Source organism: Promicromonospora sp. AC04 (genome assembly GCF_003058225.1).
In the GTDB taxonomy this organism is placed as follows: domain Bacteria; phylum Actinomycetota; class Actinomycetes; order Actinomycetales; family Cellulomonadaceae; genus Promicromonospora.
This window is the reverse complement of sequence record NZ_QBUG01000001.1, coordinates 691,146-804,305: the sequence shown is the minus strand read 5'-3', so window position 1 is coordinate 804,305 and position 113,160 is coordinate 691,146. Positions and strand designations below refer to the sequence as shown.

Here is a 113,160-nt window from a genome sequence, read left to right as displayed (position 1 = left end):
CTGCGCGCCTTCGACGAGCGCGCGATCGCCCGGGCAGAGCAGTGGCTCGCCGAAGGGGTCGACGCCGACCGCGACGGCCTCTACTCCGAGCGCAGCGCCAACTACGCGGCCTTCGTGAGCAACCCGTCGCTGCAGGCGCTGGCAGAGGGCCTGCACCGGCCCGACCTCCTTGCGGCCGTGCACGACAACCTGCACAGCCAGCTCGCCCTGACCGACGCCGACGGCGTCGTCGAGACGGTCTTCTCGCGCCGTCAGGACCAGGGCAGGCAGATCCCGCTGGAGTGCTTCCACACCCAGCTGCGGCGCTTCGCCCTGCGCGGCTGCGCCACCTGCCTGGCCGGCGCCGTGCGGTCGGAGCCGCAGGCCGAGGCGATCGCGGCGATCGCGCTGCTCGAGGTGCTGGCCGAACCGCAGCTCGGCGCCCCGCTCCCGGCCCCGCCTGCGCCGTCTGCACCGCAGAACTCGGAACAGGTCCGGCACTTCGCCGACGTCGGGCTGCTGGTGGCCGAGCACGGGCCGGAGCGCTTGGTCGTCTACGGCGGCTCCGACGTACCGCACGTCGGCCGTGTCGGATCGGGCCTGGCGGGCGACCCGACGTTCCTGCGGTTCCGGTCCGGCGCCGCCGTGGTGCGCTCGCTGCGGCTGTCCCGCGTGTTCTTCGGCCTCGGCCCGTTCCGCGCCGAGTCCCTGCAGGTCGCCGACGACGGCGTCGCTCGCCTGCACGAGCGCGTCACGGCCAGCTACTACCAGCCGATGGCGGAGGGACAGCGCAGCGCGGACGGGCGCTACCGGCTCGTCGACGACGGGCGCTTCACCGCCTCGATGGCGTTCGACGAACGGACCCGCGACGACGTCGAGCTGGTGACCGACGTCGTCGTGCATACGGGCTCGGCCGGGGTCGAGCTGCAGGTGACGACAAGTGGTGCGCGGACCCGGTGGTCGCTGGAGCTCGCGCTGGGCGACGGTGCGCTGACCGGCGTCGAGCAGGTCGCCACCGACGTGTACCGCATGGCCGGCCACGCCGCCGAGCTGCGCAGCGGCGACGACGCCGTTGTCATCGAGACCTCGGTCGATCCCGAGCCCGACGTCGTCGGCACCTACGCGCCCGGTGAGGCCTTTTCCTTCCTCGGCGGCACCGACGCGCTCTCCGGCCCTCGCCTCTATCTCACGGGCGCTACCCCCGGCGTGTGGACGCTCACCCTCCGGCCCGCCTGACGTCCGGATCCCGGCCCCGGCCGTGGGAACGTCAGAAACCCGCCAGGGACCGGACGGTCTCGATCGTGTCGGCCTCGGCGGCGCTCTTGTCGTCGCGGTAGCGCAGCACGCGCGCGAAGCGGAGGGCGAGCCCGCCCGGGTAGCGGGTCGAGCGCTGCAGCCCGTCGAAGGCGATCTCCACGACCTGCTCAGGGCGGACGGTCACGACCCAGCCGTTGTCGTCGGTCTTGAGCTCGGTGAAGCGTGCGGTCTGCCACTCCAGCATCTCGTCCGTCATGCCCTTGAACGTCTTGCCGAGCATCACGAACCCACCGTCCGGGTCGCGCGCGCCGAGGTGGATGTTGGACAGCCAGCCCTGGCGGCGGCCCGAGCCCCGCTCGACCGCGAGCACTACGAGGTCCAGGGTCTGGCGGGGCTTGACCTTGACCCAGCCGGCGCCGCGCCGTCCGGCCGCGTAGGGCGCCTCCAGCGACTTGACCACCACGCCCTCCTGGCCCTCGCGCAGCGCGCCCGCGAAGAACTCGGCGGCGGCCTCCGGGTCGGAGGTCACCAGGCGGCGCACCGTGTGCGGCGCGGCGACCTCGTCGAGCACCGCCAGGCGCTCGCGCAGCGGGGCGTCGAGCAGGTCGCGCCCGTCCGCGTGCAGCACGTCGAAGAAGAAGGGCGTGAGCTGGAGCTGGGACGCCAGCTCCGCCTCCGACGTCGCCCCGCCGGCCTCCCGGGTCGCCGATCGCGCGGCCGTCTCCTGGAAGGGCCGAGGTACGCCGTCCGGTCCGACGCCGAGCGCCTCGCCGTCGAGCACCAGATCGTCCGACGAGAGGGCGCGTACCACCTCGACGATCTCCGGGACGCGGTCGGTGATGTCGTCCAGCGAGCGCGTGACGACGCGCACCTCGTCGCCACGCCGGTGTACCTGGATGCGGATGCCGTCGAGCTTGACGTCGACGCAGAGCTCCGCGGGTGCATCGTCAGAGCCGAGCTTCTCGAACGCGGCGGCGATGTCCGGCGCCGACGCAGCGAGCATCGGCCTCACTGGCCGGCCCACCTCGAGCGTGAACGTCTCCAGCGCGGCCAGCGGCTCGTCCGCGAGGAGGGCGGCGCTCGCGACGGGCCCGGTGGCGCCCCGCAGCATGACGGCGCGCCGGACGGCGGCGGCCGGGACCCCCGCGGCCTCCGCGACGGCGTCGACCACAACTGAGTCGAGAGCGCCCTGCCGCAGCTCGCCCGCGACCAGGCCGCGGAGGAACGCCTGCTCGCGCTCGGTCGCGGCACCGAACAGCGCAGCGGCCGCGGTGGAGCGGGCCTGAGCGGAACCGGGACCTTCGAGAGCCGCCATCGAGGCGAACGCCGCGTCGACGTCGCGCACCGTGAGCGTGGCCGTTGTCGCAGGTGGTGGGAGGTCGCGCAGCGCCGCGTAGCCGAGACCGGTGCGGCGCTGGCGCAGCTCGCCGGCGAGGTAGGCGACGACGATCTCGATGTTGGGGGCGGCCTGGTCGGCTTCGGCCGCCTCGCCGGCGGCCGTGCGGTGGAGCAGCTCGGCGATGGCCGCGCGCTTGGCAAGGCGCGAGCGCGTGGCGGCGACGGCGTCGGACGTGGCGGCAACCTCGGCGAGGAGCATGCTCCATCTTGACGCGTCTTCTGCCTGAGCGCGGTCTGCCCGAGCGTGGCGGTCAATCCAGGAGGTTGCGGCTGCGTGCCCAGGAGAAGAGCTCAGCGCCATCGCATGGATAGCGCGCGCCGCGGGCGCGCAGAGCGTCGACGATCTCGCCGGCTCGCTGTTCGTTCACCTTCCCATCGCGATAGGCCTTGATGAGGAGCCAGAGCGAGCCATGCACTTCGACCTTCTTGATGCGACGGGCGATCTTCGTCGCTGTGGCGTCATCCGTGATCGCGATCGCGCCGCGAACCTGCGCACTCGCGAACACGGTTGCCTCTCCCAGATCGTGGTCCCCGGCACCAAGAGCCTGGACGTACTCCGCAAGCGCCACGAGCTCGTTCATGCCCTGCTCGGGAAGCAGGTCGACCCAGGCGATGTCCGCCACATTGTTCGGACCGGCACAGAACTCGTCTCGGACCGCCTCGGTGGCGCCGACTCGGAGGGTCAGGTCTTTCAGGACGGGCATGAGATGTGCGGAGGCGAATGCGCTCAGGCACGTGTTGTCGAAGACGAGTAGTGGTTCGGGCTCGGCGTCCGTCATGCGTAGAAGTCCGCGCGGAAGTCGTTCCGTCCAGGGTCACGCGGGGGAGGTAGCTCGCCGCCTGCCCCGCGAAGGATCTCGGAGGCCCGGGAGGGCCCGATCAGTCCGTCGCGGTACGCATCGAGCGCGGCCCGGGACACTGCGGCGGACAGATCGCCGTCACACAGGTCCTCCTCCGGCTGCCGGCCGTACGACTGCAGCTCGGCCAAGGTCGGGTTGGGCTGCAGAGCGCGAGCCTGCTGATCGTCGACGAGGCCCGCTTCGCCGAGGCGCGCCAGGATGCCGCTCCAGCTCATCCGATAGGTGGAGGACAGCCAGATGGCTTCCTCACGGATCCGCTGGAGGTCTGCGGTCGCACCTTCAAGCTGCCCTGCCCAACGGCTCCGCACAGCATCAAGGGGCAGGAGGAACTCAGCCGCGAAGGCATTGACCAGACGCTCACGGTCGGAGGTGCTGCCGGAGATCGCTTCGGCGGCATAGGTGTCGTCGAAGAGGTAGTGCCCCAACTCGTGCGCTGCTGTGAACCGGCGTCGGCCAGGTGACTGGTCGGCGTTGATGACGGTGATTGCGAAGCCCTCTTGCGGGAGCATGACGCCGTCCACCGCTTCACCAGCGACGACAGTGGTGACGTAGAGGCCGAAGTCGTCGAGGACGTCGGCCATCGGGCCGAGGGCATCGCTGCCGAAGCCTGCTGTTTTTCGAGCGGTGCGGGCTGCGGCCGAGGCGTCCTCGACGTCCTCGATCTCGTCGAAGGTACCGACAAGTCTTGCGTGCGGGGCGGCAGGCAGGACACCGAGTGCTCGAAGCTGCTCGACGTCGGCGGCCAGGTCTTCCGCGGCCAGCTCGGCGGCCAGAGTTGACGGTCGGTCGCCGACCACGGACTGCCGACGCGCCACGACGGGCGCCGGCGAATCGGACAGGAACCATGGGAGAGGCCTGCCCAGGAACTTGGCAAGCGCGGCGAGCTCGAGCGCGGAGATCTTGCGGGTCCCCGATGTGATCTTCGAGATCGCGGTCCGGTCCACTCCCACCGCAGCCGCAAGCTCGGCCTGGGTCTTGGACGCGGCCTCTCGCGCAAGCTCGATTCGCTCGCCAAGCACCTGGGGACTGATCGCCATGTGTGCGATTCTGGCACATCGTGCCCTAGGGCGTTATGCGATACGCGAAGTCAGCGCTCCTTGGGTGCCCACCAGGTCAGATGGCCGGCCGCCTCCGTCGTCGGCTCGATGGTCTCCCAGGCCTCGGCGATGAGCCCGTCGTCGAACCGCATGATGTCGACCACCGCGATCTCCGGCCCGGAGGGGAGCCGGCGCCGCGAGTGCATCACTACGTGGTCGCCGTCGGCCAGCACGTGCTGGACCTCGACCTCCATCCCGGCGATCTTCTCCAGCGACGCACGCATCGAGGCGAGCCATTCCGCCTTGGTCGACGAGGTCGAGTCGGGCCGGTGATGGACGAAGCCGTCGCTCAGCACCCGCTCGACGGCGGCGACGTCGCCCGTCTCCACCAGGCTCGCGAAGGCCGCCGCGACGATGCTCTTGTTGTCCGTGGTTGTGCTCTCAGTGGTCATCGCCCCAGTGTTTTCCGGGCCCGCGACGCTTGTCGATGAACTGGGAGTTCATGGCGCTCCGCCCCACGATGAGCAACACTCGGCGTCCATGGGGACGGTCGGCGAGATGTTGCGGCACTGGCGGCACCGCCGTCGGCTCAGCCAGCTCGATCTTGCGATCGCCGCCGACGTCTCTGCCCGGCACGTCAGCCTGGTCGAGACCGGCAAGTCCAGGCCGAGTGCCGAGATGGTCCTCCGGCTCGCGGAGCAGCTCGACGTGCCGTTGCGTGACCGCAACCGGCTGCTGCTCGCCGCCGGCTTCGCGCCCCGCTACACCGAGCGGCCGCTCGACGGCGGTGCGCTGTCGGCGGCCCGGGATGCGGTCGGGCGGGTGCTCCGCGCGCACGAGCCGTACCCGGCCCTGGTCTTCGACCGCCGGTGGAACATCCTGATGACCAATCGCGCCGTCGACCGGTTCTTCGCCGACGTCGCACCCGACCTGCTGCGCCCGCCCGTCAACCTGGTGCGGCTGGGGCTGGACCCGCGCGGGCTCGCCGGCCTGGTCGTCAACCTGGCGGACGTGCGGGCGATGTTCCGCTCCCGGATCAGGCGCCAGCTCGCCACCTTTCCCGACGCCGAGCTGACCGCGCTCTACGAGGAGCTGCTGGCGCCCGGCTCCGACACCGACGCAGGCCACTCGATCGAGCCCGAGTCGGACGTGGTGATCCCGATGGTCATCCGGATCGACGGCCGAGAGCTGCGGCTCTTCTCGACGATCACGACGTTCGGCACCCCGATGGACATCACGCTGGACGAGATAGCGATCGAGTCGTACTACCCGGCGGACGCGGAGAGCGCGGCCTACTTCAAGAGCCTCGGCTGACACGGGGCACCGGCCGCCACCCCGACCTGGCGGTGAGCGTCAGCCCAGGTGCCAGGCGTCCACCGCTGCGCTGACGGCCTTGCGGGCGCGCGCCTTGATCCCCGGGACGAGCTCGAACGGCGCCTCGTCGCCCTTCGGCGCGCGGCGCCAGGTCCCGACCAGCCGCCCGTCCAGGAGGACCGCCGGGCGGAAGATCCCGTTGGTGAACGGGACCACGGTCCGCATGGCTTCGGCGTCCGCGATCAGGTTGCGGTCCTGGTAGCCGAGCACGATCTCGTCGAACCCGGGCACGAGCACTACCCCGGTGGGCTCCGCGAGCCCGGGAGCATCAGGTGCCGTGTCGTCGTCCGCTCCGAGCTGCCCCGGCTCGGACCGGGCGACGAGCATCGCCTTCCCGTCAACCGACACCTCGACGACGGCGTCCGGTTCCTCCGCGCGCAGCGCGGCCACTGCGGCGCGCACGGGACTCTTGGGGAGGCCGAGCCACCAGGCGAGGTCATCGACGGTGGCCGGCCCGCGGCTGGCGAAGTAGGACCGCGCGATGCGGCGCAGGGCCGCATCGGGCTCCTCGGGCGAGGCGGCGGCGTGCCGGGCGCTCGGTGTCGCGACCATCACCTGCTGCGCCCCCGCGAACGGGCCCCAGTGCAGCACTCCCCGGAGCGCCAGTGCCACGATCAGGTGATATCCGCGCTGCCCCTCGATGGGCACCCCGGCCTGCTGCCACAGGTCGATCATCGCGGCGCGCGTCACCCCGTCGGCGCCGGACGCCGCAAGCGCCTCCCGGGTAACCGACTCCGCACGGGCCATGACCGCGTCGTCGAGACCCTCGGCGTCGTGAACCCGCCGGCTCATGTGGATCACGCGCTCGCCCGTCAGCGAGACGAGCGCGCCGAGGTCGCCCGGCGTGGTCGCGAAGAGGGTGCCGCGCTGGGTCCACCCGCGCACGAGCTCGCCGGCGTCAAATCCGGCGCGCACGTCGTCCACCGTGGTGCCCGGGCGCGAACGGATGGCGATCGCCCGCAGCACGGCCGGCAGGTCCTGACCCTGCAGGGCGACCATCCGGCGGACGACGTCGACGGGCGACGGCCCCGAGGGCTCCGGACCGCCGTCGGGCCGCGCGAGCCACTGCGTCCGCAGGCGGAGCCCGCGGGCCGCGTCGGGGGAGAGGTCGATCGTTCCGGAGGGCATGCGGGAAGGCTACGTCGCACCTGTGACACTCGCCGGGATCGGGCACGAGGCCCGGTCCGTAACAAGGGTTTTACACCGCTGGACCTTGACCCACGGGAGTCCTGTCGCCACTGTAAGGCTGTCAGACAGCCAAACAAGAGGGGGATCCCGATGCCCGCCATCCGACGCACACCCGCCGTCACTGCCCTTGCGCTCGCCGGCGCGCTGAGCCTGGGCGCCTGCTCGGCGATGGTGCCGACGGACCAGGACGCCGCCGCCGGCGGCGCTGCGGCCACGGAGGAGTCCGCCCACGCCGTCGACGAGGAGCTGGCGGCGTCCGTCCCGGCCGACGTCCGGGACGCGGGAGTGATCCGCATGGCGATCAACCCGTCCTACCCGCCGTTCGAGGTCACGCAGGCCGACGGCACGCTCGTGGGGCTCGACCCGGACCTGGCCCACGCCATCGGCGGCGTGCTCGACCTCGACATCGAGTTCGTGCCGACGTCGTTCGACGCGATCATCCCCGCCCTCCAGGCAGACGACGTCGACATGGCGATGGCCTCCATCGGCGACACCCTCGAACGCGAGGCGGTGGTCGACTTCGCCACCTACTACTGGAACGGCACGCTCGTGCTCGTCCAGGACGGCAACCCGACCGAGGTCACCCCGGAGCTGGCCTGCGGGGCGCGGATCGGCGTCGTACGCGGGAGCCTGCAGCAGAACACGTTCCTGCCCGCGCACACCGAGCGGTGCGAGGAGGCCGGCGAGGAGCCGCCGACGTCCAGCGCGTACCAGGACGTCGCGCAGGCGATCCTCGCGCTGCAGAGCAACCGGATCGACGGCGTCATGGCCGACGCCCCGCCGGTGCTCGACGCGGAGTCGAAGAACGACGGCTTCGAGGCGGCCGGGCCGCTGCTGCGCAACCCGAACCCGGGCGGTGTCGCCTTCCCGAAGGACAGCGAGCTCGCCGAGCCGGTCAGCGGGGCGATCGACGTGCTCATCGAGGACGGCACGTACGCCGACGTCCTCGACCGCTGGGGCCTGGGCGACATCGCCATCGAGCAGTCCGAGATCAACGGGGCGATCGAATGACGGCCGCCATCCTCGCGGCGTCGAGCGACGACGTCGAGACGCTCCAGGTGGTACGGCTGCGGCACCCCTGGCGCTGGGTCAGCTACGCGGTGGTCGCGGTGCTCGTGGCGATGCTGGTCAGCTCGCTGCTGACCAACCAGAACTACGGGTGGCCCGTCGTGGCCGAGTACTTCTTCTCGTCGCGGATCCTGCGCGGGCTGCTGGCGACGCTCTGGCTCACGGCCCTGGCCATGCTGGTGGGGGTGGTGCTCGGCGTCGTCCTCGCGGTGATGCGGCTTTCCCGGAACCCGATGCTGCGCTCGGTCTCCACCGCCTACATCTGGTTCTTCCGGGGCACGCCCGTGTTTGTCCAGCTGCTCTTCTGGGGGTACATCTCGGCCCTGTACCCGCGGCTGTCGCTCGGCGTCCCGTTCGGTCCGGAGCTCGTCGCGTTCGACACCAACCTGCTCATCACCCCCGTGGCCGCGGCGATCCTCGGCCTGGGCCTGAACGAGGGCGCCTACATGGGCGAGATCGTCCGGGCCGGCGTCGAGGCCGTCGACAAGGGCCAGGTCGAGGCCTCGCAGGCGCTGGGGATGAGGCGCACGCGGATCCTGCGGCGGATCGTCCTGCCGCAGGCCATGCGCGTGATCGTCCCGCCGATGGCCAACAACACGATCTCCATGCTGAAGTCCACGTCGCTGGTGAGCGTGCTCGCGTTCCCCGAGCTGCTGTACTCGGCGCAGCTCATCTACTCGGAGAACTTCCTGACGGTCCCGCTGCTGATCACCGCCTCGATCTGGTACCTCCTGGTCACCTCTGTCCTCACCGTCGGGCAGCACTACGTCGAGCGGTACTTCGGACGGGGGACGGCCGCATGACCACCATCGACGCGAGCGCGGCCGAGTCCGGGTACATGGTGCGCGCCAAGAACGTCCACAAGTCCTTCGGCAGCCTCGAGGTGCTCAAGGGCATCACGCTCGACGTGCGCTCGGGCGAGGTGATGACCCTGCTCGGCCCGTCCGGCTCGGGCAAGTCGACGTTCCTGCGGCTGATCAACCACCTCGAGACCCTCAGCGCGGGCCAGCTCTCCGTGGACGGGGAGCTCGTCGGCTACCGCCGGGCGAACAACAAGCTCTACGAGCTTCGTGAGCACGAGATCGCCGCGATGCGGGCCCGGATCGGGATGGTCTTCCAGCGCTTCAACCTGTTCCCGCACATGACGGTGCTGCAGAACATCATGGAGGCGCCGATCGGCGTCCTGCGGCAGCCGCGCGACCAGGTCCGGAAGCGCGCCGAGGCGCTGCTCGACCGGGTGGGCCTGGCCGACAAGCGCGACGCCTACCCCTCGACGCTCTCCGGCGGCCAGCAGCAGCGCGTCGCCATCGCCCGCGCCCTGGCGATGGAGCCGCGGCTCATGCTCTTCGACGAGCCCACCTCGGCACTCGACCCCGAGCTGGTCGGCGAGGTCCTGGAGGTCATGAAGGACCTCGCGCGCTCCGGCATGACGATGGTCGTCGTCACCCACGAGATCGGCTTCGCCCGCGAGGTCGCCGACTCCGTGGTCTTCATGGACGACGGCGTGGTGGTCGAGGCCGGAACCCCGCAGGAGGTGCTGGTGAACCCCCAGCACCCGCGCACCCAGAACTTCATCAGCAAGGTCCTGTGAACGGAGCAGTACGCATGCAGACAGTGGTCATCGGAGCCGGCGTCGTCGGCGCCAGCATCGCCGCGCGGCTCGCCGAGCGCGGGGCGGAAGTCGCCCTGGTCGACCAGGGCGCACCCGGCGGCGGCACGTCCAGCACGTCCTACGCCTGGGTGAACGCCAACGGCAAGGAGCCGCGGCCCTATTTCGACCTCAACCTCGCCGGGCTCGAGGCGCACCACCGGCTGTCCGCCGATGCCGCCGACGGCGGCGGGTGGCTCGGCACGGGCGGGCACGTCGAGATCGCCGTCGACGACGCGCACCGCGACCACCTCGCCGCCCGGCTCGCCCGGCTGGCCGAACGCGACTACGCGGCGGAGGCGATCACGCACGAGCGCGCGGCCGAGCTCCTGCCGGACGTGCGCGTGCCGGACGACGCCCAGCTCATCGTGCACTTCGCCCGCGAGGCCTACGCCTACCCGGCGCTCTACCTCGCCCACGTGCTCGGCCAGGCCCGCGCGGCGGGGGTACGGGTGCTGACCGGCGTCACCGTGACCGGCCTTCGCCAGTCGGTCGCCGGGGGCGGCGAGGCGCTGCTCGTCGACGGGACAGTCCTGCCCGGGGACACGATCGTGTCCGCCGTCGGGCGCCGGACCGGTGAGCTCGCGGCCCTGGCCGGGGTCGACGTGTCGATGCAGACGTTCACCACGCCCGGCGACCCCACCGTCGGCTACCTCGCCGAGACCGGGCCGGTGCCCGTCCGGCTCGGCCGGCTCGTGACCAGCCCGTGGCTCAACGTCCGTCCGGCCGGCGGCGGGCGCCTGCTCCTGCAGGCGCTCGACCTCGACGTCACCGCCGACCCCCGGGACGTACCCGGGGTGGGCTCGGCGCTCGCGGCCGAGTTCCTGCGCCGGCTGCGCGACGTCGTACCCGGCGCCGAGGGTGCCCGGATCGAGCGGCTGGTGGTCGGTCAGCGGGCGCTGCCCGGCGACGGGCGGACGATCGTTGGGCGCGTGGCGCAGGCGCCTTGGCTGTATGTCGTCGCGACGCACAGCGGCGTCACTCTGGCGCCCTACCTGGGTGAAGGCGTGGCCGCGGAGGTCTGCGGCGAGGACGTGCCGGCGTTCGCCGAGTTCCGGCCGGAGCGGTTCGTCGCCGACGCCGCGTACGAGCCGGTCGGCGCGCCGCGGACGCCGGGCGAGCAGTAGCCGTATGCGATCCTTTGAGGGTGGGGGACACCATGAAGCTGCGCCGGGAGACCGTGGCAGAACAGAGCCTGGAGATCCTGCGCAGCCAGATGCTGGACGGCACGCTCCGTCCGGGTGACCTGGTCACCGAGGAGGCCATGGCGCGGGACATCGGCATCTCCCGACCCACCATGCGCGAGGTGCTCAGCATCCTCGTCGGCGACGGCCTGCTGACCCGCAGTCCCAAGACCCGCATCCTGCACGTGACGCGGATCAGCGCGCAGTCGATCCGCGAGATCTACATCGCGCGGCGGCTGCTCGAGGTCGGGGGCGTCGAGGCGGCAGCCCACGCGGACGACGCCGCCCTCGCCCCGCTGGTGAGCGCCACCGAGCAGCTCGCCGCCGCCGTCGCCGCCGACGACCGGCCAGGGGTGGCGCGCGCCGACATCGCCGCCCACGTAGCGACCGTGGCGATCACCGGCTCCTCGGACCTCACGGACTTCTACAGCCGCCTGCTCACCAAGCTGCAGCTCGCCATAGCGCAGGTCGTCCGGTCGTCGCACTACGACACCGTGGAGCTGCGGGACCACCACCAGGTGTTCCTCGCTCTTGTGCTCGACCGGAAGGTGGACGAGGCGCGCGCACACCTGCTCGGCCGCCTGGACCGGGCCGAGGAACAGCAGCTTGACACCCTCGAGGACGCCGAGCGCGCCGCCGGCTAGCTCGGACAGCGGACGGCATCGGCCAGGTCACGGAATCCAGCGGCATTGAGCACACCGCTTTGCTGACCGTTCCTGCTCGGCGTGATCCTGAGCGTGACCGACGCTCTGTGCGCGGTTGGCCGGATGTAGTAGCACTCGTCCGTCTCGGGGCAGTAGATGCATACGACATCGATCGCGCTCTTGTCCGTCGGCTTGGCGTGGGTGCCCTGGCGGTCGTTCCAGACGGACCGGAAATGGACGGTGATCGCGCCTGAACGTGCGGCGCGGTACTTCACCTGCAGCCGATGGAACACCCCGTCCGCGTAAGCGACAAGGTCGAACGGTGCGTGCTCGGTCGCAGGGAACAACGCGATGAAACCCTGACCGACGATGTCGGCGTGCGCCTTGGCGACGCCGAGGTCACCCTTGTCCTTGGTGTGGTGCTGCGCCATCCCATCAGACTAATGGAAGGGTGTTCCATTGATCTGTCCGTCGGGTTCCCCAATTGGCATGGTCAAGACGGACTCGACCTACGCTAAACTCGGCACGCTTGCCTCCGTAGCTCAGTTGGATAGAGCGGGTCACTTCTAATGACTAGGTCGCGGGTTCGAATCCTGCCGGGGGCACCGAACACTGCCGTGAAGTGTTGTTGGCTCGCCCTTTTCGGCAGTGCAGGTTCCAGTGCTGCTGGGCACTAACCGCGTGGCGCGGCTTGGCAGAACGATCTTGACCTATCAGGATGAAGCCGTGACTCCAGGAACACGCTCCGCAGTGCTCGGCCGTCGGGGTGGTGTGGACCCGAACGTTGCGGAGCAGCTCGGCTTCACAGTGCACGACGTAGTGCGAGATCTGCGCCGCGACGTCGCTGCCGCGACCTTGCCCCTCCCCATCGATGGCATGGAGGACGCCGAAGCCTCCCGGATGCGTCTCCTGACGCAGCTCGACGAGCACCTCCTGCCCCGCCTCGCCGAGCTGTCCAGCCCCGCGATCGTCGTGCTCGCGGGGTCCACGGGCGCCGGTAAGTCCACGCTGTTCAACAGCCTCCTGGCCGAGGAGGTGTCCGAGGCAGGAGTGCTGCGGCCCACCACCCGCGAGCCCGTGGTGGGCGTGCACCCGCGGGACGTGGACACCCTCACGCCCGGCCCCGTCACCGAGCTGGCCCGCCTGGTCAAGCACGAGGGTGTGCCGCGCGGCACCGCGCTGATGGACGCGCCCGACCTCGACTCGTTCCTCTCCGAGAACCGCTCCACGGCCCACCAGCTGCTCGAAGCGGCAGACCTCTGGCTGTTCGTCACCACGGCAGCCCGCTACGGCGACGCCCTGCCCTGGCAGGCCCTGGACCGCGCGAGGGAGCGCGGCGCGAGCGTCGCGATGGTGCTCAACCGGGTGCCGCGAGAGAACCTGACGACGATCCGTGTGGACCTCAACACGCGGCTGAAGGAACGCGGCATGAAGGACGTCCCGCTCTTCATCGTGCCCGACGTCGGGCCGCACGAAGGACTGCTGGACCCGAAGCTGGTGGCGCCCATCAAGCGCTGGCTCAACCTCATGGCCGGCCCCGAGCGCTCGCGGACCGTCATCCTGCGCACGCTCAAGGGCGCGCTCGGCGCGCTTCCCGACTGGGTGATGGGGCTCGTCGGTGCCGTGGAGCAGCAGGGGACCGCCGCCTTCGACCTGCGCAACGCCGTCCAGTCGGTGGTCCCGGACGCGCAGCTCTCCGCACGGACCGCCGTCCTGTCGGGGGCGGCAGGCGAGGGCACGGTCGCCGCACGGTTCGCGGAGATCGCCAGCACGAACCACATCTCCCGCGTCACGGTGCGGGACGGCATCGCACGGACCACGAAGCGCGCGGGCAAGGCCCGCGAGGCGGCACTCGCGCGGCTGCGCGAAGAGGTCGAGGCCACCGCCGCCCGCGCGTTCGTGGCGGCCGGCGTGCGCACCGAGGAGAGCCTGCGGGCCACCCTGGCCGGTCCGGGAGCGCTACCTGCCGGGGACACGATCCTGCCGTCCGGAACGAGCCGCGCGAAGGATCGCCTCGTCTGGGGGCAGTCGGCCGCCGCCGACTGGTCCCGGCTGGCCGACGACGTCGTCGGGCGCATGGGAGGCCCGGACTCCACGGCCGCAGACCCCGAGGCCCCGGCCCGGGCCGCGGGCGCCCGGAAGGCGTTCGGCGACCGCGGCCTGGCCGCGCTGCTGCTGGCCACCGCGCTCGGGAACGAGGACTCCGCCGGGCTCGTCGACCGGGTTCTCGGCGAGACCGCTGGGGACGCGATCGAGGAACTTCAGGGCCAACTTGCCGAGAAGGTCGCGCTAGCGGTTGCGGAAGAGGCCCGTTCTGTCCAGAGTGCCCTTGACGTCCCCGCCCTAGCCGACGACGCGGCAGCTCCGCTCCGCGTCCGGCTGGCCGAGCTCAGGAGGCTGACATGACGAGCCACGACGCGACGTTGAGCGCACGCACCGAGGACCTCGGCCGCGCGTTACAGATCGCCGGGTCCCGCCTCGACGACGCCGTCTTCGGCAAGGTCGCCAGCTCCGTGGCGGGCGTGCGCGAACGGCTCGCGCTCGGCGTCGACCACACGGTCGTGGCGCTCGCGGGCGGCACCGGGTCGGGCAAGTCGAGCACGTTCAACAAGATCTCCCGCCTCACGTTCGCCGACGTCGGCGTGAAACGCCCCACCACCGCCAAGGTCACCGCCTGCTCGTGGAGCGACGACGCCGGGACGCTGCTGGACTGGCTCGGTGTGGAGCGCGAGCGCCGCATCACGCGGGCGGGTGAGCTCGACGCCGCCGACGAGGCGGCCCTGGCCGGCCTCGTGCTGCTGGACCTGCCCGACCACGACTCCGTGGCGCCCGGGCACCGCGAGGTGGTGGACAAGGTGCTGCCGCTGGTCGACCTCCTCGTGTGGGTGGTGGACCCGCAGAAATACGCAGACGACGCCCTGCACACCGGCTACCTGCGCGACTCGAGCGGCATGCAGGCGTCGACAGTGGTGGTGCTCAACCAGATCGACACGGTGCCCGTGGGGCAGCGCGACAACCTGGTCAACGACGTGAAACGGCTGCTGCGCGACGACGGCCTGGAGGACGTCCCGGTGGTCGCGGCGTCGAGCAAGACGGACATCGGCATCGAGGACCTGCGCGGGCTCCTGGAGCAGACCGTGGCGCGCCGGTCGGTCTCCGCGGGCCGCGCCGCGGGTGAGCTCGACGCCGCAGCGACCCTGCTGCTGGGCCAGACCCCGGCCGAGGTGCCGTGGCACATCGACACCGTCCTCGAACGCGAGGTGGACGCGCTGGCGCGGGCGGCCGGGCTGGAGTCCGTCGCCGCCCAGGTGGGTGCCGCGGTGCGCAACGGGTACGGCTCTCCCGAGTTCCGCTCCCCGGACCCGGACTCGATAGCGCTGTCCCGGTCGCGGTGGCTCACCGGCTCGGGCGAGTCGCTCAAGCCGGGCTGGCAGCGTTCGCTCGCCACGGGCGTGGCGAGCGCCCAGGAGGTCGCGAGCGCGGTCGCGACGGCGCTGCAGGGTGTCACGCTCGACACGCGGGGCCCGACGACGCAGCGGCTGACCCGCCGGCTGGCGCTCGGGGCCGTGCTGGTCGCCGTGCTGCTCGGGATCGCGACGGTGCTGGCCTCGATGGGGATCATGTCCGTGGGGGAGACGTGGACGACGGTGCTCGGGGTGCTCGCCGTCACGGCGGCCGTCGCGGCGCTCGTGGTGTTCCTCGTCGCGATGCAGATACGTCGCGCGCTGGCCGCCCGGCGGGCGCAGGGCGTCATCGCGTCGGGCCGGGCCGCGCTCGAGCGGGTGCTGCAACAGACCCTCGGTGTGCCCACCCAGCGGCTGCTCGACGAGCACCGTGCGGTGCGCGAGCTCGCACAGAGTGCGCGCGACGAGGGACCCTCGGTGCCGCTCCGCCTGGAAGAGAACGCGACCACAGGCAGCCAGATCCGGGTTCCGTCCCCAGGCACCGTCCAGCTGTCCGATCTGCGCATCGCTCGCGCCTGATGCTGGGTACGGGCCGGCCGCTGGGGCCGGTCCGTGACAACTCAGGAGGACCGCATGAACGATGTCATGGTGACTGTGTCCGGCAATGTCGGCAATACTCCGGCACTGCACATCTCCAAGGGGACCGAGTGGACCACGTTCCGCGTGGCCAGCACCCGGCGCCGCAGGAACGAGAACGGTGACTGGGCTGACGGCCCGACGCTGTGGTTCACGGTCAAGGCGTGGCGGGCGGCCGCGCTGAACGTGGTCGACTCGGTGCACATGGGGGACCCGGTGGTCGTCTCGGGCCGGCTCGAGGTCGACGAGTGGACCGGCCCGGAGGGCGAGTCGCGGATGGGGCTGGTGGTCAACGCGTCGGCGATCGGCGTCGACGCAACCCGCGGGAGGGTGGCGTTCACGCGGGTGGTGCGCCACGACACGGTCCCGGACGGCGCCCCGGGCGGCAGCGGCGAGCTCGTCGCGGTGTCGGCGGGCGACGCCGACCCGTTCGGGCTCGATGTGCTGGAGCCCGACGGGAGCGGTGCCGGTGCCCAGGGTGACGAGGATGACGCGGGCGACCACACCGGCGTCGGGCAGCGCGAGCTGGTGACCGCGTAGGCTGGTGCCAGTCGTGCTCCGCGGTCCGCGGGTGCCGGGAGACCTACCTACGCGGACGCTCTCCCGGCACCCGCACCTCATGACTCGGCGTGAGCGCACCTATCCGACGTACCTTCTGTGAACGGTGGAACACAGGCAGTGGCTGAATACATCTACTCCATGTACAAGGCGCGCAAGGCGCACGGCGACAAGGTCATCCTCGATGACGTGTCGCTGAACTTCTTGCCCGGCGCGAAGATCGGCGTCGTCGGACCGAACGGTGCCGGTAAGTCGACGATCCTCAAGATCATGGCCGGGCTGGACACGCCGTCGAACGGTGAGGCACGCCTGTCGCCCGGTTACACCGTCGGCATCCTGCTGCAGGAGCCGCCGCTGAACGAGGAGAAGACGGTCCTGGGCAACGTCCAGGAGGCGGTCGGGCCGATCCTCGCCAAGAAGGCGCGCTTCGACGAGATCTCCGCCCTGATGGCGGAGCCCGACGCCGACTTCGACGCGCTGCTGGCCGAGATGGGCAGCCTCCAGGAGGACATCGACGCGGCCGACGCGTGGGACCTCGACTCGCAGCTCGAGCAGGCGATGGACGCGCTGCGCTGCCCGCCGCCGGACGCCGACGTCTCGGTGCTCTCCGGTGGTGAGCGCCGCCGCGTCGCGCTGTGCAAGCTGCTCCTGGAGAAGCCCGACCTGCTGCTCCTGGACGAGCCGACCAACCACCTCGACGCCGAGTCCGTGCTGTGGCTCGAGCAGCACCTCGCGGGCTACTCGGGCGCCGTCCTGGCCGTGACGCACGACCGGTACTTCCTCGACCACGTCGCGGAGTGGATCTGCGAGATCGACCGGGGCCGCCTCTACCCGTACGAGGGCAACTACTCGACGTACCTCGAGAAGAAGCAGGCGCGCCTGGAGGTCCAGGGCAAGAAGGACGCCAAGCTCTCCAAGCGCCTCAAGGAGGAGCTGGAGTGGGTGCGGTCCAACGCCAAGGGCCGCCAGACCAAGTCGAAGGCCCGCCTGGCCCGTTACGAGGAGATGGCGGCGGAGGCGGACCGCACCAGGAAGCTCGACTTCGAGGAGATCCAGATCCCCGCCGGCCCGCGCCTGGGCTCGCTGGTGCTGGACGCCGAGAACCTGAAGAAGGGCTTCGACGACCGCGTGCTCATCGACGGCCTGTCGTTCACGCTGCCGCGTAACGGCATCGTCGGCGTCATCGGCCCGAACGGTGTCGGTAAGACCACGCTGTTCAAGACCATCGTGGGCCTGGAGCCGCTCGACGGGGGCAACCTCAAGGTCGGCGAGACGGTCTCGATCTCGTACGTCGACCAGTCGCGCGGCGGCATCGACCCGAAGAAGACCCTGTGGGAGGTCGTGTCCGACGGGCTCGACTTCATCAAGGTCGGCAACGTCGAGATCCCGTCCCGCGCCTACGTGGCGTCGTTCGGGTTCAAGGGCCCGGACCAGCAGAAGCCCGCGGGCGTGCTTTCCGGTGGTGAGCGCAACCGCCTCAACCTGGCGCTGACCCTCAAGCAGGGCGGCAACCTGCTGCTCCTCGACGAGCCCACCAACGACCTCGACGTCGAGACCCTCGGCTCGCTGGAGAACGCCCTGCTGGAGTTTCCCGGCTGCGCCGTCGTGGTCTCGCACGACCGGTGGTTCCTCGACCGAGTGGTCACCCACATCCTCGCGTACGAGGGCACCGAGGAGAACCCGGCGAACTGGTACTGGTTCGAGGGCAACTTCGAGTCGTACGAGGCCAACAAGGTCGAGCGCCTGGGCGCGGACGCGGCCCGCCCGCACCGCGTCACGTACCGCAAGCTGACCCGCGACTGACGACGCTGGTTCTCGTGACCGGACCAAGAGTCCGGTCACGAGAACCACCACGACCCGAAACCTGTCGGTCCATCGCTGCGTCGAACCGAGATCTGCTGGTCGATCTGGCCCGTGATGGACGACCAACCTTCGGCTCGGCGACCGGATGGATGAGACCCGCGGCTCGGCGTGGCGGTCGGGCCGCCGCAGATCGGGTGAATACACATGTAATCCTTGCTGCAACTGGACATCTTCGACAAGATGCCGCAGTGAGCCCTGCCCTACGGCCCGGGTGGCGTGACCTTCCGCCGCCGCTGCGAGACCGCATGACCGACCTGTTCGGCGCCCGCGTGATCGCCGCCAGGCATCCGGACGACTCCGGACTGCTGCCCACCGCCCAGTTCGAGGTGCAGACGTCCAAGGGGCATGCCTTCGTGAAGGCGCTCGGCACGGAGCAGCCCGGTCCGCTGAACTTCCTGCGGCAGGAGATCGCGCTCTCGCCGTTGCTGCCCGCCGCCGCTCCCCACCCGGAGCTCCTGTGGTCGATCGACGAGGTCCTGCCGAACCTCGGCACCTGGGTGGTGGTCGGCTACTCGATGACGAAGAAGGTGCGGCCGATCGACCTGTCCTGGCCGGAGGAGGACGTCGCGGCGATGGTCAAGGTCGTGCGCGGGCTCGGCGAGATCGAGGCGCCCGACGACCCGATGTTCCTGCCGGAGGAGAAGGTGTTCCCCACGGACTCGTGGGAGTTCCTCGCGGACAAGCGGCCCGCGGGCCTCGCGAACCACTCGCCGTGGCTCGCCAACCGGCTGGAGGGTCTCGCGGAGATCGCCTCGCACGCCCCGCAAGCGATAGCCGGCAAGAGCCTGCAGCACGGTGCGCTGCGGGTGCAGAACGTCCTGCTGCCCGCGATGCCGGGCGACGATGCGCTGGTGGTCGACTGGATCCGGGGCAGCGCCGGGGCGCCGTACCTCGACCTCGTCTCGATGCTGCTGCACGCCCGGACGAACGACGGCCCGCCGCCGGAGGCCACGCTGCGCAGGTACGGCCTGCCGCCCGGCACGGAGCAGGACGCCGTGACCTGCTGGATCGCGGTGCTTGCCGGCCACTACCTGAAGTCGTCGATGGACGCGCCGCCGACCGACATGCCGGAGCTGCGTTCCTACCAGCACCGGCTGGCCCGGGCGGCCGTGTCGTGGCTGCAGACCCGGCTCGGTTTCTGACCGGAGGAATTCGCGCCATACGGATTGTGGTTTGCGGGTGAAAGCCCAGTTGGGCACACTCCGGCCATGAGCGCTGTGCGGCGGCCGGCATGGTCCGATCTACCCCCCTCTGTCCGTTCCCGGGTCAGCGAGACCATGGGAGGACGGGTGATCGGCTCCGCCCCGCTGACCGGGACCGAGCTGTCCGGCCAGCTGGAGGTGCTGCAGACGGCGTCGGGCCGGGCGATCGTTCGAGCGGTGGGGCCGGAGGCCCCGCTGACTCAGGACCGGATGGCCGCCGAGGCGGCCTTCGTGGCGATCCTGCCCGACGAGGTGCCGAGCCTTGCGCTCGAGTGGTCCGTCGACGAGGTGCTCCCCGGGGCCGGCCGCTGGGTGGTGCTGGGCTATCACAACGAGCCCATCCGCCCGCCGCACGATCCCTGGGACGACGGGGACCTCGCCGCGGCCGTCGAGCTCGCCATCCAGATCGGTACGAGCGAGGCGCCCGCGGACCTGCCCGACGCGCTCGACGTGCTGGACGTCGGCGCCTGGGCCACGATCGCCGCGATGCGCCCCGTCGGCCTGTCCGCCTTCACGCCGTGGCTGTCCGACAAGATCGACCACCTCGCCGACATCGCGAGCTACGCCGGCGAGGCGATGTCCGGCAAGAACCTGGTGCACGGCGCGCTCAGCCGGGAGTCGATCCTGATCACCGACCACGGCTGGGACGCGACCAGCGCCCATGCGGTCGACTGGTTCATGCCGTCCCACGGCGCGTCGTTCCTCGACGTCGTCCTGCTGCTGCCGTACCTGCGGGTCGACGGCGCACCGCCGCCCGAGGTGGTCCTGGACCGGCACCCGCTGCCCGACGTCGACCCCGAGGCGCTCACCTGCGCAGTGACGGTCGTCGCGGGGGCCCTGGTGCTCGAGTCGATGCGGCCGCCGGAGCGCGGCGTGCCGCACGGCCGCGCCGTCCAGCGCGAGGTGGCGCACGCCGCCCTCTACTGGTTGCGCACGCGTCTCGGCAGCTGACCCTTTCACCTCACCGTCACCCCACGGGCGCGCCTGACCTGCGCTTCTGCGGCAGACTGTGCGCCATGACCGACAAGCCGGACGACGACGCGGCGCTCGGCGTACCGAACGTGGACGCGGGCTCATGGCAGCGCGCCGGACGGCCCCCGACGCCCGCCGCGATCGTCGCCGAGCCCGACGACGAGTCCGGCCTGATGGGCGCGCTGGAGGTGCTCCGGGCCAAGCTCGGTGCGCTGCGGCTGCCGCTGGAGACGGCGGGCGTGGCGACTGCGCGCACGGACCTGCGCCGGGCGACGGACCAGCTCGACGACTACCTGCTGCCGCGGCTGCGCGCGCAGAAGGCGCCGCTGCTCGTCGTGGTCGGCGGGTCGACGGGCGCGGGCAAGTCGACCCTCGTGAACTCGGTGCTGGGGGAGCGGGTGACGCAGCCGGGCGTGCTGCGGCCCACCACGAGGGCGCCGGTGCTGGTGCACCACCCGCTGGACGGTCGCTGGTTCTCCACGGACCGGGTGCTGCCGGGGATGGCGCGCGTGACGGCGTCGGGCAGCAGGCCGTCGGGCGGGATGTCGCCCGGGAGCGGCGGGCACGGCCCGGCGCAGGGCGGCGGCTCGCCGTCGGAACCGTCGCGCACCCTGCGCCTCGTGCCGAGCGACTCGCTGCCGAAGGGCCTGGCGCTGCTGGACGCGCCGGACATCGACTCCGTCGACACCGCCAACCGCGAGCTCGCGGCGCAGCTGCTCGGGGCGGCGGACCTGTGGCTGTTCGTCACGACGGCGGCGCGCTACGCCGACGCGGTGCCGTGGGACCTGCTGCTGCAGGCCGCGGCCCGGAAGGCGCAGGTCGCGATGGTGCTGGACCGCGTGGACCCGGGCGCCGAGGCCACCGCGGACGACCTGCGGGACATGATGGTGGAGCACGGCCTGGCCGACAGCCCGCTGTTCGTCATCCCCGAGTCCGACCTGACCGACGGGATGCTGCCCGAGGACGCCGTCTCGGAGGTGTCGCGCTGGCTCACCGGGCTGGGTGGTGACGCGGACGCCCGCCGGCGGGTCATCGCCGCGACCCGCGACGGCGTGGTGGACTCCCTCGTGGTGCGGGCGGCCGAGCTGGCCGACGCCGCGGACGCGCAGCAGGCCGCCGACGTCCGGCTGCGCCACGTCGTGGACCGCGCCTACGCGGACGCGGTGGCGCACGTGGCGGCGGCGACGTCGGACGGCGCGCTGCTGCGCGGCGAGGTGCTCGCCCGCTGGCAGGACTTCGTGGGCACCGGCGAGTTCTTCCGCGCGATCGAGGAGGGCATCGGCCGGTTCCGGGACGCGGTCGCCGCGTTCTTCCGCGGCAGGCCCAAGGAGGCGCCCCAGGTCGAGCAGGCCATCGCCCACGGTCTGGAGTCGGTGGTGCTGGACGCCGCCGAGGACGCCGCCGAGCGGTCGTACGAGGGGTGGCGGGGCGACGCCGCGGGCGCGGCGCTCCTGGAGGGCCTGGAGCTGTCGCGGACGCCGGCGGCGCTGCGTGCCGAGGTGGGCGGGCAGATCCGCGGCTGGCAGGGCGACGTCCTGGGGCTCGTGCGCGAGCAGGGCGAGTCGAAGCGGGGCAAGGCCCGCGCACTGTCGTTCGGCGTGAACGGCCTTGGCGTGGCGCTGATGATCTTCGTGTTCGCCTCGACGGGCGGTCTCACCGGCATCGAGGTCGGCATAGCCGGCGGATCGGCGGTGCTGGCCCAGCGCCTGCTGGAGGCGGTGTTCGGCGAGGACGCCGTGCGGCGCCTGGCCGTGCAGGCCCGCGACCGGCTGCGTGCCCGCATCCAGGCCGTGATGGACGGGCAGGCCGCCCGGTACACGGCGCAGCTCGACGCCCTCGGCTCAGCGGAGGCGGGCGGGGCCGGCCTGCGCGTCGCGGCCGCCGCCGTCGCCTCCGCCGCCTCGGCGGAGCGGGGCTCGCGGGTGGACGCCGTGGCGCCTGCCGAGGGCCTCACGGAGAGTCGCGGGCTGCGCGGCGTCCGTGCCGGGGCAACCAGCGAGAACCTCTCGGACGGGCGCACCGACCTGGCCGAAGGCACGGGCAAGAAGGGCTTCTGGAGGCGGCTGTTCGGGGAGGGTGACCGGTGAGCCGGCTCGACCTGGCCGACCGCACCACGGCCCTCGACACCGCGATCCAGGCCGCGGAGGGCCGCATCGAGCCCGCGCTGCTGGACGAGGCGCGCGCCGTCGTGACCAGGGCGCGCGAGCGCGGTGGCCTGTCCGCGGAGCACACCGTCGTGGCGCTGGCGGGCGCCACCGGGTCGGGCAAGTCGTCGGTGCTGAACGCGGTGGCGGGTCTTGCGATCGCGCAGCCCGGCGTGCGGCGTCCCACGACGTCGCACGCGATGGCCGCGGTCTGGGGCGAGGGCGCTGACCCGCTCCTGGACTGGCTGGAGGTCGGACGGCGGCACCACGTGGCTGCGGCGACCGAACCCGTCGAGACCGATGCGCGGGTTGAGCCGGCCGAAGTCGGGGTCTCGACCGGCGCGACCAGCGGAAGCCGCGGGCCGTTCCGCCGTCGGACGCCGGCGGGGGACGCCACCGGACTGGTGCTGCTGGACCTGCCCGACCACGACTCGATAGTGACCGAGCACCGCACGCGCGCCGAGCGCTTGGTGCAGCGCGCCGACCTGCTGGTCTGGGTCGTGGACCCGCAGAAGTACGCGGACGCCGCCCTGCACGAGGGCTTCCTGCGGCCGCTTGCGGGCCGCGCCGAGGTGGTGGTCGTGGCGCTCAACCAGGCTGACCGCCTCACGCCCGACGAGACGTCCGCGATGGTCGCGGACCTCAAGCGGATAGTGGCCGACGACGGCCTGGAGGGGGCGCGGGTGCTCGCCGTGTCCGCCAAGACCGGGCAGGGCATGGACCAGCTCCGCGACCTGCTCCGCATCGCCGCGATCAAGCGGGAGGCCGCGACGGCCCGGCTCGCCGCGGACGAGCGGGCGGTGGCGCAGAAGATCGTCGACGAGTGCGGCACGCCGCCGCCGTCGCGCACGGGGAACCAGGCCCGGGGCGAGCTGGTGGCGGCCCTGGAGAATGCCGCGGGCGTGCCGACGGTGGTGGGCGCGGTCCGCGCCTCCGCCCGGCGCGACGCCCGGGCGGCGACCGGCTGGCCGCTTACCCGCTGGGTCGGGCGCCTGCGCAAGGACCCGCTGCGGCGGCTCGGGCTGCGCTCGACGGACCGGGAGCACCGGGCGCCGTCGGGCCGGGAGGACCTGGTGCGCACGTCGCTGCCGACGGCGCGGCCGGCGGTGCGGTCCACCGCGGCCTCGGCCGTGCGGCGCTACGTCGAGGAGGTGACGCGCGGGGTCGCGGACCCGTGGGTCCTGGCGGCGCGCTCGCGCGGGCAGGCGGGCATCGACCAGCTGCCCGACGCCCTCGACCAGGCAGTGGCCGCCACCCGCGTCGAGGCGTCCCGCCGCCCGATGTGGTGGTCGCTGGTCAACTTCGTGCAGTGGTCCCTCGTGGTCGTGGTGGTCGCGGGCCTGCTGTGGCTGGCCGTGCTGTTCGGCTTCGCGTACCTGCAGCTCCCGCCCCTGCCGACGCCCGTGCTGACCCTGCCGACCTGGTCGGGCGGCGACGGCGTCGTGTTCCCGGGGGCACCGGAGCCCGGCTCCGGCGAGGGCCTCGGCGTCGACCCGTTCCGGATCCCGTGGCCCACGCTCATGGTGCTGGGCGGGCTCGCGCTCGGCCTCCTGCTCGCCCTGGTCTGCCGCGTGTTCGGCGCCCTCGGCGCCCGGCGACGGGCGATGGCCGCCCGGCGACGGCTCCGGCAGTCGGTTGGCAAGGTCGCGGACCGGCTGGTCCGGCAGCCCGTGGCGGAGGAGATGGCCCAGCTCGCGAGCTGCCGGACGGCGGCGACGGTCGCCGCGAGCTGACCGGCACCCTTGCTGTGGGCGTGATCGTTGCGCCCCTGTGCCCGCTCTAGCGCAACGATCACGCCCACAACAAACCTGGGTCAGCCGCGGTGGCGGAACGTGATCGGGTCCTCCTCGAATCCCTTCCACGCGAGGCGTTCCGCCTCGGTGAGCCGGCGCGGCCGGTCCGTGGCGGCGTCGACGAACACGAGCGTGGTGGTCGCGCGGGCGTAGGGATCGCCGCCCGACGTCGGGCCGGTCTTCGCCATGCCGGCGGCGCCGTCGTGCACCTCATAGCAGACCTCCGCGCTAGCGCCGCCGATCCGGCCGAGCCACATCTCCACGCGCACCGGCGTCCGGGTGAACAGCAGCGGGCGCAGGTACTCGATGCGCTGGCCGGCCACGAGGGTGTGCGAGTCGGCGTCGGGGCCGGTGGGGACCACCGCCGTCGGCCAGGCCTCGCCCTCCGGTGCCTCGGGGTGCAGCCAGAAGGCGGTGATCCGGGCGTCCTCCAGCAGGCGGAACATCGCCACGTTGTTGACGTGGGCGTAGGCGTCCAGGTCGGACCAGCGCAGCGTGACGGGGACGTGGAGGCGTGTCATGCGCCTATCTTCCCCCGGCCGGCTTCAGCGTTTGGCAACAGGAGAAATCACTCGCCGCGGCATAGTCCGTGCTGAGTGGTTCTCAGCGTGTCCGAATTGGTAGGTTCATCCGCCTTGGTCCCGGACACGGAGGAACGGTGGATCTGCCCGCGCACTACCTCGACCCGGTCACCCTGCACGAGGTGTTCGACGACGTCCCGGCCGCCCAGGCGTACCTCGCCGAGCTGGCGGACAGCCCCGACAGCGACGCGCCCGGGACGCTCGCCGTGCGAGTCCCGCTCACCCGCGCGCTCGCGCCGGAGGCGGACGACCCCGAGGCCGAGCTGGCCGAGGCCGAGCGACTCGGGTGGCTCGCCGTCAGCCTGAACGGCGGGCCGGGGGACGGCGCGGCGGCTGCTCACTCACACGCCGCCGAGGTGCCCCTCGGCGCCGTCGCGCCCCTGCTCCGGCTCGCCCACGTGCTGCAGTGGTGGCACCGGTTCTCGGAGGCGGACCTGCTGTTCGGGCTGGCTCTGGAGGCTGCGCACTACCACGGGGAGCACGCCGCGAGCATCGAGTATGCGCGCCGGCTCGAGTTCTTCGCACTGCAGCACTGGGGCAAGTGCCGGTACGACCAGGCGCTCGAGGTGCACGCCGGCCAGGCGCGGCCGTTCCTCGGCGAGGCGCTGGCCCTGTTCGTGCGCGCCCTGGAGCAGCGGGTGGAGGTCAACGCGTCCCCGGACGAGATCGCGACCACCCGCCAGGCGGTGCGGGCGGCCCGCGACCGGCTGGCCGAGCTCGGGGCCTGAACGGGCCCGAGCGGGTTGAGCGGGTCGAGCAGGCCTAAGCGGGCAGGCGGATCATGCCCTCCTGGCCCGCCGAGGCCACGAGGGCGCCGTCCTGCGTGTAGACCTTGGCGGTCCCCAGGGCGCGGCCGCCCTGCGCAGTCGGCGAGGACTGCACGAACAGCATCCACTCGTCCACCTGGACGTCGCGGTGCCACCACATGCCGTGGTCGAGGCTGGCCATGGGCACCGTGGCGGCGACGTCCTGCCAGGACTTTCCCGCGGCGCGCATGGCGGGCTCCAGCATGAGCTGGTCGCAGGCGTAGGCCAGCAGGGCGCGGTGCATCGACTGGTCCTTGATACCGAGCGGCCGGCGCGTGCGCATCCAAACGAGCTGCGTGGCGGGCGGCGTGCCGCCGTGCGCCACCGCGGCGTCCGGGTGCAGGTACAGCGACCCGCCCACGTGCCGCAGCTCGAACGGCGAGTCCGCCCAGAACTGGGCGCGGATGTCGGCGCCCTCCGGCAGGGCGCCGAGCTCGTCGAACGCGGAGCCGACCTCGTCGGGCGCGGGGACGCCGTCGGGCATCGGTTCGGCGTGCTCGTAACCCGGCTGGTCCTCCTGGAAGGAGGCGATCATCGACAGGATCGGCTTGCCGAACTGGATCGCGTGGGTGCGCCGGGCGCTGAACGAGCGCCCGTCGCGCAGCCGTTCCACCGCGAAGTCGATGGGTTCCTCGACCCGTCCCTCGCGCAGGAAGTAGCCGTGCAGGGAGTGGATCAGGCGGCCGTCGGGCACCGTGCGGTCCGCGGCCAGGATGGCCTGCGCGAGCACCTGGCCGCCGTAGGCGCGGTTGGCCAGGGCGGGCATGCTGTTCCCGCGCAGCACGTCCTCCTCGCCGCGCGGTCCCCAGCCCTCGAGGTGCCGCAGGTCGAGCACCTGCAGCAGGCGGTCGAGCGCATCGGGCCCACGGTCCGACAGGGCGTCGCCGGCGATCGTCTCAGGGGTGGTGGCGTCCACGGGCGGGCGTTCTCCTTCGGTCCTATGGTCTGTCTGCTGGTCAGTCTTCGAACGTGTTGATCATGCTGAACGCCGCGCGCTCCAGGTAGTCCCACAGCTGCGACTCGTGGATCGGCGCGAGGCCGAGGGAGTCGACGGCGGTCCGCATGTGCGCGAGCCAACGGTCGCGGGCGTCGGGGTTCACCTTGAACGGCATGTGCCGCATCCGCAGGCGCGGGTGCCCGCGCTGCGCGGAGTAGGTGCCCGGTCCGCCCCAGTACTGCTCGAGGAACATCGTCAGACGCTCCTTCGCCGGCCCCAGGTCCTCCTCGGGGTACATGGGGCGCAGCACCGGGTCGTCAGCGACGCCGTCGTAGAACGCGTCGACGAGGCGCACGAACGTGTCGTGGCCGCCGACGGCGTCGAAGAAGGAATCCTGTGTCACGTCCGTCATCCTGCCACCCGCCTGTGACACGGACTATGACGGTTTCGTGAAACTGAGTCGCATGTGAGCGAGTCGACAATTGCCCGGGCGAAAGGCTTGCCAGCACAGATAGGGTGTAACCCAAACCTGCAGCGACGCACGGTGGGAGTTGAGACATGACCAAGGCTGACCAGATCCTTGCGGCACTCGGGGGAACCTCGAACGTCGTCGAGCTGGAACCGTGCATCACCCGGCTCCGAGTCGAGGTGAGCGATCCGTCCCTCGTGGACGAGCCCGGACTGAAGTCGTCGGGAGCGTTCGGCGTGGTCCGGTCCGGCAGGGTGGTCCAGGTGATCGTCGGCCCGGAGGCCGACAACCTCGCGGCGGAGCTCGACACGCTCAGAGTCTGACCACGAGCAGGATGTGACCGTGAGAAGGTGACTTGCGCGGGCCCGGGCGTATCCCCGGGCCCGTGACCTGTTTCACGATCGAGCGACGGCCTGCGCCCCCGACGCGAACGGCCTGTGAAGGTCGCGCAGGAGTCCGCCGGACCCGGCTGAGGATGTCCGGTCCTGCTCCCGAACCCGAGTAGGTTGGCAGCCGTGTTCGAGTCTCTTGCTGCCTCCGTGTTCGACAGTGCCGAGGATTTCTGGGCCTGGTTCGGTGACCGGCCCCTGAAGATCATCCTGATCCTCGTGATCGGCATGGTCACGATCGCCGTGCTGCGGCGCGTCGTCGCCGCCCTCACCGAGCGCATCGCCACCGGCCAGCAGAAGCCCAGGACGGTGGTCCAGAGCGACCCCGACCCCGTCGGCACCACCACCGGCGCGATTCCCAGCACCGCACCGGGTGCCATGCCCGGCGCCATACCCGCGCAGGGCGGGAAGAAGCGCCGGCGCAAGAACATGCTGATGTCGCCGCAGGCCCTCGCCGACGTGCTCGGTGCGACCAACCCGCGCGTCGCCGAGCGGCGCGCCCAGCGCGCGCGGACCGTTGGCTCGGTGCTGACCTCCTCGGTCAACATCGTGATCGGCACGATCATGCTGCTCTCGATCCTGCAGACGATCGGCTGGGACGTCGCGCCGCTGCTGGCCGGCGCAGGGGTGGTCGGCGTCGCCATCGGTTTCGGCGCGCAGAGCCTCGTCAAGGACTTCCTGGCCGGCATCCTCCTGCTCATCGAGGACCAGTTCGGCGTCGGCGACAACGTCGACCTCGGGGGCGGCGTGATCGGCACCGTCGAGGCGATGGGCCTGCGGCTCACCCAGGTGCGGGCGTTCGATGGCACCCTCTGGTACGTCCGCAACGGCGAGATCCTGCGCGCGGGCAACCGCACCCAGGAGTGGAGCCGCGCGGTCGCCTCGGTGCAGGTCCCGCTGGGGACGGACATCGACGCCGTGCGCGCGGCGCTCGGCCGCGCCGTCGACCAGGTGAAGAACGACCCGGAGCTCGCCGACAGCCTCCTGGAGACCCCGTCGGTGCGCGGCGTCGACGCCGTCGACAGCACGGGCCTCACCTTCACGCTGCACGCCCAGGTGCGCCCCGCCCAGCAGTGGCCGGTCGCGCGGGCGCTGCGCGTAGCGGCCCACTCCGCCCTGCTGAACGAGGGGATCGTCGCGCGCTCGGCGCCGGTGCCGTTCGACGAGCGTGACGAGCACGTCGCGGGGGACACGCCGGGCGTCATCTGACGCGGCGGGGCGGATTTCTGGGCCTGGTTGCGCCCGGTGAGCGCCGGTAGATGGCAGGATCTTTCCTTGTGACCGACGAACCGATGACCGGATCCACCGGGGACGGCTCCACCGTGCCGCCGGAGCTGGCCGAGCTGGCGTCCGCCCACGGCGTGCAGTGCGAGTACACCGACCACGACGGCGTCCTGCAGCAGGTCAGTGCCTCGACGCTCGTCGCGGTGCTGGAAGCGCTCGGCGTGCAGTCGTCGACGCCCGGGGCCGTCGCGGCAAGCCTGGACCGGGTCCGCGACGACGAGTGGCGCGCGATGCTCCCGCCCGTCGTCGTGACGCGGGAGGGCACCGAGGTGCAGATCCCGGTGCACGTCGCCGACGGCGCCGACGTGACCGCATGGGTCGAGCTCGAGCAGACCGAGACGCCCGCCGTGCCCACGAGCGCCACGCCGTGGCGCGTGTCGGCGCCGCAGCCGACGGCCACCGGCTCGTTCGCCGTCGTGCGGCGTACGCGCGTGCCGCTGCGCCAGGCCGATGTCTACGCCGAGCCGCGCACCGTGGACAGCCGCAAGGTCGGCCGGGCGACGTTCACCCTCCCCGACAGCCTGCCGCTCGGCTGGCACACGCTGCACGCCGAGTCGGGCGGGCAGACGGCGCAGGCCACGCTCGTGGTGACGCCCGAGCGGCTGGAGCTGCGCAAGAAGATCGCCCGCAAGCAGGCCTGGGGCTTCATGGTCCAGCTCTACTCGGTGCGGTCCCGGGACTCCTGGGGCATGGGCGACCTCGCCGACCTGGGCGACCTGGCCTGGCAGACGGCGCACAACGGCGGGGCCGACTTCGTCGCGATCAACCCGCTGCACGGGACCGAGCCGGTGTCGCCGCTGACGCCGAGCCCGTACCTGCCGACGTCGCGCCGGTTCATGTCGCCGCTGTACATCCGCGTCGAGGACATCCGTGAGACGGCGTACCTGTCGGCCGCCGACCGCTCGCTCGTGGAGTGGGCCGCCGAGCCCGTCCGGGAGCTGTCCGAGGACTCCGGGCCGATCGACCGGGACGCCATCTGGGAGGCCAAGAAGGCGGCCCTCGAGGTCGTGTACACGGCGCCGCGCTCGGCCGCCCGGCAGACGGCGTTCGACGAGTTCGTGCTCGCGCAGGGTCGGGGCCTGGTCGACTTCGCGACCTGGTGCGCCATCAAGGAGCACCTCGACGGCCGGGACTGGCCGAGGGAGCTGGCCGACCCCGGTTCGTCGGGCGTGACGACGCTGCGCAGCGCCCTGTCGGACCGCGTCCAGTTCTACTGCTGGCTGCAGTGGGTGGCCGACGAGCAGCTGCGCGCCGCGCACCGCGCAGGGCTCGACGCCGGCATGCGGGTGGGCGTGCTCAAGGACCTCGCCGTCGGCTCCTCCCCGGACGGCGCCGACGCCTGGGCCGACTCCGGCGTCCTCGCCCAAGGCGTGTCCGTCGGCGCCCCGCCGGACATGTACAACCAGCAGGGCCAGAACTGGTCCCAGCCGCCGTGGCACCCGCGCGCGCTCGCGAAGGTGGGTTACGCGCCCTACCGCGAGATGCTGCGCACCGTGCTGCGGCACTGCGGCGCGCTGCGCGTCGACCACGTGCTCGGGCTCTTCCGCCTGTGGTGGATCCCGGGCGGCGCGCGGGCGTCGGCCGGTGCGTACGTCACCTACGACCACGAGGCCCTGATCGGCATCTTGTGCCTGGAGGCGCAGCGCGCCGGGGTGGCGGTGATCGGCGAGGACCTCGGCACGTTCGAGCCCTGGATCCGCGACTACCTCGCGGAGCGCGGCATCCTGGGCACGTCGGTGCTGCTCTTCGAGCGGGACGACGCCGGTGCGCCCGTCGAGCCGGAGGCCTACCGCAGCGCGGCGCTGGCCACCGTGACGACCCACGACCTGCCGCCCACGGCCGGCTACCTCGCGGGGGAGCACGTGGACCTGCGGGAGCGGCTCGGGCTGCTCACGGAGGACGCGACGATCCTGCGGGGACGGGCGCGCGCGGAGCGGGAGTCGCTCGTCGAGGCGCTGTCCCGCCGCGGCCTGACGACCTTCGCCCCGTCCGAGCGCGAGCTGGTCGAAGGCCTGCACCGCTACCTCAAGGACACGCCGTCCGCGCTGGTCGGGGTGTACCTGACCGATGCAGTGGGCGAGCGCCGCGCGCAGAACCAGCCCGGTACCGACACCGAGTACCCGAACTGGAAGGTGCCGCTCGCGGACTCCGCGGGGAGCGTGGTGCTCCTGGAGGACCTGTTCAGCAACGCGCGCCTGCGGTCGTTGGTGACCGTCATGAACGAGGAGGACCCGGAGCCGGCGAAGTAGTCGCCTGAGCCCGCCGTCCTCGCCGAAAGTGTTGTACCCAGCGACCGGGCCCGAAACTCACGTGAGCTTCGGGCCCGATCGCTGGGTGGTCGAGGACTTTCTGGCCTGGCGGCGGGTCAGGCCTCGCCGATGCCCGCACGGGCGATGGAGAAGCCGCTGCCGGTCGCGTCGGCGACACACGTCATCCCGGTGTCCGCGCTGGAGCACGTGAAGCCGTAGGCCTTCTTCGTCTCGTTGTACTGGAGGATCGCGGTGTCACCGGCGGCCTTCTTGGGCTGGTCCTGCTTGGCCACGCACGGCTGCGTCACGTTGCCGCTCGGGTCGACCTTCGCGACGTAGCCGGACGCGCCCCCGCAGCTGGCGTCGGGGGCAGGCTCCCGGTCGAGCTCCGCGATGCCGCACGTGGCGGCGTCCGCGGAGATCGTGCACGTGATGTTGAGCGACGGCGCCGCGAACGTCTCGACGTCGGCCCCGCCGTTGGTCTCCAGCCCCTCTTCGGCATCCGGCTCGGTCGACTGCTCCGCGGACGCCGACGGGTTGCCCCCCGTCGCACCGTTCGGGGACCCGAGCAGGTTGATCGCGAACACGATCGCGGCGACCACGAGCAGCACGTCCAGGGCGATGAAGGCGATCCAGCCGGGGCTGAGCTTCCTGCGTTCGGGCTGGTTCACCTGGGTCACGTAGACGGGCTGGCCGTACTGGTCGTAGCCCTGCGGCTGGTACACCTGCGGGGGGTACTGGGCGCCGCCCTGCGGGGGGTACTGACCACCCTGCTGGGCCTGCGGCTGCGCGTAACCCGGCTGGGGCTGCGCGTAGCCCTGCTGGTACTGCTCGGGGTAGTACTGCTGCGGCCCCGGGTCCCCGCCTCGGTGCACGGACTGGACCACTGGCGCACCCGGCGCGGCAGGCGCCGGGGTAACGGCCTGCGAGAACTGGTTCGCGGGCGAGATCGCGGGGGGCCTGCGCGTTGCCGCGGATACCCGCTGCACCGGTGCCTGCTGGGCAGGCGTGGGCGCGGTGGCCGGGTGCTGCTCCTGGCTCGGAGCAACCGGCTCCTCGTCAGGGCTACCACCCGGTGGCGGTGGCGGGGGCGGCACAGTGCCGGACATCGGGCAACTCCTCGGCTCAAATCGGTCGGTCGGGCGACCGCGGTCGATCGTACACAAAGGCGTTACTCGCTGTTACTCCTGCGTGGCATGATCGACGGGTCGTCGCAGGTAGTTCACACCACGGACGGCAAGCCAACCAAAAACGTGCGCCATTCGGACGCGCGGGGCACCGTCGGTGCCCACGAGAAGACAGACGTGGAGGGCCCGTGCCCGGAGAGAACCTGACTCGCGCCGAGGCGGTCGAACGAGCCGGCGTGGTATCGGTCGAGTCGTACGAGATCGCACTGGACCTGACCACCGGTCCGGAGACTTTCGCGTCCGCCACGACGGTGCGCTTCACCGCGACGGAAGGCGCCGCGACGTTCGTCGACCTGGTCGCCCCGTCGGTGCGGTCCGTGGTGCTGAACGGCCGCGAGCTGGACCCCGCCGTCGTGTTCGCCGACTCCCGCATCGCCCTGGACGGGCTGGCCGCCGACAACGAGCTCGTCGTCGTCGCCGACTGCGGCTACACGAACACGGGCGAGGGCCTGCACCGCTTCGTGGACCCGGTGGACGGCGAGGTCTACCTCTACACCCAGTTCGAGGTGCCGGACGCGCGCCGCGTGTTCGCGGCGTTCGAGCAGCCCGACCTCAAGGCCACGTTCCAGTTCACGGTCACCGCGCCCGCCGCGTGGGAGGTCGTGAGCAACGAGCCGACGCCGGAGCCGGTCCCGGCCGGCTCGACCAGCGATGGCGACGTCGCCACCTGGACGTTCGAGCCCACCGGCCGCATCTCCACGTACATCACGGCGCTCGTGGCCGGCCCCTACGCGGTGGTCCGCTCGTCGCTGACGTCGTCGGACGGCCGCGAGATCCCGCTCGGCGCGTTCTGCCGCAAGTCGCTCTCCGCGCACTTCGACGCCGACTACATCTTCGAGAAGACCCGCCAGGGCTTCGAGTTCTACGAGTCGACGTTCGGCGTGCCGTACCCGTTCACCAAGTACGACCAGCTCTTCGTGCCCGAGTACAACATGGGCGCCATGGAGAACGCGGGCTGCGTGACCTTCACGGAGTCGTACGTGTTCCGCTCCAAGGTGACCGAGGCCGTGCGTGAGCGCCGCGTCGTGACGATCCTGCACGAGCTGGCGCACATGTGGTTCGGCGACCTGGTCACCATGAAGTGGTGGAACGACCTGTGGCTCAACGAGTCGTTCGCCGAGTACGCCTCGACGCTCGCCACGGCCGAGGCCACGGAGTGGGAGGCGGCCTGGACCACGTTCTCCGCGATGGAGAAGTCCTGGGCCTACAAGCAGGACCAGCTGCCGTCCACGCACCCGATCGTCGCGGAGATCAAGGACCTGGAGGACGTCCAGGTCAACTTCGACGGCATCACCTACGCCAAGGGCGCCTCGGTGCTCAAGCAGCTCGTGGCCTGGGTGGGCCGGGACGCCTTCGTCGCGGGCGTCTCCGCCTACTTCGGCAAGCACGCGTGGGGCAACACCGAGCTGCCGGACCTGCTCACCGAGCTCGAGGCCACCAGCGGCCGCGACCTCAAGGCCTGGTCCAAGCTCTGGCTGGAGACCGCAGGCGTGAACACGCTGCGTCCCGTCATCGAGACGGACAGCCACGGCCGCATCATGTCGTTCGTCGTGGAGCAGACGGCGCCCGCCGAGTGGCCCACGATCCGCCCGCACCGCCTCGGCATCGGCTTCTACAGCCTGTCCGACGCCGGGGAGCTCGCGCGCACCCACTTCGTCGAGGTCGACGTCGACGGCCCCCGGACGGACGTGAAGGAGCTCGTCGAGCTCGACCGCCCGGCCCTCGTGCTGCTCAACGACGCGGACCTCGCGTACGCGAAGATCCGGCTCGACCCGTCCTCGCTCGCGGTGGCGCTGGAGCACCTGGCCGACATCGCGGACCCGCTGGCCCGCTCCCTGGTGTGGGGCTCGGTCTGGGACGCGGTGCGCGACGGCGAGGTGCCGGCGTCGGAGTACGTGAAGCTCGTGCTGGGCGGCATCGCCGGCGAGACCGAGTCGACCACGCTGCGCACCACGCTCAACCAGATGGTGCTGGCTGCCAAGCAGTTCGTGGCGCCGTCGGCCCGTGCAGAGACGCTCGCAGAGGTGGGCGACACACTCTGGTCCCTGGTGGGCGACGCCGAGGCCGCCTCGGACACGCAGTTCCAACTCGTGAAGTTCTTCGCGCACGTGGCCTCCACGCCCGCGCACGTGGCCACGCTGTCCGGGCTGCTGGACGGCTCGGTCGCGCTCGACGGGCTGGAGATCGACACCGACCTGCGCTGGGAGCTGCTGGAGGGCCTGGTGCTCAACGGCGCGGCGGGCGACGCGGAGATCGACACCACGCTGGCCGCCGACGACACCGCGACGGGCCGCCAGTCCGCCGCCCGCGCCAGGGCCGCCAAGCCCACGATCGAGGGCAAGCTGGCCGCACTGTCCTCGGTGGTGGACGCCGCCGACGTGCCGAACGCGATCATCCGGAACACCGGCCTCGGGTTCCTGCACGTGAACGACCCGGCCCCGCTGGCCGACGTCGTGCAGCCCTACCTGGACGCCGTGCTCAAGGTGTGGGACGAGCGCAGCTACCACATCGCCGAGGAGATCATCGAGGGCTTCTACCCGGCCCCGCTGGCCTCGCCGGAGTTGCGGGACGCGACGGTCGTCTGGCTGGACGCGAACGCCGAGGCGGCCCCGGCCCTGCGCCGGCTCGTCGTCGAGGCCCTGGCGGGCACGGAGCGAGCCCTGAAGGCCCAGGCCGCGGACGCCTGACGCGGTTCCGCCGGGCGGGCTGTCCTGCTCGGTGGTCTAGCTGTCCTGCTTGGTGGTCGAGCTGTCCTGCTCGTTGGTCGAGCTGTCCTGCTCGTTGGTCGAGCTTGTCGAGACCTGACCGGGTCTCGACAGGCTCGACCGGCGGGGTGGGGTCTCGACAAGCTCTACCGATGGCGGGCAAGTATCACGAAATCGGGGTGTGTTGCTCTGCGTAGACAGCGTCTACGCAGAGCAACACACCCCGATTTCGTGTGGTCACCCCGCGAGGGTTGGTGCACGCCCGGCCGACGCGCGACCGGGCGAGCCCGGGTCACCAGATGCGGACGCGCTCCTCTTCCGGGAGGTACAGGGCGTCGCCCGGCTGGACGTCGTACGTCGCGTAGAACTCGTCCACGTTGCGCACCACGCCGTTGCAGCGGAACTCGTTGGGGGAGTGCGGGTCCGTCGCGAGACGGCGGAGCACCTCCTCGTCGCGGCCCTTGGACTGCCACACCTGCGCCCAGCCGAGGAAGATCCGCTCCAGGGCGGTGAGCCCGTCCACGACGGGCGCCTCCTCCAGGGGCTTGCCGAGCGCGATCCGGTACGCCTTGATCGCGATCGACAGCCCACCGAGGTCGCCGATGTTCTCGCCGATCGTCAGGCCGCCGTTGACGTGCGCCTCCTCCTCCGCGCCCTCGCCCTCGGCCGCATCCTCGCCGACGGCGGCCGCCGCGAGCTGCACCGGGCGGAACTGGTCGTACTGCGCCACCAGCGCGCCGGTGCGCTTCTCGAACTCGGTGCGGTCGGCGTCGGTCCACCAGTCCTCGAGGCGGCCGTCGCCGTCGTACTTGGAACCCTGGTCGTCGAACCCGTGGCCGATCTCGTGCCCGATGACGCCGCCGATCCCGCCGAAGTTCACGGCGTCGTCGGCCTCGGGGTCGAAGAACGGGGGCTGCAGGATCGCCGCGGGGAACACGATCTCGTTCATGCCCGGGTTGTAGTACGCGTTGACGGTCTGCGGCGTCATGAACCACTCGTCGCGGTCGAGGGGCTTGCCGATCTTCGCGAGCTCGTAGTCCTGGTCGAAGGCGTTGGACCGCCGGACGTTGCCCACCAGGTCGGACGCGTCCACCTCGAGCCCGGCGTAGTCGCGCCACCGCACCGGGTAGCCCACCTTGGGGGTGAACTTCTCGAGCTTGGTCAGGGCCTTCGCCTTGGTCTCGTCGGTCATCCAGTCGAGACCCTGGATCGACTCGCGGTAGGCCACCACGAGGGCGTCCACGAGGCGGTCCATCTTGGCCTTGTTCGCCGGCGGGAAGTGCCGCGCGACGTACTCCGCGCCCACGCCCTCGCCGAGCGCGCCCTCTACGAGGGCCACGCCGCGCTTCCAGCGCTCGCGCACCTCCTGCGCGCCGGTGAGGGCGCGGCCGTAGAAGTCGAAGTTGGCCTCGACGATCTTGTCGGTGAGGTACGGCGCCCGGGCGCTGACCACGTGGTACGTCATCCAGAGCTGCCAGTCGAGCAGCGACAGCTCGTGCCACAGGGCGGCGAAGCCGGTAGCGAAGTCGGGCTCGCGCACCACGATGTCGTCGAACGCGCCGTCCGGCACGCCGAGCGCCTCGGCCCAGGAGACCCAGTCGAAGCCGGGTGCGGACTCGACGAGGTCGGCGAGCGTCATCGGGTTGTAGGTGAGCGTGGCGTCCCTGTCGCGTACGACGTCCCAGTGGTGGGCGGCGAGCCGCTTCTCGAGGTCGTAGACGCGGGCGGCGGCGTCGTCGGGCGTAATCCCCCACGTCTCCTGGACCTGCGCGAAGCGCAGCATCGTCGCCACGTGCGGCACGTACTTCTTGCGCAGCGGGGCGTACTGCTCCTCGCGGTAGTACGCCTCGTCGGGCAGGCCGAGCCCGGACTGCCGCAGGTAGACGATGTACTTCTCCGGGTCGGTCGCGTCGTTGTCCACCCAGAAGCGGACGCCCGCAGTGCCGCCCGTGCGCTGCAGCGTGCCCAGCGCGCGGGTCAGGGCCGCCAGGTCCGCGGCGTCCCGGATCAGCGCGAAGTCCTCGTCCAGCGGCGTCGTGCCGAGCTCGGTGATGCGCTCGGTGTCCATGAAGCTGGCGTACAGGTCGCCGATCCTGGACCCGGTGGGTGCGTCCTGGATGATCTCGCGGACGTGCACCTCCGCCTGGTCGTAGAGGTCTCGGAACGCACCGTCCATGGCGCGGTCGGCGGGGATCTCGTGGGTATCTATCCACCGCCCGTTGACGTGGCGGTACAGGTCGTCCTGTGGGCGGGTTGCGGGGTCGAGCGCGTCGAGGTCGATCCCCGACGTGAGTCCCGTGGCGTCGGTGGTCATTGCGCCAGCGTACGCAACACCACCCACACGCATGAGGGAAGATGGATCCATGCGCCTGCACATCGCCGCCGACCACGCCGGGTACGACCTCAAGCAGCACCTGGTGCAGCACCTGACCACCGCGGGGCACGAGGTGATCGACCACGGGGCTCACGAGCTCGACCCCCTGGACGACTACCCCGCGTTCTGCATCTCGGCCGGCGAGGCCGTCGTCGCCGAACCGGGTTCGCTCGGCATAGTGATCGGCGGCTCGGGCAACGGGGAGCAGATCGCCGCGAACAAGGTCACGGGGGTCCGGGCGGTGCTCGCCTGGTCGCTGGAGACCGCCACGCTGGGCCGCCAGCACAACAACGCGAACGTGATCGCCGTGGGTGGCCGCATGCACACCGTGGAGGAGGCGACGTCGTTCGTCGAGGCCTTCGTGGCCGAGCCGTTCAGCGGCAACGAGCGGCACCAGCGCCGCATCGACCAGCTCGCCGACTACGAATCCAAGCGTGCCTGAGGGCCACACCGTCCACCGCCTGGCGCGGACGTTCTCGTCCCTGTTCGCCGGGCAGGTCCTGCGGGTGACCAGCCCGCAGGGGCGGTTCGCCGACGGCGCGGCAGTGCTCGACGGCCGGCGTCTCGTGGCGAGCGAGGCGTGGGGCAAGCAGCTCTTCCTGGGCTTCGAGGGGGACCTGTGGCTCCGGACGCACCTCGGGCTGTACGGCGCGTGGACGTTCGCAGGCGCGCCGGACGCACCCGAGGTGGCGCACGCGATCGGCGCACCCCGTAAACGTATCGGTGAACGGGAGACGACATCGCCGTCGGGAGCCGAGCACGTGGCTGTCGCCGCCGAATGGGAGGTACCCGAACCGCGCGGGCAGGTGCGCGTGCGGCTGCTCGGCGCGCACGCCGTCGCCGACCTCACCGGCCCGACGGCCTGCGAGGTGATCACTGCCGAGGAGAAGACGGCGGTCGAGGCGCGCCTCGGTCCCGACCCCATCCGGGACGACGGCGACGCCGACGCCTTCGTGGCGCGCGTCGGCCGGTCGCGGGTGACGATCGGGCAGCAGCTCATGGACCAGGCGGTCGTGGCGGGGGTCGGGAACATCTACCGCGCCGAGGTGCTGTTCCGGGCCGGCGTCGACCCGCTGCGGCCGGGGCGCGACGTGCCCGCGGCGGCGGTCCGCGCGATCTGGGACGACCTTGTGGTCCTGATGCGCGACGGCGCCGACCGGGGCGCGATAGTCACGACGCGCCCGGAGGACCGGGAGTCTCGGCAGGTTCGACCGCCCGAGGGTGCTCGCTCACCGGGGGCCGCCGGACCGCCGGGGCCGGCCGGCCCGGTGCCGCCGTCGGGCAACCGGGGCCGGACCCGGCAGAATACCGACGGCTCGCCGGGCGCTGTGCCCTCTGACCAGGCCTTCTACGTGTACCACCGCGACGGGCTGCCGTGCCGGGTGTGCGGGTCGCCGGTGCTGGTCAAGGAGCTGGCGGGCCGCAACCTGTTCTGGTGCGGCTCCTGCCAGACCTGATCGCCGCGCCAGCCCCCGGGCTGCTCCTCAGCCGAGGTCAGAACACCCAGGAGGAGCCCGGCGCAACCGGCCAGCCGAACGCCGTGCTCGCGCGGGCCAGCACGCCCCCGCGCTGTCCGGGGCGGGGATGCTCGGTGACGAGTCCGGCGGCCGCCAGCGCCGCGAGCGACTTGCCGCCGAGGTAGGCGGCACCCAGCTCGCGCACGTCGAGCGACAGCTCGGGGGCGTCGAACTCGGGGTCGACGCGCTCCACCGACGCTCGCCCGAATGCCTCGGCCTGCAGCCGGTAGACCCCGGCGTTCGCGGGCAGCCGGGAGTCGGTCACGGCGAGCGTGACGTCGACGTCGGCGGCGTACTGCCGGCCGGCGAGTGCCCCGGCGACGTCGACCAGCCGGACCCACACGTTGTCCGGGGTGCGCGGCGCGGCGGCGCGCAGGTTCACGAGGAACTGCGTGACGACGTCGTCCACGGGGATGATGAACGGGCTGATCTCGTTCGTCAGGTCGAGGTCGAGCAGTGCGCCCCACAGGGCGCGGGCCGCTGCGGCGTCGACCGCCACGACCTCGCCGGCGCTGACCTGGCCGCGCGGTCCGGTGGTCTCCCAGCTCAGGGTGCGGCGGAACGTCACGTAGCCGCGCGGTTCGCCGTCCAGCTCGACGACCATGATGCGCCGGGACTCGCGCCCGCCGCGGTGGACGGGGGCATCGTCCCAGAGGGCGGCCTGCAGCTCCTCGGTCTCGCGCGTGACCCAGCCGGGCCGGTTGATGCCGGGCACGCCCGTCGGGGCGGCTCCGGCCGCGCGGTGCAGGCGGTCGACGAGCTCGCCGTGCCGGTCGCGGGAGGCGACCTCGACCCGGACCGTGTGCCGCTCGGCGCCCGGCACGTCCCGCAAGGGAGCGCCACGCGGGATGTCCAGGCGCAGGTCGTCGGCCGCGTGGCCGTAGCCGAACCGGCCGTAGATCGCCGCCTCGGCGGCGAACAGGGCGCTGAGCGGCTCGCCACGTTCGGCGCTGCGGGCCAGATGCAGGTCGATCATCGCGGTCAGCAGGCCGCGGCGACGGTGCTGGGGATGCACGCCCACCCAGGTCAGGCCCGCCGTCGGCAGCTCGGCGCCGGGCACGGGGAAGTGCCCGAACGGGTACGACGCGTGCATCGCGACGAGACCGTCGGAGCCGTCGGCCTCGATCGCTATCGCGCGCTCCCAGGTCAGCGGCGACGGGGTGGCGTCGATGTCGTCGTGGGCGTTGCCCGTCGGGAACGCCCACGTGTCCAGCTCGGTCACCAGGCGCTGGTCTGCGGAGGTCAACGTGCGCCAGCGGTACCCCGCCGGCAGGGCGATCTGGGGAAGTGCCATGGCTCGATCGTCGCACTCGCTCGCAAGCGGAATTCCGCCGGGCGATGTCGGTGACCGCGTCTACGATCGCACCCGTGACCGACTCTCCGCCCCAACCCCAGCTCACCGATGTCGAGGAGTACGCCGCCGCCGTGCTCGACATCGTCCGGCGCATCCCGTCCGGCCGCGCCATGACGTACGGGCTGATCGCGGAGATCGTCGGCGAGCGGCTCGGCCGCGGTGGGCCGCGCCAGGTCGGGAGCGTCATGGCCGGTTCGGGGGACCGGTACGCGCACCTCGTCCCGGACGACGGCGCGGACGACGACGACGGTGGCGCACGTGTCCCGTGGTGGCGGGTGGTCAACACGGTCGGGTCACCGCCGAAGCAGCATCTGACCGAGGCACTGGACACGCTGCGCGCGGAGGGCTGCCCGCTGTCCCGGGACGGTCGCCGCGTGAACCTGCGGCGCGCGGTCTGGTTCCCCGACGACGAGCCGCCGGGCTCCTGAAGTGGGTGCCAGCAGAGTCACCCACCGTTCACGCGCCGGAGGCTGCGCCGTTCACGGCCGCGGGCTAGCGTGCCGAGCCGAAACTGATCTGTCGTCGGAGGTCCTGCCATGCACCGCCCGCTCACCCGCTCAGCCGGGCTTCTCGGCATGCTCGTGCTCGCGTCCGGGCTGGCCGCGTCGGGCCTGACGCCCGCGGCCGCCGAGCCTGTCGCGGCATCGCCCGCAGCCGGGGTGTCAGCAGCGGACCTGGCCGTACCCGAAGTGTCCGCAGCGGAGCTGCCTGGGACCGAGCTGCCCGCAGCCGAGGCGCCCGCGGCCGAGCAGCCCGCCATGCCCGCGTCCCGACACGCCAAGCCCGCCGCGACCCTCCTGTACTTCCACGACGCGCACGAGATCGGCCCGGTCCTGACCGGGGGCGAGGACCGGGGCGGCGTTGCGCGGCTGGCCACGGCGGTGCGCACGGTCGAGAGGCGGAACCCGGCCACGTCCGTCGTCTTCGGCGGGGACCTCGCCGGCGGCACCCTGTTCGGCGGCCTCTACCAGGGTGTGCCGATGGTCGACGCGCTCAACGAGGTCGGCGTGGACCTGGCGAACTTCGGCCAGCACGACTTCGACTTCGGGGTGGATCACACGCGCGAGCTGGTCGCGGCGTCCGACTTCCCGTGGATCACGTCCAACCTGACCGAAACCGACGGGTCGCCTTTCGTGGAGGGCGGCACCTGGGCGGTGCAGCGGGTGGGCAGGGTCCGCGTCGGATTCGTGGGCCTCACCGATGCCATCGAGACGACGTCGGCCGCCGGGGACCTCATCGAGACGGACCCGGTCGAGGCGACCCGCGCCGCCGTCGCCGACCTGAAGGCGCACGCCAGGGTGGACGTCGTCGTGGCCGTGACGCAGTACCCGATGGACGAGAACCACGAGCTGGTGCGCGCCGTGCCGGAGCTGGACGCCGTGTTCGGTGAGGAGATGGCCGAGTACGAGTCGGTGATCGAGTACGAGGGCGACGTGCCGCTCATGGCGTCCGAGGGGAACATCGGGTCGCTGATCCGCCTGGACATCAGCGAGGAGCGCGGCAAGGCGCCCGTCGCGGAGCACGGCACGGCGCGCGGCGGGCACCGCCCCGAGTACCGGGTGCGGCCGTCGGTGGTCGAGGTGGACCACACGGTCACGCCCGACCCGGAGCTGCGCGAGGTCGAGGAGCGGTACGCGGCCGAGATGGACGAGCGGCTCTCCGAGGTCCTGGCCGGCATGCGGACCCCGCTCCTCGACCCGACCCAGGCCAGCCGGTCCGAGGAGACCGCGCTGGGGAACTTCGTCGCGGACGCGTTCCGCGAGCAGCACCAGGCGGACGTCGGCTGGGTGAACGGCGGCGGCCTGCGCGCCGAGGCGCCGGGGCCGGACTTCACGCTGCGCGACGCCTACTCGATCGCCCCGTTCAGCAACCGGGTCATGAACGTGCGCGTCACGGGCGCCGGCCTGCTGCGGTCGCTGGAGGACGCCGTCTCGCGCGTGGCGGACGCCGGCGGCGGCTTCCCGCAGGTCTCCGGCATGGCGTACGCCTACTCGCCGACCGCCGCCGTCGGCTCGCGGGTGAGCGACGTCAGCGTGGGCGGGCAGCCGCTCGACCCGGACGCGACCTACACGGTCGCCGCCACGAACTACGTGATCGGGGGCGGCGACGGCGTCAGCGGGTTCGCCGACGCCGAGGTGCTGGTGCCGATCGGGGACGCCCCGGTCGACGCCGAGGTGATCGCGGACCACGCCCGAGCCCTGGGCACGATCGACATCACGACGGAGGGCCGCATCACGGTCCTCCCGTGACCCGCCCTCGTTGAGTGCTGGGTACCTGTTGGGGGGACGGCTGGTGGTCCAGCAAGTACCCAGCACTCAACGGGCGCCGGCGTCAGACCTTGGTCGGGGCGATCTTCGAGAGGAGCGCGCCCGTCGTCGAACGGACCCGCCCGCCGAGCGAGCTGTCCTGCGATGCTGACAGGAGTGCCAGCATCGAGGCCGGGTCGCCCTGCACGAGCATCGTCGTGATCGCGGTGTTCTCCCAGGTGGGGAGCTCGCGGCGGATCTTGTCGGCCGGTCCGACCAGCGCGATCTCCTCGACGAGCTGCGTCGGGACGGCCGCGGCGGCCTCCTCCTTGCGCCCCGCGAGGTACAGCTCCTGCACCTTGTCGAGCGGCTCCTTGTAGCCGAGCCGGTCGAGCGACTGCTTGTGGAAGTTCGCCTCCTTGGCACCCATCCCGCCCGCGTACAGCGCGATGTGGGGCCGGATGACGTCGGCGGCGGCCTCGACGTCGTCCCGCACCACGACGGGGACCGTGGCGCACACCTCGAACCCGTCAGCCGCCGAACGCTCCGCGGAGCGGACGTCGAAGCCCTCGGCGAGCAGCGCGCGGAACTCGTCGTCCATGCGGGGCGCGTAGAAGCCGGCCATCCAGCCGTCGGCGATCTCGGCGGCGAGCGCGACGTTCTTGGGCCCCTGCGCGGCCAGGATGATCGGGATCTCGGGCCGGAACGGGTGCACCGTCGACTTGAGCGCCTTGCCCAGCCCCATCGACCCGGGAGCGTCGGCGGCCAGCGGCAGCTGGTAGAACGAGCCGTCGTGGGTCACCGGCGCCTCGCGGCGCATCACCTGCCGCACGATGTCGACGTATTCGCGCGTGCGGGCCAGCGGCCGCTTGTACGGCTGGCCGTACCAGCCCTCGACGACCTGCGGGCCCGAGGCGCCGAGCCCGAGCACGAACCGGCCCTTGGACAGGTGGTCCATCGTGAGCGCCTGCATGGCGGTCGCCGTCGGCGTGCGGGCGGACAGCTGGGCGATGCCCGTACCCAGCCGCACGTTCCTGGTGCGGGACCCCCACCAGGCCAACGGTGAGAAGGCGTCGGACCCGTAGGCCTCCGCGGTCCAGACCGAGTCGAGGCCGAGCCGGTCGGCGGCCACGATGAACTGCTGGATGCCCTTCGGGGGCCTGCGGGACCAGTAACCGGTCTGGAATCCGATGCGCATGGAGTCACCTCGTCGTGTCTTATCTGGGACGCCACGTCCCAGGTACTGCCCACACCCTATCGGTTGTGCCGCCCGCCCCTCGCCGCGCACCGAGCGCCCCGCTGCGTGAACGGCGAAGTGTCAGGTGATCGGTAGCTCGGCCTGCCGATCACCTGACACTTCGCCGAACACGCGGTCGATCAGACGGGGATGACGGAGACGTGGTCGCCCGCCAGGTCGGTGATGTCGTCCGGGTCGGACGTCAGCACGCGGACCGGCTTGGGCGAGGCGACCGCCGTCGCGCACACCATGGCGTCGATCGCGTGACTGTGGCCGTGCTTGCCGGCGCCGGTCAGCAGCTCGGTCGCGTCCTGGGCAACCTGCTCGGTCACAGGCTCGATCGACAGCATGGAGAGACGCCAGTCCAAGGCCTTGCGGCTGATCTTCGGATGCGTGGCCTCGACAAGCGTCGCAGAACTGATGACGACAGGAATGCCGTGCCGATGGGCAGTGGCGAGGAGGTCAACCACTGCGTCATCGTGGGCCACCGCCTTCGAGAGCCCCTCACTGTCCAGGACAAACGTGCCGCGAAGCGGGGTTGGCTTCGGCTTCTTCGAACGGCTCATGCTGCACCCCCTGTCTGGCGCGCCGCGCTCGCTCGCGCACGCTCAGCCTGCTCGGCGTCAGCGCGACGGATTGCTGCTTCGGCCGCTGCTATGCGTTCCTCGCTGATCGGGCCGTGCAGTTCCTCGTACTCCGCGAGGAACATCCCGAGCTTGTCGTGCCGCACCCGTACTTCGACTGCACCCGCGATGTAGGCGGACAGACCCGCGTCGCCACTGACCTCGCGCGCGGCCTCGGCGAGACTGCGCGGCATCGTGATCGAGTACTTGCCCATCTTCTCGGCCATGAACCCGATCCTACCGCTGATCCTACCGAAGTCGAGATCCTCGCTTTCCACCATTTCCGGCATCTCCATGAGCATTGCTGCCATATGCACTCCATGAGTAACGTTCCGCACGTATAGCCTGGATGACTAGACAGCAAAACTCTAGTCGTGCAGTGGTGTCTCCGCTCGTCGAACGCGAAGGGACTACCGTGGAGGGGTGGCCACCTACGACGACGTCGCCCGCCTCGCCCTCGCGCTGCCCGAGACCACCGAGGGCATGAGCTGGCGCCACCGCGCGTGGTCCGTGGCGGGGAAGAGCTTCGCGTGGGAGCGCCCGTTCAGCAAGGCCGACATCAAGCGCTTCGGCGACGAGCCGGTCCCGGCGGGTCCCATCCTGGGCGTGATGGTCGATGACCTCGGGGACAAGGAGGCGGTCCTGGCCGAGGCGCGCCCGGGGTATTTCACCATCCCGCACTTCAACGGTTTTCCCGCGGTGCTGGTCCAGCTCGACGTCGTCAGCGACGCCGACCTGCGCGAGGCCCTCGTGGACGCCTGGCTGGCCAAGGCGCCGTCGGACCTCGCGGAGCGGCACGCGGACGAGCTGGGCTGACGGCCGGCGGTCCGTCTGGCGGGCCTTCCCTCCGGTGGTGCGCCCGGGCGACCTTCCAGGGGTCAGCGCCAGCGTCAGATCGAGTACTCGATGAGCTCCGACGGGTCCTCGTTGCGGGACCGCTCCGCGACGGGCGCCTTCGGCACCCGGATCCGCGCGGGGATGCCCACCGCGACGGCCCCCGCGGGAACGTCCTTCACGACGACGGCGTTGGCGCCGATCTGCGCGTCGTCGCCGATCCAGACGGGGCCCAGCACCTTCGCGCCGGCGCCGACGGTGACGCGGTCGCCGAGGGTCGGGTGGCGCTTGCCCCGGTTGAGCGACCGGCCGCCCAGCGTGACGCCGTGGTAGAGCATGACGTCGTCGCCCACCACCGCGGTCTCGCCGATCACCACGCCCATGCCGTGGTCGATGAACATCCGCTTCCCCAGCCGGGCGGCCGGGTGGATCTCGATCCCGGTCACCGCCCGCGCGAACTGCGAGAGCAGCCGCGCGGGCAGGCGAAGGGACGAGACCTGCCACAGGCGGTGTGCCGCACGGTGCGCCCAGAGGGCGTGCACGCCCGGGTAGGCGAGCGCGACCTCCAGGCGGGACCGCGCGGCGGGGTCGTGGGCGCGCGCCGCGTCCAGGTCCTCGGCGAGGACCCTGAACAGCCCGCGCGCCCTCGCCATCAGTCGACCAGGCCCTCGAACAGCGGCGTGGACAGGTAGCGCTCGCCGAAGTCGGGGATGATCACGACGATCGTCTTGCCGGCGTTCTCCGGGCGCTTCGCGACCTCCAGGGCCGCCGCGAGCGCGGCACCCGACGAGGTGCCGACCAGCAGGCCCTCCTCCTTCGCCGAACGCCGTGCGGCGTCGATGGCGGTGGCGAGGTTGACGTCGATGACCTCGTCGTACACCTTGGTGTCGAGGATCTCCGGCACGAAGTTGGCGCCGATGCCCTGGATCTTGTGCGGGCCGGGGGCGCCGCCGTTGAGGATGGGCGACTCCTCGGGCTCGACCGCGATGACCTTGATGTTGGAGTTCCGCTCCTTGAGCACCTGACCGACGCCGGTGATGGTGCCGCCCGTGCCGATGCCGGCGACCAGGATGTCGACGTTGCCGTCCGTGTCGGCCCAGATCTCCTCGGCGGTGGTCTTGCGGTGGATCGCCGGGTTGGCCTCGTTGGCGAACTGGCGGGCCAGGATTGCGCCGGGGCGCTCCTGGGCGATCTTCTCGGCTGCGGCCACCGCGCCCTTCATGCCTTCGGAGCCCGGCGTGAGCACGAGCTCTGCGCCGTACGCGCGCAGCAGCGCGCGGCGCTCCTTGGACATGGTCTCCGGCATCGCGAGGACCACCTTGTAGCCGCGGGCCGCGCCCACCCAGGCGAGGGCGATGCCCGTGTTGCCGGAGGTGCCCTCGACGATGGTGCCGCCCTCCTTGAGCTCACCGGACGCCTCGGCGGCGTCGATGATGGACACGCCGATGCGGTCCTTCACGGAGTTGGCCGGGTTGTAGAACTCGAGCTTCCCGAGAACCGTCGCCTCGAGGCCCTCGGTCAGACGGTTGAGCTTGACGAGTGGCGTGTTGCCGATGAGCTTGGTCGCGTCGTCGTAGATGCGGGCCATTGTTCTTCCTTCGCTGTGTGGCGGGTCTGGCTGGCTTGAGTCGTGCGTGTCCGACGTCGGCGCCCGGGTCGTGCGGATGCGCGCCTCGGGACTGGCGTGGAGCGTCTGGGGCTGGGTCGGGGCCGGAGCGTCACGCTGACGCCTGGGCCACCGCGGGCAGAGCCGGGTGGCCGGGCGCGAGCGGACGCTCTACAGACAGCCTCGGGGGCAGCAGCCGGTTGCGCACATTCGACGCGTCGAGACCGGGCGGGCAGAGGTGGGGAGTGCGGAGCGCACGGTGCTCAAGACGTCCTCCCTGCGTGGGGCGGCCGAATGGCCGCGCGGCTGCGTGTTCCGTGGCGGGCGGTCGGGCTCGCCACGTGCAGATTACGCGGGCAGGCACTGTGAGACAAGATCTGTCTCAGGTATCGATCATGTTGATGGATACCGCCACCCGAGCCTCGCCACCGGACCACGCCCGGGTGGCGTGGCCCGGGTGGCGCTATGCGGCGTCCAGGTCGCGACGGCGGAGCCCGAGCAGCCCGACGCCGGTCAGCCCGGCGACGATCACGACCAGCACGGCCACGGACACCGCGAGGCCGGATCCGGTGGTCAGCGGCACCGACGTCGCGGCGAAGGGCGAGATGCGCTGCAGCACCGCGACGTCCGCCAGCCGGAACTCCCCGAGAAAGTCGAGGGCGACCGCCAGCCCGAGCACCGACCACGTGACGGGCGCCGCGAGCCGCGGCGCCCAGCCCGTCAGTGCCACCGCGATCCCGGCGAAGACCAGGCAGGCGGGGAGGTAGGCCAGCGTCGTCCCGAGCACCTCCAGCGGCCTGCCGTAGCCAAGCCCGGCGCCCAGCCCGAGGCCGGTGAGCACGAGCGCCGCGCCGGCCGCTGTCAGTACCAGGTGGCCCGCGGCCCAGCGGATGCGGTCCACCGGACCGCTCAGCAGCAGGTCCGCGAGCCCGGACGTCTCCTGCGTGCGCACCTGCAGAGCCGAGGCCACGGCGGAGGCGGCGACGATCTGGGCCAGCACGTAGAGCACGAGGCGGAAGAACGCGTCGGCCACGTCGCCGTCGCCGGCCGTCGCGACGAGCTCCCGGTAGGCCGGGGTGTCGAGCAGGCCGCCGATGGAGCTCATCGCCGCGCCGAGCGCCGCCCCGAGCAGCGCGAACCCGACGGTCCAGCCGAGCACGGCCCCGCGGTGCACGCGCCAGGCCAGCGCGATCGGGCTGCGCAACGACGCTCCCGCGACGGTCGGGCCCAGCCGGGCGGGCACCAGGCCGGCGCCGAGGTCGCGGCGCGCCGAGAGCGCGAAGGCGGCCCACGTCAGGAGCGCGACGAGCCCGGCGAACAGTGCGAACACCCACCACTGCTCGCCCGCGAAGGATCGCAGGTGCCGGGCCCAGCCGAACGGGGACCACCACACGAGCCCGGACCCGGACAGCTCTCCCGCGCCGGCGACGACGAGCGCCGCCGCGAGCACGACCAGCGCGAGCGTCCTTGCCCCGGCGGCTCCTTCGGCCACTTGCGCCGCGATCGCGGCGACCGCGGCGAACACGATCCCGCCGGCCGCGAGTGCCAGGCCGAGGGCCGCGGAACCGCCCGCGGGCAGTCCCGTGACCATCAGGCTGAGCGCGACCAGCGCCGCGACCCCGAGGTTGGCGGCGCCCACGATCGCCAGCGCGGCGGCGAGCGGGGTCTGCCGGCCCACGACCGCCGAGCCGAGCAGCTCCCGGCGCCCGGCCTGCTCGTCCGCCCGCGTGTGCCGGATGATCAGCAGCAGGCTCACCAGGCCGTTGAACAGCACCCCGCTCGTGACGAACCCCTGGGCAGCGAGCGCGCCGGGGGTCGGCGCGAAGACCGGTCCGCGCATGGCGAGGAGGGCCGGGTTGGCCGCGACCTCTCCGATCAGGGCGACCCGGTCGGCCGACGTCGGGTAGGCGGCGATCCCGCCGGAGGCCAGACCGAGGGCGAGCAGCGCCATGACCACCAGCCAGGTCGCCAGGAGGAACCGGTCGCGGCGCAGGATCAGGCGGGCGAGCTCGCCGAGGCCGGTGAGCGGTCCGGTGGCCGCGGGCAGCCCAGTGGCCGAGAGCGGTCCGGTGCTGCTGAGCACCGCGCCGTCGGCGCCTTGCCGCGTCACAGCGCGGCCTCGGCGGGTGCCTGGCGGTAGTGCGCGAGGAACAGCTCCTCCAGCGACGGCGGTCTGCTGGTCAGGCTGCGCACCCCTGACCCGACGAGCACGCGCAGGAGCGCGTCGAGGTGCTCGGCGTCGACGCGGCAGGTGATGTTCGGGCCGTCCACCTCCAGGTCGTGGACGCCGGGAAGCAGGTCGAGGCCGGGCGCGGGGGCCGCCAGCTCGGCCGTCACGACAGTGCGTCGCACGGCCCGCAGCTCCGAGAGCGGCGCGGACCCCACGGTCCGTCCTGCGCGGACGATGCTGACCCGGTCGCAGAGGGTCTCCACCTCGGACAGGATGTGGCTCGACAGGAGCACGGTGCGCCCGCGGTCGCGCTCGCGCGCGATCTCGGCGCCGAACGTCGCCTCCATCAGCGGGTCCAGGCCCGAGGTGGGCTCGTCGAGGATCAGGAGCTCGACGTCCGAGGCCAGCGCGGCCACGAGCGCCACCTTCTGCCGGTTGCCCTTGGAGTAGGTGCGGCAGCGCTTGCCGGTGTCCAGCCCGAAGCGCTCGACCAGCTCGTCGCGGCGGTCCTTGTCCTGTCCGCCGCGTGTGCGGCCGAGCAGGTCGATCACCTCGCCCCCGGTGAGGTTGGGCCAGAGAGTGACGTCGCCAGGGACGTAGGCGAACCGCCGGTGCAGCTCGGTGGCGTCGGACCAGGGGTCGCGACCGAAGAGCCGGACCTCGCCCGCCGTCGCGCGGAGCAGCCCGAGCAGTACCCGGATGGTGGTGGTCTTGCCGGCACCGTTCGGTCCGAGGAAGCCGTGCACCTCGCCCTGGCCGACCTGAAGGTCCAGGCCGTCCAGGGCCCTCGTGGAGCCGAAGGTCTTGACCAGCCCGCTGATCTCGACGACGGGGCTGCCGGTGGTTGCGGTCATCGGTCTTCTTCCTTCTCGTAGTTGTCCAGGGCCTTACGGATCTGGTCGGCGACGCCGTCGGGCAGGATGTCGGGCGAGACGACGTCGAGCGTCGCGCGGCCGAGCTGGGGACCGGCGTCGGTGATCGACTCGACGTCCAGCAGCCGGGCCACGTGCTGGTGCAGCACGAGCCCGCCCAGCCGCATGCTCGTGTAGACGATGGCGCGGGTCCGTGCGTCGGCCAGGCCGGGGCGGTCCGCGAAGTAGCGCTCGGTGAGGTTCACCATCTCGTCGAAGACGGTCGCGGCCGCGGGCGTGCCGTCGACGAGCGCCCGCGCGAGGTAGTCCAGGACGGGCTGCGACGAGTCGTAGATCTTCGCCAGGAACGAGGAGTCGCTGATGTGGCCGCGCTCGAAGGCGGTCTCGGTCGTTGAGCGGTAGTACTCCAGGACGTGGTCGTCGCACGCGGCCCGGAGCCCCTCCTTGGTACCGAAGTGGTGCTGGACCAGCGCGGGCGAGACGCCCGCGCGCTTGGCGATGCCGCGGATCGTGGCGCCGGCGATGCCCTGTGTACCGAACTCGGCGAGTGCGGCGTCACGGATGCGGGCGCGGGCTGTGAGGTCGTCGGAATGTGGCACACGAGCAGCCTATACATACGTACAGCATGCTGTACAGGCGTACAGCAGGATCGAGAGACGTCAGACGCCACGTCGGCCCCGGTCCATCGAAGGACCGAGGCCGACGGGCCGGTTGTGGTGCTCTTGGGCTGCCTGCTGTCAGGCCGCGAACTGGCCGAGGCGACCGGTGGCGGCCGCCGTCGTCCCGGCCGTGCGGACGGCCGGGCCGGACTCGGCTGGGCCGGACTCGGCCGCCGCGCCGCCGATGTTGATGTCCGAGCACAGGTAGTACGGCTGGTCGAGGTGGGAGGCCTGCCAGATCGTGTACAGGACGGCGCGACCGCTGCGGCCGGACAGGTCGACGTCGGTCTCGTACGTGCCCTGCGAGGGGTAGGGGTCCGTCTCCTTGACGAGGTCCAGGTCGTCCCAGCCGAGCGCCTCCGTCATCGGGTCGAAGCCCGCCTTGGAGACGTAGATGCGCAGGTAGTCGGCGCCGTGCCGCGCCTGGTCGGTCAGGGTGAGGTGGAACTGCTGGGAGACGTCCTTGGCGACCCACTCACCCGGGGTGTCCAGGTAGTCGTAGCGCGGCGACTGGGTGCGGCCGCCCGAGCAGAGCTGCCCGTTCGGGATGACCGCCTCGTGGTTGCCGCCGACGTTCTCCCGGTACAGGCCGTTCCAGTTCCACATGGCGTTGGGGTCGGCCTGCCACGCGCCCCAGCACATCGGGTCGAGCTCGGCCATCTCAGGGTTCAGGTGGTCGCTGCCCCAGCGCTCGAAGCAGCCGTAGTTGCGGGTGGGCGGGTCGGTCACCGAGCCGTGAGCGGCGGCGGGGGCCGCCGTGATGGTGTCCGCGGTGACGGCTGCGACCATGGCGAACGGCGCGACCAGGGCCATGGTGACGGCCAGCGTGAGACTGCGCTTGTGCGCTCGGATGGACATGGGTTCCTCCAGGTGCTCGGGCGGGTGCGCCTGGCGGAGCCCGCCACGACGCGTGCAGGAACCACTGTCCGGAGGTGGGGCGGGCGAAACTACCCGCTGAAACGATTAGGGCCTGGCCGCTGTCGTTCGTCCGGGCTGACGGCGCGACACGCGCCGACGGAGGGATCGTCAGGTCCTGTTTCGCGGGGTGGAACGCGCTTATGGTCGAGGAAACCGAGTGCCTTGGAGGTTCCGCATGGCCGTCACCGATCCGCCCGCCGCAGTTCCCGCCGCGATCCAGGAGTTCATCGACGCCACCAACGCGGGTGACACGGAGCGATTCGTCGCGGTGTTCACCGACGACGCGTACCTGAACGACTGGGGGCGTGAGTTCCACGGCCCGGACGGGATCCGGAGCTGGGACAAGACCGACAACATCGGGATGCAGAGCCACTTCGACCTGGTCGCGGTGGAGCCCGGGGCCGCGCCCGACGAGTACACCGTCACCATCAAGGTGACCAGCAACCGGTTCAACGGGACCGGGCCGTTCAAGGTCCAGCTGCGTGACGGGAAGGTCGCGAGCCTGGTGCTCAGCTGACGCGGGGCGCGTATCCACGCCCGACGCGTCCGCAGCCCGTCAGTCGACGCAGAACTCGTTGCCCTCGATGTCCTGCAGCGTGATGCACGACTCGTTCTCCCCGTCGGCATACTGCGTCAGCACGTGTGTCGCGCCGAGCGCGATCAGTCGTGCCGCCTCGGCCTCGAGTGTGGCGAGGCGCTCCGCACCCACGAGCCCGGTGCCGACTCGCACGTCGAGGTGCACCCGATTCTTGACGACCTTGCCCTCGGGAACGCGCTGGAAGTACAGCCGCGGACCCGCGCCCGTGGGATCGACGCAGGCGGACCACGCACTCCGGTCCTCGGGCGGCAGCGAGAGGTTGTAGTCCTCCCAGGTGGCGAACTCCTCCGGCGGCGGCGGTACGACGTACCCCAAGATCTCGCACCAGAAACGAGCTACACGCTCGGGTTCTGCGCAGTCGAACGTGACCTGGAAGTGTTTGACGGACGCCATTTGGTCACCCTACTGGCGCGTGCCGTCGGTCTCGCCAGCTTATTTCCGGGCCCAGCTGCCGTCGGCCAGGAGAACCGCGAGTATCTCGGTCACTCGCTGGGCGTTGTCCGGGTCCGGGCTCGGATGCCGGGCGGCCAGCACGAGCAGCTCACGCGTCGGCTGGGAACCGACGGTCGCTGGGCGGCACCCCAAGAAACTTTGCTCTGGGCGGGAAATAGTACTGTTGGTGGAGTGAGGGGCAATAGCCCTGAGAAGTGGACCCGAGACCCGTTCGGACGGACGTGGCGCTCGGGTTTCGCGCTCTCGGGAAACCGATGAGGTCGGCGGGTGACGAGCAACGGGTGAAGTCCGAGCCCCGGAGGCTGTGGCGTGGCGCTCGTGCACTAGGTTCGCCACGTGGAACGGCAAGGACGTAGCGACCGTACGAAACGCCGGACGAAACTCCGGGGTCTCGTCTTGATGGTTCTCGGGTTCGGGGGCCTCGTCATGGCCGCCATGCGGTTTGAGTCACGTACGGCAGCCCTTGTCGTCCTCACCTTGTCCCTGGTCCTGGTAGGCCTGGCTCTCCCGGTGGTATCCGCAGTGCATCGACGTCGGTTCAACATGATGGTTTCGAACGTCAGACGTCGCCGCCCTCGGGCCCGCCTGGTGCCTGGCGTGATCGGCAAGAACATGGCCGGTCTGGCGCGCAGCTACGGCGCGTCCGGGGACGACTGGGTAAAGCCAAACCGGGGGCTCATGGTGCTCGCGGTTCGACGTAACAATGTCGAGGTGTGGGGTGTCGGTGACGCCAGACCGCGCTGGAGGGTGCGTCGAGTTCCCGGTGCCGTCTCAGTCGTGAGCACGGAATTCCGCGTGCAGTCCGTGAATCAGACGTTCGAGCGTGAGGAACTTTGGGTTGACGACGGCGAGAGATCAGTGCGGATCGTCCCCTTGTACGCGATGAAGTGGAAGCCGGACGTACGCGCGGATCTTGAACGGGCGCTCCGAGATCTTGGTATAGCGCCCGAAGTGGTGCGCCGGAAGAACCGGATCGAAAGCGTGGCATGAAGGAAGCGGCTCGTGCCCGTCAGGGTTGAGGGCCAACGCCGTGATGCGGGTGCACCGCGAATCCGTCGGCAGCCCAGTTCAGCATCCCGATGTCCTTCTCCGAGTCCTTGATCGCCGCCGTGTCACGGTCCTCGACGCCGAGCTCCCTGCGAACACTCTCCAGCGCAGTCGCCTCTGAGGTCCTCGATCTTCTGCGTACCCGCGTTACGTCGACCCGCTGTTCGGGCCGGCGCAGGCTCCACCAGATGCGTCATTGGTCCTACGCCAGGCACTACACGGCGGGAGCGGATGCCTCCCGGATCTTCTCCAGTGCGATCGACCACCACGTGTCCGACTCCCGAAAAGCGTGCGGGTCGCGGTCGATGAGGATTTCCGCGAGCTGACTGGCTTCCTGCTCCCTTTCCGCCGTCGACGAAGGTTCCGGGGCGCTGTCTCTCAGCGCGATGCGGTAGAGGAATTCGGGATCGTCCGCACATGCCACCAGATCACGAGCGGCACGACGACCAGCTCAAGCACGAGCGCCCCGATGAACACCGGGTGCGGCCAACCCGTGACAGCGACGGAGATGAGCCGGGGGATGGCGCCGAGCGACGCGATCGCGAGGATCACGCGCGTCACGTCGGCCCGCTGCTCAGGCCGGCGCAAGCTCCACCAGATGAGCAGTCCTGCGGCGAGCCAGAACACGTTGATGAACCGGTACTCGCCGTCAACGGTGGAGTTCACCGCTTCACCACCGGGCAGTGCGCCCGGCCCGCCCACGATCCCGAGGAGCCCGCTCAGCACGGGCACGGCGCCGAGCACCGCTATGACCACTATCAGTGTCCGACGACCCATGCGGGCAGTCTGGCACGGGTGTCCGGTTCGCCCCTGATTTCGGCTCCGAGGGGCGCGGCCTCACCAGGTCCACGGGTTCAGGTCCCGTCGCTCACCCCCACATGGCAACCTCGGCCCCGAGCTCCAGCCCCTCATCGGTCGCCCGCGCCGACGAGATCGTCACCTGGCGCTCGCCCTCGGGGAACGCCACGCCGTCGACCAGGCGGTCCAGCTGGGCGTTGCCGAGCTGGTCGGCCACCGCGGCCATCGGCAGGGTGATCCCGGCGAGCCGGACGGTGTCCGCGCGGAGCACCGCCTGGCCGCCCTCGGCCACCACCGAGAGGAGCACGTCGACGCTCTGCTCCCGGCCGGCGATGGAGAGCGGCACCTGCGCGACCAGGCCCCCGGACTCTGACGCGACCTGGAGCCCCTGCAGCTGCGTGACGGACCGTGCCGTGTCGGTGAGCGCCTCGGGCGAGACCTCCACCCGCAAGGTGGCCTGCCCGGTCGCGACCTGCCAGAGCGCGGGCGTGTCGTCCCGCGTCACCGTGACTCCCGCGGGCAGCTCCGCCGCGGCGGCCTCGATCCGGCTGTCGATGGCACCGCGCAGCACCACCTCGCCGACCACGCCGAGCAACACCAACCCGCCGACCACGGAGGCGGCGGCGATGATCCAGCGACGACGAGGGCGGCGAGGTGTGCTCGGAGTCATGGGCTCCATTTCACCCCATCGACATGCCCAACCGATGGCGAACCGCTGGGCATCACGTGATGGGTCTCATCGGGACGGCCGCCGGACGGTCATCGCATACGCGCTCACCCAGGCGCGTGCGTCCAGGTCGCGAGGCAGTGCACTCGGCCCGACGGCGTTCTCGCGCGCCCAGCGCCGGACGTCGCCGCGCGCGATCCCGTGCCGCACCAGCACCTCGTGCACGCCCCGGCCGGGTCCGCTGAACACGGCCGCGGCGAACCGCTGGTAGCGGCCCATGCCAGTCACGGGCACCAGCGGTTCAGGTCGGCGGTCGATCACGAGCAGCCCGGCGTCGACGCTCGGCCGGGGCCGGAAGGCGGCTGCGGGGACCCGCCGGTCCAGCTCGAAGGTGAACCACGGCCACCACTGGGCGGTCAGGAGCGTGGTCCCGCCGACGGCGGCGCGCTTGCGCGCGACCTCCCACTGCGTGATCAGCAGGGCCCGCTGCCAGCCGGCCAGGGTGAACAGGCGCCGCAGCACGGGGGTGGTCAGGTGGAAGGGCGCGTTGCACACCAGGTCGTAGGTGCCCGACGGCGGCGCGTGGCGCAGGATGTCGTCCCGCGTCACCGTGACGTTGCCCGGGACGATCCGGCCCAGCCGGCCGGCCGAGCGCGGGTCGATCTCGACCGCCTCGACCGGTCGGCCCAGGCGCGCCAGGGGGAGAGTCAATGCGCCTCGTCCGGCGGCCCACTCGACCAGGGGCCGGTCGGCGGCGGGGACGAGGGCGACCACGCGGTCGATGACCTGCCTGTCGACCAGGAGGTTCTGGCCCAGCTCGTGGGCGCCGCCCGGATAGTCGTGGGCGTTGTCGGTCGGGGCGCTGCGGGAGGTCGGGGCGCTGCGGGAGGTCGGGGCGCTGCGGGAAGTCGGGGCCGTGCGGGAGGTCGGGGCGCTGCGGGAAGTCGGGGAGGTACGGGAAGGCGTACGGGATGAACGGTCGCGCGACATGGTGTGCTCCGGAAGTCGTCGGTACTTGAGTTCCGGGCAGCACAAGAGCGCCGCCCGGCGGAAGCCGGCGGCGCGGGGCACGCGCTGGGTGTGAGTGTGCGTTCCGCGCCGCTAGCGGGCGGAACGCTCTCTGATCATCGCGTTCATGGTCATGGCATTCATCGCGGGCGACCCTACGAGCCGTCCTCCGGAGGGCGCCAAGGGTTTTCTTCCCGGCGGGCAACAAGGTCTCCGCGCAGGCTTGACACGACGATCCGGCCGATGGTCGTATGACGCCACTGTTAACGCTCACATTCTCGCGAGGTCACCGTGCAAAGAAGCACTCGTCCTTCCCGCCTGCCCATACGCGCGGTTGCCGCAGGCGCCGTCGTGGCACTGCTCGGAAGCCTGATCCCATTCCTCCCCGCAAGCGCTACGGCGGCCCACGCGCACGCGGCCGCCACGGAGACCACGATGTCCGTTGCCACTGCCCTGCCCGATGAGGCGCCCACCGCCGAGGACCAGACGGCCGCCGACGCGGCGGCCGCCGAGCTGACCGTCGTGCACGCCGACGACGTGCGCGGACACCTCACTCTGCCGACGTCCGGGCCGGACGGCGCGACGGTCACCTGGGCGTCGTCCGACCCCGCCGTCGTCGCCACCGACGGCGTCGTCCACCGCCCGGCGCACGGCGCGGGGGACACCCAGGTCACCCTGACCGGCACCGCCGCCGTCGGCGGTGCGACCGCCGTCCGCGACATCGTTCTGACCGTGCGGGAGCAGCCGGAGGCTGCGGCGTACGAGGGCTACGCGTTCAGCTACTTCACCGGCAACTCGATAGCCGGCGAGAAGATCTACTTCGCGGCGAGCCGCGGCAACGACGCCCTGACGTGGGACGAGCTCAACAACGGGCAGCCGACGCTCGAGTCGACCCAGGGCACACTCGGCCTGCGCGACCCGTTCCTGATCCGCTCGCCCGAGGGTGACCGCTTCTTCCTGATCGCGACCGACCTCTCGATCGGCCGCAACGGCGACTGGGACGCCGCGCAGCGGCAGGGCAGCAAGTACCTCGAGATCTGGGAGTCCACCGACCTGATCAACTGGTCCGCGCAGCGGCACGTGAAGATCTCGCCCGACACCGCGGGCAACACCTGGGCGCCGGAGGCCTACTGGGACGAGTCGCTCGGGCAGTACGTCGTGTTCTGGGCCTCGAAGCTGTACGCCGCGGACGACCCGAACCACACCGGGAACGCGTACAACCGGATGCTGTATGCGACCACGCGCGACTTCGTGACGTTCAGCGAGGCGCAGATCTGGCAGGACCGCGGCGAGTCGCGGATCGACTCCACGGTGATCAGGGAGAACGGCACGTACTACCGCTTCACCAAGGACGAGGGCGGCGGCGGGACCGGCTGCTCGGACATCATCCAGGAGAAGTCCGACTCGCTCACGGCGGTCGACCTGCCCGGCAACCCGGCGTGGGCGTTCATGGACGCCTGCATCGGCCGCGACGCCGGCACCTCCGCCGTCGAAGGGCCGACCGTCTTCAAGGCCAACCCGGGTGACACCTCCGGCTCGCCGTACTACCTGTTCGTCGACGAGTACGGCGGCCGCGGCTACATCCCGCTCGGCACCGCCGACCTCGAGAGCCCGAACTGGCAGGTGGCGCCGTCGTACCGCCTGCCCGCCAGCCCGCGCCACGGCACCGTCATCCCGGTGACCGGGGCCGAGCTCGCGGCGCTGCGCGAGGGCATTGTGGTCCAGGAGCCGCCCACGCCGGTCGTGGCCGACGAGAACGGCCTGGTCGCGCAGTACGACCTCGACGAGACCTCGGGCACCGTCGCGACGGACAGCACCGGCCACGGTTACGACGGCGTCGTCAGCGGCGACGCCACCTGGGTAGACGGCGCGCTCAACCTCGGTGGTACCAACGGCCACGTGAAGCTGCCGGACAACATGATGGCCGGGCTCGACGCCATCACCGTCTCCTCGAAGGTATGGATCGACTCGACGCAGGCGACCCCCTACTTCATCTGGGGCCTGGGCAACACCGACGGCGGCGGCACAGGCAACGGGTACCTCTTCACCACCGGAAACAACTACCGCTCCTCGATCGCCAGCGGGAACTGGTCCACGGAGCAGACGGTGGCCTCCGGTTCGGCGCTGCCCCGCGGGGCCTGGAAGACGCTCACCTACACGCTCCAGGACGGCACCGCCACGCTCTACCTCGACGGCGCCAAGGTCGGCGAGAAGACCGGCGTCACCATCGAGCCCGGCGACATCGGCGAGGGCCGGACCACTGCCAACTACATCGGCCGCTCCAACTACACCTCCGACAAGTACCTCAAGGGCAAGGTGCGCGACTTCCGCATCTACAACCGCGCCCTGTCCGCGCACGAGGTCCGGGAGCTCGGGGCCGACCCGACCGCCATCACCGGCGTGCAGCTCGCCGACCTCAAGGTCCCGGCAGTCATCGACGCCGCGACGTCGTCCGTGACCCTGCCGGTGACCCCCGGCACGGACCTGACGGCGCTGGAGCCGGCCTTCCAGGCCGTGTCCACGTCGACGGTCTCGCCGGAGGTCACGGGGCCGGTCGACCTGTCGAGCCCGAAGACGTTCACGGTCACGGCCCAGGACGGCACCAGCCGGAGCTGGACGGTGCGGGCGGTCGAGATGCGGTCGCCGGTCCTGCCCGGGCTCTACGCCGACCCGAACATCGTGAAGTTCGGCGACTTCTACTACATCTATGCGACGACGGACGGCGTCGCCGGCTGGGGCGGCAAGGACTTCTACGTCTGGAAGTCGACGAACCTGGCCGACTGGGAGCGGTCCGCCGAGCCGTTCCTCACGCTCGACGGAGCGAACGGCGACGTGCCGTGGGCGACGGGCAACGCCTGGGCGCCGACCATCATCGAGCGTGACGGGAAGTACTACTTCTACTTCTCCGGCCACAACCCGACGTACAACCGCAAGACGCTCGGCGTTGCCGTGGCCGACAGCCCCGAGGGCCCGTTCACCGCGCAGCCGACAGCGATGATCCTCAACAACGAGGCTGTCACGTCGGGCCAGGCGATCGACCCGGCGGCGTTCCAGGACCCGCAGACCGGCAAGTACTACCTGTTCTGGGGCAACGGCGGGCCGTCGAACGGGCCGGTCTACGCCGAGCTGAGCGACGACATGCTGTCGATCAAGCAGGACACGCTCGCGCGGATCGGCGGCCTGACCGACTTCCGCGAGGGCAGCTTCCTCAACTACCGCGACGGGCTCTACCACCTGACGTACTCGATCGACGACACCGGGTCGGCCGACTACCGGGTCGGCTACGCCACGGCCACCAGCGTCCACGGACCGTGGACCTACCGCGGCGTCATCCTGGAGAAGGACACCAGCCAGGGCATCCTCGGGACGGGGCACAGCTCGATCGTCCAGGTGCCCGGGACCGACGAGTGGTACATCGCCTATCACCGGTTCGGGATGCCCGGCGGTGACGGGACCCACCGGGAGACCACCATCGACCGGCTGTCCTTCAACGCCGACGGGACCATGAAGAAGGTCGTGCCGACGCTCACGAGCGTCGACCCGCTGACCTACGACGGCGTCCAGCCGCAGGCCCTGCGGCCGCCGAAGGTGCGCGGCGGGACGACGGTCGGCTCGACGCTCACCGCGACGCCCGGCACCTGGGACAAGGACGGACTGACGTTCGCCTACCAGTGGCTGCGCGACGGCACGCCGGTCGCCGGTGCTACCGGCAAGACGCTCCGGCTCACGAGCGCCGACGTCGGGCACCGGTTGGCCGTCCAGGTGACCGCGTCGCGTCCGGGCGCGTTCCCGGGCTCGGCGGTCTCCGACGCCAGCGCCACGATCAAGGCCGACTGCGACAAGCGAACGGCGGTCTAGCGCTTGGTTGTGGGCGCGATCATTGCGGCTGAAACGGGCGTGTAGTCGCAACGGTCCCGCCCACAACCAAGGGTTGGGGGCGGGATCGTCAGCGGCCCACGACTCGGGTCTCCCAGGCCCACGCCGCGATCTCCACGCGGTTGCGCAGCCCGAGCTTGGCCTGGATCGCGGCCACGTGACCCTTGACGGTGCTGAGCGAGATGAACATCTCGGCGCCGATCTCCAGGTTGGTGCGGCCGTGTGCGATCGCGCGGACCACCTCGGTCTCCCGCTCCGAGAGCGGCCGGGCGGCGGATCTGCCGCCCGGCCGGCTCGGCCCGCCCCGGCTCGGCCTGCCTGACTTGCCTGACTTGCCTGGCTGGCCCGCCGCGCCTGACTGGCTTGCCGGGCCTGACTGGCTCGCCGGGCCGGGCAGGCCGGGCGCGGCGGGCGGAGCGGTGGTCAGGTGCCGCAGCAGCCGTACGGTGACCGACGGCGAGACCAGAGCGTCGCCGGCGTGCGCCGCACGGACTGCCTCGACCAGGAGGGCGGGCCCGGCGTCCTTGAGGATGAAGCCGGCCGCGCCGCCGCGCAGCGCTCCGTAGACGTACTCGTCGAGGTCGAACGTCGTGACCACGATGACCCGGAGCGGGTCGGCGACGTCGGGCCCGGCGAGGGTCCGGGTGACCTCGATGCCGTCCAGGCGTGGCATCCGGATGTCGACCAGGCATACGTCCGGCCGCAGGCGTCGGGCAAGGGTTACCGCCTCGGCGCCGTCGGACGCCTCGGCGACCACCTCGATGTCGGGCTGGTCCTGGAGGATCAGGCGCAGGCCGCTGCGGACCATCGGCTGGTCGTCGGCCAGGAGCACGCTGATCGTCATCGGGTCTCCTCGGCGGGCACGGGCAGGGCGGCCCGGACCGTCCAGCCGCCCCCTGGACAGGGCCCGGCCTCCAGCGCGCCGCCGAGCGTTTCGACACGTTCCCGCATCCCGATCAGGCCGTACCCGCCACGGGTCGGGAGCGCGGGCTGGAGCGTCGGGTGGAGCCCGGCGGCGTGCGGCGCGTCGTCGGACACCTCGACGGTGACGCCGGCCGGGACGTTGCAGACGCTGACGGTCACGGTCCGGGCGTGCGGTGCGTGGCGGGTGATGTTCGTGAGCGCCTCCTGGACCACTCGGTGGACGGTGGTCGTCACTTCGGGCGGCCACGCGGGCCCGCCGTCGGGCAGGCTCAGGTCGATGCTGTGGCCGCGGGCCTCGAATCTGCGCACGAGCGTGCCGAGCGCCTCGGGGGTGGGCGCGATGGGGGAGGCGTCGTCGGCGTCGCGCAGCAGGCCGACGACGCGGCGGAGCGACGTGAGGGCGTCCGACCCGGCCGCCTCGATGTCTTCCAGGGAGCTCGCGAGCTGCGCCGATCCGGTCGATGCCGATCCGGTCGGTGCCGGTCCGCTCGACGTCCGGCGGGCCACGATCTGCGCGGCTTGCGCCTGGACGACGATGCCGGTGATGTGGTGCGCGACGACGTCGTGCAGCTCGCGCGCCATCGCGAGCCGCTCTTCGTGGCGCACCCGCTCCACCGCCGCTTCTCGGCGGGCGACGAGGAGCCGTCCCCCGAGGCCGGCCGCGACGGCCGCGAGCCAGCCCGCGGCGTTCACCATCGGGACCGGGGTGGCCCCCTGCGGGAACGGCGTGGCCGCGAGCCAGGAGCCGATCACCACGACGAGGCCGCCGCCGGCGACCACCGCGGCCCGCCGGGTCGGGAGCGTGCGGATCCCGGAGGCGACCAGGACCGCCAGCGCAAGCGCCATGGCGGGCGCCGGCTCCTCGGGGAGACCGGCGAGCCGTGCGACGAAGATGGTCGCCGCCGCCACGCCGAGGCCGCCGAGCGCCGTGCCGAACCGGCCTCGGCGACGCAGGAGCGCGAGCGCGCCGACCACCGTTCCGGCGCTGAGGCCGAGCACCCAGGAGAACCCGCCCCAGCTCGCGGCGAGTGCCGCGGCGGTGAAGAGAAGCAGGGCGGCGAGCAGGAGGCCGAGGAGAACGTCCCCGACGATCCTGGTCAGCGCCGCTCCGCGTCCGGTCGTGTGCACGCCGCTCAGGTTACGAGGGTGGGCGGCGTGGGTCGCTCGGTCGTGTGTTCATCCGTCTGCTCGGTCGTCGGGTCGGTCGCCCGCAGGGGCGGACGGCGGAGCCAGGTGGCCCAGCGCCACGCCCACTCCAGCGGCCCGTACCGGAAGCGGCGCAGCCAGAGCGTGGAGAACAGCCACTGAGCGGCGAGCACCGTGCCCGCGATGACGAGCACGGTCTTCGACGACCAGCGTTCCGGGTGGCCGACGACGTTCGCCACGCCGAGCACCAGGGCGCTGGCGGTCAGGTAGTTGGTCAGCGCCATCCGCCCGAGCGGCGCGAACACGGCCCGCAGCGCCCGACGCGCGGGGGACCGCAGCAGCACCAGCAGCAGGCAGACGTAGACCCCGGCGATCAGCAGTCCGGCGACCGCGAAGACGATGCGGTAGCCCGGCGCGTCGATGTCCCCGGCGCGTTCGAACGAGGCCTGCGCCCAGACGGCGGGCGCGGCTGCCGCGGCCAGCACGAGCGCCAGCAGGGCCGGGACGCGGGTCGAGTCCTCGATGCGGCGGGTCACGCCGTACCGGGTCAGGGCCGAGCCGAGCAGGAAGAGACCCGGCACCATGGCGTAGTGGCCGGCGCCCAGCAGGATCGCCGCCGCCAGGCAGACGGCGGCGAGGCCCGCGACGGCCCACCGCGGCAGCCAGGTGGACGGCAGCAGCACGAGCAGCCCGACCGCGGCATAGACCGTGAGGATGTCGCCGGCCCAGAGCAGGAGCATGTGCGCCAGGCCGATCGCGAGCAGCACGAGCAGCCGGCGCAGGAGTACCAGCCGAGGCCGCGCGGCGCGGGTCGTTGCCGAGTCGACGAGGAGCGAGAACCCGACGCCGAAGAGCAGCGAGAAGATCGGGAAGAAGCGCTGGTCGACGAGCAGGTGCAGCCAGTCGACAGCACCGTTCCCGGGAGTCGTGAGTGCGGTGGTCACCGGCGCGTCGGACGCGACGGACGCGCTGATCGGGATGACGTTGGCGACCAGGATCCCGCACAGCGCGAAGCCGCGGATGACATCGAGAGCGACAAGACGGGACCGGGCAGGGGGCGGTTCGGCCGAGGTTGTGGGCATGCCTTCATGCTCGACGCCGAGCCGCCGGCCGCGGTACCGGCCAAAAGTACCTTTCCCCCTCAACCCCCGTGGCTGTGGGCGGGATCGTTGCGCCCAAAACGGGCGCGTAGTCGCAACGATCACGCCCACAACCACGGGGGTTACTCGCTGCGGAGTCCGGTCGGGCTCGTCAGGCGCCACAGGAGTGGGAGGCTGGCCGCCGTCGTCAGGAGCACCACGAGCGCGGCGGCCCCGGAGGTAACGCCCACACCCCGCCAGTCGAACGCGAGCGGGGCATCGACCGCAGCCTGTAGCGCCAGCGCCAGGATCAACCCGGTCACCACGGCCAGGGCCAACCCGAGCACCACCGGGATGGCCACCTGGAACAGCACCGACCCGCCAAGGGTCCTGCGCCGCGTGCCGACCGCGACGAGCACCGCGAGCAGCTGACGGCGCTCCCGGAGCTGCTCGATGACGTTGACCAGCATGCTCGCACCGATCAGCACCAGCAGGGCCACCATGCCGACCAGGAGCACCTGCCGCACGTTGCCCAGGATCGAGGTGATCCGTTCCTGTGCGATCGGCGAGGCGTAGGCGACCGGGTCGACCTGGGCCGCCGCGGTGCGCATGTGATCCAGCGCGTCCGGTACGGCGGGATCGAGCGTGACGTAGGCGGTCACCGACTCCGGGTCGACGTCGATCCCGTCCAGCGCCCCCGGCGTGACCAGGACCCGCGCGGGCGTGCCACCCATCGCGCTGACCCCGCCCGGCGACGGCTCCACGACCTCGGCCGACGCAGGCAGTGTCCACCGCGCGTCCCCTCCTCGCCCGGCGCCCAGCAGGTACGTGCTGCCGGCCTCCGGGGCGGTGGCGCCGGCCGGCACGACGACGAACACGTCGCCGTCATCGCACGAGCCGAGCCGGGCGTCCTGGGCCAGCACCTTGCACGTGCCGAAGTCGACGAGCAGCTCGTCGCCCGACACCGGCTGCCCCGCCTCCGACGGCGCCTTCCGCGCCCACACCGAGACCAGCGTCCCGACCCCCGCCACACCCTCGGCGCGGGACAGCTCACGTGCCCACGTCCCCGCGGAGTCCGTGTTCGGTTCGATGTCCAGCACCGCGGCCTGGAAGGTGCTCGTGTCGGCCTGCGTCTGGGCACTCAGCGTGCCGATCGCCCCGACCAGCCCCTGCAGGGCGATCAGCCCGGCGACCGACACGGCGATCCCGGAGACCGCCCGCACCGCGGTCCCGCTGTCGAGCTGCAGCCGACGCACCGCGAGATCCCACGCGACGCCGCCCCCGTGCATCCGGTGCACCGCCGCCTCGACCAGCCACGGCAGGATCAACGCGACGCCGAGCAGGACGAGGATCAGGCCCGCCACGACCATGACCTGGCTGCCCAGCGAGTCGTCGAGCCCACCCATCAGCGGGGTCAGCAGGGCCAGGCCCGCCACCGGGACGACCAGCCGCCACCAGAACCGCCGCCGGCGCTCGCTGCCGCGCCGGACGACGCCCAGCGGCTCGACCAGCACCTGCTTCAGCGCTGACAGCGTGACCAGCACCGTCGTCGCCGGGACCAGCACGACCGTCAGCGCCGCGAGCACCGGGACGGGGCGCAGGTCCTCCGGGAAGAAGCCCATGCCCGCGGGCACGGCGTAGCCTGCCACCCGCCCGATCGCAAGGAAGAGCAGGGTTCCGACGGCCAGTCCGCCCGCGGCGCCCGCGAGGGTCTCGCCCGCGGCGATCCGGCGGGTCATGCCGACGTCGGCCCCGACCAGCCGCAGCGCCGCGAGCCGACGGTCCCGGTTCTCGCTGCCGAACCGCACGGCAGTGCTGACGAAGACCGCGACGGGGAGCAGCAGTACGACCATGCCCACCAGGACGAGCAGCAGCAGCGTCGGGTCGAGGCCCTCGTCGAGCCCCTCGGCCCAGCCGAACGACTGGATCCGGTCGGCGGTGCCGGCGGTGAGCCGGTCGGTGCCCAGGTAGAACCTGAGCTCCTCGGGACCGGTCAGGCCCTCGTCCCCGATGGTGCCGACGATGCGGTCACCCCACCGGTCGCGCAGCGCGGCACCGGCGTCGGAGGCGAGCAGGTCGGCGAGGGCGGGGGAGACGACGAGGTCGCCCGGATCGAGCTGCCGGGTCACGCCCGGGGGGAGCGGGGCGTCGTCGTGCTCCGGTTGGAGCAGCAGCCCGACGATCGGGGCCTCGCGGAATGACGACCTGATCTCCTGGGTCAGGGCCGTCGGCTCGCCCGCGGTCAGTTCCTCGCCGGCGGCCACCGAGCGGGCGTCGGTGCGTGCCGTGCGAGCGTCGAGCACGGTGGGGACGCTGGCGGCGATCAGCAGCATCGTCACCCCCAGCCCCACGCCGACGGCGATCAGGGCGAGCCGCGCCCAGCCGGACCTGCCGCCGCCGACGCTCAGGCGCACGCCGAGGGTGAGGTCTGTCACCCACCGCGTCATCGGGCGTACTCCCTGGTCCGCACCCGGCCGTCGCGCACGACGGCCTCGTGGTCGGAGTACGCGGCGACGCGCGGCTCGTGCGTCACGAGGACGACGGCGGCGCCGGTGTCCCGCGCGGCCGCCACGAAGAGCTGCATGACCCGCTCGCCGTTCAGGGTGTCGAGGGCGCCCGTCGGCTCGTCCGCGAAGACGACGCGGGGCCGGGTCACGAGCGCGCGGGCGACCGCCACCCGCTGCCCCTGTCCGCCGGAGGCCTGGCCGGGACGCTTGTCCGCGACGTCGGACACCTCGAGCCGCTCCAGCCAGGCCGCGGCGCTACGCAGGGCCGCGCGGCGGGGCGCACCGCCCAGGCGCAGCGGCAGCGCAACGTTCTCGAGGCAGGTGAGCTCCGGGACGAGCTGGCCGAACTGGAAGACGAACCCGAACTCGCTGCGCCGCAGGGCGCTGCGCTCGTTGTCGTGCATCGCGGTCAGGTCACGCCCGGCGTAGGTCACGCGGCCCTGGTCGGGGTGGAGGATGCCGGCCAGGCAGTGCAGGAGGGTGGACTTGCCGGACCCGGACGGGCCCATGAGGGCGAGCACCTCCCCGGCGTGCACCTGGACGGACGCGGAGTCCAGTGCCGTGGTGGAGCCGAAGCTGAGCTCCAGGTTCTCGGCGACGAGCAGTGGTTCGGCGGCCATCGTGTCTCCAGGGTCGGGTCGCGCGGCGGGGGAGTCGGGGGAGCGGTGGGTGGGCGGCACGACGGCGGGCTACGCGCGGACCTGGGCGGCGAGCTGCTCGATGCGCGCCGCGGTGACCTCGAGCCAGCGGAGGTCGGCCTCCAGGTGGAACAGGGCGTGGTCGCAGATCAGCTGGTCGGCCAGGTCCCCGCCGTCCCTGCGCCGCGTGAGGTCGCGCATGAGGCGCAGGTGCTCGGCGCGCTGCGTGTCGAGCACGTCGGCGGCGTCGTGCCCGGTGAGCAGTGCGAGCACCACCTTCGTGTAGAGGGTGCTCTGCAGGTAGGGCTCGGGCTTCTCGGGCTGGGCGAGCCAGGCGCCGACGTCGGAGACGCCGGCGTCCGTGATCGCGTACTTCTTGCGCTCGGGGCCGGCGCCGGGCTCGGACTCGACCTCGACGAGGCCGTTCTTGAGCAGCCGCGCGAGCGTCGAGTAGACCTGCCCGTAGTGCAGGGGCCGGTCGTGCCCGAAGCGCTCGTCATAGGAGCGCTTCAGGTCGTAGCCGTGGCGCGGACCGGCTTCGAGCAGCCCCAGCAGTGCGTGTCCAACGGTCATGGCCGGAACTATACACACAGTGTATAGACGGCCCGCTCTCCTCGGTTGCGGGCGCGATCGTTGCGACTACGTGACCGTTATGGGCGCAATGATCGCGCCCACAACCAAGGGGAGGTGGCAGGGGTGGGCGGCGCGCGGCGGTAGAGTTGCGGGTTGGCGAACAGGAGATGGGTGATGGGGTTGCAGCACAACGAAGCTGGGGTGGCGGAGCGGTGACAGTCCTTACTTCTGACGCCCGTCCGGTACAGGTCGAGGCGGCGCGTCGGCGCAGCATCGCAGTGATCTCCCACCCCGACGCCGGTAAGTCGACCCTGACCGAGGCGCTGGCGCTGCACGCCCACGCGATCGACGAGGCCGGGGCGGTGCACGGCAAGGGCAACCGCGCCGGCGTCGTGTCGGACTGGCTCGAGATGGAGCAGAAGCGCGGCATCTCGATCACATCGGCGGCGCTGCAGTTCGCCTACGGCGACGTCGTGATCAACCTCCTGGACACCCCCGGGCACGCCGACTTCTCCGAGGACACCTACCGGGTCCTGACCGCCGTCGACGCCGCCGTCATGCTGCTCGACTCCGCGAAGGGCCTGGAGCCGCAGACCCTCAAGCTGTTCGAGGTGTGCCGACGCCGCGGCGTGCCGGTCATCACGTTCGTCAACAAGTGGGACCGCCCTGGGCGCGAGGCGCTGGAGCTGTGCGACGAGCTGGAGGAGCGCATCAACCTGCGCCCGACGCCGCTCACCTGGCCGATCGGCGAGGCCGGGCGCTTCCTCGGGCTGCTGGACCGGGTCAGCGGCGAGGTCCGCACCTACCGCCGCGCCCCGGGCGGCGCGTCGATCGCCGAGGAGAGTGTGCTCACCCCGCAGGCCGCGGCCGACGCCCTGGGCGACGACCACACCGAGGCGGTCGAGAGCGTCCAGCTCCTCGACGCCGTCGACCGCGAGTCCTTCCTCGCCGGTACGACGACGCCGATGCTGTTCGGCGCGGCGCTGGCCAACATCGGCGTCCGCCAGCTCCTGGACGCCGTCGTCGACCTCGCCCCAGCACCGGGCGCGCGGCCCGACGTCGACGGCGGGGACCGCGAGGTCGACAAGCCGTTCAGCGGGTTCGTGTTCAAGATGCAGGCCGGCATGGACCCGAACCACCGCGACCACGTGGCGTTCATCCGCGTGTGCTCGGGGCGCTTCGAGCGTGGGATGGTCGTGACCCACGAGCGGACGGGGCGGCCGTTCGCCACGAAGTACGCGCTCTCCGTCTTCGGCCGGGAGCGCTCGACGGTCGAGGACGCCTACCCCGGCGACGTCGTGGGCCTGGTCAACGCCAGCACGCTCGCCGTCGGCGACACCGTGTTCGACTCCGCGGGGCCGCGCGTGCGGTTCCCGCCGATGCCGGTGTTCGCTCCCGAGCACTTTGCGGCGGCCCGCGTGGCCGACCCGGGACGCTCCAAGCAGTTCCGCAAGGGCATCGCGCAGCTCGAGCAGGAGGGCGTGGTCCAGGTCCTGGTCTCCGAGGCGCGCGGTGACGGAAACCCGATCCTCGCGGCCGTCGGCCCGCTCCAGTTCGAGGTCGCGACCTTCCGGATGGAGCACGAGTTCTCCGCGCCGATCCGCATGGAGACGCTCGGCCTGTCGCTCGCCCGCGAGGCGGCGCCGTCGGACATCGACACGATCGCCGCGTACCCGGGCGTCGAGGTGGTGCGCCGCGGCGACGGCACCCCGCTGGTCCTGCTGCGCGACGTGTGGCACGCCCGGGCCTTCGAGCGTGCGCACCCGGGCGTCCCCCTGATCCCGCTCGTCGCCAGCGGGGTCTAGCCGCGTCGGGCAGGCGGACGGCGTCGGGCCTGGTCCCGGCGTCCGGCTCGCCCGTCCGCGCGCGAACTCCGCGGCGTGGTGCGACGATCGGGGTGTCCGGCGGTCGATCGACCAGAGGCGCGGCCATGCACGCACACGGCAAGACGCCGCTGGCCACGCTGGTCGGGCTGCCCGCCGTGGTCGGCGTCCTGGCAGCGCTCGCCGCCACGCTCTTCACCTCGCTGGTGCACGGCGCCGAGCAGCTGTTCTGGACGTGGCTCCCGAACGTGCTCGGGCTGGACGGCGTGCCCTGGTGGTGGGTGCTGCTGCTCCTGTTGCTCGGCGCGCTCGGTGTCGGCGGTGCGTCCCGCCTGCCGGGGCACGGCGGGCACCACCCCCTGGACGGCTTCGCCTTCGACATCACGGCGCACGAGCTGCCCTCGACGCTGCTGGCGGCGGCGTCCTCGCTGGTGTTCGGGGTGGTGCTCGGTCCGGAAGCCCCGCTGCTCGCGATCGGCACCAGCGTCGGCTTCGCGGTGCACCGCCGGCTCGGCACCGACCTGTCGCGCGTGCTCGTCATGGCTGCCGCGGCCGCGGCGCTCGGCGTCGTCCTGGGCAACCCCGTCGTCACCATGCTGCTCGTGCTCGAGGCGATGTTCCTCTCCGCCCGGCCACGCCCCGAGCAGCCGCTGTACCAGGTGGTCCCGATCCTCGCGGCGCTCGGCGCCGGCTACGTGGTGCGCATCGGCATCGACAGCTGGCCGGGCATCCACGTCCCCGAGCTGTCCATGGGCGACATCGGCACCTACCCGGTGCTCCACGTCGTGGACCTGTTCGCCGGGGTGGTCGTCGCAGCCGTGGCGGCGGGCCTGGTGGTCGCGGCCACGCGCGGTGGCGGCGCGATGCGGCGGCTGGCGGCCCGCGGCCCGTTCGTGGCGCTACTGGCGGGCGGCCTGACGATCGGCGTCCTCGCGGTGCTGGTCCGGGCGGGTACGGGCGCCGAGGTGAGCACCGTGCTGTTCTCGGGGCAGGAGTCGCTCTCCACGGTGACGGCGTCGACCGCGGCGGGCACGCTGCTGGTGGTGGTTGTTGCGAAGTCCGTCGCCTACTCCGTGAGCCTGGGCACCGGGTTCCACGGCGGGACCATCTTCCCGTCCGTGTTCATCGGCGCGACGGTCGGGGCAGCGGCCGCCCTGCTGGTCCCCGGGACGGCGCTGGCACCGCTGGCGGCCTGCGGCATCGCCGCTGCGGCGGCGGCCGCGGCCGGCATGCCGGTCACCGCGCTGGTCCTCGCCCTCCTGCTGTGCGTGAGCGCCGGGCCCGCCGTCACCGTTCCGGCGATCCTCGGGTCGCTGATGGGTACCCTCCTCAAGGGCTTCTTCGACGCCCGACGGCCCGCTGCGGTCCTCGACAGCGGAGTCCAGACCTCGTCGGAGCCGACCTGATCGGTCGGAGTCGGCCTGACGGCGCGTCACCGCGCCGGTCCCGGCTCGCGGCTGGCCGGAGCATTACGGTCTGAGCATGACGTCGCCCAGCTCGTCCGATACAGGCGGCCCTGGCAGCCCGGGCTCCGACGCGCCGACCGGTCCGGATGCGCCGACCGGTCCGGACGTGCCGACCGGTCCCGGACCGGCCTCGACGGATCAGCCGGTCCCGCCGCACGGCGCGTTCGACTCGCCGCGTCCGCCGCGTTGGCTGCCCCGGGCGCTGTTCATGGCAGTGGTGGCTGTGTTCGTCGGCATCTTCGCGTGGAACGCGATAGGGGCCCTGGAGGGGCTCTTCGTGAATGTGCTCATCGCGGTCTTCATCGCGCTGGCCCTCGAACCGGGCACGGTCTGGCTGGTGCGGCAGGGGTGGCGGCGAGGGCTGGCCGCCGCGGTCACGCTGCTCGGGTCGCTCGTCGTGGTCATCGTGCTCATGGCACTGTTCGGCAACCTGTTCGTGCAGCAGCTCATCGAGCTGGCGCGGTCCGTGCCCCGGCTCTACGTGGGCGTGCAGGCCTTTGTCGCCGAGCGCTTCGACATCGTCTTCCCCGACTCCGAGAACCTGCTGCGCCAGGCGCTGGACGAGTTCGGCGACGACGTCGCCTCCGGCGCCCTGCTGGTCGGCACCACCCTCGTGGGCGGGCTGCTCGCGACCCTGACGATCCTGCTCGTCGCCTACTACCTGCTGGCCGCGGGGCCCCGGTTCCGCGCCGCCGTCTGCGGCTGGCTGACGCCGGCGCGGCAGCAGGAGATGCTGTACCTGTGGGAGGTCACCCAGGGCAAGGTGTCCGACTACATCGGCTCCCGCGTGGTCCTGGCCGCGATCTCGACGGTGGTCACCTTCGCGTTCCTCGCGATCCTGCAGACGCCGTACGCGGTGCCGCTCGCCGTCTTCGTCGGTGTGGTGTCCCAGTTCGTGCCGACCATCGGCGCCTACCTCGGTGGTGCGCTGCCGGTCCTGGTGGCACTGACCGCGCAGGGGTGGCCCCAGGCGCTGGGCGTGCTCGGCTTCGTGATCGGCTACCAGCAGGTCGAGAACCTGTACCTGGCACCCAAGGTGTCGGCCCGGGCACTGGAGATGAACGCGGCGGTGAGCCTGCTGGCGGTGCTGCTGTTCGGCGCGGTCTTCGGGGTGCTCGGCGCATTCCTGGCGCTGCCCGTCGCCGCGACGATCCAGGCGGTGGCGACCACCTACTTCCGGCGGCACGAGCTCGTCGAGTCGCACATGCTGCGGGACCCGGAGGCCACGACGTAGGTGTGGTGCGCACCGGTGGTAGCGAACGCTCCGTGGCGAGTCCACGAACCAGGTGGTGCGAATCCACGAGCGGACGACGGGTTCGGCGTCTGACCGACCGCGCCTACGGGTGCGTCTTGGTGAGCTCGATGACCTCGTCGAGCCGGTCCAGGGCGGCCTGCAGGTCGTCGACCTTGGCCTGGATGCGGTCCCGCTCGGCGCGCAGCATGGCCCGCTGGGCGGCGTCGGTGTGCCCGGACTCGGTGCATGGCAGGAGCTCCGCGATGTTGCGGCTGGTCAGGCCGGCGGCGTACATCTGCTGGAAGAACCGCACCCGGCCGACGGCGTCGGGCGAGTAGAGCCGCTGGCCGGACGGGCTGCGCTCCGCCGTGAGCAGGCCCTCCTGCTCGTAGTAGCGCACGGCGCGCACCGAGACGCCGGCGCCGCGCGCCACCTCGCCGATGCGGATGAGCGGCTCGGTCGTGCTCTCAGTTACGGTCATGATGACGCCTCTCACTTGTGCGCTGCGGGCCAGCACTTGCCTCTGACGTCAACGTCAGGTTTTAGCGTACCCGGCATGGACATCAACAACTCCGTCGCCCTCGTCACCGGAGCCAACCGCGGCCTGGGCCGCGCCTTCGCCCAGCGGCTCCTCGAACGCGGCGCCCGCAAGGTCTACGCCACGGCCCGGCGGCCGGAGACCGTCGACCTGCCCGGCGTCGAGGTGCTGGCCCTCGACGTCACCGACCCGGCATCCGTCCGAGCCGCGGCCGCGGCGGCCCCCGACGTCTCGCTGCTCGTGAACAACGCGGGGATCGCGACGGGGACCGACCTCGTGACCGGTTCCCTGGACGCCGTCCGGCTCGAGCTGGAGACCAACACGCTCGGCCCCCTGGCGCTGATCCGGGAGCTCGCGCCGACCCTCGCCAGGAACGGCGGGGGCGCGATCGTGAACGTCCTCTCCGCGATGTCGTGGTTCGGGAGCAGCGGCGCCCACGCCTACCACCTGTCCAAGGGCGCCGGGTGGGCCATGACCAACAGCGTCCGCCTGGAGCTCGCCGGGCAGGGCACCCTCGTGACGGCCGTCCATCTCGGTCTGGCCGACACCGACATGGCAGCGGGCTGGCCCGCGGACCTCAAGATCGCCCCGTCGGACCTGGCCGACGCCGTGTTCGACGGCGTCGAGGCGGGCTCCGCCGAGGTGCTCGCCGACCGGTGGAGCCGCGACGTCAAGACGTGGCTGTCCCTGACACCGGAGGACTTCAACGCCGCGATGAACCGCGCCATGGCAGGCCTGACGACGGCGTCCCGCGAGTCGCGCTGACCTCGGTCGGTTGCCTTGAGATCCGGTCGATCAAATGACCGATCTCAAGGCACCTGACCGATGTCACGGACGCCCGGCCCGGCCGGGGGGCTTCCGGGCCGCGAGGCGCTCGACGATCCCCTTCGCGAACCGGTCGTGCCGCTCGATGTCGAGCCCGGCGGCCTGGACGTGCTTGATCGGGCGACGCCGGAAGTGCTCGTTCTCGACCCGCACGCTGTACAGCTCGACCATGGCCTGGAGGGCCCGGAGCCAGGCCGAGGTGCTGACCACGTGGTCGGCGAGCAGGAGCAGGCCGCCCGGCCGCAGGACGCGCACCATCTCGTCGACAGCGCCGCGGTCGTCGGGCACTGCGCACAGCCCGAAGGTGCAGACCACGGTGTCGAACGAGGCGTCGTCGAACTCGAGCCGCTGGGCGTCGCCGATCCGCAGGTCGACCGCGCGCCCCAGCTCGGCCGCACGCGTGCGGGCCAGATCGAGCATGGCCGGGCTCAGGTCCATCCCGGTCAGGGCGACCCGTTCGGGATACAGGCCGAGGTTGAGACCGGTCCCGACGGCGACCTCCAGCACCTGGCCCGTGGCCTGCCGGCACACCCAGGTCCGGGTGTCGCCGAACAACCGCTCGGCGCGACCCATCTTCTGGTCGTAGCCCGCCGACTGCCGGTCCCAGTGCCTGCGCAGCCGGTCCGGGCTCGGTGGTCTCGCCATGGTGCCCCGCTCAGAGTTCGGTGATATCGATGGGGCCACGGTAGTCGCGGCCGCTACCGGGCATGTGCGGCCGGTTCACCATGAGCGCGGGCGACGTCGCCGCCCTCGTCGTGGTCGACGCCGACCCGCTCACGCCGCAGCCCTACGAGCTGCTGGGCCCGCCCGTCGTGCAAGCTTGCGGCGATGGCCGCGACCCACAGCGCGACGGCGATCCAGGGCGATGCCGCGCCGAGGGCGTCGGCCGCGGTGCCGACCGGGTTCGAGATCCCGATGCGGTCGAGGAGCCAGCCCGTCGCGGCGACGGCGGTGATCGCGGACGCCGTGATGCGCAACGGCGTGTAGGCCCGGGTCCGCGCGAGCACCACGAGCGGCGGAAGCACTATCAGGACCACGACGAGCTGCATGATCTCGATGCCGAGGTTGAAGCCGAGCAGGCTCAGGCCGAGCTGCGTGCCGGACAGGTCGAGAGACGAGAGGGTCGTCGAGAAGGCCATCCCGTGCACGAGCCCGAAGACACCCGCCACGAGCGGCTCGCGCCCGGGAAACAGGGGGCGGACGGCGTGCGCGGCGGCGATGAGGATGCTCACGGCGATGAGCGCCTCGACGGGCTGCTGGGGGACGGGCAGGCCCAGCGTGCCGAGCGCGAGGGTGACGGAGTGCCCGATCGTGAAGGCGACGGTGATGGCCGTGATGCGGCGCACGGCCCGTCCGGTCGGCGCGACGTCCCGCAAGCGGCGTCCGACGGCCAGGAGCGGGGCGGGGAGGAGAAGCGTGAGGAGGAACAGCTGGTGGTCGGTTCCCTCGGCGATGTGCGAGACACCGAGCGTCAGCATTCCCGCGAAGCCCTGCCAGAGGCCGCCGTCGTCGAGATCGACTCGCAGGGGCGATACCTCGCCGCTGGCGGTGTCGAGGGTGATCGTGCCGAGATCGCGTGCCGACTCGACCTCTCCCGCCGCCCAGTCGCTGTGCAGGATGACGAAGATGTCGGCGGTGACCACCTGATGGATGATCGCGTCGTAGTCGAGGACGAAGCTGCGCAGCTGGTCGGGGTCAGCAGCGGTGAGCGTCGCGGTCGCGGTGACCGAGGGGAAGAGGCCCGTGCCCCACTGCTCGGTCTCGGACGAGGCGATGTCGCCGATCGTGACGTTCCACGCGTCGTCGTCCGACGAGACGTGGAAGTGGTCGCCCAGGTAGCCGGCGATCGCGTCTGCGGTCGACTCGTCGATCTCGCCCTCGGGGATCTTGATCCCGCTCGCGGTCGTCAGGTCTGAGGTCGGCAGCGTGACCGCAGCCGTGATGTCGTCCTCGTGCACGTCGAGCTCGATCGTCGTGGCGGGTACGACGTGCGCGGACGCCGGCGCGGCGGCCAGCAGGGGCGCCGCGCCCGCGATGAGGATCGCGAGCGCGGCGAGTGCGAGACGGCGCATGTCAGGAGGTCAGCCCGCCGTAGTCGCCGTCCTTGTCGCGCCACACCGCGTGCGGGTGCGCGCCCGAGAGGACTATGCCGTTCTGCATCGAGAACTCGATCCATACCGAGGGCCCGTCGATCCGGATGTAGTCGCCGGCCGACTCCATGGCGGTGTCGCCCGAGTAGGCGATGTAGGTCTCGTCCAGCTCGCTCTCGTACTTGGCGAGGATCGTCGCGGCGTTCTCGTCGTCGATGTCTCCCACGTACGTGTTGATCGCGGCGAGCACGAGCTCCTTCTGCTCGTCGCTCAGCTCCGCGCCCACGAGCCCCTCGGATGTCTCGGGGAACGCCCAGTCCTCGCCGGGGCCGAGCAGGATGTCGCCGTACGAGGAGCTGAGCTCCGCGGTGGAGAGCTGGTCGCTGTCGAGGGCGGCGAGCAGGGCGGCGAACGCCGCGCGCTCCTGCTGCTCGGGCTGCACGGTCTCGCCGTCCACCTCGACGGTGTCCATCGGCTCGATGCCACGGAACGACGGCGTCGCGCCGGCGAGCGCACCGTCGGTGTAGGTGTTCGCGACGGCGAGGTGGTGCCCGCCGAACTGCAGCTCCCACGTGCCGGAGTCGGACGGGGTGCCGAGGAACGCGATGAAGTACTGCCCGCGGCCGTAGTCGTCGCCCCCGCCGTTGTCGGCGAGGTAGTCGTCGGCGGCGAGGTGCTGCATGATCTCGTCGAAGCCTTCGTTCTCGGCCGTTCCGGTGGCGGCCGCCAGCAGGTCCTCGAGGGCCGTCCACTGCTCGTCCGAGAGCGAGTCGGTCTGCAGGCCGACCCGGCCGGTGCCGCTGCCCCCGCCAGGCCCTCCGCCCGCGACGAGCGCGTTGGGCAGGTTCGACCAGTTGGCGGCGTTGTCGAACGTGTACTCCTGGTTCAGCTCGGTGAGCTGGTCGTCGGAGAGCGTCGCGGCGAACGCCTCGGCGAGCGCGACGACGCTGTCGGACGACGCCGCCTCCGTCGAGGAGGCCGATGCCGACGCCGAGGCTGATGCCGATGCCGACGTCGACGACTCGGAAGTGGCGGTGCCGTCGTCAGCGCTCGAACAGCTCGCGAGCGCGAGGACCAGTGCTGTGGCTGATGCGACGGTGATCGAGGCGCGGGTCGTCCGCCGGGGCGACAGGCGGCGAGGCGGCGTTGCTCCTCGAAAGTTGAGCTGCGGGTTCATCGTCGTGGTGTCCTTACGTTGTGTTTGCCGTGTCCCAGCTTCCGGTTCGGCCCGGAACGGTCTGTATGTCCGGGTCAACCACGTAGGTCCTAGTCCAGCGCGCATCCCTGGGGCAGCCTGGGGAATTGGCTGGTTCTTTCCTATGCATGAGAACGGCTCCCCCCGTGGGCCTCGCCATCCGTGGGCCTGGGTGCCGCCAGACGTCAGTTTCCATGAGCGCGGGCGAATTTTCGCGCCGGCGGGCAGACGGCGTCCCCCGTCACCTCTCGGTTCGGGACAGCACGAGGGCCGCACCATTGGGTGCGGCCCTCGTGTCGGGACGGGTGTCGTGCCTTGTCTACCCCGGGACTGGCGGTGGCTCAGCCGACGCGGATGAACGTCGGGCCGGACTGCCAGATGCTCGTGTACCGGACGCTCTTGCCCGGGACCGGGGCCTCGATCTGCATGCCGTCGCCGGCGTAGATCGCGATGTGCCCGGGAGTCCAGATCATGTCGCCCGGCTGTGCCTCGGACCAGGGCACCACGGTCCCGGCATAGCGCTGCGCGGACGAGGTGCGCGGCAGGTCGATCCCGACCTGGGCGTAGACGTACGACGTGAACCCGGAGCAGTCGAAACCGGACGGGGTCGTGCCGCCCCAGACGTACGGCACGCCGAGGTACCGCATGGCGATCGACACCACCGACGCACCTCGTTCCGCGGCTGCTTCCGCAGCGGCCTCGGCGGCACGCTCCGCCTGGTACTCCTCGTTCTCGGCGGCGGAGACGACGGAGACGGTCGACGTCTCGACCTTCAGCTCCGCGTCCGTGGCGACGGACACCATGGGCGCGGCGGCGACCGACTCCCGGGCCTGCGCGGTCAGGGCGTTCAGGTCGGCCGAGTTGAGTGCGCCCTTGACGGGGCTGCCGCCCAGCGACGTGCTGATCTCCGTGGCGGGTGCAGCCTGGGCGGGCGGCGCGATCAGGGACAGCAGGACGCCGGAACCTGCTGCCGCGACCACTGCGCCGCGACCGGCCATCGCGCCGGCCTGCTCGGTGGCGGCACGGGCGACCTCGGCCAGGACGGGGCGGTGCGCTGCCCGGTGGCGGCCACGTCCACGCGGGGTTGTGGTGGGGTTGAAGCTGGGATCCATGAAGGCTGGGGACCTTTCAGATCGGGCGAAAGCGAAATGTCAGGCTTGCGGCTGGCCCAACACTAGCGGAGCAAACCACTCACCGGGACCCCCCCGGGCTAGGCGCACCTGGAGCACGGTCTGCGCCGGCGGGTCTCACCCGTCCTCGATCAAGAGCTCGACGACGACGGACGTGGTCCCGTTCCCGCGGACGATGCGGGTGGTTCCGCCGTGTGCCGCGACGATCTCCATGACGATGGCCAGGCCGAGCCCAGCGGACGCGTGGGAGCTCACGAAGCGGTCGAACGGGTCATCGACGGTGAAGCCCTCGCCGTGGTCGGTGACGGTCAGCCGCGCGTGGCTGCCGTCGCGGCGCACGTCGATCTCGACCGGTGGGGCACCGTGCCGCAGGGCGTTGTCGACCAGGTTGGACACGGCCTGGTCGAGCCGGTTCCGGTCCGCGTGCACGACGACGGCGGTGCCCGTGGTCGTTCGGATCGGTGCGGGCGCCGAGGCCGAGAAGCGGTCGGCGACGTCCCGGGCCAGGTCGCGCAGGTCGACGGGTTCGCGGACCAGGGCCAGCCGGCCCTCGTCGGCCGCGGCGAGCGTGAGCAGGCTTTCCGCCAGCAGCGTCAGGCGCGTGGTCTCCTGGCCGATCGAGCGGAGCGCCGTCGACAGCTCCTCGGGCGAGCGCGGGCGCGCCAGGGCCAGGTCGACCTCGGTGCGGAGGAGGGCCAGGGGAGTGCGTAGCTCGTGGCTGGCCTCGGCGACGAAGCGGCGTTGCCGGCGCAGACCGTCGTCGAGCCGGTCGAGCATCGCGTTCAGGGTCACCACGAGACGGCGCAGCTCGTCGCGGGCGGGTGGTACGGGCAAGCGCTCGCCCGAGCTGCGGTCGGAGATGCGTGCGGCGCGTTCCCGGACCCGCTCGATCGGCCGGAGCCCGGCCCCGGCCACGAGGTAGCCCAGGGCTCCGGCCACCACGAGAGCCAGCGGCACGCCGGTCACGAGCTGCCCGCGCACGGCGTCCAGCGCCTCGTCGGTGTCCTCGCGCGAGGTGGCCACGGCGACGAGCTGCTGGTCGGCGTGGGTCACCAGCAGCGTCACCGCCTCGTGCTCCACCCGTCGGTCGCCGGTGGCGGCCGCGTCGTCGTCGAGGACGGGGACGACCCTTTCGGCGGACCAGGACCCGCGCGGCGGGAGCGCCGCGAGGTCGGCGGCTGATACCAGCAAGCCTGCGACCAGGGGCGACGCCGCCGTCGGCCGACCGTCCTCGTCGAGGAGCTGGGCATGGACGTCGCCCGTCATGACCTCCACGCGCGCCATGCGCTCGGCCGGGGGCGCCGCGGCGAGCCCTTCCGCCTCCGCCTCGAGCAGGTCGTGGGTCCGCTGCTCCAGCGCCTCGGCCACGCGGACCTGGACGAACACGCCCAGGAGCGTCAGGGCCAGCGCCGCGGCCAGGAGGAACGCCGCCGCCACCCGCACGCGCAGGGGCCAGACGGCGGGGCGCACGAGCCGTGCCCAGGGCGGGAGCCGGTCAGCCATCGCCGTCCGCCGCAGCCTGGGCCCGGCCGGCCGCGTGGTCGTTCGCGCCGTCGTCCGTGTGGCCGTCCGCGTGGCCGGCGGTGATGCGGTACCCGACCCCGCGGACCGTCTCGATAGAGCGCTCGTGGTAGGGCCGGTCGACCTTCTCCCGGAGGTAGCGGACGTACACGTCGACCACGTTCGACGCCACGTCGCTGTCCCAGCCCCAGGCGTGCTCCAGCAGCTCGTCGCGGGTCAGGGCGCGTCCGGGGCGCCGCATGAACGCCTCCAGCAGCGCGAACTCGCGCGCCGACAGCGTGACCTCCCGATGCGCGCGCCAGACCCGCCTTGACGCGGGGTCCAGCCTCAGGTCCCCGACCGTGAGCACGGTCGGGCGGGGGACCTCGCCTCGACGGGCGACGGCGCGCATCCGGGCGAGCAGCTCGTCGAAGGCGAACGGCTTGGCCAGGTAGTCGTCGGCGCCCGCGTCCAGCCCCGCGATCCGATCGACCACCGCTGTGCGCGCGGTCAGCATGACGACCGGGGTCCACACCCGCGCCGCGCGCAGCCGGCGACAGGTCTCGAACCCGTCCATGCCGGGCAGCCGCACGTCCAGGAGCACCACGTCGTACGCGCCGTCGGCCGCCACGGCCAAGGCCTCCTCGCCGGAGCCGACGACGTCGGCGACATGGCCGTGCTCCGTCAGGCCCCGCGCGACCAGCCGGGCCAGCTTCGCCTCGTCCTCGACCAGCAGCGCTCGCACCCTCCTCATGCTACGGACGCGGGATGAGGAGGCGATGAGAACTCCCGCCGGCGCCCTGCGCGCGGCCTACCGTCGACACCATGAGCACTCAACGACACCCCAGGAAGATCGCCGCCGCGATCGGCGGCGCCGCACTGGCCACCGGCGCGATCACCGGCGTGGCGTTCGCCGCAACAGGAGGCGACGAGCGTGACGACCCGGCAGAGACCGAGCGGGCCATCCCGGCCGACGACCTCGACCGGGCCGCCGCGGCAGCTCTGGCCGAGACCGGCGGCGGCACCGTTACCGAGACCGAGGTCGACGACGAAGAGAGCAAGTACGAGGTCGAGGTCACCCTCGACGACGGCACCCAGGTCGACGTCCAGCTCGACGAGAGCTTCGTCGTGGTCGGCACGGAGACCGACGGCCGGGCAGACGCAGCGGACGAGGGCTGACCGATGGCGCCCGGTCGGCGACCATCGCGCAGGGGGCCGGTGGCGCTCGGCCTGCTCGGGGTGCTCGTCCTGGCCGCCGGCTGCGGGCCGGACGAGGGGATGTCGAGCACACCGAGCGCGCCGGCGACGGCCGATGCCGGCCTCCCGCGGTCCGGCGAGCCGGCTGACCTCGACCCCGCCGACTTCACGACCGAGATCGACAACACGTACTGGCCGATGGACCCGGGGACGCGGTGGGTCTACCGGGAGACCGATGAGGAGGGCCAGGAGCTGCGTGTGGTCGTGACCGCCACGAGCGTGACCAAGGAGGTCGCCAACGGGGTCACGGCGCGCGTCGTCCGGGACACCGTCAGCCAGGACGGCGAGGTCGTGGAGGACACCTTCGACTGGTACGCGCAGGACTCCGCCGGCACGATCTGGTACCTGGGCGAGGACACCGCCGAGTTCGAGGACGGCCAGGTCACGACGAAGGCGGGCTCCTTCGAGGCCGGGGTGGACGGCGCCCTGGCGGGAGTCATCATGCCGGGCGAACCCGCCGTCGGGCAGGCCTACCGGCAGGAGTACCTCGCCGGCGAGGCGGAGGACAACGGCGAGGTGCTCAGCCTCGACGAGCAGGCCGAGGTCCCGGCCGGACACTTCGACCACGCGCTGCTGACCAAGGACACGATCACCATCGAGCCCGACGTGCTCGAGTACAAGCTCTACGCTCCCGGCGTCGGCCTGGTGCTCGCCCTCGGCGTCTCCGGAGGCGGAGGCCGGGAGGAGCTCGTGGAGGTCAGCACCGTGCCTGCGGACACGGCCCGGGCGGCGGGCACCACCCCGCTGGGCGAGGAGTACGACTGACGCTCCGCCGGCCCGTGGCGGGCCCCGGGATCTGGCCGAACGGGCCGGCGCACCTGACGGAGGCATGCGCCGACCGCTGGGGAGAACGTGAGGGGCGGGCTCGCGCCCGCCCCTCACGCCCGGCCGTCAGCCGACGCGGATGAACGTCGGGTTGGACTGCCAGATGCTGCTGTACCGGACGGTCTGGCCAGGGACCGGGGCCTCGATCTGCATGCCGTCACCGACGTAGATGGCGATGTGCCCGGGTGACCAGATCATGTCGCCCGGCTGCGCCTGCGACCACGGTACGACCGTGCCGGCGTACCGCTGCTCGGACGAGGTGCGCGGCAGGTCGATCCCGACCTGGGCGTAGACGTACGAAGTGAACCCGGAGCAGTCGAACCCGGCAGGGGTCGACCCGCCCCACACGTACGGCACCCCGAGGTACCGCATCGCTATCGACACGACGGCGGAGCCCTTGGCCGAGTCCGGGATCTCGATCGCCGCTGCCGCATCCGCTGCTGCCTCCGCCGCGGCTTCGGCGGCCTCTGCCTCGGCCTCCGCCGCGAGCTCTGCCTGGTACTCGTCGTTCTCCTCTGCGGAGACCACGGAGACGGCCGACGTCTCGACCTTCAGCTCCGCGTCGGCGGCGACGGTCACCATGGGCGCGGCGGCGACCGACTCCCGGGCCTGCGCGGCCAGGGCGTTCAGGTCGGCCGAGTTGAGCGCACCCTTGACCGGACTGCCGCCCAGGGCCGTGCTGAGCTCCGTGGCCGGTGCGGCCTGGGCGGGGGCGGCGACCAGGGACAGCAGCAGGCCGGAGCCGGCCGCCGCGACCATCGCGCCGCGACCCGCGATGGCGCCGGCCTGTTCGGTGGCGGCTCGGGCGACGTCGGCCAGGGCCGGGCGGTGCGCCCGGTGCCGGCCACGTCCACGCTGGGGCGTGGTCGGGTTGAAGTTGGGATCCATGAAAGCTGGGACCTTTCTGATCGGAGTAGGACCACACACGCGTCCCGTTCGGGGCGCGCCGAGACCGTCGACACGACGTGGTGTCGACGGGTGTGGTCGGTCTACGTCCGGGAGATCCCCAGGGCGTGCAGCGACGGTGCGGCCGCGACGGCCACGCTGGAGGCCGTCCGGTGGTCCCGGTGCACCGTGACCGGCGCGAGCCGCTGCACGGCCGGTTCCGGCAGGGCGGCCAGGACCAGGGACGGCGGCAGGACCGGGTCGCACTGCACCGCCGCCGAGTGGCGGTCGGAGCAGCCGTGAGAGGCGCCGCCGAGAGGTTCGGGGACTACCTCGACGGCCGCATCCTGGGTGTTCGCGACGCCTTGCGCTGCGAGCACCTCGCCGCCGTCGTGCGCCTGTGCGCTGGTGTGCGGGTCCAGATGGAAGCTGCACAGGGCGTGCACCGTGACGGCGGCGAGCACGAGAAGCATTACCGTCAGGACGCTCACCGAACCGCGCCGAGGACCGGCGAGGAACGGGTGAAGGCGACGTGTCAGGCTCATAGCGGGGCCAACACTAGCGGAGCGGGCGCCGGAGATCATCGACCGGCCCGGACCGCGCACGCGATCAGCCGCGGCCTTCGTGGTGATCGTGGTCGTCGTGGTGGTGGTCGTGCTCGACCTCGATCTCCCCGGTCAGGGCGGCCACGGGCACTGCACAGGAGTCGCCCTTCCAAGCCTCGACGCCCTCCTTGATCGCGAAGCCGGCGATCACCAGGGCCGCTGTCGAGTCGGCCCAGGCCCAGCCGAGCAGGCTGTTGAGCAGCAGCCCGACCAGCAGGGCGGCGGACAGGTAGGTGCAGATCAGGGTCTGCTTGGAGTCGGCGACGGCGCTGGCGGAGCCGAGCTCCCGGCCGGTCCGGCGCTCGAACCAGCTCAGGAACGGCATCACCACCAGGCTGACCGCGGCCAGGACGATCCCGACCGGGCTGTGCTCCGGTTCGCGCAGACCGGCCAGCGAGAGCGCGGCGTCGACGGTGACGTAGGCCGCCAGGCCGAAGAAGGAGACGGCGATGATCCGCAACGCGGTCTTCTCCCGGGCCTCGGGGTCCGGGGCGGCGAACTGCCAGGCGACGGCTGCCGCGGAGAGCACCTCGACTATCGAGTCCAGCCCGAAGCCGACAAGGGCGGCGGAGGACGCGACGCTGCCCGCGGCGAGAGCGATGATCGCCTCGACGACGTTGTAGCTGATGGTGATCGCGACGACCCAGCGGATGCGCCGCCGCAGCACCAGCACCCGCTCGGGCGCGAGCGCGGCGCTCATCCGATCGACCCCGGGCCGCAGCACAGCGGGACGTCGCAGTTCTCGTCAGTGCACGGCGCGCCGTCGTCGACCGCGAGCACCACGTCCACGAGCGCTCCGATCGCCCGGGTCAGGTGCGGGTCGGCGATCTCGTAACGCGTCTGCCGACCCTCGGGCGTGGCGACGACGATCCCGCAGCCGCGCAGGCAGGCGAGGTGGTTGGACACGTTCGTCCGGGTCAGGTCGAGGTCGCGGGCCAGCCGCGCCGGGTAGCCCGGTTCCTCGGTCAGGCTCAGCAGGATCCGGGAGCGGGTCGGATCGGCCATCGCCCGGCCGAGCCGGTTCATCACGTCCAGCCGCGAGGCAAGGGTCAGCATGCGCTGACCATACAGTATGTGCTGACCTATTGGTACCAGGCCCGTGCTCAGGTGCGTCTAGCATCGCCCCCGTCATGACCGCCTCGCCCCGTCCTGGAACGAGCGCGTCCGCCGTGCGGTACGCGCTCGTCGTGCTGCTGCTCGCGCTCGGCGTGCTGCTGGGCACCACCGTCCCCGGCCACGCGACCGACGGGCCCGTCGCGTCGATGACGGAGCACCACGCCACGGCGGCGGCCGACGACAGGATCATCGCGGCAGTGACCGACCATCCCGGCCACGGCGCGGAGGCGATCGGCCTCCTGTGCCTGTGCGCGCTGCTGGTCACCGGGATCGTCCTCGCCACCCGAGGGGCAGCGACGTACCGCGTGGGCCCACCGGCCATGGCTCTCGCGGGGGACCGCCCGGCAGGTGCGCGGACGCTCGTGCGCGCGCTGCCGCGCGATCCCGTCCTCTGGGGAGTCAGCCGCACGTAGGCCGGCCGGCAGCCGGGTGGCCGACGTCGTCCGCCCGCACGCACCCGGTCCGTCGTCTCGCGACGGCGTGGCCGCGCCATGCCCTGCCTTCGTTCCGCCTTCCCGCAACCCGCAGAGGAACCCCATGACCACCCAGCGCACTACCCAGCGCCTGCTCCGAATCGTGCTCCTGGCCGGAGTGCTCGCCCTGATCGCACTCCTGGTCACGTTCATCCTGACCAGCCCCGAAAGGCAGTCCGCCGACGCCGAGGTCGTGCGCGAGGACAGCCACGTCCTGAACCAGGCCGCCGACGAGAAGGCGGTCCTCGTCGAGTTCCTCGACTTCGAGTGCGAGGTGTGCCGCGCCTACTACCCGACGGTCGAGCAGCTCCGCGCGGAGCACGGCGACGACCTCACGCTCGTGCTGCGCTACTTCCCGATCCCGGGGCACACCAACTCCACCAACGCCGCCGTCGCGGTCGAGGCCGCCGCCGCGCAGGGACAGCTCGAGCCCATGTACCAGCGGATGTACGAGACGCAGGCCGAGTGGGGCGAGGCGCAGGACTCCAGGGCGGACGTGTTCCGCGGGTTCGCGCAGGAGCTCGGGCTCGACCTGGACCAGTACGACGACGCCGTCGCCGACCCCGCCACCACCGCACGGGTCCAGCGCGACTTCGACGAGGGCCGAGCGCTCGGTGTGAGCGGCACGCCGACGTTCTTCCTCGACGGCGAGCGGCTCGAGGTCGAGACCCCCGACGGCCTCACGCAGGCCGTCGAGGGGGCGCTCGGCGAGTGAGCCGCGCCGGGACCGGTGAGGCGGGTCGAGGGCCGGCCCGGCGCGGGTCGGCTACTGCGGGACGCTCCAGACCTGGGTCCAGAGCCCGTTGCAGTCGTAGATCTGCAGGTCGGTGCCGTCGGCGGTGTTGCCATCGGGGAGGTCCAGGCAGCGGCCGGACTGCGGGTTGAGCAGCGAACCGTCCGCGCGGGCGCGCCACTGCTGCGCCCCGGAGCCGTTGCACTCCCAGAGCTGGACCTTGGTGTGGTTGGCGGTGCCGTTGGCGTCCACGTCGAGGCACTTCCCGAACGAGCGGAGGGTGCCGTCCGTGCTGACGGACCACGTCTGGCCGGTCGCGGTGCCGCACGCCCAGAGCTGGGCGGCGTTCCCGTTCGCCGCCGTGTTGGTGTCGACGTCGAGGCACTTGCCGCCCGGGGCGCCGACAGGTCCGGTCGGTCCGGGGAGCGAGCCGATCCCGAACCGCACCTCGCACTGGTTCCCGGTGCCGAGCCACGTCGCGGCGAGGTAGAGGAAGGTGGTCCCGTCCTCGCGGGGGATCGCCGGGGTGGAGTAGCCGGGGCACGAGGGCACGCCTGTGGCGTACCCGCCGGTCGGGTTCACGGTGACCGGGGTCGCCGCCTCGGTCCACGGGCCGGTGCCGAGCGCGGTGTTGGCGAACAGCACCGTCCCCGACTCCGCCAGGACGGTCTTGTTCCCGGTGGGCCCGGCGACGACGCGCTGCCCGGACAGCAGGACCGTCCCGTTCGGACCGCCGCCGGGGATCCAGGAGATGAACGGCGTGTGCAGCAGCTCGCGCGCGTCGGCGGTGCGGACCAGCGTTCCCGCGTCGCCGGCCGGTCCCCAGTCGGACCCGTTGGCGCTGCGTTTGATGTAGACCTCGCAGGCGTGGTCGGGATCGGTGGCGTCCCGGCACATCTCGTACGACATCAGGTGGTCGCCGTCGGGCAGCGCGGCGAAGGTCTGCATCCCCGGACGGCGCAGGTTGTCGGCCGGGAAGGAGACGTCGACGGTCATGGACGAGCTCCACGTCCGCCCGCCGTCGGACGACGTGTAGTGGCCGATCACCTGGTTGTTGGTCGGGCTGTTCGCGGGGCGCTCGTCCGAGATGAAGCAGGCGAGGCGGTCGTCCTCGGTGACCAGGAAGACCGGCTCCCAGATGCCGTGCCCCCACGTGTCGGGCTGGCCCGAGGTCTGCGTGCACATCGACAGGTACTGCCAGGTCGACCCGCGGTCCGTGGAGCGGAAGACCTCGACCTTCTGCGTGCTGTAGTCGCCGACCTGCCACGCGGTGCCCGCGGCGAGGATGTCGCCGGCGGCAAGGCCGCTGATGTTGCGGGGCACCTCGTAGAGGGTGGGCGCCTCGATGTCCCAGCCGGGCGTGTTCGAGCTGATGGTGGACACGGGGGACCACGAGGTGCCGCCGTTGGTGCTCCGGTAGACGGGCAGCGTCGCGGGGGAGCCGGTGCCGCCCCGGGCGAACGTGGCGAGCATCGTCTGGTTGCTGCTCTGGTCGTGGTCGAGCCGGATCGCGCGGGGGTACCCCGCGGTCCCGCTCGGGTGCTGGCCCAGGTCGGGGCTGTAGAGCACTGTGCCGGGCAGGGCGGATGGGGCGAGCCCGTCGGACGGCGCCGCCGATGACGCGGCCGGACCCGCAGCGGACGAGCCGACGGCGGACGGCCTGACGGCGGGCGAGTCGACGGTGGGCGAGTCGACGGTGGGCGAGCCGACGGCGGGCGCGGCTGCCGTCGGTTCCGGTGCCGCCGTCGTGCCGGCGGGCGCCCCGGCGAGCGCGAACGCCGCGGCGAGGACGGCGGTCAGTGCGGCGGATCGCCGCGGGGTCATGAGGTGTCGAGACATGGTGCAGGACCTCCTTGTCGTGCAGGTGATGTCCGGGCTGTGGTGCGCTCCGTCCTTTTGCGGACGTTGCAAAACCAAACCTTGGCGCACTTGTGCACACGTTGCAAGGGGTGGCTGCCACCAACTTCTGAACCGAGCCATGTCCGCCGGTCGGCCCAGGTCGGCACTCTCCTGTGAGGTCGGCATTGGCACCGAGGTCGGTCAAGGCCTGAGCCGACCTCGGTGCCAAGTGCCGAGTTTGCGGGGCAAACTGCCGACGCCTAGCTCGGGACCGCCGTGCTCTCGCGGACCAGCAGGGTGTGCGGAGCCGTCAGCTCGATCGCCGGTGTGTCCGGGTCGCCGATGCGCTCGGCGATCCGACCCACCGCCTGCCGGGCGATGAACGGGGTGTCGAGCGAGACGGTGGACAGGCTCGGGTGGGAGTACTTGCCCTCCTCGATGTCGTCGATGCCGATCACGGCGACGTCGTCGGGCACGCTGCGGCCGGCGTCGAAGACGGCGCGCATCGCGCCCATGGCGAGCAGGTCGGAGTAGCAGAAGATCGCGTCCGGCGGCTCGGGGAGGGCGAGCAGCGCGGCCGCGGCGTCGTACCCGTCCGCGCGCCGGTAGTGCGCGGCGGGGCGCAGGAGCTCGCGCTCGGGCGTCATCCCCGCCTCGCGCAGCGCACGCTCGTAGCCCAGGGTGCGCTGCCTCGGGGTGGTGTAGTCCTCGTCGGGCTGCGTGCCGATCGCCGCGATGCGGGTGCGGCCGCTGGCGATCAGGTGGGCGGTCGCGTCGTGGGCGGCCCGGACGTTGTCGATGGCCACATGGTCGTAGCGGCCGTCGAAGTCGTGCTCGCCGAGCAGGACGAGCGGCATGCTCCGGCTGGGCTCCATCTCCGCGAGCTCGCCGGGCGTGACCAGGGGGCTGAACAGGACGCCGTCGAACAGCATGGTGCGGTCCGCGCCCGTGAGCAGCCGGCGCTCGCGCTCGTGGTCGTGCCCCGTCTGGTCGACCATGACGCGGTAGCCGAGCTCGGCAGCGGCGTCGATCACCTCCCGGGCGAGCTCTGCGAAGTACGGCACGTCGATTTCCGGGACCACGAGCGCCAGCACGCCGGTGCGACCGGTGCGCAGGGTGCGGGCCACGGGGTTGGGCCGGTAGTCGAGCTCCTCGATCGCCGCCTGCACGCGGTTTCGGGTCTGCTCGCTGACGTGCGTGTAGCCGGCGACGACGTTCGACACCGTCCGTACCGAGACCTGGGCTTTCTCTGCCACATCGCGGAGTGTGATCGGCAACGCGATCCCCTTTCATCCTGGTGGACCAAGGATAGGCCTTGCAACGTGCGCAAAGCAGCGATAGTTTGCACACGTTGGAAAACCTCGCGGTACGACAGGCACCGCGCATGCACAAGGGAGTGCTCATGCACCCGAACCAGAACACCCGCGCGGCGGCCGGCGCCCTGACCCTCGCGGTCGCGCTGGCCGCCTGCGGCCCGTCCATCACGAGCGGTGAGTCCGGCGGATCGGAGCCGGTCGCGGCCGACCGGCTCCAGGCGCCCACCGACGAGTCGCCGCAGGGCGAGATCACCATCTGGGACCGGTCCGGCGACCTGTTCAACGTGTTCGACGCCGTGATCGACGACTTCAACGAGGTCTACCCGGACATCACCGTGCACCACGAGGCCGTCGACATCGACGCCAAGCTGCAGAACACCCTGATCACCGGCACGGACGTGCCCGACGGCGTGTTCCTCGACGACGCCAAGGTGGCCGGCTTCTCCGACTACCTGTGGGACTTGAGCGACGTGCTGGCGCCCTACACCGACGACATCGCGCCCCAGAAGATCGACGTGAACTCGCTCGACGGCGCCATCCGCGGCGTGCCCTTCGACCTGGACCCGGGCCTGCTCTTCTACAACGAGAAGGCGCTGACCGACGCCGGGATCGACGCGACCGAGATCAAGACCTACGACGACCTGCTGGCGGCGGCCCGCGCCTACCAGGAGGCGGTGCCGGGATCGAAGCCGATCCACCTGGAGCAGAGCGCGTTCCTGGGCCAGCTCCAGCTCGAGATGTACGCGAGCCAGCTCGGTACCGCCCTTGCCGACGAGCACGGCGAGCTGCAGCTCGACTCCGACGAGTACCGGCAGGTGCTCGGCTGGCTCGACACGGTCAACCAGGAGGGCCTCGGCACGCGGGCGGAGTACCTCTCGCCCAGCGACGTCGGCGCCCTGGAGTCCGGTGACCAGGTGTTCTACCCCTGGGCCATCTGGTTCAGCTTCGCCCCCGAGCAGCAGCTCACGAAGACCAGCGGCGACTGGCGCGCCATGCCGCTGCCCGCGTGGGAGGACGGCGGGGCACGCTCGGGCGCCATGGGCGGGTCGTCGTTCGTGCTGCCCAAGGACGGTGAGAACGCCGAGCTGGCGTGGCTGTTCTACGAGTTCCTGATGTTCGACGAGGACGGTTACCGGGCCGTGTGGGGCGAGAACGACACCTACCCGAACGGCCTGGCGACTTCGATCCCGGCGTACGCCCCGGCGGCGGACCCGGCGAAGCCGCTGTTCGGCCCGGTCGAGGGGCTCGGCGGGCAGGACCTGTGGACGACGGCGGTCGAGGCCGGCGCCGAGATCCCCGGCGGGGCACCTGCTCCCGCGTGGTGGGCCGGCGCCGTCGACTACCTCGGCACGAACGTCCAGCGGATGTACGACGGCGACATGACACCCGACGAGGTCATCGAGCAGTCGACCGCGGACATCCAGACGAACCTCGTCGACCGCCAGTGAGCGTGCTCGTCGCCCCCGGGCGCAGCCGGGGCCGCCCGATGCTGCGGCCCTGGCTGCCCCGCAAGGTCGCGCCCTACGTGTTCGTCCTGCCGTTCGTCGCGCTGTTCGTGGCGTTCAGCGTCTACCCGATGCTGTTCACGCTGCGGCTCAGCTTCACCGACTGGCGCGGCTCGGGCGCCGCGCGGTGGGTGGGCTGGGACAACTACACCTACCTGCTCGGGAACGAGATGTTCTGGGGCTCGCTGGGCAACTCGGCGGCGCTCTGGCTGATGATCGTCCCGGTCCAGGTGGTGCTCGGCCTGCTGGTCGCGGTGCTGCTGAACAACGCGAAGATCTGCATGCGCTCGTTCTACCGGATCGCGTTCCTGGTGCCGTTCGTGACGCCGCTGGTGGCCGTCGCCCAGATCTGGGTGGTGGTCTTCGACCAGGACTACGGCGCGGTCAACAGCCTGCTGAACCTCGTCGGCCTGCCCGACGTCGGCTGGCTGACCACCAGCGAGTTCGCCAAGCCGACCCTGGCGCTGCTGTTCCTGTGGAAGACCACCGGCTTCATCGTGATCATCCTGCTGTCCGGCCTGCAGTCGATCGATGCGGGCGTGTACGAGGCGGCGGCGATCGACGGCGCGTCCCGCACACGCCAGCTCTGGAGCATCACGGTCCCGTTGGTGCGGCGCACCCTGATGTTCTCCGTGGTGCTGCAGACGCTGGCCGTGTTCCAGATGTTCGCGGAGCCGTTCGTCGTGACCGACGGCGGCCCGTACAACTCGACGACCACCGCGGGCCTGCACCTGTACGAGCACATCACCCGGGGCGACCTCGGCACCGGGGCGGCGAACTCGTTCCTGCTCGTGGTCGTCGTCATGGGCCTCTCGCTGCTGTTCGTCCGGTTCCTGCGGACGGAGGACTGACATGACCACCACGCACGCCCCCACCCCGGCCGGGACCCGGTCGGCCCGGACCCGCGCGGCGGCGACCCGGCCGCCCCGGACGAGCCCCCGTGGGCTGCCCGCCGCCGTCGGCTCCCAGGTCTTCCTGCTGCTGCTCGCCCTCGCCTTCCTCGCCCCGGTCGTGTGGGCGCTGATCTCGGCGTTCAAGCCGGCCACGCAGATCATCAGCGACCCCCTGGGCCTGGACCTGACGGCGCTGACGCTCGACAACTACCGGCGGATGTTCGCCGACGTGCCGATCGGCCAGGGCTTCCTCAACACGGCGGTCGTGCTGGTCACCAAGGGGACCATCACCCTGTTCTGCGCCCCGCTGGCCGCCTACGCGTTCGCCAAGTACCGGTTCCCGGGCCGCGACCTGCTGTTCGGCACGGTCCTGATCACCCTGATGCTGCCCACGATCGTGCTGATCATCCCGCTGCTGCTGGAGATGAAGGCGCTGGGCTGGGTCAACACCTACCAGGCGCTGGTCCTGCCCGGCGCCGTCGACGCCTTCGCCATCTTCTGGATGCGGCAGGTGATCGCGGACGTCCCTGACGAGCTGCTCGACGCCGCCCGCGTCGACGGCTGCGGCGAGTTCGGCATCTTCACCAGGATCGTGCTGCCCGTGATCCGGCCCGCCCTGGCCGGGCTGGCGGTTCTGACCGTCATGAACATCTACAACGACTTCGTCTGGCCGGTGGTCGCCGCCAGCTCGGAGCGGATGGCCACGTTGCAGGTGGTCCTGTCGACCCTCGCGCAGAACATCACCGGCAACCGGGTCGGGGCCGACTACGCGACCGTGACCGGCGAGCTGCTCGCCGCCGCGTCGATCGCCCTGGTTCCGCTCCTGATCGTCTTCATCGCACTCCAGCGGCACTTCATCAACGGCATCCTCGCCGGAAGCGTCAAGGGCTGACGCCCGCACTCCCCGAAAGGCTCACACATGACCTCGGCCCGCACACGCCCCGAGTACCCCGGCCCCGACTATCCCCGCCCCGACCGCGACCGGTCCGACCGCTGGACGAGCCTGGAGGGCACGTGGGACCTCGACGTGCCCGGCGGCACGGTGCCGATCAAGGTCCCGTTCGCCTGGGAGACACCGGTCTCCGGCGTCGGGCGTACCTGGCTGGAACGTGCCACCTACCGGCGCCCGATCGCCGTCCCGCCCGAGTGGGCGGGGGCGCGGCCCGTGCTCTGCTTCGGCGCGGTGCACCACCGAGCCGTCGTGCGGGTCGACGGCGTCCAGGTCGCTGAGCACGTCGGCGGCTCCACGGCCTTCGAGGTCGACCTCGACGGTGTCCTGGCGCCCGGGGCCACGGGAACGCTGGAGGTCGAGGTCCAAGCGCCCGCCGACAAGCGGGACATCCCGCACGGCAAGCAGCGGTCGATCCCGCGCGACGACTACGACAGCGTCTCGTTCACCCCCACCTCGGGTATCTGGCAGCCGGTCTGGCTCGAGGCGCGCGGCCGCACCTACGCGGCCCGGGTCGAGCTGCGGGGCGACTCGCTGACCGGCTTCGACGTCGCGGTCGACGTCGTCGGCGACGCACCGGCGGGTGCGGTGGTGACCGTCGAGGTCACGGCCGGCTCGGGCCCGGAGGCGGGCGCGGGGGAGCGGATCGAGCTGGTCGCCGACGCGCGCGGCTCCGCGGTGGGCCGCGTCGAGATCGCCGAGCCGAGGCTCTGGAGCCCGGCCGACCCGCACCTGTACGTCCTCACCGTGACCAGCCGGTCCGCTCGCGGCGCGCGGCAGGTGGCGGACGGCGAGGGCCCGGCCACCGACGTCGTCCGCGTCACCGACGTCGTTCCCGACGTCGTCCGCGTCACCGGCGGGCTGCGCCGGATCGACCGTCGCGGCGAGCACCTGTACCTCAACGACGAGCGCGTCTACCTGCGCGGAGTGCTCGACCAGGGCTACTGGCCCGAGTCCGGCCAGACCGCCCCCGACGTCGACGCCCTGGTCGCCGACCTGGAGCACGCGCGGGACCTGGGCTACAACCTGGTCCGCAAGCACATCAAGCTGGAGGACCCGCGCTGGCTGCACCACGCGGACCGCACGGGCATGCTGGTCTGGGCCGAGCCGCCCGCCCCGAGCCGCTTCAGCGCCGAGGCCGCGCTCGCGTTCGAGGCGCAGATCCCTCCCATGGTCGAGCGGGACGGGAACCACCCGAGCATCGTGATCTGGGGCCTCTACAACGAGGAGTGGGGGCTGGACTGGGACATCCCCGGCAGCGCCGACCGCTCGGCCGCTGTCGTGCGGGCCTACGAGGCGCTACGCGCCGTGGACGACTCGCGCCCGATCGTCGAGAACTCGGGTTGGGCCCACGTCCGGACGGACCTGGTGGACTGGCACTACTACGACGAGGACCCGGCCGCGTGGGCCGCCAACGTCGCGGGCCTGGCCGACGGCACGCGTGAGAGCTTCCCGGTGCGGCTCGCCCCCGACTTCGTGGCGCGGAAGTCGCTGTACGGGTCGGCTGACCACCCGCGCACCGGCGTACCCGTCCTGAACAGCGAGTACGGGGCCGGGTTCACGAGCCTGGAACGGGCCTGGCACCTGCGCTGGCAGACCCAGGAGCTGCGCCGCCACGACAGGTTCGCCGGGTACGTCTACACGGAGCTGACCGACGTCGAGCACGAGATGGCGGGCCTGCTGGACGCCGACCGCCGGCCCAAGGACCGCGGCGGCCTCGACCCGCGCGACGTCAACGCCGACACGGTGCTCGTCGTCGACCTGGTGCCGGCGCACGCGGGCGCCGACATCGCCGTCCCGGACGCCGACCTCGCCCTCGACGTGCATGTCTCGCACCACGGACCGAACGTCGTGAGCGGGCAGGTTCGCGCGGCCTGGGTGCCGGCGGGCACGCCGTTCGCCGCCGCCGCCGCAGCCGCAGCCGACGACGCTGCCGCCGCCGTCGAACCGTGGGGCGTCATGTCGGAGGCCGTCGAGGCCAAGCCGTTCGTCCTCAGCCCCGCCGTCCGCGTCACCGTGCCGCCGCCCGGGCCGGTGTCGTCCGCCCGGCTGCACCTCTGGCTCGTCGACCATGGCGGCACGGTGCGGGCGCGCGCCTTCGTGGACGCGGCGCCGATCGAGGAGCCGAACCGGCGCGGTGAGCGCTGGGAGTGACCGGGCCGGACGCCGCCCGACCAGAACTGTGTGACCAGAACCAGAGCGGGGCGGAGCCGATGCGGACGGCTCAGCCCCGCGCCGGAGGTCCTCCTCGAGGGTCACGAGGCGAGCCCCGATGAGGGCTTGACGCGTGGCGGGGTCAGGTGCAATATGTGATCAATCGATTTAGCAGGCTCACACCGCCGTGAGGAGGACGGGATGGCACGGGTTCGAATCTCCGACGTCGCGGCTGCGGCCGGTGTCTCGACCAGCACGGTCTCGCTCGTCCTCAATGACCGCACCGGGGCGCGGATCTCCGAGGAGACGCGCGTGCGGGTGCGCGAGGCGGCGGCCACCGTCGGCTACACGCCGAACTCGATAGCCCGCGGCCTGCGGATGCAGCGCACCCGGACCATCGGCCTCGTCTCCGACGTGATCGCGACGACGCCGTTCGCCGGACGGATGCTCGCCGGCGCGCAGGACGCGGCGCGGGAGCACGGCCACCTCGTCTTCCTCGTGAACACCGACGCCGACCCGGCGGTGGAGCGCGACGCGATCCGCGCGCTCGTCGACCAGCAGGTCGACGCGATGATCTACGCCTGCATGTGGCACCAGGTCGTCGAGACGCCGGCGGACCTCCCGGCCCAGTCGGTGTTCCTCGACTGCCGCCCCGTCTCGGGCGGACACCCCGCCGTCGTGCCCGACGAGCTCGCCGGCGGCCGGGCCGCCGTACGCGAGCTGGTCGCGGCGGGCCACCGGCGCATCGCCTACGTCGACGCGGAGGAGCTGAACCCGCCCGTCGCGTCAGGTCTGCGTCGCCAGGCGTACCTGGAGGTGCTCGCAGAGGCGGGCATCACGCCGGATCCGGCCTGGCACGTCCACGGCAGCGAGACGACGTCGGCCAGCGGACGCGCTGCGACCGAGCGCCTCCTGGACCTGCCGGCAGACCTTCGTCCGACGGCGATCTTCTGCTTCAACGACCGGATGGCGGCGGGGGCGTACGTCGCCGCGCGCCATCGCGGGCTGGAGATCCCGGCCGACCTCTCCGTCGTCGGCTACGACGACCAGCAGCTGGTCGCGGGCGAACTTGACCCGCCGCTGACCACCGTCGCTCTGCCCCACTACGAGATGGGGCGGTGGGCGACCGAGGTTGCCCTCGGGGCCCGGGAACCCCCGGCGCCCGACCAGACATACCTCATGCCGTGCCCGATCATCCGTCGGGACTCCGTGAGCTCGCCGCCGGCAGCAGCAGCCAACTCCAGCCGGCGACGAGCCTGACACAACCCCATGACCGCCTCGCGGCGGTCGCAGAGCGGTGCCCGACGCGGACGTCGGCCACCAGGAAAGGAATCCATCATGAACCGAGGATCCCTCGCGAAGATCCTATCCGTGTCCGCTTTGGGGGCCCTCGCCCTCACGGCGTGCGGCCAGGCCGGGCAGGGCGGCACCACGTCCGACGACGGGCGCGTGCAGCTGACCATGTGGACCCACTCCGCGGGCAACCCCGCGGAGCTGGAGGTCTACGAGCAGATCGTCAAGGACTTCAACGCGTCGCAGGACGAGTACGAGGTGGTCGAGGAGTCGTTCCCGCAGGGCGCCTACAACGACGCGATCGTCGCGGCCGCCGCCGCTGACGACCTCCCGTGCCTGCTCGACATGGACGGCCCGATCGTCCCGAACTGGGCGTGGGCCGGCTACATCCAGCCGCTCGACCTGCCGACCGAGATCACGGACTCGCTCCTGCCGACCGCCGTCGGCTCGTACCAGGACGAGATCTACAGCGCGGGCTACTGGGACGCCGCGCTCGGCGTCATCGCCCGCAGGTCGGTGCTCGAGGACAACAACATCCGCATCCCCACGGTGGACGAGCCGTGGACGATCGACGAGTTCGACGACGCCCTGGGCACCCTCAAGGAGGCCGGCTACGACACGCCGCTGGACATCGGCGCCGAGGACGCCGGCGAGTGGTGGTCGTACGCCTACTCGCCCATGCTGCAGAGCGCGGGCGGCGACCTGATCGACCGCGACACGATGCTCTCCGCCGAGGGAGCGCTCAACGGGCCGGAAGCCGTGGAGTTCTTCACGTGGTTCCAGGACGCCTTCGCCAAGGGCTGGACCAGCAACGGCGGCACGATCGGCAACGAGGAGTTCAACAACGACGAGGTCGCGCTGAGCTACACGGGCATGTGGAACGCGCTCGACGCGGTCAAGGCCGCGGGCGACGACGTGCTGTTCCTCCCGCCGCCGGACTTCGGCGACGGCCCCAAGATCGGCGGCGCCTCCTGGCAGTGGGGCATCTCGTCGACGTGCGAGTCGCCCGAGGGCGCCCGCGCCTACCTGGAGTTCAGCTTCCAGGACGAGTACATCACCGCGTTCAGCGACAAGCAGGTGGTCATCCCGGCGACCGAGGCCGCCACCGCGGCGTCCGAGCACTTCGGGCCGGAGGGGAAGCTGAAGCCGTTCGTGGAGCTGTCGCAGGAGTTCGCCGTGCCGCGCCCCGAGACGCCCGCGTACCCGGTCATCTCCTCGACCTTCGAGAAGGCCGCGAAGGACATCATGAACGGCGCGGACGTGCAGTCCACGCTCGACGGTGCCGTGCAGGAGATCGACACCAACATCGCGTCGAACGACGGGTACGGCTTCTAAAGCCGTCCGTCCTGACCGGCGCACGGTCCGCCGTGTCGGACGTGCAGGTCACCCCGGTGACCTGCACGTCCGACACGGGCGGCGTGCGCTCGGACGGAGCCGAGAACCATGACACTCACCCATACCGCACCCACCGAACGGCCGGCCGCCGGGCGCCAGCAATCCCGCCGTCGTCGGGCCGCCGCGGGCCGCCGCGAGCAGCGTGCCGGCCTGACCATGGCGGCACCCGCGCTCATCCTCCTGCTGCTGTTCCTCGTGGTCCCGGTCCTGCTCGCGTTCGGGCTGTCGTTCACCAACGCGCGCCTGATCTCCCCGAACCCGCCGCGGTTCGTGGGCCTGGACAACTTCGTGCGCGCCTTCACGGCCGACCCCACGTTCCTGCGCTCGACCCTGAACACGTTCGTGTTCGCGGCAGTGATCGTCCCCGTCCAGGCCGGGCTGGGCCTGGCGCTCGCCGTCCTCGTGAACCAGAAGATCCGCGGCGTCACAGCGTTCCGGGTCATCTTCTTCGTCCCGGTCGTCACGTCGATAGTCGTCGTGTCGATCCTCTGGAAGTTCATGTACCAGGACGACGGGCTGATCAACTCGTTCATCAACACCGTCACGTTCGGCGCCTGGCAGGGGACCGCCTGGCTCAACAACCCGAGCACGGCGCTGGGCGCGATCATCGTCCTGTCGATCTGGCAGGCCGTCGGCTTCCACATGCTCATCTGGCTCTCGGGGCTGCAGACCATCCCCGAGGAGCTGTACGAGGCGGCCCGGATGGACGGCGCCTCACCGTGGCAGCAGTTCACGAACGTCACCTGGCCCGGCCTGCGGTCCACGATGGTGTTCGTCCTCGTGACGATCACCATCGCCGCGCTCGGCCTGTTCGTCCAGGTCGACGTGATGACGCAGGGCGGCCCCGTGAACTCGACGACCACGCTCGTCTACCACGCCGTGCGCAAGGGGTACCGGGAGCAGGAGACGGGCTACGGCGCCACGATCTCACTGATCTTCTTCGTGATCGTCCTGGTCATCGCCCTGATCCAGCGCCGCCTGACCCGAGACGAGGACTGAGTCATGAGTACCGATCTTCGCGGCGAGAAGCAGCTTCGCCGCCGGCGCCGGATCTGGACCTACACGGCCATGACCGCGCTCGCCGCGTTCTTCCTGTTCCCGCTGGTCTTCATGTTCGTCTCGAGCCTCAAGCCCGACGGGCAGATCCTGTCCGACGTGTCCTCGCTGCGGGCCTTCCTGCCGGTCGGCGACATCAGCCTCGACAACTACGCGGGAGTGTTCGACCGCGTCCCGGTCGCCCGCTTCCTGTTCAACTCCGTGCTGGTGACCGTGCTGGTCGTGGGGCTCGGGCTGGTCGTCAACAGCATGGCGGGCTTCGCCCTGTCCCGGCTCAGGTGGCGCGGACGCGGCCTCGTGCTGGCCCTCGTCATCGCCACGCTGATCGTGCCCTTCGAGACGATCGCCGTGCCGATGGTCTACTGGGTCTCCCAGCTCCCGACCCTCGTGTGGGAGGACGGGCTGCTCAAGTACGACTTCGGCTGGCTGAACTCCTACCACGTGCAGATCGTGCCGTTCATCGCGAACGCCTTCTCGATCTTCCTGTTCACCCAGTACTTCTCGACGATCCCCAAGTCGCTCGACGAGGCGGCCCGGATCGACGGCGCCGGCTGGTTCACGATCTACCGCCGGATCATCGTGCCGCTCGCCGGCCCGGCGTTCGCGACGGTCGCGATCCTGACCTTCCTGCCTGCGTGGAACCAGTACCTCTGGCCCCTGATGGTGGTCCAGCAGGAGGAGCTCCGCCCCGTCATGGTCGGCATGCAGTACTTCTTCCAGCTCAACACGGCCTGGGGCGAGGTCATGGCGTACACGTCGCTGATCACCCTGCCGGTCCTCGTCGTGTTCCTGTCCTTCCAGCGTGCGTTCGTGAGCAGCGTCGCCGCGAGCGGCGTGAAAGGTTGATGATGTTCACTCTTCCCGACTCCTGGGTGTGGGACTTCTGGTTCGCCGACGACGGCGAGCGGCACCACCTGTTCTTCCTCTACGCGTCGCGCGCCCTGCACGAGCCGGACGCCCGCCACTACCGCGCCTCGATCGGCCACGCCGTCTCCGACGACCTGGTGAGCTGGACGCGCGTCGCCGACGCGCTCGTGCGGTCCGACGGTCCGGCCTGGGACGACCTGGCCACCTGGACGGGCTCCGTGGTGCGGCACCCCGACGGCACGTGGTTCCTTTTCTACACCGGCGCGACGCTCACCCCCGAGGGCAACGTCCAGCGCATCGGCTATGCGACGTCGTCAGACCTCATGACCTGGCACAAGGCGCCGGAGAACCCGGTGCTGGAAGCCGACCCCCGCTGGTACGAGACGCTCGCCGACGGGCAGTGGCACGACGAGGCGTTCCGGGACCCCTGGGTGCTGCCCGACCCGGACGGGGACGGCTGGCACATGCTCATCACGGCGCGGGGCCGTACCGGGCCGGCGGACGACCGCGGCGTCGTCGGGCACGCGTGGTCGACCGACCTGCGGACCTGGGAGCTGCGGCCGCCGCTCACCGAGCCCGGGCAGGGTTTCGGGCAGCTCGAGGTCATGCAGGTGGAGGTGGTCGACGGTGCCCCGCTCCTCGTGTTCTCCTGCCTGGCCACGGACATGGCGGACGAGCGGGCCGGCGGGACGACCGGCGGCGTCTGGGCCGCGCCCGCGGCCTCGGTCCTGGGCCCGTTCGACGTCGCGGCCGCGCAGCAGCTCACCGACTCCAGCCTGTACAGCGGCAAGCTGGTGCGCCGCCGGGACGGCCGGTGGGCGCTGCTCGCGTTCCACCACGACGGCCCGGACGGGCAGTTCGTGGGGAGCGTCAGCGACCCGATTCCCGTGCGCTGGGCAGACGGGAAGCTGCTCGTCGAGCAGGTAGGGGCGGACCGATGACGCGGGGCTCGCGCGTGGTCAGGGCGTGGCGTTCGCGCCCGGTTCGGTCACGACGTCGAGCGAACGGCCGACCTGGCCGAGGGCGCGGGTGAGCAGGTCGTCGCCGTCCGTGCTCCAGCTCGCCGCGATGTGCGCGATCTGGCCGTCGAGCGTCAGCGACGCGAGGCCGTGGGCCAGCGCCCAGAGCGTGATCGCGAGTGCCTGCGGGTCGGCGAAGCCGAGCCCGTCGACCAGGTCAGTGACGACCTTGAGCGCGGCGTCGCCCGCCTCGCGCACGGCCGGATGCTTCTCCGGCTGGGAGAGCTCGGGGCGGAACATGATCTGGAAGTGGCCCGACTGCCGCCTGGCGAAGGCGACGTATGCCGCGACGGCGCGCGCGACGTCGTCGGGCCCGGGTGTGCCTGGTGGATGTGCGACGGCGGCGGCCAGGTCCTCGGCGAGGATCTCGAAGCCCCGGGCCGAGATGGCGGACAGCAGCGCCGCCCGGTCGGGGAAGTGGTGATAGGGCGCGCCCGGGCTGACGCCGGCCTCGCGCGCGACGCGCCGCAGGCTCACGGCCCCGATTCCCTCGGCCTCGATGAGCCGCACGCACGCGTCGAGCAGCTCCTCGCGGAGCGAGCCGTGGTGGTACGTCTCGCGCTTGCGCGCTCCTGAGGCTGATCGGTCGTCGTGGGCGCCGTCGCCTGCCTGCGTGTTGACCTTCATCCCGGCAAACTATACGGTGCTCAGTATCTAAGCACTGTTCAGACTGGAGAGCCATGTCGAAGGTACTTGTCACCGGCGCCACGGGTTTCGTGGCCGGCCATGTGATCGAGGATCTGCTCAGGAGCGGCCACGAGGTGCGGGCGACCGTGCGTTCCCTGCGTGACCCCGCGCGGTTCGCGCACCTGGACCGCATCCGCGACGCGCTGGGTGGTCGCCTCGAGCTCGTCGAGGCGGACCTGTCCGACGACGCCGGGTGGGACGCGGCGGTCGCCGGCCGGGACCACGTGCTGCACGTGGCGTCGCCCTTTCCGCCGACGCCGCCGCGCCATGAGGCCGAGCTGATCCGGCCCGCCGTCGACGGGACGCTCCGCGTGCTGGAGGCGAGCGCTCGCGCCGGGGTGCGTCGTGTGGTGGTGACGTCGTCCGTTGCCGCCGTCGCCGCGGGAAGGTCCCGCGACGAGAGCAGGCAGCGCACCGAGGAGGACTGGAGCGACCTGGACCGGGCGGCCCCCTACCCGAAGAGCAAGACCCTCGCCGAGCGCGCCGCCTGGCGGTTCGCGGCGGAGCACCCCGACCTGGAGGTGGTCACCGTGAACCCGGGCCTGGTGCTCGGCCCGCTGCACCACGTCGCGGCCGGGACCTCGGTCGCCCTGGTGCGGCGGATCCTGAACCACGAGATGCCGGCGATCCCGGAGCTCGGGTTCGCGCCGGTCGACGTGCGCGACGTGGCGCGGGCGCACCGGCTCGCCATGGAGGTGCCCGGTGCCGCCGGCAACCGGTACATCTGCGCCGGTGACAACATGTGGCTCGCAGACATGGCACGGATCCTGAGCGAGGAGTTCGGCCCGCAGGGCTACCGGGTGCCGAGACGCCCCATGCCGTACTGGATGCTGTGGGCCGTCGGCCGGTTCGACCGCGAGGTGCGGCTCGGCCTCGACTTCGTGGGCAGCCCCGAGCGCGTCAGTGCGGACAAGGCCCGCAGCGAGCTCGGCTGGAGCATGCGGCCCTTGCGCACCACCGTCACCGACACGGGCCGGAGCCTGATCGAGCTCGGGCTCGTCCGGTCACGTCAGAACGGTGCGACGCGCCAGCTGCGCTGACCAGCGGCGGGGGAGTGGTCGTCCACCAGTCCGGTGGCATCGCGCCTTCGAGGCGTCGGTCGTGGCTGACCTCCGCCTGGTTCTCAGGCGGATGCCTGCGTGAGGCGGCGAAGGCGCTGCTGGAGGTACTGCTGCTCCGCGAGGTTGCGGGTGGCGCGCGCGGCCCGGCGGTAGGCGTCGGCGGCCGCGGCGTTCCTGCCCAGGCGTTCCAGGAGGTGCGCGCGCACCGCGTCGAGCCGGGGCAGCCCGGGGTGCGCCTGCTCGAGCAGGTCGAGGGAGCCCAGCGCGGAGCCGTCGCCGTGGACCTGGGCCTCGGCGACTATCCGGTTGAGGGTGATCGTCGGGTTCTGGCGTCCGGTCACGACCTCCAGGACCTGGTAGAGCGCGAGGATCTCGGTCCAGTCCGTCGAGGCGGTGTCCGTGGCCTCGGCGTGCAGCGCGGCGATGCAGGCCTGCAGCAGGTAGGGCCCGGGCGCGGCGCCTGGCACGGTCGCCTCGACCAGCGCGATCCCCTCGTGTGCGAGGGACTGGTCCCATCGGGTCCGGTCCTGTTCGTCCAGCGGGATCAGCGAGCCGTCGTCGGCCTGGCGCGCCGGTCCGCGCGACTCGGTGAGCAGCATGAGCGCCAGCAGGCCGGCTACCTCGGGATCGCCAGGCAGGGCCTGGTGCAGGAGCCGCGCGAGGTGGATGGCCTCGGCCGCGAGGTCCGTGTCGCGGGCGGGTGTGCCGTCGGTCGTGAGGTGGGCCTCGGTGAGCATGGCGTAGAGCACGTCGAGCACGGGACCGAGCCGCTCGGCCGCGTCCCGGGGCCGCGGCAGGTCGCCGCCGAGCTCGGCCAGGCGCCGCTTGGCGCGCGTGATGCGCTGCGCGACGGTCGTCTCGGGGAGCTGGTGCACGTTCGCGATCTGCGCTGTCGTCAGGCCGGCGACGGCGCGCAGCGTCAGCGCGACTTGCGCAGGCCGGGGCAGCGCGGGATGGCAGCAGAGCTGGAGCAGCAGCAGGCTGTCGTCGGCGAGGGACAGACCCGCGTCCGCACCGGTCGCGAGCGGGTGCAACGGTGCGCTCAGGAGCGCCTCGCGAGCCTCCCGGTCCCGACGTCGGCTGTCGGACCTGATGCGGTCCACGTACCGGCGTCGGGCCGCGGTCACCAGCCAAGCCAGAGGGTCCGACGGCGGATCGGCCGGCCACTGGCCGTGCGCCGCCAGCAGCGCGTCCTGGACGGCGTCCTCGCACACGTCGAACTGGCCTGTGCCGTGGGTGCGCACGAGCCGGGCGAGGACCTGCGGCGCCAGGTCGCGCAGCAGGTCCCCGCCCTCGGTGGCTCCGGGTGTCACAGGTCCCCGAGGTCGCTGAACATGACGGGCCGCACCTCGAGGGCGAGCCCGTCGATGTTGCTGTCCGGGATCATGTGGGCGAGCTCCAGCGCCCGCGCCTCGTCCTCGACGTCCACCAGGTAGAAGCCGCCGAGGTACTCCTTGGCCTCCGCGAACGGACCGTCGCTCGTCTGCGCTACCCCGGCCACCGAGCGCACGACCTTGGTCTGGCTCGGGTCGGCCAGCGCCTGCGTGGCGATGAACTCGCCGCGCTCCTTGGTGTGCGCCATGAAGGCGTTGTGGCCGTCCCCGATCAGCTTGCCCTGCTCGGGTGTGAGCTGCTCGAGGACGGTGGGGTCGACCTGCATCAGGATCAGGTACTTCATGGTTCCTCCTGGACTCGGATCCGGCGGCGCTCTGCCGTCGTCGTACCCCTTGGTCGTCAGGGCCACGCCAGATACGACAGGTCGGCCACAAGAGATCTTCGCTCGGTTTGCCGACGACGGCTCGTAGCGCTTGCGACCGACCCAGCCTCGATCGTCAGTCGAGGCCTTCGATGATGCGGAAGTCGCGCTCGACGCCGTCGGCAAGTGCGGCCAGCGCCTCCTGGTAGGCCGCACTCGCGCGTGCGGCGACCGCCTGTTCGAAGCTGTCGAACTCGATCAGGATGGTGCGCTCGGCGATTCCGGCGTCGTGCGCGACGACCCGACCGCCGCGGGTCACTGTGGGTTCCTTCGGCCGTCGTGGAGGTACTGATCCTCTCCCGAACTCGCGGCCAGTCAGGGTTTCTACCAGGGACAATCCCGATGTTCGGCTGGTGCAGGCTCCATACGGTCAAGCACATGACGCATTCGATCGCCGCACGCCTCGCAGCCGTCCTGCTCGTTCCCGTTCTCGCCGTCGTCATGGCGTTGTCGCTCGGTGCGACGCAGGCGCAGGCGATCGTCGGCGGCAGGGACGCCACGACCACGCAGTACCCGTGGATGGTGTTCCTCAGCCGCGTCGGCGACCCGACGACGCCGTCCGGCCAGTTCTGCGGTGGTGCGCTGGTCGCCCCGACGAAGGTCGTGACCGCGGCGCACTGCATCGACGACCTGACGCCGGAGCAGTTCCAGGTGATCGGCGGACGGACCGACCTGCACGGTCAGCGCGGCACCGTCCGCGACGTCGTGACCGTGTGGAATGCACCCCGGGTGCCGCCGCCCGCGGCCGACCTCGGCGATCCGCCGTTCATGGGCGGCGGCGACCTGGCTGTCCTGACGCTCGACGAGCCGATGCCGTACCGCACGCTCCGGATGGTCGACGGCGACGACGGCTGGCGCTACACCCCCGGGCGGCCGGCGACGATCCTCGGCTGGGGCATCTATCAGGAGGAGGGTCTGCCGGGCCCGTCGCCGGGGGTGTTCGGACCGATCCTCTCCCGCAACGGGACGGTGTGCCAGGACGCTTACAGCGGCTTCACCAGGGTCGATGTCTACGCCGACCTCATCCGCGCGGAGCTCAGGCGATGAGCTGACCCCGCTCGCCCCCGGAAGGCGGCTGAAAGTGGTGGCCCCAGCGGGGCCTCCAAGCCGCCATACTGGAAGGGTGACTACGTCCAGCGAGACCCCTGCCGTTGCAGGAGCGGAGATCCCGATCGAGCTGCTCTACCGGGTTCCATACGGAAGGGTCCTGCACGGCAAGGACTGCCAGCACCTGCCGGCGGACCGGCTGGCCGCCCTGCAGCCCGCGACCGAGCTCGACAGGCAGAAGTTCAAGATCTGCAAGACGTGCCTGGTGGCTCTTGTCGGCGACGGCCGCGCCGACTTCGACTCGTTCGACGCCGCGCTCGAGGCGCTGCCGATCCCTGCGGTGCACCGGTCGGTCATGCGCGAGATCGCCGAGGGTCTCGACAAGACCCGCATCTGGATCCCGTCGTCCCGCTCGTACGTCGCGGTCTCGCCTGGGCCGGGCGAACAGGTGACCGCCTACTTCAACAAGGGCTTCGTCGACGTCCACGAGGACGGCGGCGGATACAAGCGCATCCTGATGGCCGGGTTCTCGGGGACGCAGACCAACACGTTCGCGCACGCGCCCGACGCCGCTCCCGCGAGCTGCCCGGGCTGCTACATGCAGCTGCCCGCGACCGGCAGGTGCGACAGCTGCGACTGACCGCAGCTGGCCGGGCACGGACGAGCCTGTGGGCTCCCACGGATGTGGGAGCCCACAGACGTCTTGACGTCGTGGCCCGGGTCTACCGAGAGGTCGTGCCGACGACCGAAGGGCGAGCCGCCGGTCGTGACCGTTGTTAGGCTCCCGCGCGTGATCGTGTCCGACGTCGATGGGTTGCCCGTACGCCTCCGGGCGCCGCACGACCTGTCGTTCACCGCCCGCTGGGGGAGCGTGTTCGCGGTGCTCGACCAGCAGGACTCGGGCAATCTCTGTCTCGGCGTCGAGGGCCCGGCGGGCAGGGTGTTCGTCAAGTACGCGGGCGCACCGACGGCGCGGTACGACGGCGTCATCGAGACGGCGGTCGGGAGCCTGCGCGGGGCGGCCGAGGTCTACCGGGCGCTCGCGCACCCGTCCCTCGTGACGCTCCGCGAGGCGGTCGACGTCGGCGGCGGGCACGCCCTCGTGTTCGACTGGACCGACGCGACACCGCTCGGTCGGCAGTACGAGCGGGCGCACGTCGTGCGGTCCCTCTCGCTCCCGGCGCGGGTCGACGCCGTCCGGCAGATCCTCGACTTCCACGTGCACGCGGCGGCGCTCGGCTGGGTAGCGATCGACCTCTACGACGGCTCGGTGATGATCGATGCCGAGAGCGGGCGCGTCGTCCTCTGCGACCTGGACTTCTACGAGCGCGCCCCGGTGGTCAACCGGATGGGGCGGATGTGGGGGTCCTCGCGGTTCATGTCGCCCGAGGAGTACGAGCTCGGCGCACCGATCGACGAGGTCACGAACGTCTTTGTGCTCGGGGCGCTCGCGCACACGTTCATGGGCGACGACGCGACGAAGTCACGCGCCGCCTGGGTCGGCTCCGACGCGCAGTTCGACGTCGCCGCCCGGGCGGTTCGCCCTGGCCGGGACGCACGCTGGCCGTCCGTCGCCGCGCTGGCCGAGGCGTGGCGAGCCGCGTCCTTCGCGACGGGGGCCTGAGCGCCGTGTGGCATCGCGCCGACCGCGGCCTAACGTGCGGTTCGACGTCGGCGGGCGGTTTGATCGACTCGCAATCTGCGGCTCGACGCCGAGCCGCAGATTACGAGTCGATGGCGCGCCGGTTCGGCGTCGAGCCGCAAGTTGGTGGTGGATCTGGAGGTTCAACCGCAACTCACACGTCGATCCGTGCCGTCGACGACGACGAAGTTGCGGCTCGGCCTGCTCCTGGACGTCTAGGTTGCGGGTCGGCCTGTTCGTGGACGTCTAGGTTGCGGGTCGGCCTGTTCGTGGACGGTTAGGTTGCGGCTCGGCGCCGGGTGGGGGGTGCGAGCGACTTGTAGGTTGCGGGTCGGTGGGGGGTGGTCTGCCAGGCGCAGTCGAGCCCAGCACAATGAGCCTATGAGCACGCGCCGCCAGCCCTCGCGCCCAGACCTCTCGACGATCAGTGACGACGAGAGGGAGCACTTCGCCGAGCAGCTCCGCGAGCGGGTGTACGTCTCGTTCGCCGCGCTCGCCGTCATCCTCACGCTGCTGACCCACGCGGAAGGGCTCACCGCAGGGACGGCCGCGGGCTCGGTGGCCATCACCGCCGTCGGCACCGTCGCCGCAGCCTGGCTCGCGGAGCTCATCGCGCACCTCGCCGCGCACGGTGGGTTCCCCGACAGGACTCGCCTCGGCACCATGACGCGGACGAGCGCCGACGCCCTCCTGACCCTCGTGCTCCCGCTGCTCGCCCTGGCGGCGGCGGGCCTGGGGTGGTGGGAGGTGACCACAGCACTCAGAGTCGGCGTCGGTGCTCTGATCGTCAGCCTCGTGCTCATCACCTGGCTCGGCATCCGCCGGACCAAGCTGCCCTGGCCGGCCCGGATTCTCGCGCTGGGAGTGCTCGCGGCGCTCGCTGTCGGGGTGGTCGCCCTGAAGCTGCTCGCGCACGGCTGAGACGGTCCGGTTGAGGAGGCCGGGCCTGCGGCTCAGCCAACCCGCCGAGCGGCACGGGTGTCGCACGCACCACAGTGTCCGAAATCCGCTTTCCGCCCCGGCAACCCACGGGTGAGGATCAGGCAGTGACATCCTCCCCACGCTCCGGCCCCCTCAGCTTCTGGTCGGACCTGCCCGGTGACGGCCGCTGGCTGCTGTCCACCGTGGTCGTACAGTTCTTCGGCCGCGGCCTGACGCTCCCGTTCACGATCATCTACCTGCACGAGGTGCGCGGGTTCTCGCTCGGCCTGTCCGGGACGCTCATGGGCCTGATCGCCGTGGTCGGCCTGCTGGTCACCGGCCCGGCCGGGGCCCTCGTCGACCGGTACGGCGCCCGGCGCGTCATGCTCACCGGCCTGTTCTTCGCGATCGCGGGGTACTCGGTGCTCGCGTTCGCCACGGTCCCGGCGGTCGCCGCGCTGGGGCTGGCGCTCTTCGGGGTACAGCTCGGCGTCGGGTGGCCGTCGGTCAACGCGCTCGTCGCCACGGTCGTCGACGGCGACCTGCGACAGCGGTACTACGGCGTGAACTTCGCACTGCTAAACCTCGGCGTCGGCGTGGGCGGCGTGGTGGGTGGCCTCGTGGTCGACATCGAGCGGCCGGCGACCTTCGTGATGGCGTTCCTGGTGAACGCGGCGACGTTCGTCGTCCCCGTCGTCGTGCTCATGGGGCCGCTGCGGCACCTGCACGGGCGGGTCGACCGGCCCGACGACGGCGCCGCCGCGGAGGGCTACCTGACGATCCTCCGGCGCCCCGAGGTGCTCTGGTTGTCCGGGCTGGGGCTGGTCGCGGCGTTCGTGGGCTACGGGCAGATGGAGGGCGGCTTCCCCGCCTTCGCCCGTCTCGTGGCCGAGGTCTCGACCCGCGCGATCGGCTTCGCGTTCGTGGTCAACACGGTGGTCATCGTCGCGCTGCAGTTCTGGGTGATGAACCGCGTCAGCGGACGACGCCGGACGCGGGTGCTCGCGCTCATGGCAGTGGTGTGGGCGGCGGCCTGGCTGCTGCTCGGCGGCGCGGGCCTGGTCCCCGGCGGGACGGCGGCCGTCGTGATCGTCCTGGTGTTCCACGCCTTCTTCGGGCTGGGGGAGACCCTTATGCAGTCCGCGCTCCCCGCCCTGACGAACGAGATGGCCCCCGCCCACCTGCGCGGCCGGTACAACGCCATCAGCTCCGGCTCGTTCCAGGCCGGCACCATCGCGGGCCCCGTGGTGGCGGGGCTGCTGCTGGAACGCGGGTGGGCCGGCGGTTTCATCGGGGTGATGGTGGTCGGGTGCCTCGCGATCGTGGCGATGGCGTTCGCCGTCGGACGGCGGGTGACCCCGGAGGTCGACGGCGTGGAGCGGGTGGCGGTGGAGTCGAGGCCGGGCTGAGTCCCGAGGCGCTGAAGTAGCGTGGCGGCGCGGACGGAAGGAGGGGCGATGACCAGAAGTCTCGACGACCTCGACCGGGCTCGCCCGGTCGATCCGGGGAAGGTGGCCGCCGCCGAGGAGCGGCTGGTGGCGAGGCAGGGAGCCGGACGGCTGCGGGACCGGGTGGTCGACGCCGTCCTGTTCGCGATGGCCGCCGTGCTGTGGCTGATCACGGTGATCCTCCAGACGAACGAGCCGGGGGCGGTGCCCGTCTGGGTCCCGTACGCGGACTGGGTCCCGGGGCTGCTCGGCTGCGTCGCGCTGTGGTGGCGGCGCCGGTTCCCGGTGGTGCTCGGCGTTGCTCTGGCCGTGTCGAGCTCGTTCTCCGAGACGGTTGCCGGGGCGGCGATCGTCGGGCTGTTCACCGTGGCTGTGCATCGCTCGACCCGGGCCACGGCGGCGGTGTGCGCGACCAGCCTGGCGGCGCTCAGCGTGTATCAGCTCCTGTGGCCGATGACCGGGGTCCCTCCGGTCACGATCTTCGTCATCATCGGGCTGGGGCACCTCGCCACCGTCGCGTGGGGACTCTCCGTGCGTCATCGTCGGGCGCTGGTCACCTCCTTGCGGGAGCGGGCCGCGGCGGCCGAGGTCGAGGCGCGGCTGCGGTCCGAGCGCTCCGAGCACGAGGCCCGCGAGGTCCTCGCGCGGGAGATGCACGACGTCCTCGGCCACCGGCTGTCGCTGCTCAGCGTCCACGCGGGCGCCCTCGCCTACTCCCGCGACGCGCCCGCCGACGACGTGGCGCGGGCGGCCGAGGTGGTCCGCGAGAACGCGCACCGCGCCCTGCAGGACCTCCGCGAGGTGATCGGGGTGCTCCGGGCTCCCGTGGGGGAGCTGCCGCTGCCGCGCGTCGAGGACGTCCTGGAGCTGGTCGACGACGCCCGTCAGGCCGGGACGTCGGTCGAGCTGCAGGACGATGCGGGCGTGACGACCGGCGACCGGACCCTCCCGGAGACGTACGGCCGCACGCTCTATCGCCTCGTGCAGGAGGGCCTGACCAACGTGCGCAAGCACGCGCCGGGCGCGCCGGTCGTCGTGCGGATCGCGGGGCGGCCCGGCGACCACGTGATCGCTGAGGTGGTCAACGGGCCGCCGGCGGGTCCGCCGTCGCACCCCGACCACCCCGAGGGTTCCGGGGCCGGGCTGCGCGGGCTGGGGGAGCGCGCCCGGCTCGTGGCCGGTCGGCTCGACCACGGCCCGACGGACTCGGGCGGCTGGCAGGTCCGGCTGCGCCTACCCTGGCCGTCGTGACTCACCCCGTGCCTGCCGACGGTGCGCCTGCCGGTGAAGAGCCTGCCGACGCCGCGCCCGCCGACGCCGCGCCCGGCCACGCCGCGCCCAGCGACAGGCCGACCATCGACGTACTGGTCGCCGACGACGACCCGGTAGTCCGGTTCGGGCTCAAGATGATGCTGGGCGGCGCCCCTGACCTGCGGGTGGTGGCCGAGGCGAGCAACGGCGCGGAAGCGGTGGAGCTGGCCCGGCGTCACCACCCGGACGTCGTGCTGATGGACATCCGGATGCCCGGCACAGACGGCCTCACCGCCACCGAGACGCTGCGGAGCCGGTCGCCCGCCCCGCAGGTCATGGTGCTCACCACCTTCGACGCCGACGCCCACGTCCTGCGCGCCCTCCGGGCCGGCGCGGCGGGGTTCCTGCTCAAGGACACCCCGCCGGACGAGCTCGTCGTCGCGATCCGGCACGCGGCCCAGGGGCGCCCGGTGCTCTCGCCCGAGGTGACCCGGCGGCTCATCGCCCGGGTCGCGGAGTCGGGGCAGGACACCCGCCGTGCCGCGGCCCGACGACGCCTCGACGCGCTCAGCGACCGGGAACGGGAGGTCGCGGTAGAGATCGGCGCCGGGCGCTCCAACGCCGAGATCGCCGCGCGCCAGCACCTCGGTCTGACCACGGTGAAGACCCACGCGTCGGCGATCCTCGCCAAGCTCGGTCTCAACAACCGGGTGCAGGTGGCCCTGCTCGTGCACGACGCCGGGCTCGATCGGCCCGACCGACCGGAATAGGCAGCCGGCGCCGAACGCTCCGACTTTGGTCGGGAGGCCCGGACCCATCGGCCGATGTGCCCGCCGGGTGAAATGCCTAGCGTCGTTGCCATGCATCGATCAACCCGACAGACCGCCGCGCCGCCCGCCTTCCTGAGGATCGCCGCGGTGCTGGCCGCCGCCTCGCTGGTCCTGACCGGATGCGTCAGCGGTACCGGCGCGGCGCTGACGGCGTCGCCGGACCGCGGCCCGTCCAGCCTGTCCTTGCCGGCGCCCACCCCTGACCCGATCGACTGGAGCGAGTGCGGACCCGGCCTGGACTGCGCCACCGTCGAGGTGCCGCTGGAGTACACCGAGCCCGACGGCGAGCAGATCGCCCTCGCGGTGACGCGCCACCGCGCCACGGATCCGGAACAGCGCATCGGCAGCCTGTTCATCAACCCGGGCGGCCCCGGGGTGCCGGCCACGCAGACCGTCGGGTCCATCGACCCCGACAGCGCCGCCAGCCCGTTCTCGCCGGACGTCGTGGCCCGCTTCGACGTCGTAGGCATGGACCCGCGCGGTGTTGGTGAGTCGGGCGCCGTCCGCTGCCTCACCGACGAGCAGCGCGCCGAGCAGGCGGCCGCCGACCTCGACCCGACCGTCCCCGGCGGGAAGCCGCTGGGGCGGCTGCTCGCCGACGCCGACACCTTCACGGAGGGCTGCCTGGCGCACCAGAGCCCCGAGTTCCTGGCGAGCCTGTCCACCGACAACGTCGTCCGCGACCTGGACCAGGTGCGCGCCGCGCTCGGCGAGGATCAGGTCACCTTCTACGGCGCCTCCTACGGCACGGTCGTCGGCCCCATGTACGCCACGATGTTCCCGGACCGCGTCCGCCAGATGGTGATCGACGCCCCCGTCGACACCGACCTGTGGCTGAACGACCCGCTCCGGCTCCTCGACGACGTCGCCCGCTCCAACGAGGAGACGCTCGACGCCTGGTTCGAGACGTGCCGCGCCGAGGGCGGGGAGGCGTGCCCCTTCGGCGACGGCGACCCGGAGGCCGCGTTCGACGCCCTGATCACCCGGCTGGAGGCGGAGCCGCTGCAGGTCCCGCCGACCGAGGGCCTCACCCCGGGCGGCACGCTCGACGGCGCCGTGGCGCTCGAGGCCGCGCGGGCCGCCGCGGGCGCCCGCTCGCTCTGGCCGACGCTCACCGCGGGTCTGCTCGCCGCGCAGCAGGGCAACGGCACGGCCCTCCACTTCATCGTCGCGAACGTCACCGTCGCGCCGTTCGGCGGACCGTACGCAACCCTCCAGGAGGCCCACACCGCGGTGCGCTGTGCCGACTGGCCGGCACTGACCAACCTGGCGGCGCACCGCGCCGCGGCGAAGAAGATCGCCGCGCGCGGCGAGCGGCTGGGCGGCCGGGCCGCCTACAGCGCGCTCAACTGCGCGCTGTGGCCCGTCGAGAACGAGGACCGGTTCACGCAGGAGCTCACCGGCGCCGGCGCCCCGCCGATCCTGGTGGTCGGCGGCCGGGTGGACAACGTGTCCCCGTACCACTGGGCCCAGGCCATGGCCGAGCGGCTGGAGGACGCCGTCCTGCTCACCCGTGAGGGCGTCGGCCACACCTCCTACCGGACCAGCGGCCCGTGCATCGACGCCGCGGTGGACGCCGCGCTGATCGACGGGGTCCTGCCCGCCGACGGCACCGTCTGCGACGTCGTACCCCCGGGAACCACCCGGCCGCCTGCCCCGCAGGCGGGGGCGGGGGAGTAGCAGACGAGCGGGCTGTGTTGCTGAGAGTGGACGTTGTCCACTCTCAGCAACACAGCCCGCGCACTACGTGTTTGCCCTGCCTACCTGTTTGCTCGGTGCCGTGACCTCGCTGGTCGAGCCCCGCCGGTAGAGCCCGTCGGGACCCCTACCGCTTCCCGGAGATTCCGAACGCCGAGATGACCTCCTGCGTGACGGCGTTGCCGGCGTCGTCCCGGGCGGTCGCCCGGAGCGAGACCAGCTCGGCGCCCCGCGACGGGATGCGCAGGGCGGTCACCCAGCGGTCGCCGTCCTTGCGCAGCTTGGCCTTCGACCAGGTGTCGCCGCCGTCGTAGCTGACGTCGAGCGTCGCCCCGACCACCACCGCGCCGGCGCGGGGTGCGTCCGGCTGGGCGTACGGCGCCACCGCGAGCGGGACGACGGCGCCCGCCCGCACGGTGCCGTCGAGCGCGGTGTCGACGTCGTAGTCGAGCTGGACCAGCGGCAGCGGCGTGCCGGTCTGCCCGGGGACCCCGGCGTCCGCCTGGTCGGCCACGAAGGTCCAGGACGTCCGGGTGCGGGTCGAGTACCGGTGCGTGTCGCCCGCGGAGTCGGTGTCGATCTCGAACCGGTACTTCTGCGGGCCGTCGGCCACCGGGACCGTCGTCTGGACGGCCTGGCCGATGGTCTGCCGGACCAGGGTGTCGTTCTGGTAGAGGCGGGAGGTCACCGGGGTCTCGCCCCAGGGGAAGGACCCAGTGATGCCGTCCTGCCCGCCCGCCGGGGCGACGTTGACCGCGAACCACGTCGAGTCGTGCCACGGACCCCAGTAGCCGTCGCCCGTCCGGGGCGCGGTCACGGGGGCGAACCAGTTGCGCACGGTGGTGCTCCGGGGCTCGTACGCCTGCCGGACACCGCGCTGCTCCCACGTGCTCTCGTGCTCCACACCCTCGTACCAGGTGACGTCGTCGTACGTGGAGACGTAGTCGGTCCGCTCCGTCGCCGTGGGCTGCAAGGCCCGGAAGCTGATGCACGGCGGCCACTGGTAGTCGCGGCAGTCGGCGCGGTTGTCGACGGCCAGCCGGTCCTCGGTGTCGTTGTAGCGGCTCACGACGGTCGCGAGCTGCTTCTTCGTGGGCGCGAGGGCCGGCTTCGCGGGGATCTCGCCGGACCAGTTCCGCGCCACGTCGTACAGGTAGGAGGGGAACTCCTGGGCGGTGCCCGAGAGCGTCAGCCAGCCCTTGGCCGCGGCCGGGAGGAGCTTCGCGCCCTCCGCGGCCGTCACCGAGACGACAGGCAGGTCACCCTGGGTGACGTACTCGACCAGGGGTCCCGGGCGGTTGTTGACGACGACGAGCAGCGCGGCACCGGCCGCCTGGGCGGCGGCCTCCCGCTCCTCGGCGGTGACGGCGTCGGCACGGGTGACGAGCACCGCCTTGCCGGCGGCGTCGACGCCGTCGTACTCGGCCGCCGTGCCCGTGCCGGCCGCGACGGCTCGCAGCGAGACCCGGCCGTCGAGGCGCGCGGAGCCGGTCTGGTAGACCGGGTCGATCGCGACCCGCCACGGGTTCCTGGCCACCAGGTCGAGCGCCGGCTCGATAGCACGCCACCGCACCCCGAAGTCGAACCTGGTGCTGTCGACGGCGCCCGTCGGCGCGGCGTAGAACGAGTCGACGTCCGCCGGCACGCCGTAGGTGGCGCCGAACGTCGCGTACTGGCCGCCGATGCCGGAGTCGTTGAAGAACTGGAACCGCCGGTGGGCGACGTCGCTCTCCTTGGGCGTGTCGAGGGTCAGCTCGACGGCCTCGCTCGCGTCGAATACGAGCGCCTGGTCCGCGCCGTCGACGACGACCTGCGGGTCGCCGACGAGCGCGACGCCGGTCGAGCCCGCACCCTTGGATCCGGCCACGTCGAGGAACGCGGTGGCGGAGTAGACACCCGGCAGCAGGCGCTGCGTCCGTACCTCGCCGGTCGCGGGGTCGATCGGCAGGCTGCTGACGAACTGGTCGCCGTAGCGGTAGAAGTCGACGTAGCCGGTGGCCGGCTCGCCGGAGCGGTCCAGCGCCGTGATGTCGAGGCCGTACCGCTCCTCCTCCTTGATGAGCGCCGTCGCGGTGCGGACGGTCACCTCGCCGGAGGCGTCCGTCGCGACGACGGCGCCGCTGTACTTGCCCGGGAGCGCGGCGTCGTCGGCGTCGGCCGCGAACGTGACGTCGGCGGTGCCGTTCGCCGGGACCACCACCTGGTCGGCGGACAGGGTCACCAGGTCGCTCGCCGCGCCGTCGGGCCCGGCGAGGTCCGTGCTCAGGTCGAGCGTGACGTCGGCGTCCGTGGTGTTGG

Annotated in this window: 104 protein-coding genes and 1 tRNA gene (2 of these 105 running past the window's edge); 55 read left to right on the top strand and 50 right to left on the bottom strand. The window is 71.9% G+C overall.

Translation table 11 applies throughout. The features are described 5' to 3' along the window. Positions 1 to 1,215, top strand: the 3' portion of a protein-coding gene (locus tag C8K30_RS03430; protein WP_108491443.1) for a hypothetical protein. Its footprint begins 432 nt before the window's first position; 1,215 of the gene's 1,647 nt are visible here — the last part of the coding sequence; its start codon lies beyond the left edge, outside the window; it ends in the stop codon at positions 1,213 to 1,215. Positions 1,216 to 1,246: 31 nt separating this feature from the next. Here C8K30_RS03430 and C8K30_RS03425 read toward each other — a convergent pair whose 3' ends face one another. Genes C8K30_RS03425 through C8K30_RS03410 form a run of 4 tightly spaced genes read right to left on the bottom strand, consistent with a single transcriptional unit; the run spans position 1,247 to position 4,983 of the window. After that, complete coding sequence (locus C8K30_RS03425) at positions 1,247 to 2,833, bottom strand: ATP-dependent DNA ligase (protein ID WP_108491442.1); 1,587 nt, start codon at positions 2,831 to 2,833, stop codon at positions 1,247 to 1,249. Positions 2,834 to 2,885: 52 nt separating this feature from the next. Beyond that, positions 2,886 to 3,413 (bottom strand): DUF3368 domain-containing protein, encoded by a 528-nt coding sequence (locus C8K30_RS03420; RefSeq protein ID WP_108491441.1) that lies wholly within the window; start codon positions 3,411 to 3,413, stop codon positions 2,886 to 2,888. After that, entirely contained in the window at positions 3,410 to 4,531 is a 1,122-nt protein-coding gene (locus tag C8K30_RS03415; RefSeq protein WP_108491440.1) for an ImmA/IrrE family metallo-endopeptidase, read from the bottom strand. The genes C8K30_RS03420 and C8K30_RS03415 overlap by 4 nt, the downstream gene beginning before the upstream one ends. Before the next feature lie 50 nt (positions 4,532 to 4,581). Beyond that, positions 4,582 to 4,983: a nuclear transport factor 2 family protein gene (locus C8K30_RS03410; RefSeq protein WP_108491439.1), complete on the bottom strand. Its 402-nt coding sequence runs from the start codon at positions 4,981 to 4,983 to the stop codon at positions 4,582 to 4,584. A gap of 88 nt (positions 4,984 to 5,071) precedes the next feature. Between C8K30_RS03410 and C8K30_RS03405 the strand changes: the two genes are divergently transcribed. Next, positions 5,072 to 5,845: a helix-turn-helix transcriptional regulator gene (locus tag C8K30_RS03405; RefSeq protein WP_108491438.1), complete on the top strand. Its 774-nt coding sequence runs from the start codon at positions 5,072 to 5,074 to the stop codon at positions 5,843 to 5,845. A 39-nt stretch (positions 5,846 to 5,884) separates the two neighbouring features. Here the strand turns inward: C8K30_RS03405 and C8K30_RS03400 are convergent, their stop codons facing one another. Next, positions 5,885 to 7,033, bottom strand: a complete 1,149-nt coding sequence (locus C8K30_RS03400; protein ID WP_108491437.1) for a winged helix DNA-binding domain-containing protein — start codon at positions 7,031 to 7,033, stop codon at positions 5,885 to 5,887. Positions 7,034 to 7,183: 150 nt separating this feature from the next. On the opposite strand from C8K30_RS03400, the gene C8K30_RS03395 reads away from it, so the two are divergent. The 5 genes from C8K30_RS03395 to C8K30_RS03375 are packed head-to-tail and all read left to right on the top strand — an operon-like array spanning position 7,184 to position 11,637. After that, complete coding sequence (locus tag C8K30_RS03395; protein ID WP_108491436.1) at positions 7,184 to 8,104, top strand: ABC transporter substrate-binding protein; 921 nt, start codon at positions 7,184 to 7,186, stop codon at positions 8,102 to 8,104. Further along, on the top strand, positions 8,101 to 8,964 hold the full coding sequence (locus C8K30_RS03390; protein WP_108491435.1) for an amino acid ABC transporter permease: 864 nt from the start codon (positions 8,101 to 8,103) through the stop codon (positions 8,962 to 8,964). Before C8K30_RS03395 ends, C8K30_RS03390 begins: the two co-directional genes overlap by 4 nt. After that, positions 8,961 to 9,752, top strand: a complete 792-nt coding sequence (locus tag C8K30_RS03385) for an amino acid ABC transporter ATP-binding protein (RefSeq protein ID WP_108491434.1) — start codon at positions 8,961 to 8,963, stop codon at positions 9,750 to 9,752. Before C8K30_RS03390 ends, C8K30_RS03385 begins: the two co-directional genes overlap by 4 nt. Before the next feature lie 14 nt (positions 9,753 to 9,766). Further along, positions 9,767 to 10,936 (top strand): FAD-binding oxidoreductase, encoded by a 1,170-nt coding sequence (locus C8K30_RS03380; RefSeq protein ID WP_108491433.1) that lies wholly within the window; start codon positions 9,767 to 9,769, stop codon positions 10,934 to 10,936. 20 nt (positions 10,937 to 10,956) lie between these two features. Beyond that, a complete protein-coding gene (locus C8K30_RS03375; protein WP_132237621.1) occupies positions 10,957 to 11,637 on the top strand; it encodes a GntR family transcriptional regulator in 681 nt (226 codons plus the stop codon). Here the strand turns inward: C8K30_RS03375 and C8K30_RS03370 are convergent. After that, complete coding sequence (locus C8K30_RS03370) at positions 11,634 to 12,068, bottom strand: group I intron-associated PD-(D/E)XK endonuclease (RefSeq protein WP_108491431.1); 435 nt, start codon at positions 12,066 to 12,068, stop codon at positions 11,634 to 11,636. The two genes, C8K30_RS03375 and C8K30_RS03370, sit on opposite strands and share 4 nt — an antisense overlap. 100 nt (positions 12,069 to 12,168) lie before the next feature. Here C8K30_RS03370 and C8K30_RS03365 point away from each other — a divergent pair. From C8K30_RS03365 to C8K30_RS03325, 9 genes are all read left to right on the top strand, one after another. Beyond that, a tRNA-Arg gene (locus C8K30_RS03365) sits at positions 12,169 to 12,242 on the top strand. Between the two features lie 121 nt (positions 12,243 to 12,363). Continuing rightward, on the top strand, positions 12,364 to 14,043 hold the full coding sequence (locus C8K30_RS03360) for a GTPase domain-containing protein (RefSeq protein ID WP_233256948.1): 1,680 nt from the start codon (positions 12,364 to 12,366) through the stop codon (positions 14,041 to 14,043). Next, a complete protein-coding gene (locus C8K30_RS03355) occupies positions 14,040 to 15,620 on the top strand; it encodes a GTP-binding protein (RefSeq protein ID WP_108491429.1) in 1,581 nt (526 codons plus the stop codon). Before C8K30_RS03360 ends, C8K30_RS03355 begins: the two co-directional genes overlap by 4 nt. Positions 15,621 to 15,674: 54 nt before the next feature. Next, complete coding sequence (locus C8K30_RS03350) at positions 15,675 to 16,217, top strand: single-stranded DNA-binding protein (protein WP_108491428.1); 543 nt, start codon at positions 15,675 to 15,677, stop codon at positions 16,215 to 16,217. A 138-nt stretch (positions 16,218 to 16,355) separates the two neighbouring features. Beyond that, positions 16,356 to 18,038 carry an energy-dependent translational throttle protein EttA gene (ettA, locus tag C8K30_RS03345; RefSeq protein WP_108491427.1) on the top strand — a complete coding sequence of 561 codons (1,683 nt, stop codon included), beginning with the start codon at positions 16,356 to 16,358 and terminating at the stop codon, positions 18,036 to 18,038. A gap of 305 nt (positions 18,039 to 18,343) precedes the next feature. After that, the gene (locus C8K30_RS03340) at positions 18,344 to 19,240 is read left to right on the top strand and encodes a phosphotransferase (RefSeq protein WP_158280922.1); all 897 of its coding nucleotides are present in this window, start codon (positions 18,344 to 18,346) and stop codon (positions 19,238 to 19,240) included. A 147-nt stretch (positions 19,241 to 19,387) separates the two neighbouring features. Next, entirely contained in the window at positions 19,388 to 20,251 is an 864-nt protein-coding gene (locus C8K30_RS03335) for a hypothetical protein (RefSeq protein WP_108491425.1), read from the top strand. A gap of 65 nt (positions 20,252 to 20,316) precedes the next feature. Then, positions 20,317 to 22,359: a dynamin family protein gene (locus tag C8K30_RS03330; RefSeq protein WP_108491424.1), complete on the top strand. Its 2,043-nt coding sequence runs from the start codon at positions 20,317 to 20,319 to the stop codon at positions 22,357 to 22,359. Then, entirely contained in the window at positions 22,356 to 24,149 is a 1,794-nt protein-coding gene (locus C8K30_RS03325; RefSeq protein ID WP_108491423.1) for a GTPase family protein, read from the top strand. Before C8K30_RS03330 ends, C8K30_RS03325 begins: the two co-directional genes overlap by 4 nt. Positions 24,150 to 24,229: 80 nt before the next feature. Here the strand turns inward: C8K30_RS03325 and C8K30_RS03320 are convergent, their stop codons facing one another. Continuing rightward, positions 24,230 to 24,730, bottom strand: a complete 501-nt coding sequence (locus tag C8K30_RS03320; RefSeq protein ID WP_108491422.1) for a thioesterase family protein — start codon at positions 24,728 to 24,730, stop codon at positions 24,230 to 24,232. Positions 24,731 to 24,867: 137 nt separating this feature from the next. On the opposite strand from C8K30_RS03320, the gene C8K30_RS03315 reads away from it, so the two are divergent. Then, a complete protein-coding gene (locus C8K30_RS03315) occupies positions 24,868 to 25,518 on the top strand; it encodes a hypothetical protein (RefSeq protein WP_108491421.1) in 651 nt (216 codons plus the stop codon). A gap of 34 nt (positions 25,519 to 25,552) precedes the next feature. Here C8K30_RS03315 and C8K30_RS03310 read toward each other — a convergent pair whose 3' ends face one another. Together C8K30_RS03310 and C8K30_RS03305 are read right to left on the bottom strand one after the other, a co-directional pair. Next, positions 25,553 to 26,512 carry an acyl-CoA thioesterase II gene (locus tag C8K30_RS03310; RefSeq protein WP_108491420.1) on the bottom strand — a complete coding sequence of 320 codons (960 nt, stop codon included), beginning with the start codon at positions 26,510 to 26,512 and terminating at the stop codon, positions 25,553 to 25,555. Between the two features lie 40 nt (positions 26,513 to 26,552). After that, positions 26,553 to 26,936 carry a globin gene (locus tag C8K30_RS03305; RefSeq protein WP_108491896.1) on the bottom strand — a complete coding sequence of 128 codons (384 nt, stop codon included), beginning with the start codon at positions 26,934 to 26,936 and terminating at the stop codon, positions 26,553 to 26,555. Between the two features lie 155 nt (positions 26,937 to 27,091). Between C8K30_RS03305 and C8K30_RS03300 the strand changes: the two genes are divergently transcribed. The 3 genes from C8K30_RS03300 to malQ all read left to right on the top strand — a co-directional run bounded on the left by C8K30_RS03300 (position 27,092) and on the right by malQ (position 30,924). Next, positions 27,092 to 27,325: a glucose PTS transporter subunit EIIB gene (locus tag C8K30_RS03300; protein WP_020018155.1), complete on the top strand. Its 234-nt coding sequence runs from the start codon at positions 27,092 to 27,094 to the stop codon at positions 27,323 to 27,325. A gap of 192 nt (positions 27,326 to 27,517) precedes the next feature. After that, the gene (locus tag C8K30_RS03295) at positions 27,518 to 28,600 is read left to right on the top strand and encodes a mechanosensitive ion channel family protein (RefSeq protein WP_233256947.1); all 1,083 of its coding nucleotides are present in this window, start codon (positions 27,518 to 27,520) and stop codon (positions 28,598 to 28,600) included. An 83-nt stretch (positions 28,601 to 28,683) separates the two neighbouring features. Next, the gene (malQ, locus tag C8K30_RS03290; RefSeq protein ID WP_199230360.1) at positions 28,684 to 30,924 is read left to right on the top strand and encodes a 4-alpha-glucanotransferase; all 2,241 of its coding nucleotides are present in this window, start codon (positions 28,684 to 28,686) and stop codon (positions 30,922 to 30,924) included. Positions 30,925 to 31,040: 116 nt separating this feature from the next. Here malQ and C8K30_RS03285 read toward each other — a convergent pair whose 3' ends face one another. Then, positions 31,041 to 32,033, bottom strand: coding sequence for a hypothetical protein (locus C8K30_RS03285; protein ID WP_146197312.1), 993 nt, complete (start codon positions 32,031 to 32,033; stop codon positions 31,041 to 31,043). 206 nt (positions 32,034 to 32,239) lie between these two features. Here C8K30_RS03285 and pepN point away from each other — a divergent pair, with 206 nt between their 5' ends. Continuing rightward, positions 32,240 to 34,798, top strand: a complete 2,559-nt coding sequence (pepN, locus tag C8K30_RS03280; protein ID WP_108491416.1) for an aminopeptidase N — start codon at positions 32,240 to 32,242, stop codon at positions 34,796 to 34,798. 310 nt (positions 34,799 to 35,108) lie between these two features. On the opposite strand, the gene C8K30_RS03275 is transcribed toward pepN, so the two are convergent. After that, positions 35,109 to 37,130 carry a M13 family metallopeptidase gene (locus C8K30_RS03275; protein WP_108491415.1) on the bottom strand — a complete coding sequence of 674 codons (2,022 nt, stop codon included), beginning with the start codon at positions 37,128 to 37,130 and terminating at the stop codon, positions 35,109 to 35,111. A gap of 49 nt (positions 37,131 to 37,179) precedes the next feature. Here C8K30_RS03275 and C8K30_RS03270 point away from each other — a divergent pair, with 49 nt between their 5' ends. Together C8K30_RS03270 and C8K30_RS03265 are read left to right on the top strand one after the other, a co-directional pair. Beyond that, complete coding sequence (locus C8K30_RS03270) at positions 37,180 to 37,632, top strand: ribose-5-phosphate isomerase (protein WP_108491414.1); 453 nt, start codon at positions 37,180 to 37,182, stop codon at positions 37,630 to 37,632. Further along, positions 37,625 to 38,647 carry an Fpg/Nei family DNA glycosylase gene (locus C8K30_RS03265; RefSeq protein WP_108491413.1) on the top strand — a complete coding sequence of 341 codons (1,023 nt, stop codon included), beginning with the start codon at positions 37,625 to 37,627 and terminating at the stop codon, positions 38,645 to 38,647. Before C8K30_RS03270 ends, C8K30_RS03265 begins: the two co-directional genes overlap by 8 nt. 37 nt (positions 38,648 to 38,684) lie before the next feature. On the opposite strand, the gene eis is transcribed toward C8K30_RS03265, so the two are convergent. Beyond that, positions 38,685 to 40,001: an enhanced intracellular survival protein Eis gene (eis, locus tag C8K30_RS03260; RefSeq protein ID WP_108491412.1), complete on the bottom strand. Its 1,317-nt coding sequence runs from the start codon at positions 39,999 to 40,001 to the stop codon at positions 38,685 to 38,687. A 74-nt stretch (positions 40,002 to 40,075) separates the two neighbouring features. Here eis and C8K30_RS03255 point away from each other — a divergent pair, with 74 nt between their 5' ends. After that, positions 40,076 to 40,489 (top strand): MGMT family protein, encoded by a 414-nt coding sequence (locus C8K30_RS03255; protein ID WP_255415697.1) that lies wholly within the window; start codon positions 40,076 to 40,078, stop codon positions 40,487 to 40,489. A gap of 108 nt (positions 40,490 to 40,597) precedes the next feature. Then, positions 40,598 to 42,310: a bifunctional UDP-sugar hydrolase/5'-nucleotidase gene (locus C8K30_RS03250; RefSeq protein WP_108491410.1), complete on the top strand. Its 1,713-nt coding sequence runs from the start codon at positions 40,598 to 40,600 to the stop codon at positions 42,308 to 42,310. A gap of 82 nt (positions 42,311 to 42,392) precedes the next feature. Here the strand turns inward: C8K30_RS03250 and C8K30_RS03245 are convergent, their stop codons facing one another. From C8K30_RS03245 to C8K30_RS30900, 3 genes are all read right to left on the bottom strand, one after another. Beyond that, positions 42,393 to 43,505, bottom strand: coding sequence for an LLM class F420-dependent oxidoreductase (locus tag C8K30_RS03245; protein WP_108491409.1), 1,113 nt, complete (start codon positions 43,503 to 43,505; stop codon positions 42,393 to 42,395). A 179-nt stretch (positions 43,506 to 43,684) separates the two neighbouring features. After that, positions 43,685 to 44,110, bottom strand: coding sequence for a type II toxin-antitoxin system VapC family toxin (locus C8K30_RS03240; protein WP_108491408.1), 426 nt, complete (start codon positions 44,108 to 44,110; stop codon positions 43,685 to 43,687). Beyond that, entirely contained in the window at positions 44,107 to 44,478 is a 372-nt protein-coding gene (locus C8K30_RS30900; RefSeq protein ID WP_199230318.1) for a hypothetical protein, read from the bottom strand. Before C8K30_RS30900 ends, C8K30_RS03240 begins: the two co-directional genes overlap by 4 nt. A 112-nt stretch (positions 44,479 to 44,590) precedes the next feature. Between C8K30_RS30900 and C8K30_RS03230 the strand changes: the two genes are divergently transcribed. Then, a complete protein-coding gene (locus C8K30_RS03230) occupies positions 44,591 to 44,983 on the top strand; it encodes an MmcQ/YjbR family DNA-binding protein (RefSeq protein WP_108491407.1) in 393 nt (130 codons plus the stop codon). A 74-nt stretch (positions 44,984 to 45,057) separates the two neighbouring features. Here C8K30_RS03230 and epsC read toward each other — a convergent pair whose 3' ends face one another. From epsC to C8K30_RS03200, 6 genes are all read right to left on the bottom strand, one after another. Then, entirely contained in the window at positions 45,058 to 45,654 is a 597-nt protein-coding gene (gene epsC / locus C8K30_RS03225; protein ID WP_108491406.1) for a serine O-acetyltransferase EpsC, read from the bottom strand. Continuing rightward, positions 45,654 to 46,589: a cysteine synthase A gene (gene cysK, locus C8K30_RS03220; protein ID WP_108491405.1), complete on the bottom strand. Its 936-nt coding sequence runs from the start codon at positions 46,587 to 46,589 to the stop codon at positions 45,654 to 45,656. The genes epsC and cysK overlap by 1 nt, the downstream gene beginning before the upstream one ends. Positions 46,590 to 47,070: 481 nt before the next feature. After that, complete coding sequence (locus tag C8K30_RS03215; protein WP_108491404.1) at positions 47,071 to 48,717, bottom strand: ABC transporter permease; 1,647 nt, start codon at positions 48,715 to 48,717, stop codon at positions 47,071 to 47,073. Further along, positions 48,714 to 49,631: an ABC transporter ATP-binding protein gene (locus tag C8K30_RS03210; RefSeq protein ID WP_108491403.1), complete on the bottom strand. Its 918-nt coding sequence runs from the start codon at positions 49,629 to 49,631 to the stop codon at positions 48,714 to 48,716. The genes C8K30_RS03215 and C8K30_RS03210 overlap by 4 nt, the downstream gene beginning before the upstream one ends. After that, positions 49,628 to 50,248 carry a TetR/AcrR family transcriptional regulator gene (locus tag C8K30_RS03205; RefSeq protein ID WP_108491402.1) on the bottom strand — a complete coding sequence of 207 codons (621 nt, stop codon included), beginning with the start codon at positions 50,246 to 50,248 and terminating at the stop codon, positions 49,628 to 49,630. The genes C8K30_RS03210 and C8K30_RS03205 overlap by 4 nt, the downstream gene beginning before the upstream one ends. A gap of 138 nt (positions 50,249 to 50,386) precedes the next feature. Beyond that, positions 50,387 to 51,166, bottom strand: a complete 780-nt coding sequence (locus tag C8K30_RS03200) for a lytic polysaccharide monooxygenase (RefSeq protein WP_199230317.1) — start codon at positions 51,164 to 51,166, stop codon at positions 50,387 to 50,389. Between the two features lie 235 nt (positions 51,167 to 51,401). On the opposite strand from C8K30_RS03200, the gene C8K30_RS03195 reads away from it, so the two are divergent. Next, entirely contained in the window at positions 51,402 to 51,743 is a 342-nt protein-coding gene (locus tag C8K30_RS03195) for a nuclear transport factor 2 family protein (RefSeq protein WP_108491401.1), read from the top strand. A gap of 39 nt (positions 51,744 to 51,782) precedes the next feature. Here the strand turns inward: C8K30_RS03195 and C8K30_RS03190 are convergent, their stop codons facing one another. Continuing rightward, entirely contained in the window at positions 51,783 to 52,217 is a 435-nt protein-coding gene (locus C8K30_RS03190) for a VOC family protein (RefSeq protein ID WP_108491400.1), read from the bottom strand. Positions 52,218 to 52,874: 657 nt separating this feature from the next. Here C8K30_RS03190 and C8K30_RS03185 point away from each other — a divergent pair. After that, positions 52,875 to 53,267, top strand: coding sequence for a hypothetical protein (locus tag C8K30_RS03185; protein WP_146197311.1), 393 nt, complete (start codon positions 52,875 to 52,877; stop codon positions 53,265 to 53,267). 19 nt (positions 53,268 to 53,286) lie between these two features. Here C8K30_RS03185 and C8K30_RS31770 read toward each other — a convergent pair whose 3' ends face one another. The 4 genes from C8K30_RS31770 to erm form a co-directional block, all read right to left on the bottom strand. Beyond that, positions 53,287 to 53,502: an HAD hydrolase family protein gene (locus C8K30_RS31770; RefSeq protein ID WP_369939341.1), complete on the bottom strand. Its 216-nt coding sequence runs from the start codon at positions 53,500 to 53,502 to the stop codon at positions 53,287 to 53,289. 200 nt (positions 53,503 to 53,702) lie between these two features. Beyond that, positions 53,703 to 54,101 (bottom strand): DUF4345 domain-containing protein, encoded by a 399-nt coding sequence (locus tag C8K30_RS03175; protein ID WP_108491398.1) that lies wholly within the window; start codon positions 54,099 to 54,101, stop codon positions 53,703 to 53,705. Between the two features lie 91 nt (positions 54,102 to 54,192). Beyond that, positions 54,193 to 54,792 carry a hypothetical protein gene (locus tag C8K30_RS03170; RefSeq protein ID WP_146197310.1) on the bottom strand — a complete coding sequence of 200 codons (600 nt, stop codon included), beginning with the start codon at positions 54,790 to 54,792 and terminating at the stop codon, positions 54,193 to 54,195. 66 nt (positions 54,793 to 54,858) lie between these two features. After that, complete coding sequence (gene erm, locus C8K30_RS03165; RefSeq protein WP_108491396.1) at positions 54,859 to 55,779, bottom strand: 23S ribosomal RNA methyltransferase Erm; 921 nt, start codon at positions 55,777 to 55,779, stop codon at positions 54,859 to 54,861. A gap of 453 nt (positions 55,780 to 56,232) precedes the next feature. On the opposite strand from erm, the gene C8K30_RS03160 reads away from it, so the two are divergent. After that, on the top strand, positions 56,233 to 59,655 hold the full coding sequence (locus C8K30_RS03160; RefSeq protein WP_233256946.1) for a family 43 glycosylhydrolase: 3,423 nt from the start codon (positions 56,233 to 56,235) through the stop codon (positions 59,653 to 59,655). Between the two features lie 88 nt (positions 59,656 to 59,743). On the opposite strand, the gene C8K30_RS03155 is transcribed toward C8K30_RS03160, so the two are convergent. From C8K30_RS03155 to C8K30_RS03130, 6 genes are all read right to left on the bottom strand, one after another. After that, positions 59,744 to 60,517, bottom strand: coding sequence for a response regulator transcription factor (locus C8K30_RS03155; RefSeq protein ID WP_108491394.1), 774 nt, complete (start codon positions 60,515 to 60,517; stop codon positions 59,744 to 59,746). Continuing rightward, complete coding sequence (locus C8K30_RS03150) at positions 60,514 to 61,725, bottom strand: sensor histidine kinase (RefSeq protein ID WP_199230316.1); 1,212 nt, start codon at positions 61,723 to 61,725, stop codon at positions 60,514 to 60,516. Before C8K30_RS03150 ends, C8K30_RS03155 begins: the two co-directional genes overlap by 4 nt. A 5-nt stretch (positions 61,726 to 61,730) precedes the next feature. After that, a complete protein-coding gene (locus C8K30_RS03145; RefSeq protein ID WP_108491393.1) occupies positions 61,731 to 62,825 on the bottom strand; it encodes a DUF418 domain-containing protein in 1,095 nt (364 codons plus the stop codon). A 140-nt stretch (positions 62,826 to 62,965) separates the two neighbouring features. Next, complete coding sequence (locus C8K30_RS03140; RefSeq protein WP_108491392.1) at positions 62,966 to 65,269, bottom strand: FtsX-like permease family protein; 2,304 nt, start codon at positions 65,267 to 65,269, stop codon at positions 62,966 to 62,968. Beyond that, complete coding sequence (locus C8K30_RS03135; RefSeq protein WP_108491391.1) at positions 65,266 to 65,949, bottom strand: ABC transporter ATP-binding protein; 684 nt, start codon at positions 65,947 to 65,949, stop codon at positions 65,266 to 65,268. The genes C8K30_RS03140 and C8K30_RS03135 overlap by 4 nt, the downstream gene beginning before the upstream one ends. 69 nt (positions 65,950 to 66,018) lie before the next feature. Beyond that, the gene (locus C8K30_RS03130; RefSeq protein WP_108491390.1) at positions 66,019 to 66,540 is read right to left on the bottom strand and encodes a PadR family transcriptional regulator; all 522 of its coding nucleotides are present in this window, start codon (positions 66,538 to 66,540) and stop codon (positions 66,019 to 66,021) included. A 212-nt stretch (positions 66,541 to 66,752) separates the two neighbouring features. Here C8K30_RS03130 and C8K30_RS03125 point away from each other — a divergent pair, with 212 nt between their 5' ends. From C8K30_RS03125 to C8K30_RS03115, 3 genes are all read left to right on the top strand, one after another. Continuing rightward, entirely contained in the window at positions 66,753 to 68,345 is a 1,593-nt protein-coding gene (locus tag C8K30_RS03125) for a peptide chain release factor 3 (RefSeq protein WP_108491389.1), read from the top strand. Between the two features lie 125 nt (positions 68,346 to 68,470). Then, positions 68,471 to 69,769 (top strand): chloride channel protein, encoded by a 1,299-nt coding sequence (locus C8K30_RS03120; protein WP_108491388.1) that lies wholly within the window; start codon positions 68,471 to 68,473, stop codon positions 69,767 to 69,769. 76 nt (positions 69,770 to 69,845) lie between these two features. Further along, entirely contained in the window at positions 69,846 to 71,063 is a 1,218-nt protein-coding gene (locus C8K30_RS03115) for an AI-2E family transporter (RefSeq protein WP_108491387.1), read from the top strand. Between the two features lie 103 nt (positions 71,064 to 71,166). Here the strand turns inward: C8K30_RS03115 and C8K30_RS03110 are convergent, their stop codons facing one another. After that, entirely contained in the window at positions 71,167 to 71,544 is a 378-nt protein-coding gene (locus C8K30_RS03110) for a MerR family transcriptional regulator (protein ID WP_108491386.1), read from the bottom strand. 75 nt (positions 71,545 to 71,619) lie between these two features. Between C8K30_RS03110 and C8K30_RS03105 the strand changes: the two genes are divergently transcribed. Beyond that, positions 71,620 to 72,366, top strand: coding sequence for an SDR family oxidoreductase (locus tag C8K30_RS03105; protein WP_108491385.1), 747 nt, complete (start codon positions 71,620 to 71,622; stop codon positions 72,364 to 72,366). 63 nt (positions 72,367 to 72,429) lie between these two features. Here C8K30_RS03105 and C8K30_RS03100 read toward each other — a convergent pair whose 3' ends face one another. From C8K30_RS03100 to C8K30_RS03075, 6 genes are all read right to left on the bottom strand, one after another. Then, entirely contained in the window at positions 72,430 to 73,071 is a 642-nt protein-coding gene (locus C8K30_RS03100) for a class I SAM-dependent methyltransferase (RefSeq protein WP_108491384.1), read from the bottom strand. 53 nt (positions 73,072 to 73,124) lie between these two features. Then, a complete protein-coding gene (locus C8K30_RS03095; RefSeq protein ID WP_108491383.1) occupies positions 73,125 to 74,498 on the bottom strand; it encodes a HupE/UreJ family protein in 1,374 nt (457 codons plus the stop codon). A 1-nt stretch (position 74,499) separates the two neighbouring features. After that, a complete protein-coding gene (locus C8K30_RS03090; RefSeq protein ID WP_108491382.1) occupies positions 74,500 to 75,693 on the bottom strand; it encodes a DUF3500 domain-containing protein in 1,194 nt (397 codons plus the stop codon). A gap of 359 nt (positions 75,694 to 76,052) precedes the next feature. After that, complete coding sequence (locus C8K30_RS03085) at positions 76,053 to 76,823, bottom strand: C40 family peptidase (protein ID WP_108491381.1); 771 nt, start codon at positions 76,821 to 76,823, stop codon at positions 76,053 to 76,055. Positions 76,824 to 76,958: 135 nt separating this feature from the next. Then, positions 76,959 to 78,344 carry an ATP-binding protein gene (locus C8K30_RS03080; RefSeq protein ID WP_108491380.1) on the bottom strand — a complete coding sequence of 462 codons (1,386 nt, stop codon included), beginning with the start codon at positions 78,342 to 78,344 and terminating at the stop codon, positions 76,959 to 76,961. After that, complete coding sequence (locus C8K30_RS03075) at positions 78,337 to 79,086, bottom strand: response regulator transcription factor (protein WP_199230314.1); 750 nt, start codon at positions 79,084 to 79,086, stop codon at positions 78,337 to 78,339. Before C8K30_RS03075 ends, C8K30_RS03080 begins: the two co-directional genes overlap by 8 nt. Positions 79,087 to 79,166: 80 nt before the next feature. Between C8K30_RS03075 and C8K30_RS03070 the strand changes: the two genes are divergently transcribed. Further along, positions 79,167 to 79,520 (top strand): PepSY domain-containing protein, encoded by a 354-nt coding sequence (locus C8K30_RS03070; protein ID WP_108491378.1) that lies wholly within the window; start codon positions 79,167 to 79,169, stop codon positions 79,518 to 79,520. A gap of 39 nt (positions 79,521 to 79,559) precedes the next feature. Further along, positions 79,560 to 80,363: a hypothetical protein gene (locus tag C8K30_RS03065; protein ID WP_233256945.1), complete on the top strand. Its 804-nt coding sequence runs from the start codon at positions 79,560 to 79,562 to the stop codon at positions 80,361 to 80,363. A gap of 126 nt (positions 80,364 to 80,489) precedes the next feature. On the opposite strand, the gene C8K30_RS03060 is transcribed toward C8K30_RS03065, so the two are convergent. The 4 genes from C8K30_RS03060 to C8K30_RS03045 all read right to left on the bottom strand — a co-directional run bounded on the left by C8K30_RS03060 (position 80,490) and on the right by C8K30_RS03045 (position 82,969). Then, complete coding sequence (locus C8K30_RS03060; RefSeq protein ID WP_108491376.1) at positions 80,490 to 81,311, bottom strand: C40 family peptidase; 822 nt, start codon at positions 81,309 to 81,311, stop codon at positions 80,490 to 80,492. 101 nt (positions 81,312 to 81,412) lie between these two features. Beyond that, on the bottom strand, positions 81,413 to 81,853 hold the full coding sequence (locus tag C8K30_RS03055) for a hypothetical protein (RefSeq protein WP_146197309.1): 441 nt from the start codon (positions 81,851 to 81,853) through the stop codon (positions 81,413 to 81,415). Positions 81,854 to 81,917: 64 nt separating this feature from the next. Next, positions 81,918 to 82,613, bottom strand: coding sequence for a cation transporter (locus tag C8K30_RS03050; protein WP_108491892.1), 696 nt, complete (start codon positions 82,611 to 82,613; stop codon positions 81,918 to 81,920). After that, positions 82,610 to 82,969: a helix-turn-helix transcriptional regulator gene (locus C8K30_RS03045; protein ID WP_108491374.1), complete on the bottom strand. Its 360-nt coding sequence runs from the start codon at positions 82,967 to 82,969 to the stop codon at positions 82,610 to 82,612. The genes C8K30_RS03050 and C8K30_RS03045 overlap by 4 nt, the downstream gene beginning before the upstream one ends. Before the next feature lie 74 nt (positions 82,970 to 83,043). On the opposite strand from C8K30_RS03045, the gene C8K30_RS03040 reads away from it, so the two are divergent. Then, positions 83,044 to 83,442 carry a hypothetical protein gene (locus C8K30_RS03040; protein WP_146197308.1) on the top strand — a complete coding sequence of 133 codons (399 nt, stop codon included), beginning with the start codon at positions 83,044 to 83,046 and terminating at the stop codon, positions 83,440 to 83,442. A 124-nt stretch (positions 83,443 to 83,566) separates the two neighbouring features. Next, positions 83,567 to 84,217, top strand: a complete 651-nt coding sequence (locus tag C8K30_RS03035) for a thioredoxin domain-containing protein (protein ID WP_108491372.1) — start codon at positions 83,567 to 83,569, stop codon at positions 84,215 to 84,217. A gap of 51 nt (positions 84,218 to 84,268) precedes the next feature. On the opposite strand, the gene C8K30_RS03030 is transcribed toward C8K30_RS03035, so the two are convergent. Together C8K30_RS03030 and C8K30_RS03025 are read right to left on the bottom strand one after the other, a co-directional pair. Continuing rightward, the gene (locus C8K30_RS03030; RefSeq protein ID WP_199230313.1) at positions 84,269 to 86,074 is read right to left on the bottom strand and encodes a sialidase family protein; all 1,806 of its coding nucleotides are present in this window, start codon (positions 86,072 to 86,074) and stop codon (positions 84,269 to 84,271) included. A gap of 260 nt (positions 86,075 to 86,334) precedes the next feature. Continuing rightward, positions 86,335 to 87,330, bottom strand: coding sequence for a LacI family DNA-binding transcriptional regulator (locus tag C8K30_RS03025; protein ID WP_233256944.1), 996 nt, complete (start codon positions 87,328 to 87,330; stop codon positions 86,335 to 86,337). Between the two features lie 146 nt (positions 87,331 to 87,476). Here C8K30_RS03025 and C8K30_RS03020 point away from each other — a divergent pair, with 146 nt between their 5' ends. From C8K30_RS03020 to C8K30_RS02980, 9 genes are all read left to right on the top strand, one after another. After that, the gene (locus tag C8K30_RS03020) at positions 87,477 to 88,838 is read left to right on the top strand and encodes an ABC transporter substrate-binding protein (protein ID WP_108491891.1); all 1,362 of its coding nucleotides are present in this window, start codon (positions 87,477 to 87,479) and stop codon (positions 88,836 to 88,838) included. Continuing rightward, the gene (locus tag C8K30_RS03015; protein ID WP_233256943.1) at positions 88,835 to 89,746 is read left to right on the top strand and encodes a carbohydrate ABC transporter permease; all 912 of its coding nucleotides are present in this window, start codon (positions 88,835 to 88,837) and stop codon (positions 89,744 to 89,746) included. The genes C8K30_RS03020 and C8K30_RS03015 overlap by 4 nt, the downstream gene beginning before the upstream one ends. A gap of 1 nt (position 89,747) precedes the next feature. After that, positions 89,748 to 90,680, top strand: coding sequence for a carbohydrate ABC transporter permease (locus tag C8K30_RS03010; protein ID WP_108491369.1), 933 nt, complete (start codon positions 89,748 to 89,750; stop codon positions 90,678 to 90,680). Positions 90,681 to 90,707: 27 nt separating this feature from the next. Further along, a complete protein-coding gene (locus C8K30_RS03005) occupies positions 90,708 to 92,891 on the top strand; it encodes a glycoside hydrolase family 2 protein (RefSeq protein WP_108491368.1) in 2,184 nt (727 codons plus the stop codon). 201 nt (positions 92,892 to 93,092) lie between these two features. Next, on the top strand, positions 93,093 to 94,151 hold the full coding sequence (locus tag C8K30_RS03000; RefSeq protein WP_108491367.1) for a LacI family DNA-binding transcriptional regulator: 1,059 nt from the start codon (positions 93,093 to 93,095) through the stop codon (positions 94,149 to 94,151). A gap of 78 nt (positions 94,152 to 94,229) precedes the next feature. Further along, entirely contained in the window at positions 94,230 to 95,519 is a 1,290-nt protein-coding gene (locus C8K30_RS02995) for an extracellular solute-binding protein (protein WP_108491366.1), read from the top strand. A 216-nt stretch (positions 95,520 to 95,735) separates the two neighbouring features. Continuing rightward, the gene (locus C8K30_RS02990) at positions 95,736 to 96,578 is read left to right on the top strand and encodes a carbohydrate ABC transporter permease (protein WP_199230359.1); all 843 of its coding nucleotides are present in this window, start codon (positions 95,736 to 95,738) and stop codon (positions 96,576 to 96,578) included. A gap of 69 nt (positions 96,579 to 96,647) precedes the next feature. Continuing rightward, positions 96,648 to 97,481, top strand: coding sequence for a carbohydrate ABC transporter permease (locus C8K30_RS02985; RefSeq protein ID WP_233256990.1), 834 nt, complete (start codon positions 96,648 to 96,650; stop codon positions 97,479 to 97,481). 2 nt (positions 97,482 to 97,483) lie between these two features. Continuing rightward, a complete protein-coding gene (locus C8K30_RS02980) occupies positions 97,484 to 98,443 on the top strand; it encodes a family 43 glycosylhydrolase (RefSeq protein WP_108491363.1) in 960 nt (319 codons plus the stop codon). 18 nt (positions 98,444 to 98,461) lie between these two features. Here C8K30_RS02980 and C8K30_RS02975 read toward each other — a convergent pair whose 3' ends face one another. Next, positions 98,462 to 99,148 (bottom strand): TetR/AcrR family transcriptional regulator, encoded by a 687-nt coding sequence (locus C8K30_RS02975; protein ID WP_108491362.1) that lies wholly within the window; start codon positions 99,146 to 99,148, stop codon positions 98,462 to 98,464. Positions 99,149 to 99,201: 53 nt separating this feature from the next. Between C8K30_RS02975 and C8K30_RS02970 the strand changes: the two genes are divergently transcribed. Continuing rightward, positions 99,202 to 100,248: an NAD-dependent epimerase/dehydratase family protein gene (locus C8K30_RS02970; RefSeq protein ID WP_108491361.1), complete on the top strand. Its 1,047-nt coding sequence runs from the start codon at positions 99,202 to 99,204 to the stop codon at positions 100,246 to 100,248. Positions 100,249 to 100,331: 83 nt separating this feature from the next. On the opposite strand, the gene C8K30_RS02965 is transcribed toward C8K30_RS02970, so the two are convergent. The 3 genes from C8K30_RS02965 to C8K30_RS02955 form a co-directional block, all read right to left on the bottom strand. Beyond that, a complete protein-coding gene (locus tag C8K30_RS02965; RefSeq protein WP_108491360.1) occupies positions 100,332 to 101,582 on the bottom strand; it encodes an RNA polymerase sigma factor in 1,251 nt (416 codons plus the stop codon). Beyond that, a complete protein-coding gene (locus tag C8K30_RS02960; RefSeq protein WP_108491359.1) occupies positions 101,579 to 101,947 on the bottom strand; it encodes a YciI family protein in 369 nt (122 codons plus the stop codon). Before C8K30_RS02960 ends, C8K30_RS02965 begins: the two co-directional genes overlap by 4 nt. 154 nt (positions 101,948 to 102,101) lie before the next feature. Then, positions 102,102 to 102,284, bottom strand: coding sequence for a DUF1330 domain-containing protein (locus C8K30_RS02955; protein WP_233256942.1), 183 nt, complete (start codon positions 102,282 to 102,284; stop codon positions 102,102 to 102,104). A 119-nt stretch (positions 102,285 to 102,403) separates the two neighbouring features. Here C8K30_RS02955 and C8K30_RS02950 point away from each other — a divergent pair, with 119 nt between their 5' ends. The 8 genes from C8K30_RS02950 to C8K30_RS02915 all read left to right on the top strand — a co-directional run bounded on the left by C8K30_RS02950 (position 102,404) and on the right by C8K30_RS02915 (position 110,844). Then, positions 102,404 to 103,072, top strand: a complete 669-nt coding sequence (locus C8K30_RS02950; RefSeq protein WP_158280921.1) for a trypsin-like serine protease — start codon at positions 102,404 to 102,406, stop codon at positions 103,070 to 103,072. Positions 103,073 to 103,148: 76 nt separating this feature from the next. Next, the gene (locus C8K30_RS02945) at positions 103,149 to 103,712 is read left to right on the top strand and encodes a hypothetical protein (protein ID WP_108491357.1); all 564 of its coding nucleotides are present in this window, start codon (positions 103,149 to 103,151) and stop codon (positions 103,710 to 103,712) included. Positions 103,713 to 103,862: 150 nt separating this feature from the next. Then, a complete protein-coding gene (locus tag C8K30_RS02940; protein WP_108491356.1) occupies positions 103,863 to 104,696 on the top strand; it encodes a serine/threonine-protein kinase in 834 nt (277 codons plus the stop codon). Positions 104,697 to 105,095: 399 nt separating this feature from the next. Further along, positions 105,096 to 105,635: a hypothetical protein gene (locus tag C8K30_RS02935; RefSeq protein WP_108491355.1), complete on the top strand. Its 540-nt coding sequence runs from the start codon at positions 105,096 to 105,098 to the stop codon at positions 105,633 to 105,635. Positions 105,636 to 105,760: 125 nt separating this feature from the next. After that, positions 105,761 to 107,044, top strand: coding sequence for an MFS transporter (locus tag C8K30_RS02930; protein WP_108491354.1), 1,284 nt, complete (start codon positions 105,761 to 105,763; stop codon positions 107,042 to 107,044). A gap of 48 nt (positions 107,045 to 107,092) precedes the next feature. Then, the gene (locus C8K30_RS02925; protein WP_108491353.1) at positions 107,093 to 108,334 is read left to right on the top strand and encodes a histidine kinase; all 1,242 of its coding nucleotides are present in this window, start codon (positions 107,093 to 107,095) and stop codon (positions 108,332 to 108,334) included. A 104-nt stretch (positions 108,335 to 108,438) separates the two neighbouring features. Further along, the gene (locus C8K30_RS02920) at positions 108,439 to 109,104 is read left to right on the top strand and encodes a response regulator transcription factor (protein WP_255415702.1); all 666 of its coding nucleotides are present in this window, start codon (positions 108,439 to 108,441) and stop codon (positions 109,102 to 109,104) included. A 90-nt stretch (positions 109,105 to 109,194) separates the two neighbouring features. Beyond that, entirely contained in the window at positions 109,195 to 110,844 is a 1,650-nt protein-coding gene (locus C8K30_RS02915; protein WP_108491351.1) for an alpha/beta hydrolase, read from the top strand. Between the two features lie 145 nt (positions 110,845 to 110,989). Here C8K30_RS02915 and C8K30_RS02910 read toward each other — a convergent pair whose 3' ends face one another. Beyond that, positions 110,990 to 113,160: the 3' portion of a S8 family serine peptidase gene (locus C8K30_RS02910; RefSeq protein ID WP_108491350.1), read on the bottom strand. Its footprint extends 1,639 nt past the window's final position; only the last 2,171 of its 3,810 coding nucleotides appear in the window; its start codon lies beyond the right edge, outside the window — the gene reads right to left on this strand; it ends in the stop codon at positions 110,990 to 110,992.

Bases quoted from the DNA above. Each gene is read 5' to 3' on its own strand.
- C8K30_RS03425 (WP_108491442.1), bottom strand. From the start codon at position 2,833: ATGCTCCTCGCCGAGGTTGCCGCCACGTCCGACGCCGTCGCCGCCACG.
- C8K30_RS03420 (WP_108491441.1), bottom strand. From the start codon at position 3,413: ATGACGGACGCCGAGCCCGAACCACTACTCGTCTTCGACAACACGTGC.
- C8K30_RS03415 (WP_108491440.1), bottom strand. From the start codon at position 4,531: ATGGCGATCAGTCCCCAGGTGCTTGGCGAGCGAATCGAGCTTGCGCGA.
- C8K30_RS03410 (WP_108491439.1), bottom strand. From the start codon at position 4,983: ATGACCACTGAGAGCACAACCACGGACAACAAGAGCATCGTCGCGGCG.
- C8K30_RS03405 (WP_108491438.1), top strand. From the start codon at position 5,072: ATGGGGACGGTCGGCGAGATGTTGCGGCACTGGCGGCACCGCCGTCGG.
- C8K30_RS03400 (WP_108491437.1), bottom strand. From the start codon at position 7,033: ATGCCCTCCGGAACGATCGACCTCTCCCCCGACGCGGCCCGCGGGCTC.
- C8K30_RS03395 (WP_108491436.1), top strand. From the start codon at position 7,184: ATGCCCGCCATCCGACGCACACCCGCCGTCACTGCCCTTGCGCTCGCC.
- C8K30_RS03390 (WP_108491435.1), top strand. From the start codon at position 8,101: ATGACGGCCGCCATCCTCGCGGCGTCGAGCGACGACGTCGAGACGCTC.
- C8K30_RS03385 (WP_108491434.1), top strand. From the start codon at position 8,961: ATGACCACCATCGACGCGAGCGCGGCCGAGTCCGGGTACATGGTGCGC.
- C8K30_RS03380 (WP_108491433.1), top strand. From the start codon at position 9,767: ATGCAGACAGTGGTCATCGGAGCCGGCGTCGTCGGCGCCAGCATCGCC.
- C8K30_RS03370 (WP_108491431.1), bottom strand. From the start codon at position 12,068: ATGGCGCAGCACCACACCAAGGACAAGGGTGACCTCGGCGTCGCCAAG.
- C8K30_RS03355 (WP_108491429.1), top strand. From the start codon at position 14,040: ATGACGAGCCACGACGCGACGTTGAGCGCACGCACCGAGGACCTCGGC.
- C8K30_RS03350 (WP_108491428.1), top strand. From the start codon at position 15,675: ATGAACGATGTCATGGTGACTGTGTCCGGCAATGTCGGCAATACTCCG.
- C8K30_RS03340 (WP_158280922.1), top strand. From the start codon at position 18,344: ATGACCGACCTGTTCGGCGCCCGCGTGATCGCCGCCAGGCATCCGGAC.
- C8K30_RS03330 (WP_108491424.1), top strand. From the start codon at position 20,317: ATGACCGACAAGCCGGACGACGACGCGGCGCTCGGCGTACCGAACGTG.
- C8K30_RS03320 (WP_108491422.1), bottom strand. From the start codon at position 24,730: ATGACACGCCTCCACGTCCCCGTCACGCTGCGCTGGTCCGACCTGGAC.
- C8K30_RS03300 (WP_020018155.1), top strand. From the start codon at position 27,092: ATGACCAAGGCTGACCAGATCCTTGCGGCACTCGGGGGAACCTCGAAC.
- malQ (WP_199230360.1), top strand. From the start codon at position 28,684: ATGACCGGATCCACCGGGGACGGCTCCACCGTGCCGCCGGAGCTGGCC.
- C8K30_RS03285 (WP_146197312.1), bottom strand. From the start codon at position 32,033: ATGTCCGGCACTGTGCCGCCCCCGCCACCGCCACCGGGTGGTAGCCCT.
- C8K30_RS03275 (WP_108491415.1), bottom strand. From the start codon at position 37,130: ATGACCACCGACGCCACGGGACTCACGTCGGGGATCGACCTCGACGCG.
- C8K30_RS03270 (WP_108491414.1), top strand. From the start codon at position 37,180: ATGCGCCTGCACATCGCCGCCGACCACGCCGGGTACGACCTCAAGCAG.
- eis (WP_108491412.1), bottom strand. From the start codon at position 40,001: ATGGCACTTCCCCAGATCGCCCTGCCGGCGGGGTACCGCTGGCGCACG.
- C8K30_RS03250 (WP_108491410.1), top strand. From the start codon at position 40,598: ATGCACCGCCCGCTCACCCGCTCAGCCGGGCTTCTCGGCATGCTCGTG.
- C8K30_RS03245 (WP_108491409.1), bottom strand. From the start codon at position 43,505: ATGCGCATCGGATTCCAGACCGGTTACTGGTCCCGCAGGCCCCCGAAG.
- C8K30_RS03240 (WP_108491408.1), bottom strand. From the start codon at position 44,110: ATGAGCCGTTCGAAGAAGCCGAAGCCAACCCCGCTTCGCGGCACGTTT.
- C8K30_RS30900 (WP_199230318.1), bottom strand. From the start codon at position 44,478: ATGGCAGCAATGCTCATGGAGATGCCGGAAATGGTGGAAAGCGAGGAT.
- epsC (WP_108491406.1), bottom strand. From the start codon at position 45,654: ATGGCGAGGGCGCGCGGGCTGTTCAGGGTCCTCGCCGAGGACCTGGAC.
- cysK (WP_108491405.1), bottom strand. From the start codon at position 46,589: ATGGCCCGCATCTACGACGACGCGACCAAGCTCATCGGCAACACGCCA.
- C8K30_RS03210 (WP_108491403.1), bottom strand. From the start codon at position 49,631: ATGACCGCAACCACCGGCAGCCCCGTCGTCGAGATCAGCGGGCTGGTC.
- C8K30_RS03200 (WP_199230317.1), bottom strand. From the start codon at position 51,166: ATGTCCATCCGAGCGCACAAGCGCAGTCTCACGCTGGCCGTCACCATG.
- C8K30_RS03195 (WP_108491401.1), top strand. From the start codon at position 51,402: ATGGCCGTCACCGATCCGCCCGCCGCAGTTCCCGCCGCGATCCAGGAG.
- C8K30_RS03190 (WP_108491400.1), bottom strand. From the start codon at position 52,217: ATGGCGTCCGTCAAACACTTCCAGGTCACGTTCGACTGCGCAGAACCC.
- C8K30_RS03175 (WP_108491398.1), bottom strand. From the start codon at position 54,101: ATGGGTCGTCGGACACTGATAGTGGTCATAGCGGTGCTCGGCGCCGTG.
- C8K30_RS03170 (WP_146197310.1), bottom strand. From the start codon at position 54,792: ATGACTCCGAGCACACCTCGCCGCCCTCGTCGTCGCTGGATCATCGCC.
- erm (WP_108491396.1), bottom strand. From the start codon at position 55,779: ATGTCGCGCGACCGTTCATCCCGTACGCCTTCCCGTACCTCCCCGACT.
- C8K30_RS03160 (WP_233256946.1), top strand. From the start codon at position 56,233: ATGTCCGTTGCCACTGCCCTGCCCGATGAGGCGCCCACCGCCGAGGAC.
- C8K30_RS03155 (WP_108491394.1), bottom strand. From the start codon at position 60,517: ATGACGATCAGCGTGCTCCTGGCCGACGACCAGCCGATGGTCCGCAGC.
- C8K30_RS03145 (WP_108491393.1), bottom strand. From the start codon at position 62,825: ATGCCCACAACCTCGGCCGAACCGCCCCCTGCCCGGTCCCGTCTTGTC.
- C8K30_RS03140 (WP_108491392.1), bottom strand. From the start codon at position 65,269: ATGACGCGGTGGGTGACAGACCTCACCCTCGGCGTGCGCCTGAGCGTC.
- C8K30_RS03135 (WP_108491391.1), bottom strand. From the start codon at position 65,949: ATGGCCGCCGAACCACTGCTCGTCGCCGAGAACCTGGAGCTCAGCTTC.
- C8K30_RS03130 (WP_108491390.1), bottom strand. From the start codon at position 66,540: ATGACCGTTGGACACGCACTGCTGGGGCTGCTCGAAGCCGGTCCGCGC.
- C8K30_RS03120 (WP_108491388.1), top strand. From the start codon at position 68,471: ATGCACGCACACGGCAAGACGCCGCTGGCCACGCTGGTCGGGCTGCCC.
- C8K30_RS03115 (WP_108491387.1), top strand. From the start codon at position 69,846: ATGACGTCGCCCAGCTCGTCCGATACAGGCGGCCCTGGCAGCCCGGGC.
- C8K30_RS03110 (WP_108491386.1), bottom strand. From the start codon at position 71,544: ATGACCGTAACTGAGAGCACGACCGAGCCGCTCATCCGCATCGGCGAG.
- C8K30_RS03105 (WP_108491385.1), top strand. From the start codon at position 71,620: ATGGACATCAACAACTCCGTCGCCCTCGTCACCGGAGCCAACCGCGGC.
- C8K30_RS03100 (WP_108491384.1), bottom strand. From the start codon at position 73,071: ATGGCGAGACCACCGAGCCCGGACCGGCTGCGCAGGCACTGGGACCGG.
- C8K30_RS03095 (WP_108491383.1), bottom strand. From the start codon at position 74,498: ATGCGCCGTCTCGCACTCGCCGCGCTCGCGATCCTCATCGCGGGCGCG.
- C8K30_RS03090 (WP_108491382.1), bottom strand. From the start codon at position 75,693: ATGAACCCGCAGCTCAACTTTCGAGGAGCAACGCCGCCTCGCCGCCTG.
- C8K30_RS03085 (WP_108491381.1), bottom strand. From the start codon at position 76,823: ATGGATCCCAGCTTCAACCCCACCACAACCCCGCGTGGACGTGGCCGC.
- C8K30_RS03080 (WP_108491380.1), bottom strand. From the start codon at position 78,344: ATGGCTGACCGGCTCCCGCCCTGGGCACGGCTCGTGCGCCCCGCCGTC.
- C8K30_RS03070 (WP_108491378.1), top strand. From the start codon at position 79,167: ATGAGCACTCAACGACACCCCAGGAAGATCGCCGCCGCGATCGGCGGC.
- C8K30_RS03060 (WP_108491376.1), bottom strand. From the start codon at position 81,311: ATGGATCCCAACTTCAACCCGACCACGCCCCAGCGTGGACGTGGCCGG.
- C8K30_RS03055 (WP_146197309.1), bottom strand. From the start codon at position 81,853: ATGAGCCTGACACGTCGCCTTCACCCGTTCCTCGCCGGTCCTCGGCGC.
- C8K30_RS03050 (WP_108491892.1), bottom strand. From the start codon at position 82,613: ATGAGCGCCGCGCTCGCGCCCGAGCGGGTGCTGGTGCTGCGGCGGCGC.
- C8K30_RS03045 (WP_108491374.1), bottom strand. From the start codon at position 82,969: ATGCTGACCCTTGCCTCGCGGCTGGACGTGATGAACCGGCTCGGCCGG.
- C8K30_RS03040 (WP_146197308.1), top strand. From the start codon at position 83,044: ATGACCGCCTCGCCCCGTCCTGGAACGAGCGCGTCCGCCGTGCGGTAC.
- C8K30_RS03035 (WP_108491372.1), top strand. From the start codon at position 83,567: ATGACCACCCAGCGCACTACCCAGCGCCTGCTCCGAATCGTGCTCCTG.
- C8K30_RS03030 (WP_199230313.1), bottom strand. From the start codon at position 86,074: ATGTCTCGACACCTCATGACCCCGCGGCGATCCGCCGCACTGACCGCC.
- C8K30_RS03020 (WP_108491891.1), top strand. From the start codon at position 87,477: ATGCACCCGAACCAGAACACCCGCGCGGCGGCCGGCGCCCTGACCCTC.
- C8K30_RS03010 (WP_108491369.1), top strand. From the start codon at position 89,748: ATGACCACCACGCACGCCCCCACCCCGGCCGGGACCCGGTCGGCCCGG.
- C8K30_RS03005 (WP_108491368.1), top strand. From the start codon at position 90,708: ATGACCTCGGCCCGCACACGCCCCGAGTACCCCGGCCCCGACTATCCC.
- C8K30_RS03000 (WP_108491367.1), top strand. From the start codon at position 93,093: ATGGCACGGGTTCGAATCTCCGACGTCGCGGCTGCGGCCGGTGTCTCG.
- C8K30_RS02995 (WP_108491366.1), top strand. From the start codon at position 94,230: ATGAACCGAGGATCCCTCGCGAAGATCCTATCCGTGTCCGCTTTGGGG.
- C8K30_RS02990 (WP_199230359.1), top strand. From the start codon at position 95,736: ATGGCGGCACCCGCGCTCATCCTCCTGCTGCTGTTCCTCGTGGTCCCG.
- C8K30_RS02985 (WP_233256990.1), top strand. From the start codon at position 96,648: ATGACCGCGCTCGCCGCGTTCTTCCTGTTCCCGCTGGTCTTCATGTTC.
- C8K30_RS02980 (WP_108491363.1), top strand. From the start codon at position 97,484: ATGTTCACTCTTCCCGACTCCTGGGTGTGGGACTTCTGGTTCGCCGAC.
- C8K30_RS02975 (WP_108491362.1), bottom strand. From the start codon at position 99,148: ATGAAGGTCAACACGCAGGCAGGCGACGGCGCCCACGACGACCGATCA.
- C8K30_RS02970 (WP_108491361.1), top strand. From the start codon at position 99,202: ATGTCGAAGGTACTTGTCACCGGCGCCACGGGTTTCGTGGCCGGCCAT.
- C8K30_RS02960 (WP_108491359.1), bottom strand. From the start codon at position 101,947: ATGAAGTACCTGATCCTGATGCAGGTCGACCCCACCGTCCTCGAGCAG.
- C8K30_RS02950 (WP_158280921.1), top strand. From the start codon at position 102,404: ATGACGCATTCGATCGCCGCACGCCTCGCAGCCGTCCTGCTCGTTCCC.
- C8K30_RS02935 (WP_108491355.1), top strand. From the start codon at position 105,096: ATGAGCACGCGCCGCCAGCCCTCGCGCCCAGACCTCTCGACGATCAGT.
- C8K30_RS02925 (WP_108491353.1), top strand. From the start codon at position 107,093: ATGACCAGAAGTCTCGACGACCTCGACCGGGCTCGCCCGGTCGATCCG.
- C8K30_RS02915 (WP_108491351.1), top strand. From the start codon at position 109,195: ATGCATCGATCAACCCGACAGACCGCCGCGCCGCCCGCCTTCCTGAGG.